Source organism: Bacillus sp. Hm123 (assembly GCF_051842975.2).
Lineage (GTDB): Bacteria > Bacillota > Bacilli > Bacillales > Domibacillaceae > Bacillus_CE.
The window spans coordinates 2,687,501-2,801,275 of record NZ_CM200277.1; the positions used below are offsets into that span (position 1 = coordinate 2,687,501).

Genomic DNA, 113,775 nt, shown 5'->3' on the forward strand with positions numbered 1-113,775 from the left:
CGACCTCTTGCATGCCATGCAAGCGCTCTCCCAGCTGAGCTAAGCCCCCTTCAAACGTCTCACATAATATTATATTCAAATTATAATAAATAGCAATAGCTTTTGTTTCAATTTTTCAAAAACGGGGATACTGTTGAAAGCGAAAAGTGGAAGGAGAGCTTTTTATGCTCCAGCAATTGTACTTTAAATTTGTCGAAGCCCCGATTATATTAAGAATATTTTCAATGGCGATTTTCTTCATTTTCGTTTTTGGTATAGCCATTCACCTGATCGAACCACAAACATTTCCTACAGCATTCGAAGGAGTTTGGTGGGCCGTCGTGACTGCGTCTACCGTTGGCTTTGGAGACTACGCTCCGAAAACCACACTCGGACGGTTGCTAGGTATCGGGCTGATCTTTATCGGTGCAGGATTCTTATCCTCTTATTTCATTAACTTAGCTACTACAGCCGTCACTTCACAAAATGCCTTAAAAGAGGGAAAGATGATATACACGAAAAAAAATCATTTAGTCATCGTTGGTTGGAACGAACGCTCTAAGGAAATGATTGATCAGCTACAGAAAATGTCCGTCCCCCGTCACATTGTACTAATCGATGACTCTTTACAAACCAATCCGTATGCAGCCAACACCGTCCATTTTATTCAAGGGGCCCCCTACAAGGAAGAAACGTTAAAAAAAATAAATCTAGAAGAAGCCAACATGGTACTCATTACAGCCGATCAACACAAAAACGAAGTATATGCCGACATGAATTCTGTTTTAACGCTAGTCGCAATGAAAGGCTACCGTCCAGATCTTTACTGCATAGTGGAAATTTTAACAAAAGATCAAGTCATTAACGCAGAGCGAGCCGGCGCAAATGAGATCATCGAGACAAATCGTCACGCCAGTTCGATTATGTTAAACAGTTTATATTTTAACGGTATTTCTAGCACTGTTATTCATTTGCTCGACCCACTAAATGGCGGACATTTAAAAATATCAGCCATGAAAACAGAGTGGAGCCACCTAAACTTCGGGCAATTAGCATCTTTGTTATTACAAGAGCAGACGTTATTGATCGGTATTCAAAAAGAGGAGAAAACTTATATTAATCCCCCCTTTGAATTCTCTATTGAGCCTAACGACAAGTTGTTAATTATTCAACGTTAAGAATCGCTTCTACTTCTTCTAACAATCGTTTTCCGGCAATGATATACTTTTCTTTCACTTGACCATCTGGGTCTTGCGGTTCAGAAAATTGATTAGTTGAACCGCTGACCACTCCTGCGCTGGCATAATCATCAAGTCCTCGTTGATATACATGGGCTAACACATACGGTTGGCCGAAACGAACGGATACTCCCGGTGAATCTAGCTGACCGTCTGTCGCTGAAAAGGGTAACCGTAAAAACTGATATCCTCCTTCATCATCAATTTTGTAATCAAATGAACCATGATCATAATCCCAATTCCCGCCGATTACAAACCCCATCGGCTTTAATTTTTGTTCCAACTCATATAAATTAAATTGCTTTCCTTGTAATGATGAAACAAGTGTAATCATGACACCCTCTCCTCCCTATGTTCCCATTTCCTTTAGTATTCCCGAAAACAAAAAAAACCGCGGATTTCTCCGCGATTTTTTATTTAGACGTTAATCTTTCTTCGAGCTCTTGCTTCTTATCTTCATAACCTGGCTTACCGAGCAAAGCAAACATATTGACTTTATACGCTTCAACACCTGGTTGGTCAAACGGATTGACCCCTAATAAGTAACAGCTCATGGCACAAGCTTTTTCAAAGAAGTATACAAGATAGCCGAAAGAGTAGGCATCCATTTTAGGAATTGTGACAATTAAGTTCGGTACGCCACCATCTGTATGAGCAAGCAAAGTGCCTTCAAACGCTTTTTGATTGACGAAATCGATTGTTTTTCCAGCAAGATAATTCAAGCCATCTAAATCAGCCCCATCTTCTTCAATCGTTTGTTCTTGTCTCGGCATTTCTACTTTAATCACCGTTTCAAATAAATCTCGACGCCCTTCTTGAACATATTGTCCTAATGAATGAAGGTCAGTTGAGAAGTTAGCAGATGCCGGGAAAATTCCTTTCCGATCTTTCCCTTCACTTTCTCCAAATAATTGCTTCCACCATTCAGAAAAATATTGCAGCCCCGGCTCATAATTCACGAGCATCTCAATCGTCTTTCCTTGGTTGTATAACATACGACGAATAGCCGCGTATTGATAAGCGATGTTTTGTTCTAGCTCCGACGCACTTAACTCCTCTACCGCTTGCGCCGCACCTTTCATCATCTCATTAATGTCCGCTCCACTTACAGCGATCGGTAATAATCCAACTGCTGTTAATACCGAAAAGCGACCCCCTACATCATCAGGGATAATAAACGATTCATATCCTTCACTTAGAGCAAGGGTTTTAAGCGCTCCTTTTTTGCGATCTGTTGTGGCATAAATCCGTTGTCTCGCCTCATCCACCCCGTATTTTTCTTCCAACAGCTTGCGAAACATTCGAAAAGCAACAGCCGGTTCGGTCGTAGTACCTGATTTAGAAATCACATTAATCGACCAGTCTTTCCCTTCTAATACATCACACAATTCTTTCATGTAAGAGGAGCTCAAATTGTTCCCTACAAAAAGAATTTGTGGAGTCGTTCGCTTTTCTTTTGATAAAAGATTATAAAAGCTATGACTCAGCATATCAATAGCTGCTTTTGCTCCTAAATAGGAACCGCCAATTCCGATGACTACTAACACATCTGAATCGCTTTTAATTTTGTCAGCTGCTTTTTGAATACGAGAGAATTCCTCTTGATCGTATTCAGTAGGTAATTCAACCCATCCAGTAAACTCCCCTCCTTGCCCTGTTTTTTCATGCAAGGAATGATGTGCCACCTTTACTGCATCTCGCAAATACTCCAATTCATGTTCACCAAAAAAGGATAATGCTTTGGAATAGTCAAACTTAATATGGGTCATTGCCACGAGGCCTCCGTTCTACTTTTTTCACTTTAACTTTAACTTTAACCGCGAAAGGAAGCAAGGGAAAAGGATAGAAATTTTTTTCTTTTTTAGTAGTGAATCACAATCTGTTCATACAAAAACATTTGCGAGAAATATCAGAATAATCACCGCTACATCTAGCGATAAGTTGCTCGTTGGATAAAGTGAAACTTCAATCAGCGGAGGTTTTCTTCATCTCCCACTGATTAAAAGAGGAACAAAGGCTAACGTCGCAACGTCCTGTTGCAACACCTTTGTAACCTGCATCGTGCAGGCCCGAACTAATCGGGCTTTTACGGACTGTTGATCTCCCACCTACACGTCTGCGCTTTTTCTGCCCTGTTGAGCTGGGTGTCTTACAGCCCGTTAATGCGGGATAAAAAAAAAGACAATAACACATACTAAAGTTGTCACAGATGAAAGGAGGAAATTTTATGAACGGGCTTCAACGTTTCGCTTTAGCCTTAACCATTATTGGAGCTATTAACTGGGGGTTAATCGGCTTATTCCGTTTCGATTTAGTAGCCGCCATTTTCGGAGGACAAACATCCGGTCTTTCTAGAACTATTTATACACTCGTTGGGCTTGCAGGACTCATCAACCTTGGTTTACTGTTCAAGCCAGATAAAGAAGTAAGATTCGGAAGAAACCCTGCCTCCACATAACCAAAATAAAGGCCAGTGAGATCATTCTCACTGGCCTGATTTCTGGCAATTACATGCGGTTTTTTATCTAATTATACCCATCCTCTGAACTTAGAAGCTTCAGCTGTTCTACGGACTCCTACCATGTAAGCCGCTAAACGCATATTCACTCCACGAGTTTGAGATGTTTCATAAATGTTATTGAACGCAGAAACTAACGTGTTTTCAAGCTTGTCATTCACTTCTTCTTCCGTCCAGTAATAACCTTGGTTGTTTTGTACCCACTCAAAGTATGAAACTGTTACTCCACCAGAGCTAGCTAACACATCTGGCACAAGAAGAATACCGCGCTCTGTCAAAATCTTCGTTGCTTCTAATGTCGTTGGACCATTTGCTGCCTCAACAACGATTGACGCTTTAATATTATGAGCATTTTCTTCTGTAATTTGGTTAGAAATTGCCGCTGGTACTAGAATATCGCAATCAAGCTCTAGAAGCTCTTGATTAGAGATTGTGTTCTCAAACAATGTAGTGATCGTTCCAAAGCTATCACGACGGTCAAGTAAATAGTCAACATCTAAACCGTTAGGATCATGAAGCGCTCCGTACGCATCTGAAATACCGATTACTTTCGCTCCAGCATCATGCATAAACTTCGCTAAGAAGCTTCCTGCATTACCAAAACCTTGGATGACAATACGCGCACCTTCCACGTCAATACCAACTTTTTTCGCTGCTTCTTTAATACAGATCGTTACCCCTTGAGCTGTTGCTTTCTCACGTCCGTGAGATCCACCAAGAACAAGCGGCTTACCTGTAATGAAGTTTGGAGAATCGTATTCACGAATGCGGCTGTATTCATCCATCATCCATGCCATAATTTGAGAGTTCGTATATACATCTGGAGCTGGAATATCTTTTGTCGGACCAACCATTTGACTGATGGCACGAACATATCCACGGCTCAAACGTTCGATTTCTCCCATTGACATTTGACGAGGGTCACAAACAACTCCGCCTTTTCCCCCTCCATACGGTAAGTCAACAATACCAGCTTTTAATGTCATCCATGCTGCTAATGCTTTCACTTCTTCTTCATTCACCTCAGGATGAAAGCGAACTCCTCCTTTAGAAGGACCGGCTGCATCACTATGCTGTGCTCGATATCCAGTAAACACTTTTGTAGATCCGTCATCCATACGTACTGGAATGCGGACTGTTAACATGCGAAGCGGCTCTTTTAAAAGCTCGTACATTTCTTCCGTATAGCCCAGCTTTGTCAGCGCCTCTTTAATGACATTCTGAGTAGATGTGAATAAATTTAGATTTTCCGACATTTGATATTCGCCTCTTTTATCTTATTATCAGTAGTTTGTACGAGGTTACCCTAGTACTTTTTGAATACGTTCGATTGCCCAATCCAATTCTTCCTTCGTAATCACTAATGGAGGAGCAAAACGGATCACTGTGTCATGAGTTTCTTTACAAAGCAAGTTTTCTTCTTTCAATGCTTCACAGTATTTACGAGCTGGTTCTGTTAACTCAACACCGATAAATAATCCTCTACCGCGAACTTCTTTAATGATTGGGTTGTTGATTTCTTTCAATTTACTTACAAAATATTCCCCTAATTCTAAAGAACGTTCAGCTAGCTTTTCGTCCTCAAGCACTTCAAGAGCCGCTAAAGATACCGCACAAGCCATTGGGTTTCCACCGAAAGTTGATCCGTGTGAACCAGGGTTGAACACACCTAAAATATCCTTGTTAGCAACTACACAAGAGATTGGGAATACCCCGCCTCCAAGCGCTTTACCAAGAATGTACATATCCGGTTCAAAACCTTCCCACTCACATGCAAACATTTTTCCAGTACGAGCAAGACCTGCTTGAATTTCGTCAGCAATGAAAAGAACATTGTTTTCTTTACATAGTTCATAAGCCGCTTTTAAATAACCAGCTGGAGGAATGTTAATACCCGCTTCCCCTTGGATTGGTTCGATAATGAAAGCTGCTGTATTTGGTGTGATCATTTCTTTAAGAGCGTTTACATCGCCGTAAGGAACTAGCTTAACACCAGGAAGCATCGGTCCGAAACCACGTTTGTATTCCGCCTCTGATGACAGTGATACTGCTCCCATTGTACGACCATGGAAGTTACCTTCGCAAGCAATAATTTCTGCTTGGCCGTCAGAAATTTTCTTAACATCATATCCCCAACGTCTTGCAGCTTTAATTGCTGTTTCTACAGCTTCAGCTCCTGTGTTCATCGGAAGTGCCATCTCTTTGTTTGACATTTGACAGATTTTCTCATACCAAGGGCCTAATTGATCGTTATGGAAGGCACGTGATGTTAACGTTACGCGATCCGCTTGCTCTTTCAACGCTTCGATAACTTTCGGATGGCGATGTCCTTGGTTTACCGCAGAGTACGCACTAAGCATATCCATAAATTTGTTACCTTCTGGATCTTTCACCCAAACTCCTTGAGCTTCAGAAATAACGATTGGTAGTGGATGATAGTTTTGCGCTCCGTATTGCTCTGTTTTTTCAATAATTTGTTGAGAATTAACGTTTGTAGTCATCATAGTCCTCCTCATGAATGTTCCGTACTTTATTATAAAAAAAAGGGGAGCGAAGTGCTTCTGCCACCTCTTCGCTCTTTCCCCTCTTTAGTCAAGCCACAGAATAAATATTACAGCATTTCTGAAGTTGTTTTCGCTTGCATGTGTAGCTGTAAGTAGTCAGGGCCACCTGCTTTAGAGTCTGTTCCTGACATGTTGAAGCCGCCGAATGGTTGGTAACCAACGATTGCTCCTGTACAGCCACGGTTGAAGTATAGGTTACCTACGTGGAACTCTTCACGAGCTTTTTCCATGTTGGCACGATTTGTTGTGATGACTGCACCTGTTAAGCCGTACTCTGTGTTGTTCGCAATTTCAAGCGCATGATCGAAGTCTTTCGCTTTCGCAAATGCCACCACTGGGCCAAAGATTTCTTCTTGCATTAAACGAGCTTTCGGATCAACATCCGCTACGATTGTCGGTTGAACGAAGTAACCTTTAGAGTCATCTCCTTCAGCACCTGTTAATACGCGACCTTCTTCATGACCAAGTTTCGCATAGCTCATCACTTTATCGAAAGCAGCTTGGTCAATTACTGGACCCATGTAATGCTCTAATGGATTACCCGCTGAAATTTCTTTCGTTAATTCTACTGCACGGTTTAGTACTTGATCGTACACATCTTCTACGATTACTGCACGAGAACAAGCTGAACATTTTTGTCCAGAGAAACCGAATGCTGATTTCACGATTGATTGAGCTGCTAATTCAAGATCTGCTTCTTTATCAACAACGATTGTGTCTTTTCCGCCCATTTCAGCGATTACACGTTTCAACCAAATTTGGCCTTCGTTTACTTTAGACGCACGTTCGAAGATGCGAAGACCGACGTCACGAGAACCTGTGAACGAGATGAAGCGTGTTTTCGGATGGTCTACTAAGTAGTCGCCCACTTCTGCGCCGTTTCCTGGTACGAAGTTTAATACGCCTTTTGGAAGACCTGCTTCTTCCATAACTTCAACAAATTTCGCTGCCACGATTGGCGTTGTAGAAGCTGGTTTTAATAGAACTGTATTTCCTGTTACGATTGCCGCTACTGTTGTACCAGCCATGATCGCAAGTGGGAAGTTCCAAGGAGAAATAATGATTCCTACTCCTAATGGAATATAGCCGTAACGGTTGAATTCGCCTGGGCGGCTTTCTACTTTCACACCGTCTTTAATTTGTAGCATTTGACGAGCGTAGAACTCTAGGAAGTCAATCGCTTCTGCTGTATCCGCATCCGCTTCGTTCATTGGCTTTCCTGCTTCTTTTGTTAATAAAGCAGAGAATTCATGCTTGCGGCGACGGATAATCGCAGCTGCTTTGAATAACACATCCGCACGAACTTCTGGCTTTACTTTCTTCCAAGTTTCAAATGTTTCTACCGCAGCTTGCATCGCTTGCTCTGCTAGCTCTTGGCTCGCTTTTGATACGCGACCGATGACTTCTTGCTTGTCTGCTGGGTTGTAAGAAGTGATTTTATCGTCTGTCGTGATTTTCTCTCCACCGATCACAAGTGGATAATCTTGACCTAAATAACCTTGTACAAGGGCTAACGCCTCTTCATATGCTTTTTTATTCTCTTCTTTCGAAAAATCTGTAAATGGTTCGTGTTTATAAGGAATCATGCTATTTCCTCCTTTTAGTTAATAAAAAATTTTTAGTGCTCATTTTTTCAACGAACGTACGTTCACTGAAAAATTTTTTTGCATAAGGAAAACCCTTACACTATAATAATGCAAAATATTATTGCTTTTTTCAAGTGTTTTTTCATAAAATAATAATAAATTTACAAACAGGGGGAAGATTTAATGTCTTTAAAAGATTTAGAATTATTATTGACGATGTATTCGGAAGTCTTAGAGAAAATCGATTTAGGCATACATGTTATTGATTCCAACGAGAAGACGATTATATACAATAAAAAAATGCGAGAGATCGAAGGCATGGGAATTGAAGATGTACTTGATCGAAACCTTCTTGACGTGTTCCAATTCGATCGTGCCGAAGATAGTACTCTTTTGCAAGTATTACAAACGGGAGAAGCAATTCAAAACATTAAACAAACGTACTTTAACATTAACGGACATGAAATTACAACGATTAACCATACGTTCCCGATTATCGAAGATTCAATGATCATCGGTGCTGTTGAAATAGCTAAAGATGTGACTAAGCTTGAAAAAATGATCCAAGAAAACATTTTGAAAAAAGGCGATACAAATTACACATTTGACAACATCATTAGCAAAAACCCAACCGTCATCGAAGCGATCGAAACGAGCAAGCGAGCAACGCGTACCTCTTCTTCGGTGCTAATTATTGGTGAAATCGGAACAGGCAAAGAATTATTCGCCGAAAGTATTCATAACGGCAGCTCTCGCTCTAATCAGCCGTTTATTTCTCAAAATTGCGCCGCCCTTCCAGACACGTTAATGGAGAGCATTCTCTTCGGTAGTAGCGGGGAATCTGACGCTACTGATGAGCGACCAGGATTATTTGAACAAGCCAATGGCGGCACTTTATTACTAGATGAAATTGATACGTTGAGTCTGACTTTACAAACGAAATTACTTCGTGCCATACAAGAGGGGAAAATTCGACGTGAAGGCAGCATGAAGGAAATTCCAATTGATGTACGTCTTATCGCGACTATTAGTGAAGACCCAATCGATGCCATCGCAGCAAACAAATTGAGAAAAGACTTATATTATCGCTTAAGTGTCGTCTCTGTTTTCATCCCGCCACTTCGCGAACGAAAAGAGGATATCGACCTACTTTCCCAGTTTTTCATCAACAAATACAATCACCTATTCGGTATGCATATTCAATCGCTTGATGAAGAAACAAAGGAATACTTCCATAATTACGAATGGCTAGGCAATGTCCGCGAACTGGAGCATACGATTGAAGGAGCCATGAACTTAATGGACCATGAAGAAATCATTACCTTCACTCATTTACCAAGCGCTTTCCGCAATAAATCAGGCATGAGTGTAGAGTCAAAGGAACTTGAAAAAATAGAAGGGTTTCTTTATCAACCAAAAACCGTTCTACCTCTGGATGAATATATCCAAGAAGCGGAAACTTATTATATTAAAAAAGCACTTCAACATCATGGACATAATGTAACCAAAACGGCGAAAGCACTTGGAATGAGCCGCCAAAACTTACAATATCGCATTCGAAAATATGATATTGGTAAAAAAATTCATTAAAGCAAAAAGAGCTACCTTCACACATCTGAAGGCAGCTCTTTTTCTTTATGATACTGATTGTTTTTGAAGTAGTTCTTTCTCTTCTATTTCTTTAATTTGTTCATCTGTTAAATATTCAATTTTCAGTCCAAGGAAAGCCATAATGATAGCGATTATTGGTACAGAGTAGTTCAAAACCGCATACGGTGCATAGTCAAACGGATGAACAGCTAGCATCGACACAATGAACACACCACAAGTGTTCCAAGGGATAAATACAGATGTAACCGTTCCTCCATCCTCTAACGCCCGCGACAAGTTTTTAGAGTGTAATTTCTTTTCACGGAATGCTGTAACGTACATTCTTCCCGGAAGAAGGATAGAGATATACTGCTCAGAAGCAGTTGCATTCGTAACAAAAGCAGACATAATTGTCGCTGTAATTAAGCTTCCTACGGAGCGAGCTAATTTCAAAATTTGTTGAACGATTGCTTTTAACATGCCTGTATGTTCCATGACACCACCAAACGTCATTGCCACAATCGTTAAGGAAACCGTATACATCATGGCATCAATTCCACCACGGTTAAACAATTCATCAACCATTGCATTCCCCGTTTCAATCGAGAATCCACTTTGAAGCGTGTTTGTCGCAACCGCTAAGCTTCCACCTTGAACAAACACATGACAAGCCCAACCGAGGAAAATACCGATAGCAAGAGCCGGTAAAGCAGGCATTTTCTTCGCTACAAGCACAATAACTAACACTGGAACAAGCAACAACCATGGAGAAATAACAAAGTTCTCACTTAAAGCTTTTAAAATTTCATCAATATTATTTGTATTTACGTTTGCTGAAGTGAATTGACGTCCAAGGAAAAAGTACACAACTAAAGCAATTACCATACCTGGAATCGTCGTGTAAAACATATGTTTAATATGGTCAAATAAGTTCGTTCCTGTAATACCAGCGGCTAAATTCGTTGTATCTGAAAGCGGTGACATTTTATCACCAAAATAAGAACCAGAAATAATCGCACCAGCGACCATCGGAGCTGGAATGCCCATACTAATTCCAATCCCCATTCCTGCTACACCGATCGTCCCCATCGTCGACCAAGAACTTCCGATAGCAAGCGTGACGATTGCACAAATAATACTAATTGACACTAAAAATAAAGAAGGAGTAATAATCTTCAATCCGTAGTAAATCATTGTAGCGACAATTCCGCCACCAATCCATGCACCAATCGTTAAACCAACCATAATGATAATTAAAATGGCAGGCAAGGCCATTTTAATCCCGTTATAAGCTCCTTGCTCGATCGTTTCCCATTTATATCCGTATAATAAAGCAATGATAGAAGCGGTAGCTGTTCCAATCAATAACGGGACGTGTGGGCTCCCTTCGAATTTGACGATCGTCACAGCCATCGCACTAATCATTATAATCATTGGTAAAATTGCAAATGCAAATGGCATTTTAATCTCTTGCGTTTCTTTCTGCATCTCTCTCTCTCCTTTACACATTATGACCTAAAACTAACTCTTAAGATAAAGTGAAAACCCTTACATGTAAGTGAAAATAAAAAACTTACCATGCAAATTAAGTTAGCGTATGCAAAATCTATTTGCACAAAGTGCTAATTTTTCTAAAGTTAAGATATTTTCAATTATACACATCTTTTGAAGTTTGAAAATATTTTTTTTATATTTTGTAGATTTCCACAAACAGTGGATAAATATGTAAGAGAGGCGATTAGCTTTTATCCACATAATAAAAAGCATGGGGCTCCGCTTCCCCATGCCTTTCTATCTTATTCATTATTAGTTATTTCTCTTCTTCCGATTGGGCAATCCATTCTTTCAATTTATGCTTTAGTGTATTAAACCCTTCACTATTTTCCCCTAGCTTAATACGACGCGCTTCATGAATAGAAGCTGGTTTAGATTCCGCTGTTGCCCGAATGGACAAGCTGATTTTTCCCTCTTCTTCATTCACTGAAATCACCTTCACTGTGACTTCTTGTCCCACTTTTAGATGATCCTGAATATCCTTGACATATCCATGAGTAATTTCTGAAATGTGAACCAACCCTTGCAGCCCGTTTTCAAGTGCAATGAACGCTCCATATGGTTGAATTCCTGTTACCTTTCCTGTTACAATTTGACCCGGTTCGTAATTAGTTCCCATCCAAACACTCCTAAAAAATTGTTTTCCTTATCTACGCATCAAAAAATTATACCATACCAGCAAAAAAATATCTAAACATACATATGTGATCATTTTCTTTACATAATAGGTGGTGAAAGCATTTACATTTTGATAAAATTCTGTGAATTGTGAAAAAGACCTGTTTTTTTGCATGAAAACATAGTAAGGTAATACAGTTATCATATATTTGAAAGAGGAGAATACAATGAGTACAAAAGAACAATGGTCTTCGAAGATCGGCTTTATCCTTGCAGCGGCAGGTTCAGCGATCGGACTCGGCGCCATTTGGAAATTTCCTTACATGGCTGGAACAAATGGAGGAGGAGTGTTCTTCCTTCTATTCATCTTATTCACAGTCATCATTGGAGCCCCTATTTTATTAGCGGAGTTTTTCATTGGGCGTCGAACACAAAGAGATGCGGTTAGTGCATTTAGAGAACTAGTACCGAATTCCGCTTGGCCGCTCGTTGGTATGCTAGGTGTTGGGTCTGGATTTATTATTTTATCCTTTTATAGCGTCGTTGGCGGTTGGATTTTATCCTACATTTTCCGAAACGGCACCGGACAATTATTCGCAGGAGAAACCGATTATAACGATTTATTCGGTCAAATCATTAGCAATCCTACGGAAGTATTACTCGCTCAAGGAGTGTTCATGCTAATGACCATCCTTGTTGTACAAGGCGGCATTCAAAAAGGAATTGAACGAGCGAGCGTATTTTTAATGCCAGCTCTTTTCTTATTATTTATTGCGCTAGTAATTCGTTCCTTAACATTAGATGGAGCGATGGAAGGCGTGAAATTCCTGTTGCAGCCGGATTGGTCACTCTTAACAGGAAAAACATCTTTACTTGCTTTAGGACAAGCCTTTTTCGCTTTAAGTATCGGTGTATCCATTATGATTACGTACGCGTCCTATTTAGGAAAAGAAGAAAACATGCCACGCTCTGTCATTTCGGTTGCTGGGCTAAATATCTTCATTTCACTTTTAGCCGGGCTCGTGATTTTCCCAGCCGTCTTTGCTTTAGGCTTTGAACCAAATGCAGGGCCAGGACTTGTGTTTGTCGTTCTTCCAGCAGTCTTTAATGAACTGGCCTTCGGTGGCGTCTTTTTCTTTATTTTTCTTTTATTGTTGTTGTTCGCTACACTAACATCGGCGTTTTCAATTCTTGAAATTGTAGTCGCTGCCTTTACAAAAGGCGATCCAAATAAGCGAAAAAAATTCACTTGGATCACGGGTATTCTTATTTTCATTACCGGTATTCCTAGCGCCCTATCGTTCGGGGTGTTCAGTGACGTCACGATTTTCAACAAATCGATCTTTGATTTTGCCGACTTCATTACAGCCAACATCGGAATGCCTTTAGGTGCATTATTTATTTCCATCTTCGTCGGCTACCGAATGAAGCGAAATGACGTCTACGAAGAAATCACACGTGGCTCATCAATGGGTGCCAAACTATTTACCGTCTGGTACTTCTGCGTCAAATACATCGCACCCGTCGCTATCATCATCGTCTTTTTACAATCATTTGGATTGTTTTAACGAAAAGCGGAGCCGACTGTTTAGACACGACAAGCAAATGACAGAATGACGTAATGGCGCACCTCAGCCATGTAGTCAGGCTGGCATTTGACTCGAGTGTCTAGGAGGCGGAGCTAGACAACAAGAAAAGCGGAGGGCGCCGATTAGGTGACCAATTGCAGCGGGCGGGCGACCAATTCGACAAATTTCTCGCCCGATTCGACAGCCGTTCCGCCCAATCAACCACCTTTCCAGCTCAAAAAATAGGGGTGTAGTCAAAAATCAGCGCAAACTGATTTTGGCTACACCCCTTCACTTTTTATTTTTCAAGAAATCGTTTGATTCGCTTCACTGCTTCTTGCAGTTGCTCCATTGATGAGGCGTAAGAACAGCGAATGTATCCCTCTCCACCTTTTCCAAACACAGACCCTGGAACGACAGCAACCTTTTCCTCTATTAATAATTGTTCAGCAAATTGCTCAGACGTTAGCCCCGTGCTTTGAATTGATGGGAACACATAGAAAGCGCCTCCTGGTACGTGGCATGTCAGTCCAAGTTCGTTTAACGATTGTGCAAAGTAATTACGGCGGCGACGATAATCCTTTTTCATCTCTTCTACATCGTTCATACCGGTTTGCAATGCTTCTAACGCCGCATATTGAGCCGGCGTTGACGCACACATCATCGTATATTGATGAATTTTTAACATCGCGGCTGTTAATTCACTTGGCGCGCAAACGAAGCCGAGACGCCAGCCTGTCATCGCAAACCCTTTTGAAAAGCCGTTAATTAAAATCGTGCGCTCGCGCATTCCTTCTAAGCTTGCCATCGACGTATGATGAATATCGTAAGCAAGCTCCGCATAAATTTCATCGGCAATCACTAACAAATCATGCTTTTTCACAATGTCAGCAATCGCTTGCAGTTCATCGCGGTCTAATTGCGTTCCTGTTGGGTTATTCGGTGAGCATAAAAGCAAGGCCTTCGTTTTCGGCGTAATCGCTCGTTCCAAGTCCGCTGCTTGTAGTTTAAAATCATGCTCGCCTGTTGTTCCTACCGTGACCGCTTTTCCGCCAGCAAGCTCCACTAAAGGAACATAGGATACGAAACAAGGTTCAACAACAACCACTTCATCGCCTGGATCAAGAATTGCTCTCATCGCCAAATCAATCGCCTGACTCGCTCCGACTGTGACGATGATTTCTTCTTCAGGTAAGTAAGGCACATAGAAGCGTTCACTCATGTAGTCGCTAATCGCTTGACGTAATTCCAATAAGCCCGCATTAGCTGTATAAGAGGTGTAGCCCTTTTCAAGTGATAAAATCGCCGCTTCCCTCGCTGACCATGAAGTGACAAAATCAGGCTCGCCCACGCCTAAAGAAATGACTCCTTCCATCGTCGCTGCTAAGTCAAAAAATTTCCGTATGCCCGATGGCGCCATCTTCTCAACTGATTTTGCTAAATAACTTTTCGTCGCATTCATTACGGAGACACCACGATTCTTTTATCATTTTTCTTTTGTTCATACACAATGCCATCATGCTTATATTTTTTCAATTGAAAGTGAGTCGTTGTCGAGACGACCGAGTCGAGTGTTGATAATTTCTCGGAAACGAAGCGAGCAATTTCATTCATCGATTTCGCTTCAACCGTCACGGATAGATCGTAAGCGCCGGACATTAAATAAACAGAGCTGACTTCTTTAAAGCGATAAATTCTCTCAGCTACTTCATTAAAACCGACTCCGCGCTTTGGCGTCACCTTCACATCGATCATTGCGGTGATACCTTGGTAATTATCAAGCTTTGCCCAATCAACGAGCGTCGTATAGTGAGCAATCACCTTTTCCTCTTCTAATCGCTTCACTAGCTTTGTCGTCATCTCTTCTGTCTCACCAATCATTTTCGCTAAATCCCCCATAGATAGGCGAGCGTTTTGTTCAAGAATTTCTAATATTTCTATTTCTTTATCAGTTAAATGCATACAAATTCCTCCAATCACATCGTTATTATAACAAAAAAACAAAACGATTCATGGTTTTCAACAAAAATAATTATATAATTTGTTATTTTACACAAATGATAATTAAAAAAACGAGGTTGTCAGTCATCCACGACAACCTTTCACTTAGTGAATCATCACAATTCGCATGCGGCATGATGTTTCACTTGTAACAATCGAACGGCTATCGGCTGGCAACGCTCAACAGCTAGTTCGGCATCAAACGAGAACTCATAAATTTCTTTAATTCGAGCCGCTAATTGATCAGCATCATCTAGCTGATGAACAGCGTAGATCGCATCGGCCGACTCCGTATCATAAAAATCACTACCGACAGCAAACGGGTCCCATTCACGAAGAATATGCCCCAGCTCTATATTTAGTTTGACTGTTTTGTCCATACGTTGATCCACCTTTTAAAAATTTCCTGTAAAAAGTTTAAATCATTGTCATTCTTACTAGAAATACTTTACCATGACTATATACTATTTGTCAGGGATGGTGAGAATTTTGAGTAAATTAGACCGAATGATTAATCGTACAGGTACAGGGGCAGTAAAGTGGGATCTTTTAAAAGACATGTTTGGCGTTGAAGATGCGTTACCGATGTGGGTAGCTGACATGGATTTCGAAGCGCCAAATCCAGTGATTGAAGCAGTCAAACAGCAAGTGGAACATGGTATTTTTGGCTACACAGCTATTCCAGCTTCCACGAAAGAAGCGATCCAAGCATGGCAAGCATCACGCCACAATTGGGAGATTGAAACAAACTGGTTGCTCTTTAATCATGGAGTCGTGCCGTCTATCAGTCTAGCGATTGAAGCGTTGACGGAAAAAGGCGACGCTATCGTTGTTCAATCACCGGTATATACACCTTTTTTTGAGATGATTGAGCGCAATGAACGACAAGTGGTGAATAACCAGTTAGTGTTAAAAGACAATCATTATTACATCGATTTTGACGACCTTGAGCAAAAGTTAGCCGCAGAAGAGGTCAAATTACTGTTGCTTTGCAGCCCACATAATCCAGGTGGACGAGTATGGACAAAAGAAGAATTAACGAAAATCGCTGAGCTTTGCCAGCAGCATCGCGTCATCATTGTCTCAGATGAAATTCATGGGGATTTAACAGCCGCTCCTCATGCCCATACTCCGATTGCTTCAATCAAAAAAGACGATCAAGACTTGATCGTCACACTGATTGCACCGAGTAAAACGTTTAATCTGGCCGGCTTACAAGCTTCCGCCATCATCGTGCCGAATGAAGGACTACGAAATAAACTGAAAAAAGCTCAAGCGAAGCAAGGTTTTTTCACCTTAAATATGATGGGCATTGCGGCGATGGAAGCGGCTTACCGTGAAGGAGGTCCGTGGTTAGATGAAGTGATCGCTTATATTCATGAAAATATCCAGCTAGTCGAAAACTATATTGCTCGCGAAATCCCTGAATTAACCGTGATGAAACCAGAGGGGAGCTACTTAATCTGGATCGACTGCCGTCGTCTAGAGCTAAGTGATGAGGAATTGATGAAAAAAGTGCTCCATGACGGCAAGCTCGCTCTCGGTCAAGGCTCAAACTACCGCGCAGGTGGTGAAGGCTTCCTACGCATGAACGTCGCCTGTCCACGTGCCATGGTAGAAGACGGACTACAACGACTGAAAAAAGCAATTAAAGGGTAATAACATAAAAAGAGATGCCTCCAATCGGCATCTCTTTTTATACTCCCTTTTTATTTCCCCAGACAAATGTATGGAGCTGAGGAAGGACACGAACACTTTTCCAATCAGCGTCGGACACCGTTTGTTCAATGAGCCATTCGTATTTTTTAACAAGATACGGTAATAGCTCAGCGTCGTTGATTTCTTCAAGACGATCATTCCCCGTTTGTAAAAAGAACGGCACTTGGGGAAATTGCTGATGGACGATTTTCGCATAGGCCAAATCTGCTTCATCAAAGATGACAACCTTCAAGCTAATGCTTCTCTCTTTTTCTTCAAGACGTTGAACGATCAGCGCTAGTTGTTTAAAGTCCGTTGTCATTCCAGAGCTTGGCGGCTTCGGCGAGATCGTCAGCTCATCAATGTCGTAAAACCAATCTTGCCAACGGCTCCCTTGCGTTTCTAATGCGGTTTGTACATCGTGCTGGTGCAGTTCACTAACTAAGTCAGCGATTTGTGGAAATAACGCTGGATTCCCACCTGAAATCGTGACGTGATCAAACGTCTGACCTCCTAGTTGTTCAAGCTCCGACCAAATTTCTTCCGCCGTTAACAAGCGAATATCCTTTTTCGCTGAGCCATCCCATGTGAAAGCGGAATCGCACCATGAACAGCTGTAATCACAACCAGCTGTTCGCACAAACATCGTCTTACGACCAATAACCATCCCTTCCCCTTGAACGGTCGGACCAAATATCTCAAGCACAGGAATTTTACGTTTCATCGGAAATCCTCTTCCTGCGGGCGATAAACGACATAGCTCGTCGGTGTTTCACGCAAAAATACTTGGAGACAGCGCGGTTTGTTGGTCATGTTATTCAATGACTGCTGCATCACTTCCCAAATGGTTCGAGCGACGACTTCTGTAGTTGGAAAATGATCCGGGTTTTCTTCATTAAATAAAGCATCCTCATTTAACAATCTATGATCAAATCGTTTATGGATCAACTGTTTAATCTCTTGAAAATTCACTAAAAAACCTGACTCATTCAGCTCATTGCCAACGACCGTGACATTGACGAAATACGTATGCCCATGCAATCGACGACAGGCGCCTGCGTCTTCATGCGGAACATAATGAGCCGCAGCAAACTGAAAGTCTTTATTTAATTCATAACGATACGAATGAACAGGTGCTGGATAGATTTGTTGAATCATGATTGTGCCGCTCCCCTCCTCGCTAAGTATTGGTCAAGACCTCGTTGACGGAGCTTACACGCCGGGCATTCGCCACAACCGCTCCCTTTAATTCCGTTATAGCAAGTCAACGTGCGCTCACGAACATAATCGAAGGCATCTAGCTGATCAGCTAGCTCCCATGTTTCGGCTTTATCGAGCCACATTAACGGCGTGTGGATCACAAAAGAAGTATCCATCGACAAATTTAATGTGACATTCAATGATTTAATAAACACATCGCGGCAATCTGGATAACCGCTGAAATCTGTTTCACATACACCAGTAATCAAATGCTTTGCCCCGTACTGCTTCGCTAGTACAGCCGCAAATGATAAAAACAATAAGTTTCTGCCTTCCACAAAAGTAGATGGTAATTCGCCTTCTTTTTCGTCAATTTCAATATCCGTACGAGTTAAGGCATTCGGCGAGAGCTGATTAAGAAGCGACATATCTAACACATGATGCGGCACTTGTAAGTCTTTCGCAATATCAGCCGCACATTCTAACTCTAGTTGATGGCGCTGACCGTAATCGAACGTTACCGCGATTACTTCCTTAAATCGTTTCTTCGCCCAAAATAAACAAGTGGTGCTATCTTGACCACCGCTAAATACAACAACTGCTTTTTCCTGTTTCAACATTTATCTTCCCTTCTTTTGAAAGAAAAAAAGATTCAAGAACTAGTACTCTAAAGAAATGACCTTGCAAAAGACCATAGAAAAAAACCGTCTGAAAATAGACAGGCTTTCTCGTAGTTTTTTATAGAGGGAGTTCGCGAACCTCTCCTGCTCATCCGCAGAATTCTTTCTTTAGTTCCTGTTCAATATAACATAATCACTCACAAAAAAGCAAAGTGCCTAGTCATCACTAAGCACCGATCCGAGAACTATTCACCTATTTTATATTTTCCTTCTAGCTCCTTCGCTTTTTCCTCTTCTTTTTTGGAAATTTTCTTTACAAAAAGAAAGACTAAAACCGCTGCTGTCACAAAGATGGTCATCGAAATCGCCGCAGGAATATATTCTGATTTATCTTCTGGAAAATACAAATAAAACATATTTAAGACGAATGAATTCAGTAGCATAATATCCCCTTTCTTATACAACCTTTTCCATCTATTATACCTTGTCCCATTTACAAAACCAACCATATGAAAAAAAACAGCCGCTCCCATAGCGACTGCTTCATCATTTATTCACTTATTGAATCACAGTGATTTTCTCAATAACGATATCTTCTTCTGGCTGATCTTGAGCTGCTGTTTTCGCATTAGCAATCGCGTCAACAACATCCATTCCTTCCACTACTTGACCAAATACCGTATGACGGAAATCAAGCCAAGGCGTACCACCATTCTCCATATAAAAATCGGTTACTTCTTTCGGATACCCTGCTTTCTCCATTTGCTCTCTAAAGCCTGGGTCCATTTTGTTGTTTTGTACGATAAAGAATTGGCTACCATTCGTGTTCGGACCAGCGTTTGCCATCGATAAAGCACCGCGGAAGTTAAATAATTCACGAGAGAACTCATCTTCAAAAGACTCACCGTAAATGCTTTCGCCACCCATACCTGTTCCTTCTGGGTCTCCCCCTTGGATCATGAAATCTTTAATGACACGGTGGAAAATTAAACCATCGTAGTAGCCATTTTCACTATGTGTAATAAAGTTTTCAACTGTTTTAGGCGCTTGTTCTGGGAATAGCTTAATTTTGATCGTGCCTTTCGTTGTTTTCATTTCAACGAGCTTTTCATTTTTTGCGACTTCTGTCGTCAATTGTGGATAAGTCATCTCTTTATCCCCTTTCTCTTTATGTAAGTTTTGTTCTTTCGCAGGCAATTCAACTTCTTGTGACTTCTCTCCACTGCATCCTGCGATCACAAGGAGAAAAACGATAATTAGTATCGGAAATAGTCGTTTCATAAGCTTTAGCCCTCCTGCTTTTCCTACTTTACCCGATTTCCGTTAAAAAATCACCTTCATTCCCTTCACCTTCATTTTTTGATAAAGTGAAGAAAAAGGAGGAGAGATTATGCAAGTTGGAAACATTGTTACCGCATTTTATAAAACTGGAAAATATATTGGAGAGATCACAGCGATTCGTGAGGGATTCTATACGGTGAAAATAGCAGCCGTCCTACGTCACCCGGCTCAAGGGGATCTTCATAACCCAAAGGAAGTAAACGTTCCTTTTTTCCATGAACGAAAGGCGCTTGCTTTTCGCGAGCAAGCGAACATTCCTGAAAAAACGGTTCATTTGTATGAGGGAGATGTGCCTGATTACTTTGACACATTAAAAGACGCCGTGCAACGTCTGAAAGATCGACTAGAACAAGAGAATACACCCTTTTCACAAAAAAGCCTTGAAGCTTTACGTGGTGTTCAAAGAGAATACGAACTCATGTACAACTTGAAATGGGAATAGGCCGAATCCATGAAGAGATTCAGCCGTTAAGCCATTTGATCGAACAACTTGGAAAAATCAACAAGATCCCCGATCGTTGGCGGTTCTGATTTTTTCATATACTTTTTATCTTTTTCTACAAGATTATAAATATGGTACGTCGTCAATGCATCGTCGAGCGCTCGGTGATGCTTGCCTGTACCCTCTTTGCCGTACTCCTCAACCGCTTTCCATAAGCCCGTCTGATTGCGGTCACCGAAAAATTGCTTATATTCCATCGATAGATCAATAAACGTACCTTGTAGCGGAAAGGCTACACTCGCTTTGTCACAATTATGGCGCAACACCTTCATATCCATATTGCCCCACGTAATAATTTTGTCTTGGTCACTTTGATTTAACCTGGCTAACAGATTGACTAAATCAACTAAAGGAACTCCTTCATCTACTTGTTTCTGACTAATATCAAGGAATCGTTTGCAGCGAGGGGTCAATTTAGGAAAAGCGGTCGGAATCACGTAGGAAGAATATTGTTCAATCATCGTTCCCTGCTCCACTGCCACAACCCCAGCTTCAATAATTTCTGGATAAAACCCTTTCCGGTACACCTTCGCATCTGGCATCGAAAACTCAAAATCAATGAAAAATAACCTTTGATGCAACTCACTCACTCCTCTCCTCAAAATTTCCTCTCTCTATTGTAACATAAATTAACGAAAAATTTAGACTCGTTCTACTCATAGATAGCCAATAATTACTAAAAAACTTGCTATTTTCTATCCTTCTCCTCTTTATTAATACCTTGCTATAGATTATGATGGGTGAAGGATTATTTTTACTAATTTTTAAAAGTAAAAACAAACTAGAATCAAGAAGGCGGTTCAAGGAATGAGAACGGTTTTTGGTTACTTATTAATAATGTTGCTCCTCCCTTTAGCTGTATTTTTATTTTACTTCGCTAATGCGGAAGCACAACAAGTAAGAAGCTTTGATGAAGTCGTGGAAGAAAAGATCATCATTAATGATGTCCAACTTCCTCAAGCAAGCAAGGTCATCGATCGAAATGGTAATCCTTATTTAGAAATTCAAAGGCCATATCGGATTATTGCCGATGACAAAGACATCCCACCATTTATGAAAGAACTCTTTCTCCAATCGGAGGATCAGCACTTTTATGAGCATGCTGGCATCGATGCATCGGCTGTGATGCGCGCCATCGTCGTCAATGCTAAGTCGGATGAGATTGAACAAGGGGCTAGTACAATTACCCAGCAACTCGCTCGAAACGTGTACTTGTCACATGATCGTACTCTCGCTCGTAAGTTATCAGAAGTATTATATGCGTATCAGTTGGAAAAAAGGCTTTCGAAAGATGAAATACTAAATTTATATTTGAATGCCATCTACTTTAATCATAATGTATACGGTGTGGAAGCAGCGGCTCAGTTTTATTTCCAAAAGCCTTTAAACAAACTGACAAAGGCGGAAATGGCGCTGATCGCTACCATCCCAAACAATCCGAATCTTTATGATCCGATCCGCAAATTTGATAACGCTAAAAAGCGACAAGAACGACTCATTGATATTATGAAGCGAGAAGAGTTTTTAACAGCAGAAGAAGCGGAAGCGATCAAGCAAGAACCGATTAAGCTGAACGTGAGAGATCGTTTAGACAAATTCCAAAACTATTCTACATACGTGGAAGCAGAATTCAAAGATTTGATCGCCCATTCAGAAGGCTTTGAAGAACAGTTAAAAAATGCAGACGGTGAGAAGAAAATTCAAATCGAGCATAAGCTCAATGCTCGCGTGGAAGAAGTATGGACCTCTGGTATTACCATCCACACAGCTCTCGACCCGAATATGCAAAACAAAACAACCAATGCCGTGAGCTCCACATTGGCTGGTAGCTCGGCTGAAGGAGCCGCCGCTGTCATTAAAAATGACACGAGAGAAATCGTCGCCTTATCAGGTGGGAAGGACTTCGATAAAACAGAGTTTAATCGTAGCTTCCAAGCGTACCGTCAACCAGGTTCAACGATTAAGCCGTTATTGGATTTTGCACCTTATGTCGAGAAGACAAATGCAGGACCTGGTAGCATGATCAGTGCGGATAAGTATTGCTCTCGATCTGGCTATTGTCCAAAAAACTACGGTGGCAGAGAATACGGAATGGTCACACTTCAAAAAGCACTAGCAAGCTCTTATAATACAGCGGCTCTACGAGTGTTTATGAAAGCTGGACCGGAAACAGCCTTTTCCTACTTAAAGAAATTTGATTTTGCTAGATTAGAAGAAGAGGATCTCTCACCATCCCAGCACGCAAAAGCGCTCGGTGGTTTTACGCACGGAATGACAACATTGGAAATGACAGGTGCCTACACCTCCTTTATCGATGGTACATATAAAACGCCTCGAGCGATTCAGAAAATAACGGATCGCCAAGGGAAAGTACTATATGAGTGGAAAGAGGAATCAGAAAGAATTTGGTCGCAATCAACAACGAACACGATGCGCACGATGATGGCTGCCGTCGTTAAATCAGGAACAGGGAAAAAAGCGAATCCAGGTACTCCTTATGCTGGAGGTAAAACTGGAACGAGTCAAAATGCGCGTGACATTTGGTTCGCTGGCTTAACCGATCAATACACAGCGAGTGTCTGGGTCGGAAAAGACCAAAAAGGGAACGTCAGCTATATGGAAAGATACGGTCCACAAAAAATCATCTGGCGCCGGATTATGCAATAAGACAAACAAAAAAACCGCCTCGGCGGTTTTTTTGTTTGTCTTATAAAGGCAAGCTACCTAGTAAGCTATTATAAACTTTTAATCCTGCTAAAGCGAACATCGTCGTAAAGAACGCCCAAATCGCCACTTGAAAAGAGATCATGCCAATTAAGTTAGCGACCGATAAATCTGGCGCAATTTTATACACGAAATATACAAAATAGCTAATAGCTGTTACGGAAAAAATAATCAAGATTCCTGCAAGAGACGAGAAGCTGATTAATGATATTAATCCACCAATAAAGAAAATGATCGAGCTGCTTCTTGCCTTTAGCAATAGGTCGCCTGTCGTATCCTTCGAGAAAAATAAAAGTGATAGCTGGTTGACTGTCTCAGCCATCACTTTTAATGTGGCCAAAATCATAAAAAATAGCAGCATCAGCCCTAGCGTGATGGTCAACTTCACTTCAGTCTCTGTAAACATTTCTAGAAGACTATTATATAAGCTAACCTTTTTGAATAAACCAACAATCATTTTTTGAGTGAACATCGCTAAAGATAAGCTGAATAATAGCATTGCAACTACAGGTAAATAACCAATTAAGTAAGTATTTTTCATATCCAAATTTCCGCTCCTGTTCATTTCAATCCATTTCATTATGCAAGAGCTAACAAATAAAGACAAGTGCTTTTTTAATAATTTTTGGAAAAATACGTCCAAAACATTTGAGATTAGAAAAAAAAATTTCAGTTTTTTCCCCCGCGATTCTTCATATTTAATATCATAAGTCGACTTTTCTTCAAGTTTCGCTTTAATGGAATGCAGGAAATTATTTTTTGCGATATAATGCTCTAGGAGGTTTGATTTACGTTGGGAGAACAATTTGAGTGCGATCATTTAAAAAGGAATGTGGGTACATTTTCACCTACGTTGAGATTCCATTGTTTTCAACATGATGTTTAATATTATTTGCAAGGAGGGGTTCTTTTGTCTTTACTGCATATAGCCATCTTTTCTCCTTTTTTAATGGCTATTCTCGTTCCCTTGTTCTATAAGGGACTTCGACGCATACACACAGGATGGTTTGTGCTCATCCTGCCTATTGTGCTATTCACTTATTTTCTTCAATTTCTCCCAGTCACGCGAGACAATCAAGCGATACAGAAGTCATTTGACTGGATTCCATCACTCGGCATCAGCTTTACTGCCTATGTCGATGGGTTAGGACTTCTTTTTGCTTTATTAATTACCGGTATCGGTGCTTTAGTTGTGCTGTATTCGATTTTCTATTTATCTAAGGAAAAAGAAAAACTACACAACTTCTACGTGTACTTGCTCATGTTTATGGGAGCGATGCTTGGTGTTGTGTTGTCAGACAATCTCATTACGTTATATATGTTTTGGGAATTGACATCTATCTCATCCTTTTTATTAATCGCTTACTGGTACGATCGGGATCGTTCTCGTTATGGAGCACTCAAATCAATGCTCATCACTGTATTCGGTGGCTTGGCGATGCTTGGAGGATTTTTACTACTCTCGATCATGGGTGATACGTTTAGCATCCGTGAACTGATCGCTCAAGCAAGTGAGTTAAATGATCATCCACTATTCCTATTCGCTCTATTGCTAGTTCTTATTGGAGCCTTTACAAAATCGGCGCAATTTCCATTTTACATCTGGCTACCTGATGCAATGGAAGCACCTACCCCTGTTAGTGCGTATCTCCACTCAGCCACTATGGTTAAAGCAGGTATTTATTTAGTGGCTCGTCTAAGTCCGATTTTTGCTTTTTCTGAGTATTGGTTTTGGCTTGTTGGTGGAGTCGGAATTTTCACTCTATTCTGGGGATCGTTTAATGCGGTCAAGCAAACCGATTTAAAAGGAATACTCGCTTTCTCAACAGTGAGTCAACTTGGATTAATTATGTCGCTTCTCGGTGTGGGGGCTGCTGCTCTCCAATTTGATGGAATCGATGATAATATTTATACAGCGGCGACGATCGCTGCCGTCTTCCATCTCATTAACCATGCGACGTTTAAAGGTAGTTTATTTATGGTCGTCGGGATTGTCGATCATGAAACCGGCACGCGTGATATTCGCAAGCTTGGCGGATTGCTTAGCTTAATGCCGATCACGTTCACGGTTGCGGTCATCGGGGCATTCTCTATGGCTGGACTACCACCGTTTAACGGCTTTTTAAGTAAAGAGATGTTCTTTACTGGCATGATTCAACTGCTTGAACTCGACCTCTTTAACTTGCAAACGTGGGGGTTATTATTCCCAGTTCTTGCTTGGGTTGGAAGCGTGTTCACTTTCATTTACAGCATGATGATTGTCTTTAAAACATTCACTGGCAAGTATCAACCAGAAAAATTAGAGAAAACACCGCATGAAGCACCGATCGGTATGCTTATTCCGCCGATCATTTTAGCCGTTCTTGTCGTTGTGTTTGGGATTTTCCCTAATATACTTTCTTACAATTTGATCCAGCCAGCGGTCGCAGCGATTATTCCTTCGCTCGTCGAATCTGGAGAGAAAATTCCTGTCCATATTAGCCATTGGCACGGGTTTAATACCGAGCTAATGATGACGATTGGTGTTGTTGCTCTCGGTGCGATCATGTATATGACGCTCAATAAATGGAGCAAGGTGTATCAAATCTTCCCTAATAAAGTGACGCTTAATGCGTTATATGACACGAGTTTATATGCAGCGGAACGCGGGTCTTATACACTGACAAAATCAGTGATGACCGGCTATATTCGCACGTACCTTGTGTATGTTTTCGTTTTCTTTATCGGAATTCTAGGCTTTACGATGTGGACAGAAGATGCCTTTAAAATGGATACGAGTAATCTCGCTCCGATCGGTATTTATGAAGTGGCGCTTGTTCTGTTAATTGTCTTAGCCACGTCCACGATCTTAGTGGCGAAATCAAGGCTAACTTCGATTGTCGCCTTAGGAGCTGTCGGTTATACCGTTTCATTATTTTTCGTTATTTTCCGTGCGCCTGACCTTGCGTTAACGCAATTAGTCATCGAAACCGTTTCCGTTGCTTTGTTCCTACTGTGCTTCTACCACTTGCCAAAGCTTAGTCGCCATGAAGAACGAATGCGTTTCAAGCTCGGAAATTTACTCATTTCCGCTGGTGTCGGAATCGTTGTCACGTTGATTGCCATCTCGGCGCACAGCACGAAAATGTTTGAGTCGATTTCTAAATACTATATTGAAAATACGTATGACAAAGCGGGCGGAGAAAACATGGTGAACGTTATTCTTGTTGACTTCCGTGGCTTCGATACGTTATTTGAAGTATGTGTACTCGGGATCGCTGCGCTTGGTATTTACGGATTAATTAAGTTACGTTTAGAAAAGAAAGGGGGAGTGATGGATGAAAACAAATGACGTGATTTTACAAACAGCTAGCAAAGTTGTGTTCTTCATCATCATTCTCTTTGCCATCCACCTATTCTTCGCTGGACATTACCATCCCGGCGGAGGATTCGTCGGCGGGTTAATGACTTCAGGAGCGATCGTTCTCCTGCTTCTCGCCTACGATATTAAAACGGTGTCTCAAGGCTTTCCGATTGATTATAAAATATTGATTGGAATTGGCCTGTTCGTGGCAGCTGGCACTGCCGTTGCGGCCGTGTTCTTTAATGTGCCACTATTGACTCACGTATTTGGTTATTTTGATTTACCTCTATTCGGAAAAACATCCCTTCATACAGCAATGTTGTTTGATACAGGGGTTTATTTAGTTGTCATTGGTGTCACCATGACCATTATTCAAACGATAGGAGAGAGTGAATAATGGAAATATTAATGTCAATCGTATCAGGAGTGTTAATTGCAAGTGCCGTCTATTTAATATTGTCAAAAAGCTTGCTACGGATCATTATCGGTACTGGGCTATTAAGCCACGGTGCTCACCTATTAATCTTAACGATGGGCGGATTGAAAAATGGTGCCGCTCCATTGTTAGGACAGCACGCTTCCGCTTATGTCGATCCGCTGCCGCAAGCGCTCATTTTAACAGCGATTGTTATCAGCTTCGGTGTAACCGCCCTTTTCCTCGTATTAGCTTATCGAGCTTATCAGGAGCTAGGGACAGATAATACAGATGAGATGAGAGGTACAGAAGCAAATGACTAATTTACTTACATTGCCTATCATCATTCCCCTAATGACGGCGATTTTGTTGATTTTCTTAGCGAAGCAAGTGACGGCTCAGCGCGTCATTTCCGTTATTGCCACGATCGCCACATTAGTCGCATCTATTGTCTTATTGCTAACAGTAAAAAATGAAGGCGTTCAAACGATCGCGATTAGTAGCTGGCAAGCTCCGTTCGGGATTAGCCTTGTGTCAGATATGTTGTCCGCTTTACTCGTTACGACAACATCCCTTATTACACTTTGTGTGATTATTTATTCTTTCCGTTCAATCGGTAAGAAACGGGAGCAGTTTTATTACTACTCCATGATTCAATTCATGCTCGTTGGAGTAAATGGCGCTTTTACCACAGGAGATATCTTTAACTTATTCGTCTTTTTCGAAGTGATGCTGATGTCTTCTTATGTATTAATTGTGATCGGCGGAACGAAAATTCAGCTACGTGAATCAGTCAAATACATTTTAGTGAACGTCATTTCCTCGGCGATCTTCGTTATTGCTGTTGCCTTTTTATACTCGGTCGTCGGATCGCTAAATATGGCACATATTTCCGAGCGAATTGCCGAAATCGGACAGTTGCCGATTATTACAGTCATTGCTGTGTTGTTTTTAATTGTCTTTGGATTAAAAGGAGCGATCTTCCCGCTCTACTTCTGGTTGCCTGGTTCATACAATGCGCCGCCCGTACCAGTGCTTGCTTTATTCGGATCGTTGTTAACGAAAGTTGGCGTGTACTCGATTTTAAGAACGTATTCGTTGTTCTTTTATCAAAACCAAGCATTCACTCACGAGCTATTGCAAATTGTAGCGCTCTTAACTATTATCGTTGGAGTCATCGGAGCGATCGCTTACTGGGATGTTAAAAAGATTATCATTTACAACATTATCATCGCAGTCGGTGTGTTAACATTCGGTATTTCCTTAGCAACAGAAGAAGCGCTGCAAGGAACGATCTTCTACCTTATCCATGACATGATCATTAAAGCTGCTTTATTTTTATTGATCGGTGTGATGATTAAAATTACCGGCACAAGCAATTTACGTAAAATGGGCGGATTAATTAAGAAGTATCCGCTACTTGGCTGGACATTTCTTGTCGCGGCATTCGGTCTCGCTGGAATTCCACCGTTGAGCGGATTTGTCGGCAAGTTCTTAATTGTTCGTGCCGCTTTTGCGGAAGGAGCGTATGTTGGAGCGCTGATCGTGTTATTATCAAGTCTGTTTGTTCTTTACTCTGTGATCAAAATCTTTATGAACGGCTTTTGGAAAGCACCGCAAGATTATCCTGGGGAAGAAAAGCAGCCTGTTCACTTTCTGTGGATGCCAGGAGCTATTCTCGTCGTTGTCTCTATCTGTTATGGGGTGGGCGCAGAAGGCATGTATCCGCTAATTTCTCAAGCCACTGAAGCACTCATAGATCCGACAATCTATATTGATGCCGTGTTAAAGGAGTAATGTCAAATGGCTTTTCAAATTTTACTTAATTTCTTTTTAGCGTTTCTTTGGATGTTTCTACAAGTTTCATTTAACAGTTCGACGTTCATTGTCGGGTATATTCTCGGGTTGATTTTAATTTATGGGATGCGCCGCTTCTTTAAGCAAGAGTTTTATATGCGCCGTGTCTGGGCGGTTCTTTATTTAACGTTGCTGTTTTTTAAAGAGCTCATTTTAGCGAATATCGATGTATTACGAGTGATTTTAAAGCCTAAGCTTGATATTAAACCAGGGATCTTCGCCATGCCGACTGAATTAAAGTCCGATTGGGAAATTACGTTGCTATCTAGCTTAATCACTTTAACACCCGGAACACTTGTGATCGATGTTTCCGACGATAATAAAGTGTTGTATGTCCATGCGATCGATTTACCGGATGTACATGATGCCATTGACGGCATTAAAAATTCATTTGAAAAAGCGATTATGGAGGTGAGTCGCAATGATTGAGATGGTCATGAAGTTTTCACTCATTTGCTTCTCCTTCTCCATGCTCGGCCTTGTGTATCGCCTGATTAAAGGGCCGACTGTGCCAGATCGTGTCGTCGCATTAGATGCTATCGGAATTAATCTCGTAGCCATTATTGCGATCTTATCGATGCTATTGCGCACGAGTGAGTTTTTAGACGTCATTTTATTGATGGGGATTTTAGCTTTCATCGGAACGATTGGATTTGCTAAGTTCTTAGAGAAGGGAGAGATCATTGAATATGACCGTCATCGTTGATGGAGTGATCATTCTCTTTTTAGTGATAGGAGCGTTTCTAAGCCTTGTAGCTACCTTTGGTGTCATTCGCCTTCCAGACGTGTATACGCGCAACCACGCGGCGTCTAAAGCAGCAACATTAGGCGTGATGTCCACCTTACTGGGGGCCTTCCTTTACTTTTACTTAATCGAAGGTCATTTCAGCTCACGGATTCTTCTCGGAATCGCTTTTATCTTCATTACCGCTCCAGTATCTGGACACTTAATTAGCCGAGCGGCTTACAATGCTGGCGTCAAGCTTTCCGACAGCACGATCCGCGATGATTTAAAGGATAAAAATAAACGTTGAAACAAAGGCGTCTATCAGCTGATAGACGCCTCTTTTTTTGCTGTTCAAAGTCAGAATGAGGCAATTTAGTTGATGTACACATTTGTAGTAAATAAACTATACTTAAAGCAAATATGAAGGTGGTAAAGATATGACAGAATTCTGGGAATCGAGTTTTATAGAAAATCAAATGATGTGGGGATTTGAACCTTCAGACTCAGCCATTTTGACAAAGGAATTTTTCCTCGAAAAGAAAGTAAAGGATATTTTGATACCTGGTATTGGCTATGGTAGAAACGCAAATGTTTTTATTGACAATGGAATAAATGTAACAGGTATTGAGATTTCAAAAACGGCAATTGAATTGGCAAAGAAAAATAGGCTTAATAGTCGTATTTTTCATGGGTCAGTAACTGATATGCCTTTTGACAACAAACTATATGACGGTATATTTTGTTACGCACTTATTCACTTATTGAATACTCAAGAGAGAGCTAAGTTTATTAACGATTGCTATAATCAGTTAAAACCAAACGGATATATGATTTTTACTACTATTTCAAAAGAAGCTCCAATGTTTGGAAAGGGCAAACAACTGGGCAAAGACTATTTCGAGATCATGGAAGGAGTAAAAATGTTTTTTTATGATTCCCACTCGATAAAACAAGAGTTTGGAAAATATGGACTTGTAGAACTTTCAGAAATTGTTGAGCCGCATAAAAATATGGAAAATAAACCTCCATTTAAGTTTATAATGATTAAATGTCAAAAAAAGCTATAATTCCAACTACATAAAAATTAAAAAACCGAACTATTATTTCGAACTCCAATTTAGAGCTTCGTAATAGTTCGGCTTTATTGTTCTTAATGTTTTTCTTAAAGTATAATTATTCAGCTTTGCGTAGGGCTCCAGTCCATACGTCGCTGTACAACGCCTTCCGCTTACAAGGCTCATCGCCTTTCCAGCGCCAGAACATTTGCTTGTCGTGTCTGAACAGTCGGCTCCGCTTTTATTTCTTCGCTACAACGGCTACGGTGCAGCGCGATAGGCAGATGAGTTGTTGTTGTTCGTCTTCGATGCGGATTTCCCATACCATCGTTGTACGGCCGCGGTGAGCGACGGTGGCGATGGCTGTGACGGTCCCTTCTTTTTTCGCTTTAATGTGATTGGCGTTAATTTCAAGACCGAAGCAAGCTTCTTTTTCCGTGTCAATAAGGGCGGCCGTTCCGACACTAGCTGCTGTTTCTGCAAGTGCTACCGAGGCCCCCCCGTGCAAAAAGCCAAATGGCTGGTGCGTTCTTTCATCAACTGGCATCGTCATAATGACTCTTCCCTCACCGATTTCCACCATTTCCATCCCAAGTGTCGCAATTAATGATTGTGATACATTCATGTTTTTATCCCTCCAAAATGAATTGTTATTCACTAATTATTCGACGAGATTGTTTAAAACCCTTCTTCCAACGTTTTTATGCAAAATTGAATTGTTTATGCGAAATCAAATAGAACATGAAATAGTAATCGCCTTCATACTTAATTTTCTGAATATTTTTAACTGGCACAAGAATTGCAGATAAGTAACTAAAGAACAATTTAAAAGGAAAGAAGGTAAAGAGATGAAAACAAAAACACCGTCATTAGGCATCGCTTTGATTCCCATCTTAGCGATGGTCGTTTTCTTATTTGTAGGGATTTTCAAATTTGAGGCTGATCCACATGTGCCACTGCTATTAAGTGGGACTGTTGCGACCATCGTAGCGATGTACTTAGGACATACGTGGAGGGAAATTGAAAAAGGTATTATTCATGCGGTTTCATTAGCGATGCAGGCCCTGCTCATCTTAATGATCATTGGGACGATCATCGGTACGTGGCTAGCGGCTGGGATTGTACCGACGATGATTTATTATGGACTTGATATTTTATCTCCTACTTACTTCTTACCAGCAGCGGCGATTATTTGTAGCATCGTGGCGATTGCTTCTGGAAACGCGTGGACAGCGGCAGGCACAATCGGAATTGCAATTATGGGGATTGGCGCGGGGCTTGGTGTCAACACCGCTATGGTAGCCGGGGCCGTCATTTCCGGCTGTTATTTCGGCGATAAAACTTCTCCTTTATCAGAAACAACGAATATGGCACCTGGTATTACTGGCGTTGAATTATTTGATCATATTCGCCATATGTTATACACAACGATCCCAGCGTTAGTGATCTCTGTCATTATTTACTTCTTCCTCGGGCTTTCTTTTAAGAATCAAGGAGCCGGACTAGAGGAAGTCCAAGCTCTTCAGCAACAATTAAATGATATTTTTATTATTAGTCCATGGCTGCTAGTCGTTCCCATCATCGTTCTGGCATTAATCGCAATGAAAACACCTGCTCTACCGGGTCTTGTGATCGGATCAATATTAGGAGCGATTGTAGCTGTTCTCGTACAAGGTGTATCAGTGAGTGACATTTTAGGCATTATGGTTAGTGGTTTTACAATGGAAACGAATAACGAAGTGTTAGACAGTTTACTCAATAATGGCGGAATCGAAGCAATGCTGTATACAGTTTCATTAGTGATGATTGCGATGAGCTTCGGCGGTATTTTAGAAGTAAGTGGCGTATTAGAAACGCTGGTGAAAAGCTTATTAAAACTAGCTAAATCTACAGGAAGCTTAATCGCAACAACTGTTGTTACTTGTATTTCAGCTAATATTGTCGCTTGTGATCAATACTTGTCGATTCTTCTTCCTGGCCGGATGTATGTAACCGCTTACCGCAAACGTAGACTGCATCCGAAGAACTTATCACGAACATTAGAGGATGCAGGAACGATGACTTCTCCTCTCGTCCCTTGGAATACATGCGGCGCCTTTATGACCGCTACACTCGGTGTCTCGACGTTCCACTATGCACCGTATGCCCTATTATGTTTCATCAGCCCACTCATTGCGATTATTTACGGATTCACTGGATTTAAAATTGAAAAACTATCGCAAGAAGATATCGAACGCATGGAAGCTGAGGAACAACAAATGATGAATGTAGAGGAAGGCGAATTGAAGCAAGCATAAGAAAAGGACCTTCGACAAGAAGGTCCTTTTTTCATTAAAAGTAACCATATGGCGGACGACCGTACGGCGGGAATGGTGGATATGGCGGGCAACATCCCACTGGTGGATAAAACGGACGTGGATAATATGGACGCACAAGCGCGCCGCCTAGAAACCCTCCCAACAATCCGCCTAAAAATGGCCCTCCGAAGAAAGGAAGAAAACGGGTATCTCGAGCATACATAGTCAAATGCCTCCTTTTTTAACTGCCTACTATGTTGTATGCAAAAAGGAGGCAAATGGCATGGGCAAGTTCCCTATTACAACATTAACGCCGCAATCCAACCGAAAATAATGACTGGAATATTATAATGTAAAAACGTTGGCACACATGTGTCCCAAATGTGATTGTGCTGCCCATCGACATTCAATCCGGATGTCGGCCCAAGCGTACTATCAGAAGCAGGTGAACCCGCATCTCCTAAAGCGCCTGCTGTTCCGACAAGCACAATCGTCGCCATCGGACTAAAACCAAGCTCTAACGCTAACGGCACGAAAATCGTCGCGATAATCGGAATCGTTGAGAACGAGGAACCGATCCCCATCGTTACTAATAATCCAACGATCAGCATTAATAACGCGCCCAGCACTTGATTGCCACCGATCATATGAGCCGCTTGTTCCACTAAGCGTTCAATATCTCCTGTCGCTCTCATGACTTCCGCAAATCCTGATGCGGCGATCATCACAAATCCGATAAACGCCATCATCCGCATGCCATCGGTTAATAGACGATCTGCTTCACTCCAGCTAATCGCTTTCGATACGTAAAGAACAACAATCCCAGCTAATGCCCCGAACACCATTGACTCTGTCACAAGCTGAGCCGCAAGCGCCGCCACAATAGCTACAAGCGAGATAATGACACCTGTTTTTGAATAACCTTCATTTTTTTCGACAGATACAGGTTTCACCGGATTGTTATAAGTTCTCGGCTTACGATACGAGAAAAAGATAGCGACTAACAAACCTGTCAGCATCCCCGCAGCCGGGAATAACATCGCTTTCGGAATTTGACTCATCTCCACAGCTAAGCCGCTTTCCGTTATATTCGTCGCAATAATTTCGTGGAAAATTTGACCGAACCCGACCGGAAGCAGCATATACGGTGTCACAAGACCAAACGTGAGCACCATCGCGACTAACCGCCGATCCATTTGCAATTCATCTAACACCTTCAACAACGGTGGAATTAATAATGGGATAAAAGCAATATGAATGGGAACTAAGTTTTGCGAGAAGCAAGCCATTAATAAAATCATAAATAAAATAAGAGCTCTTGATAGCTTCTTTGCTCGCTCATCTTCTTTCTTTCCAACATACTTCAAAACAAATTCAACTAACGCATTCGGCAAGCCCGTGCTCGAAATCGCTACCGCAAAGCCACCGAGCATCGCATAGCTAAGCGCCACATTCGCACCACCGCCGACTCCTTCTGTAAATGCTTTAATCGTTCCGTCTATTTCTAAACCGCCAACGACTCCTCCAACGAGCGCACCCGTAATCAAAGAAAACACGACATTGACACGTAATAAACTGAGGAGAAGCATAACGATGACAGCAATCACAACTGCATTCATCATAAGATGCCTCCTTTTACTTTAGTTTGGTAAATTGGTAGAGAACTAAAATAAAAATATCAATATTCGAGGAGGTTGTCAATGTTTTTTAATGAATTGAAAAAATGGGGCAAACAACAAAAAGACTGCCTCTTATAAGACAGCCCTTTCCTTCTCTTATTCTTCATTTCTCCGCATCGCCAATAATGCTAACGTCCGTACCATCGCACCTGTGCCTCCGGCTGGCCCTAGCGAATAGCTTTTATTCGTATCAGCTGTGCCAGCGATATCTAGATGAACCCATGGCGTGCCTTCCGCAAATTCGCCGACAAAGCCGCCGCCCATGATCGCATGGCCTTCACGACCTGGTGAGTTGTTCAAGTCCGCAATTGAACTGTTGCGAATGCGTTTTTTATCTTTTTCTGTAAGTGGTAAGCGCCAAATAAATTCGCCCGCTTCAAAAGAAGCTTCTAACACTTCTTCAAATAACTCTTCGTTATTCGTCATCGCTCCCGTTTTATCCGTACCGAGTGCGACCACGACACCGCCTGTTAATGTTGCGACATCGATTAAGTAATCTGCTCCTTGATGCTTCGCGTACGTCATCGCATCAGCGAGTACGAGACGACCTTCTGCATCGGTATTCAACACTTCAATCGTTTTGCCACTCATCGACGTAATGACATCGTCTGGCTTAAAGGCATGGCCGCTCACCATATTATCAGTAGAAGGAATGACAGCGACGATGTTTTGATTCGGCTTTAGTTCACCGATCACTTCCATCGCACCTAATACCGCAGCCGCGCCACCCATATCGGTTTTCATGCCAACGATGCCGTCTTTCGGCTTCAACGAGTAGCCGCCGGTATCAAACGTGATCCCTTTGCCAACGAAACCGAGTACATCCGTCCATTCTTCTTTCGGCTGATATTTCAGCGTAATCATTTTTGGCGGTTCAGTCGATCCTTGATTGACCGCTAACAGCGCCCCCATGCCGAGTTTTTCCATCTCTTCTTTTTCAAGAATTTCGACTTCAAATCCGTACTTATCCGCCAGTTTCTCAGCATAAGCGGCCATGTCCGATGCCGTTAATAGATTGCCTGGTGTGTTGACCAATGTGCGCGCAGAATTCGTTCCTTGGCTTAACGCATAGCCGACTTGAAGAGCTGCTTGCACCGCTTCATTATCTGCTTTCGTCAACACTGTTAACTGTTCGATTTTTTTCTCTGGCTCGTTCGATGCTTGTTTGTAGCCTTTAAATTCATATGTAGCTAATCCGAACGCTTCACTAAAAGCATGAGCGGCATCTTCCGCGCTCACCTCTTCACAAACAAAGCTATCTAGTGCAACCGTCACTGATGTTAGCCCTAACTGTTTACTTTTTAGGAACGCTTCACCGAGCGCTTCTTTCATTTCGTGAAAATCCGCTTGCTTTTCCTTTCCAAGCCCGACAAACAGCAATCGTTTCGCTGGCATTTTTCCTAGCGTAGACACGACCGCGATCTTGTTGCTTTTAGCGGAAATATCGCCCTCTTTCACTAGCTCTGTCAGCTCTCCATTGAACAGCTCATCCAACTTCTCTAGCTCACCCGCAAATTTCAACGGACGATCATAAAGCCCAACGATGAGACAAGGAGTTTCTTGCTGTAAATACGATTCATTTTTTACCGTAAACATTTGATCACCTCCCTTCCATTATACATAAAATTATTTCGCAATTCGAACAAATGTCTATGATAGAATGAAAGAAAAGGAGTTTTTCATATGCGCTTGATTTCTATCTGTCCAAGTAATACAGAATTGATTGAATTTCTCGGTCTCACTGATCAGCTTGTCGGTGTCGATGATTATTCCGATTGGCCGGAATCCATTTCTCATTTGCCACGACTTGGGCCCGATCTTAACATTGATATCGATCAAGTCGAAGCATTAAAGCCGGATCTTGTCATTGCTTCTTTAAGTGTCCCCGGGATGGAAAAGAATGTGGAGGAGCTAAAAAAACGAGGCTTGCCTTACATCGTGACGAATCCGCAATCGTTAGCGGAGATCGGTCAGTCGCTTATGGAAGTCGGAGCGGCGTGTGGTGTAGCCGAAAGAGCGAGATTAATAGTAGAGCGCTACACTTCTCAAGTAGAAACATTTAAGCAAGCTGCTAGCCTTGTCGACAAGCGACCTTCCTTGTACTGGGAATGGTGGCCAAAGCCCGTCTTCACTCCTGGAAAAGTAAATTGGCTTACTGAAATAAGCGAGCTGGCTGGTGGCTACAATGTGTTTTACGACGAAGAGACCGCCAACTTCCAAACGGATTGGGAGGATGTGAAACAAAGAAACCCTGATTACATTTTGCTTTCATGGGTGGGCGTACGCACGGACAAAATCAATCCAGCAATCGTTGAAAAGCGACCGGGCTGGCCAGAACTACCTGCCATCCAACAGCAAAACGTCACTGTCATGGAAGAAGAGCTTTATTGCCGTCCTTCCCCACGATTATTAGCTGGACTTCATAAGCTCGCAATAATGCTTCATCCAGCTATTTTTGAAAATGTTGAAATGGATGCTTTGTTTGTATGAGTGGTCAAAAAGGGGCTGATTAGACGCCCCTTTTTCAACGATTATATCGATACATCGATCACAGATGCTTCTCTTGTCGACAACTTATATGATAGAAAAACAAGAAAGAGCCCTGCAAAAGCTCGTCGGAAAACGACCTTTTGCAGGACTCTTTATGTAAGAAAAATCAAAACATTTGATAGCCTTTTTGACGAAGAATACGTATCGTAATGCCTGAAGTGATTGCACCAAGTAGACCGCTCGATAAAATGATGATGTCTGGTGCTTTAAGCGAAACGATTTTCGTTCCTAGCGCCGGAAACGCTTCACTTGCGTTTAAAATATAATCAAACGTGCTGATTCCGTCCACAATCATAATCGTTACAAGCGGATAAAGAACGGCCATCACCCACGTCATCCGTAACAACATATTTAATAAGAAGCCAATACCGAAAAATAACACAAAAAATAGCAATACCGAAACGAGTAAAGTAGCTATATGCATTCCGCTTCCCCCCTACACCATTACCAAATAGTGTACATGAATAAGAAGGAAAACGTCAAGACAATGGAGCACCCTCCAAATGAAGGATGCCCCTATTTTACCTATTCTTCTTGATTGCCTTCTCCACCGCAGTTCGGACAAGTTTCAGAGCCTCCGAGAAGAAGCTGAAGATACCCTTTTCCTTCGCACGTATGACATGTTTGGCTTTTCGTTTGCATCGTCATGTTTTTGCCTCCTTGAGTAAAATTATTTTAATTTTCTGATAATATATCATAAGGAGATCTTCTCGTACAATCTCCTTTTTCGATTGTATTGATCTCAAAATTAGAAGAATAATCTATCCCGCATTAACGGGCTGTAAGATCCCCATCTAAAAAAGAGACTGACCATCAAGGCCAGCCTCTTGTACATGTGCTTATAGGAATTTAAATTTACCTTTTTTCATCACAAGTGATGGTCCACCGATCATGTACAATGCACGGTTATCCACCATTTTCTTCATGAATGACGCTTTCGCACCTGTCATTTTCTTACCGAAAGCAACACCGATCGCATCGTCATCTCCTAAAGAACAAACTGTACCTTTAAGATCTGGCTTAAATGTTTCAAGATCATCTGCTTGACCTTTCAACAGCTTCACTAAATTACGCGCACATACTTCTCCTTGTTGCATCGCAATTTGAGCTGTTGGTGGGTATGGACGGTTAATTTCTTCATTAATAATTAGTGAAGAGTCACCGATGACGAAAATATCGTCTTGGCCTGGTGCACGTAAATCAGGATTTACTTTTACGCGAGCACGCATATTTTCGATTTCTGCTTTTTCGATGATAGAGCTTCCACGAACACCCGCTGCCCAAACTACTGTACCTGCTTTAATTTCTTGAATCTCTTCTTCACCTTTGGCAACTTTAATACCTTCTGGTGTTGCTTCTTTAATCGCTGTACCGATTTTGAATTCTACACCTTTTTTCTCTAATTGAGTTACCGCATACTTCACAAGCTCAGGGTCAAAACCGGGAAGAACCATTGGCGCTGCTTCTACGCAATAAATGCGAACTTTAGAATAGTCAATATCGTACTCGCGGCAAAGTTCTGGTACACGGTTTGTGATTTCACCAAGGAATTCAATACCAGTGAATCCAGCTCCTCCGACAACGATCGTTAAACGCTCTTCTTTCTTTTCTGTTTCCATTGCATATGTCGCAAATTGGTAATCAATATGCTCACGAATTTGACGAGCTGCATCGACGTTAGAAATTGTAAACGCATACTCTTTTAAACCTTGGATGCCGAAAGTTTCAGATTCGCCACCAAGTGCGAAGACAAGATAATCATACTCAAGTTCACCAGAGTTCAAGATTACTTTCTTTTCAGCTGTTTGAATGTCTTGTACTTCTGCACGAATAAATTCTACTTTACTGCGATTGATAACGCTATCAATATTATAACGCACACGGTCATGATGCAGTGTACCTGCAGATGCCTCATGCAACCAAGTTGTTTCATAATGGTAATCATTTTTATTTACCAATACGATGTTCGCTTCGTCTTGCCCTAACATTTTTTGAAGACGAGTTACTGTCATTAATCCACCATAACCTGCACCTAATACTACAATCTTTGGTTTTCTCACAATAATCACTTCCACCTTTGTCGTTATTTTCGGGTTTCTTTTGTAGCGATAAACCTAGTTTGTGAAATTATTCACGAACACATGCAAAAAAATACGGTAAGAAAAATCGTCACAAAATCTTAATATTTGCATATCCATTTCAATAATATGCTTTTTGCCATTCTTTTTCAAGATATTTAATTGAAATAATTTATTTGTTTTTCACCGAGAAAAAAATTGATTCAATTAAAGTGTCTTTACGTGTGCATTTAGCGGAATTTCGGTATGATAAGTGAAAGGAAAAGAAAGACCATTTTCTGTTTTCAAGGAGGGGTTTTGAATGAATCATGATCAACAAGTATTCGACATCACCATTATTGGAGGCGGGCCTGTCGGACTATTCACTGCGTTTTACGGGGGAATGCGCCAAGCATCGGTCAAAATCATTGAAAGCTTACCGCAGCTAGGTGGACAACTTTCTACATTATATCCAGAGAAATACATTTACGATGTCGCTGGTTTTCCTAAAGTTCGAGCACAAGAGCTAGTGGACCGACTAGTTGAACAAATGGAGCCATTTTCTCCGACCATTTGCTTAGAGCAAGCTGTGCAAACACTCGAAAAATTAGCAGATCGAACATTCAAATTAACAACGAACCAAGACGTCCATTTCACGAAAACGATCATCATCACTGCTGGCAACGGCGCCTTTCAACCACGAAAATTAGAACTTCCGAATGCCACCACCTATGAAAAAACGAATCTTCATTACTTCATCACAGACTTGGAACAATTTAAAGACCGACATATCGCCATTTGTGGAGGCGGCGATTCAGCTGTCGATTGGGCGCTTATGCTTGAACCGATTGCCAAACGCGTGTCGATCGTCCATCGCCGTGACAAATTCAGAGCCCATGAACATAGTGTCGAACAGCTTCGCGCTTCTACCGTCAACATGATGACACCTTATGTGCCGAGCAGCCTTATCGAGGAAAATGATCGAATTGGAGCACTTAAATTAACGAAAGTGGGCACCGATCGAGAAGAAATTCTTCCTGTTGATGATGTGCTCGTCAACTTCGGCTTTGTCTCTTCGCTCGGCCCGATTAAAGATTGGGGGCTTACCATTGTCAAAAATAGCATTGTCGTCAATTCCAAAATGGAAACCAATGTAGAAGGTGTGTACGCAGCTGGTGATATTTGTACATACGATGGTAAAGTCAAGCTCATCGCATCCGGCTTTGGTGAAGCACCAACAGCCGTGAACAATGCGAAAGCCTACCTCGACCCGAAAGCACGCGTCCAACCGCTCCACAGCACTTCCTTATTCGAACAGAAAAGTTAAGTATCTGTTTAGTTTAGGCTCCAACCTCTAGGTTGGAGCCTTTAGTGAGGTTTCTTTGACCTTATTTGTACTTTCTTCGACTTTCTGGGCGCTTCTTCGACCTTATTTATGCTTTCTTCGACTTTCTGGGTGCTTCTTTAACCTTATTTATGCTTTCTTCGACTTTCTGGGTGCTTCTTTGACCTTATTTGTGCTTTCTTCGACTTTCTGGACAATTCTTTAACTTTGCCGCTACTTTCTTCGACTTCCCAAACAAAAAACACTCCCTAATAAAGGGAGTGCTTGAAAAATATTTAGCAATTCTCTGGTTTCCCAGTATTCGTTGCTGTACGGAAAGAAGATCCACAGCCACATGAAGCAATCGCATTCGGATTTTCGATCGTAAAGCCGCCGCCCATCAATGATTCTTTGTAATCGATCACTGTTCCATTTAACACAGGAGCACTCTCTTTATCGACGACAACATGGATACCATGTTGATCGAGCTCGACGTCATCTTCTTTAATCTCGTGGTCAAATCCCATGCCGTAAGACAAGCCGCTACAGCCGCCGCCATGCACCGTCACCCGAAGGTTCGCTCCCTCTTCTTCATTTTGCTTCATCATATCTTTTATTTGAAAAGCCGCTGCTTCAGTCACTGTCACTACTTCAGTTTCTTTCAACAGAACCCCTCCATTCGTTATTTTCTTATTATCTAGTATATACATCCGTAAATCCCTTCACAACCAAACTGCTCACTTTCAAAACAACACCGATAAAAAGTTAATAATACTTAGCCTTTTCATCTTATAAATCAGCTATAATGAATAAGTATATAGACATAGTTCAAAACTAATAATCCCAGGAGGTCAATCACGTGGATCAAATTTCTCCTTTTTATGAAAAGCAATTAAAATGTCCCGTTTGCGAAGAAACATTTCAGACAACCAAGTTAAGAAACCGCTTTGTAAAAGTAACTGGTCATGATACGGACTTAATGCCTATTTATGATCAAGATAGCTACAATCCGTTATTTTACAATGTGTTTGTGTGCTGCCATTGTGGGTATTCTTTCTCAGAGGAATTTTCATCCTATTTCGCTCCCGGCTCTAAAGATAAAGTCATCGAGCGAATAAAGGAGCAATGGGTTTATCAAGACTACGGGCAAGAAAGAACAATCGTTGAAGCGATTAATAGTTATAAGCTCGCTCTTTACAGCGGTTTGCTTAAGAAAGAAAAGCACCTCACATTAGCAGGATTAGCTCTTCGTACCGCTTGGCTATATCGTGAATTAGGACGCCTAAAAGAAGAACATCGTTTTATGCTCATGGCAGCGGACCAATATATAGAAGCTTACGAGACAGAAGATCTGACAAGTAAACAAATGTCTGAAGTGAAAATATTATACTTAATCGCTGAATTAAATCGTCGTGCAGGTGATACGGAAACGGCTGTCTCTTATTTCTCTAAAGTCGTTGAAAAACAACATATGTCTTCGGATAAAAAAATCGTCGACATGGCTCGCGATCGCTGGTATGAAATTCGCGAGGAAATGAAGCAACAAACAGAAGCCAATGTGTAAAGAAAACGGCCAGGATAGATCCTCGGCCGTTTTAAAACATCGGGTTTTCCTCTAAATACTCATAAATATTGTCGACAAGCTCCTCTGGCGTTTTTCCATCCACCGGCTCTCCATTCACAAGTGCAAACAGCCCTTCACTGCATCTTGTACAATAACTTAGGCAACCATACTCAATCACATCTAGGTTGACATCACGTTCTAATATTTCAAGCGCTTTTTGCGCACCATTCGCTAAGTTGCTGATGCAAAACTCGATAATTGGCTTCATTCTTTTCCCACCTCTCGCCTCTATTTTACTACCTCTACCGATGAGATTAAAGCAGAAAACTTTATCACGAAAATGTTTACTGTCTGTTGTGAAAATAATTAGTTTTCGATATACTCATTATGGCAGAATAAAAAAATCGAGTTTTTTTGACAAGAATCCTGGGGGATGTCAAAGAATTATATCATTCACAAAAGGGGATATTTCTTATGAAACATTTAGTGTTGCTTGGTGGCGGTTATGGAAATATGCGTGTGTTACTTAGGCTATTGCCTAATAGTTTGCCCGAGGATGTCACCATTACTTTAGTCGATAAGGTACCTTATCATTGCTTAAAAACGGAATATTATGCACTCGCAGCAGGAACGATTTCCGATCATGAAGTGCGTGTTGCATTTCCAGAACATTCTCGACTTAATTTAGTGTTCGGAGCAGTGAAAGAGATTGATTTAGAAAATAAGCGTGTGTTATTGGAGGATCAAGAGTCGATTCCATACGATGATCTAGTGATCGGCCTTGGCTGTGAAGATAAGTACCACGGTGTACCAGGCGCGGAACAATATACTCATAGCATTCAATCAATCGAAAAATCTCGTCATACGTACCAAACGCTGTCCAACATGCCTGCTCATTCAAAAGTAGGAATTGTCGGTGCAGGATTAAGTGGAATCGAGATTGCGAGCGAGTTGCGTGAAAGCCGTCCGGACCTTGACATTACTTTGTTTGATCGCGGATCACGGATTTTGAAAGACTTTCCAGAACGCTTAAGTAAATATATTCATAATTGGTTTGTTGATCACGGTGTAACTGTCGTTAATAATGCCAATATTGTCAAGGTTGAACCGAAAGCAATCTATAATAATGAAGATGTATATGCAATGGATGCAGTTGTATGGACAGCAGGCATTCAACCAAACGTCGTCATCCGTAACATGAATGTTGAAAAAGATTCATCAGGTCGCGTCACATTAAGTCCACATCATAACTTGCCAAACGACGAGCACGTTTATGTAGTTGGAGATTGCGCAAGCCTCCCTCATGCACCTAGTGCTCAATTGGCAGAAGAACAGGCTGAACAAATTGTTCAAGTATTACAAAAGCGCTGGAAAAACGAACCACTTCCTGCAGAAATGCCAGAAATGAAACTAAAAGGCATCCTAGGCTCACTAGGTAAAAAACAAGGATTCGGCTTCGTAGCTGACCGCGCCATCACCGGCCGCGTCGCAAGATTCCTCAAATCCGGTATCCTCTGGCTATACAAATATCATAATGGGTAAAACGAAAAGCGGAAGGCGCTGATTAGCGGCGTATGAACTGGAATGATCCGATCGAGATAAAGGAAACACGATGAACGTAGTGAATCGATGTTGACTTATCGCAAGGAGGATCGTGGAAGTTCACTAGTCGCTAGCGCCTGGAGCTGGACAAACGAAAAGCGGAAACGGCTGTTTAGACTCGGCAGACATAAGGCGAACCGCTGAAGTGGCGTTCTTTGCCACACAGGCGGGACGACTTATGTCCGAGAGTCTAGCCGTTGCAGCTGGACAAACGAAAAGCGGAAGGCGCTGTCCAGCGACGTATGAACTGGAATGATCCGCACGAGATAGATGAAGTAACTCAGCCAAAAGCGATTGACTCCTTAAAAAGTCAATCGCTTTTTTGTGTTATATTCTCTCTTTCTTTTGATCATAATAAATGAAGTATGAACGAAATGACAAAAAAGGAGCGGAATGTTTTTTGAGAAATTTGTTTAAGCGGAACCGATCATCTTTTGACAAAACGGAACTAAACAAATTGTTGGCGATTTGCAATGAATCGTCCGACTTTCTGACGTTCCGCCTTCACGACAACTCGCCTTTTTCCATTTCTTTTTATAAAACGCTCGTCAATCCTGACACCGTTCATCAAAACATTTTGGCGAGTCTTTCTGATCAGAAGTTAGCGGATTTGCAAACAATTAAAGAGCAGATTCCCATTGAGAATTTATTGATCACGAAAGATTTGACGGAAATCCAAGATAAATTAATGACTGGATACGTTATTTTTTATGAAAAAGAAAAATCATCTGACTGTCTACTCATTCCTGCACCAGCTGTTGAAAAACGCCAAGTAGCCGTGCCGGAAACGGAGTATACAGTGATGGGGCCGAAAGAAGCTTTCGTTGAAGCGCTTGATACGAATGTCAACCTTGTACGAAAACGCCTTCCAATTCCTGAACTACAAATGAAAGAATTAACGGTAGGAAGCTATTCAAAAACTCGAGTGAAAGTATCTTATGTAAAAGGGGTTGCTGATGAGGAAAATCTCAATACAGTGATTCAAAGGATTCAAGAGATTGAATACGATCAAATTCCTGATAGCTCTTTTATTATGCAAATGATTACGGATCACCCACATTCTCCGTTTCCGCAAATTGTGGATACCGAACGCCCTGATCGCGTAGCAAGTGCTCTCTCGGAAGGAAAAATCGCCATTTTAGTCGATGGATCCCCTCATGTCTTATTGGCACCGGCTACATTTATGGAGTTTTTCTCCTCCTTTGAAGATTATTTTTATACTTGGAATATCGCCTCGGTGCTACGATTAATCCGTTTATGTGCCGTAACATTCTCTGTTCTATCTACACCAACCTATGTAGCTATTTTAACGTATCATTATGAAATGATTCCTCAAGATCTATTAAATACACTAGTGTCTTCTCGGAGTGGTATCCCCTTTCCACCGATATTAGAAGTGCTTATTTTAGAATTGACGATTGAGCTTTTACGAGAAGCAGGAGCTAGACTGCCAACAAAAGTTGGGCAAACAATCGGGATCGTTGGAGGGATTGTCATTGGAACAGCGGCTGTGCAAGCAGGTTTGACGAGTAATGTGCTGATCATCGTTATCGCCTTAAGTGCCTTAGCTTCTTTTACGACACCGATCTACCAAATCAGCTATGCCGTTCGCTTAATCCGCTTTCCTTTTCTACTGTTTGCTCAATTGCTCGGAATGTTAGGAATTGCCATTTGTCTGTCCTTTTTATTTAATCATTTGCTGAAGCTATCTTCTCTTGGCCGACCGTTTCTTGAGCCTGTTTTCCCTCTGCGAAAAGCCGATTTAAAGGATTCACTCTTTCGTCTTCCTTTTGACAAACAGCGCCTGCGCCCAGTGCAAGTGAGAGCTGAAAATGCTGATCGCTTCGAGAAACAGCCTTCAGCTACAACTGACCGTGATATCGATGAATAAAATTAATGATTGGAGGTGGGCCGATGTTGTCACTGCCAGCTGAGAAGCATAAAGTGTCTCCTTTCTTTGCTTTCTATATCATTACCTCTATGCAAGTTGGTGTAGGTATCCTTGGTTTCCAGCGTAATGTGGCGAAAGAAGCTGGTCACGATTCATGGGTGTCGATTATCATCGCCAGCCTCGCTCTCCATATTGTTTTATGGATGACTTACCAAATATTAAACAAAGGAAAGAATGATATTACAGTCATTCATAAAGATATATTCGGCAAGTGGATCGGAGGGCTACTTAGCATCGCTCTAATTATTTATTTATTGCTGCTTTCTATTACAGTAACTCGTAATTATATTGAAATTATCCAAATTTGGATGTTCCCAGAAATAGACACATGGTATTTAGCACTCATCCTACTTGCCCTTGTCTACCTTTATGTGACCGGCGGGTTCCGGGTAGTTGTCGGTTTGTGCCTTCTCACGTTCTTAATTACCTTTCCTTTATTGTTAACGTTTTGGTTTCCGATGAAGGAAGCGAATTTTTCTTATTTGTTGCCGATCATGGATCACTCTTTCATAGAGCTTCTTTCTGGCGCTAAAGAAGTTTCCTTTAATTATGTTGGCTTTGAGACGCTTTTCTTTTTTTATCCCTTCCTTAAAAAGGCGGAAAATTCACAAAAATGGGCGCAATATGGGGTAGTATACAGCACCTTTGTTTATTTACTAACGGCGCTTGTCTCTTTAGTTTATTTTAGTCACGAACAGTTAGCCAATACGATTTGGGGCACGCTCACTTTATGGAAAGTAGTCGATTTACCTTTCATTGAGCGATTTGAGTATGCCGGTCTTGCTATCTGGCTATTTGTGATTTTACCTAATCTTTGTTTATACACATGGGCTGCGTCACGAGGAATGAAGCAATTGTTTAAAATCAAGCAAAAACATGGGATCATCGTACTGTTAATCATTCTATTTATCGTAACCATTTCCTTCACAGATCGGCAATCGGTCAAACAATTACTTACAACAGCCGGAAATGTAGGGTTTTATGTGTTCTATATCTACATTCCTTTTATTTATTTTTCTCAAATGATTAGTCATAAAATGAGGAGAACAAAATGAAAAAAATATTGATTTGGAGCGCTTTTGCTCTCATACTGATCATCAATTATCAATTGCAGCCAACCGTGCTCGAAGATACTCGTCATATTTCCGCCATCGGATACGACATAGAAGATGATGACTTAGTTAAAGCAACAGCAGCTGTCCCGTTTTTTCCACCTGGTGAAAACGCTAAGCCGATCAATGTCACTTATACAGCTACAGGACATACAAGTAAAAGTGTACAGCAACTCTTTCAAACAAAGTCTCAAAAACAGTTAAGTCTAGGTCGATTAAATGATGTTTTATATAGTAAAGAAACAGCTCAACAAGGGCTTTTCCCTCTTATTCATCCATTCAGCCGTACGCCTAATATCGGAAGAGATATTCACTTGGCTGTAGTTGATGGCAAAACGGAAGACATGTTGAAGCAAGAGTATCCAAACACACTACTCACTTCTCAATATGTAACCGACTTATTGGATCAAGGGTTAAAGGATATTATCCCCAAAACAAATCTTCATTCTTTTCTCGCTCAATACTACGGAAATGGACAGGAACCTTTTTTACCATTATTAAAATTAGAAAAGAAAAACATTAAATTGAAGGGACTCGCTCTTTTTAAAGAAGACCGTTATATTGGCTCGCTTTCCTATGAGGATAGCTACTTATTTAAGCTCCTTTATGAACACTCTCGTTACGGTTTGTACAATATTCAATTGAAGGATGGGACTTACGTAACGATTGAAAACGTACGATCGAAAGTAAAATATCGCATCCATGGAACAAAAGAAAACCCTACAATCAAAATCGACCTTTCTCTACTCGGACAAATCAACGATGCGTCCGGTATTACGATTCAAAGTACAAAAAAGACAAAATTCATCGAAAAGTACTGGCAACAAGAGATGAAACAAAAAACCGAGAAAGTAGTTAAACGCCTCCAAGAATTACAAGTAGACTCGCTTGGAATCGGCGAACGAGTAAGAAGCAAACACCGTCATTTCAATATGGAAGACTGGAAACAAAGCTACCCTACCGCCCCCATCAAGATCAACGTCAAAGTAAAGACATTGGACACGGGGATTGTGGAATGATAGAAAAGCGGAGGGCGTTGTCCAGCGACGTATGGACTGGAGCCATCCGCACGAGATAAAGGAAACACGATGAACGAGAGTGAATCGATGTTGACTTATCGCAAGGAGGAGGGCGGAAGTACACTAGTCGCTAGCGCCTGGAGCTGGACAATCGAAATGCGGAGCCGACTGTTCAGACACGACAAGCAAATGTTCTGGCACTGGAAAGGCGATGAGCCTTGTAAGTGGCAGGTTATTTGACTCGAGTGTCTAGGAGGCGGAGCTGGACAATCGAAATGCGGAGCCGACTGTTCAGACACGACAAGCAAATGTTCTGGCACTGGAAAGGCGATGAGCCTTGTAAGTGGCAGGTTATTTGACTCGAGTGTCTAGGAGGCGGAGCTGGACAATCGAAATGCGGAAGGTGCCGGTTAGCGACGTATGTACTTTCATGAAAAAAAGCATCCACAACGGATGCTTTTCTTCACTATAATCCTAATGAAATATATTTGATTTCTAAATATTCCTCGATACCGTAATGACCGCCCTCGCGCCCTAGGCCGCTCTCTTTATAACCGCCAAATGGAGCTTGCGCGACGGATGGAAGACCGTCATTTAAGCCGATAATTCCGTATTCTAAACCTTCAGCAATGTCGATTGCTTCTGTAATGTTATCGCTAAATACATAAGCTGCTAAGCCATACGGAGAGTTGTTCGCACGTTCAATCACTTCTTCTGTCGTTTGATATGTCGTCACAGGAGCTAATGGACCAAACGTCTCTTCGTTCATGCAAAGCATATCATCTGTTACGTTCGTAATGACCGTTGGCTCTACGAAATAGCCTTTTAAATTTTCACTCACGTTGCCACCTGCAATAATGTTGGCACCTTTTTGTTTTGCATCTTCTAGCTGGCTCACCACTTTTGCCACCGCTTGCTCGTCGATTAGCGGACCAACTGTAACACCTGCTTCTAAGCCGTTCCCCATTTTTAACTTCGCTACTTCTCGCTTGAAGGCTTCCGCAAATTCCGCTTCGATCGATTCATGAACATATACGCGGTTCGCACATACGCACGTTTGTCCCGCATTACGGAATTTAGAAGCGATTAAATCTTGTGCCGCTTTGTCAATGTTAGCATTGGCTGTCACGATAAATGGCGCATGTCCACCTAATTCAAACGATACTTTTTTCATCGTATCCGCTGCCCCGCGCATTAATAGCTTGCCTACTTCTGTTGAACCGGTGAAGGAAATTTTGCGGACGCGACCATCTTTCATCCACGCCTCACCAATCGCTTTCGCATCACCTGTGACAAGGTTAATAACCCCTTTCGGAATGCCTGCTTCTTCCGCTAATTCCACTAAGCGAATCGCTGTTAGTGGCGTTTGCTCAGCTGGTTTGATGACTGCTGTACAACCTGCGGCAAGTGCTGGCGCCACTTTTCTCGTAATCATCGCCGCTGGGAAGTTCCAAGGCGTGATCGCCGCAATAACACCAACTGGCTCTTTTTGCACAAATAGACGCTTACGTGGGTGAGAAGCTGGAATCGTTTCTCCGTAAATACGCTTTCCTTCTTCGGCATACCAAGAAATAAAGCTATTCGCATACCCTACTTCGCCAATCGCTTCTGGAAGTGGCTTTCCTTGCTCTTCGGTCATAATTTTGCCGATTTCTTCTTTGTTCTCGTCAATTAAGCGATACCACTCATTTAAATGATGAGCACGCTCAAGTGCAGTTAGCTTTGACCATGTTTTCAGTGCTTCATATGCGGCTGTTGCAGCTTGCTCCGCTTCTTCTCTACCACCTTCTGGTACAGTAGCAATTACTTCATTGATCGCTGGATTGACCACTTCAATCTGCTTGTCATTGTCGATCCATTCACCATTAATATACATTTTCCAATTTTTCATTTTTGCTCCCCCTTCTTGTTGTCGATCATACATCTTTATTCCTCGTCCTCAACATATTTCTTTACTTTTCGAGCGGCTGAGGATTGACTAATTCCGAGTGCTTTTGCGATTTTATAAGTGGATGAACATTTCCCATACGCTTCAACCACCATTTTCCGTTCGACTTCTTCCAGTATTTCTGGAAGAGTTGTCCCCTTCTCCGTTAACTCCTGCTGCCCCATTTCAAGCGGCAAGTCATTTAACGTCACCACTTCATCATTCGTCACGACGAGCCGTTCGACCATATTTTCTAATTCACGAATGTTCCCTCTCCATTCATAATTTAAAAAAGCATTTAACACTTTCGGAGAGAAATGAACATGACTATTGTACAGCTCATTGAAATAATCGAGAAAATGGTAAGTTAACGGAATAATATCTTCTTTTCGTTCCCTTAATGGCGGGATATGTATCGGTACGACGTTTAAACGGTAGTATAAATCTCGTCTAAAGCTGCCTTGCTCCGCCATTTTTTTCAGATCTTTATTCGTTGCAGCAATGATTCGTAAATTTAATGTAATCGGTTGACTCGCTCCGACAGGACGAATTTGTTTGTCCTGCAGCACATGGAGCAATTTTCCTTGCGCTGTTAACGGGAGCTCTCCCACTTCATCTAAAAAAAGGATGCCATTATTGGATAGCTCAATCAACCCTTTTTTCCCTTCACGAAAAGCCCCGGTAAACGTACCACCTTCATACCCAAATAACTCGGACTCAATTAATTGTTCCGGTAAAGCGGCACAATTGATTTCATTGAGTACTTGATCTTTTCTGTCACTTAATTGATGGATTGAACGAACGATTCTACTTTTTCCTACGCCTGTTTCTCCAAGTAACAAAACGGTCGAATTGACTTTGGCAATTTTGCGTGCAAGCATCATCACTTTGCCCATTTGCTCACTTTTGGAAATAAGCCCCTCTACTTCGAGCGGCTCACTCAATTCCCTTTTATAAGTAGCAAGCTGATCTTCCATTTCTTCAATCTTATTTCTGAGCTGAATAATCTCTGTCAAATCGCGAGAATAACTAATGACACTTTTTAACGATCCATCCAGATTAAAAACCGGCCTTGTACGTACATGATAGTACCGGCCGGAATTAGACACTTGAAACAGCTCAATCGGCTGTTTTTTTTCGATCACTTGTGGTGTTACTGACGGATAAAAAAAACCCATTTTTTCTAATTCTTTCACATGCTTACCAACTAAATCGTCAGCTGATAATTGATAATTTTTTTGACAGGTCGAATTCACACGAGTAACGTACCCTTGGGCATCCGTCACCAAAATTTCATCGAAAGACGATTCGAAAATATCAAATAATTCTTCCCGTACAGAATCATGAGATGTAGTCATAGCAAGCTTCCTCCCGACCGTATTTCTCTCCATTATAGCAAAAATACAATCGGGAGATAAGTTAGTTGCTCTATTAAGCTTGAACTGTTACTGCAGAAACAGCCGCTTCAAACGCTTCTTCAAGAATCTCTAATCCTTCCGCTACTTGCTCATCTGTAATCACAAGTGGCATTAAGAAACGGAGAACGTTGCCGTAAGCACCCGCACTAATGATCAGTAATCCGCGATTGTTCGCTTCAGTGATAATCGCATTTGTTAATTCTTTGTTTGGCTCTTTTGTTGTACGGTCTTTCACAAGCTCAACGGCTACCATTGAACCTAAACCGCGAATTTCACCAATTGCCTCATATTTTTCAGCTAATTGGTTTAAGCGATCCATCACTAATTGACCTAGAACAGCGCCACGCTCGCTAATTTTTTCTTCTTCTATGATGTCGATCACCGCTAATGCTGCTGCACACCCAAGTGGACTACCAGAATAGGTTCCACCAAGCTCACCAGGAGAAGCTGCCTCCATCACTTCTTTGCGACCGATTAAACCACTGATTGGCACACCAGCAGCCATCGATTTAGATACTGTCATTAAGTCAGGCACGATACCGAAATGCTCGATCGCAAATTGTTTACCTGTACGACCAAATCCAGTTTGAATTTCGTCAGCAATGAAAAGAATGCCATGTTTTTTACAGATAGCGTATACGGCTTCGATGAATTTTTGTGGAGCTGGAATGAATCCACCTTCTCCTTGTACTGGCTCCATAATAACAGCTGCTACGCTTTCAGGAGCTACATCGTTCACGAAGAAATCTTCAAATTGGCCAATAACAGAGTCAACATATTGCTCTTCTGTTGTGCCTTCTGGACGGCGGTACGTGTACGGGAATGGCGCTTTGTACACTTCTGGTGCAAATGGGCCAAACTCATATTTATAAGGTTTTACTTTACTTGTCATTGTCATCGTTAACAATGTACGGCCGTGGTAGGCACGCGAGAAAGAAATAACGCCTGTACGTTTTGTATATTTACGAGCAACTTTCACCGCATTCTCCACTGCTTCTGCTCCACTGTTGAAAAGAATCGCTTGCTTTTCATGATCGCCAGGTGCAAGGTCGATTAATTTTTCACATAGCTCAATGTATGGCTCATACATCATCACGTTAAATCCAGGGTGAATATATTCATCCACTTGCTTATGAATGGCTTCTTTCACTTTCGGGTGGCCATGTCCAACGTTCATCGTACCAATGGCACCAACGAAATCGATAAATGTATTTCCATCTACGTCTGTAATTAAAGCACCTTCTGCTTTCGCTGCAAAGCTAGGTACGCCGTTAGAAACGCCCCGAACAACCGCCGCTTGTCTTCTTTCTAATAACGCTTTCGATTTTGGACCTGGTAGAGCACCAGTTACTTTAGCAAATTTTCTAGTCATGTTCATTTCTCCTTCTTTACTTGTAGATTTATATTTATATATGCAAAAAGTGTGCCAACTTAGAAAAGTTCAAAAAATCAATCTTTTTCAAGTAAAGAGCCTTTAAAGCGAGTCAAAAATGACTTATCTAAACCAAAAATGACTTAAAAAAGGCTGAGCGGATCGCTCAACCTTTTTGATATCCGTATTTCTCCATTTCAGCGTAAACAGCCTTTAATTTCGGATTACCTTCTCCAACAACTTCCCCTTCCACAAGCACGACCGGATAAAACAGACCTTCTTCTACGACTCGTTTAGCAAATGTTTGTTTCTCTTCATCCTCCGGTGGTGAAAAAATATCCACATAGTTAATCGAAAACGGCTGGTTCGGATATTTTCGTGAAATAGCTGCCTCTAACCATTCATACGTTTCTTTAGAAGAAGGCAAATTGACGCAGCTCGCACAAAGCTGCTCTGTTCCATACACAACAATCTCTACAATTTTTCCCATATAATCCCCCACCTTATAGCTAATTATTTATATTTTAACGAAAATCGATCAACTTCGGTATGAAAATGTTTATCAATCAATGGATTTTTTTATTTATAATCATTATAATAAGAACAGTATGAGAAAGGAGTGGATCGAAATGGCTGATGAACAAATGCTTGCACAAGTACAAGAGGTCTTAGATAAATTACGCCCATTTTTACTTCGCGATGGCGGAGATTGTGAACTAGTTGATATTGAGGATGGCATCGTTAAGCTTCGCCTTCTCGGCGCATGCGGTAGCTGCCCAAGTTCAACTATTACACTAAAAGCCGGCATCGAGCGCGCATTGCTTGAAGAAGTTCCAGGCGTCGTAGAAGTAGAACAAGTATTTTAATGAACGAAAGTCCGCACATGTGATGCGGGCTTTTTTATTGGCGGAGCCGAAATCGGGCGCGAGAAGTGTCGAATTGGGCGCATAACAGCTCGAATCGAGCGCGCTCCACTACAAAAAAACCGAGCACATCTCAGCTCGGCCTGAAGGTAAGTAATTCTTTGTTCACTAATGTTTTCGGAGGACGATCTTCAAAGATGGCATCAAGGTTGTCACAGCATGTTTCCATCATCGCGAGACGTGTTTCTTTCGTTGCACTTCCGATATGAGGGAGCGCCACGACATTTGGTAGCTTGAGCAGTGGATGATCGGCGCCAATTGGTTCTTTTTCAAATACATCTAATCCAGCTGCTGCGATCTCTCCTGCCTGCAAAGCGTCAAACAGTGCGTGCTCGTTAATGATCGGTCCACGACTGGCATTGATGAACATCGCATCTTTTTTCATTTTTTGGAATTGTTCTCGTTGAAACATTCCTTTCGTTTGCTCTGTTAGTGGAGCGAGACAAACAACGAAATCCGCCTCTTGTAATAGTTCATCAAATGAGCAGTAGCGTGCACCGAGCATTTCCTCTGCGACTTCATGACGAGTCCGATTATGATAAATGATGTCCATATCGAATCCAGCTGCTCGTTTCGCGACAACCGTCCCGATTTTTCCCATGCCGACAATCCCAATCGTTTTATGATGGACATCCGTTCCGACTAATTGCATCGGCGACCAGCTCTTCCACTGACCTTCTTTCACAAATTCGGCTGCTTCCATCATTCGTCGAGCTGTCGCCAGCAACAAAGCAAAGGTTAAGTCTGCCGTCGTAGCTGTTAACACATCCGGTGTATTACAAATAGCCACCTGATACTTACTAGCAGCTTGTAAATCGACATTGTCGTACCCAACCGCCATATTAGCAACTACCTTTAACCGCTCGGCTTGAGAAAACAATTCTTCATCTAGCTGATCCGAGATGACGGTTAATAAGGCATCCGCTTGCTTCACTTTTTCAAGTAACACATCGCGCGGGACCTTCTCTTCTTCTTCCGGCCACATCTCTACTTCGTATTTCTCTAGTAGCCTAGAAATAATTTCCTCGGGAAGTTTTCGAGTGACATACACAAACGGCTTCATTTCTCCACCTTCTTTCCGTATCTTAATCGCCCTTCCATTTTATCATATTTTCTGTCATTTTAACCAAGTGACGTTCGGAATTTTCAATCGATTGACTGGAACGAAAGCTAATTCATAAAAAGAAGCGAGAAAATGCTCATATTCCGTTGTGTTTTTCATATATTTCTCTAACTGTTCTTCTTTTTCTTTTTTCCCTTGAAGAGACGGAGAGGAGAAATAAGTGCGACTGCAGTCAAAGTAATGAGCAGGAAAGAGGAGACGAGCATAAATTAGTCGCCAGGAAAAAGGAGAGAGTCTCTCTTGTTGCTGATACTCTTGTAAAAACTGTTTAAAATTGGAGCGATAAAGAAGAGAACCGTCCCAATAAGACGAACGAATCCACTCGGCTATATCACGTGCAGGGTGATCATACACCCAATCAAAAGGGTGGTGAATAAAGTCGCGGTCAGCCCAAAACTTCGCATGAAATGACTGGTGACAAACCGTTCCATAATCTGTCCTCCCTAGAGCTTCATCCATTTCGGTATCGACGACATATTGAATCGCATTTTCCGCAAGCCCCATATAATAAGGAAAGCTATCAATCATCATTTTGGCAAATTCACCATCTACCCCCTGCTTAATTAACCCGCTAATGGACTTTTCTAACTGATCCATCTCCCGCTCCCAGCGCTCGCGCCACAACCCCAATTGATTGGTCGCCTTCATTTCAGCAGTCAACGTTCGCCCTCGACGGTGAAACCGAGCGAGCTTCTTACCTGTCGCTTCGGATCGTGAGTGTACTTGCGCGCTTCCGAGAACGACGACATCTTTTTTATCTTCTGTAATCAAAAAAGCGCCGCTAACCGCTGGGATAAAGACAGCCACCTTCCGATCACCTTGACGCATGAGATGCTGAGACATTTGATGTAGCTCTAATAAATATTCCTGTTCCATATTCGTCACATCAACAATAGAATAAAGAAGGCCCTCACTTTCATAATAGCGCCCATTCACCATTCGATCCGATGTAATATGAAAATGTTCCTTTAACAATGCTTTTCCATCCATGCTAGCTCCCCCTTTTTTCATATTTTTTGCAGGATTATTTCCAATTTATCTGGAAATATAAATAGTAAAGAGAATGTCTGCTACTAACATATTAGAGAAAAAGGTGATTGTATGACTATCGATGACAAACACGTAATGAGCATGTCTGAAAAAACCGCGCGCCGCCAATTAGCTGAACGCGGCGTAACTATGGATCACATTGCCGAGCTCGTATTATTTTTACAAAAAAAGTATCATCCTGATTTAACAATAGAAGAGTGCAAAGAAAATATCGAACACGTCTTAAAAAAACGAGAAGTGCAAAATGCGATCATCACAGGTATCCAGCTAGATGTATTAGCCGAAAAAGGGCTACTAGATGAACCGTTGCAAACGATCGTCTCCACCGATGAAAGCTTATACGGGGTAGATGAAACCCTCGCTTTAGCCATCATCAACGTATACGGCTCCATCGGCTTCACCAACTACGGATACATCGACAAAGAAAAGCCGGGCATTTTACAATATTTAAACGATAAATCACACGGCAAAATCCACACCTTCCTAGACGACATCGTCGGCGCCATAGCCGCTGCCGCCTCCAGCCGCCTAGCCCACAAAGCAGCACAGACAGAATAGAAATGCGGAAGCAGCCGTTTAGACTCGGCAGACATAAGATGGACCGCCATAGTGGCGTTCTTTGCCACGTAGGCGTGACAGCTTATGACCGAGAGTCTGGCTGCTGGAGCTAGACATAGAAAAGTGGATGGCGCTGGTCAGCGACGTATGGACTGGAACGAGCCGATCGAGATAAAGGAAACACGATGAACGATAGTGAATCGATGTTGACTTATCGCAAGGAGGAGCGTGGAAGTACACTAGCCGCTAGCGCCTGGAGCTGGACATAGAAAGGCGGAGCCGACTGTTCAGACACGACAAGCAAATGATCGGCAACATCGAAGAAATCTCTCGCAACGTCGAAGAAACGACCTTAACATCGAAGAAATCTCTCGCAACGTCGAAGAAACGACCTTAACATCGAAGAAATCTCTCGCAACGTCGAAGAAACGAGATCAACATCGAAGAAATCTCTCGCAACGTCGAAGAAACGACCTTAACATCGAAGAAATCTCTCGCAACGTCGAAGAAACGAGATCAACATCGAAGAAATCTCTCACAACGTCGAAGAATCGACCTTAACATCGAAGAAACCTCTCACAACGTCGAAGAAAAACCGAGAACCCCCAAACAAAAAGCGTCCTTTAAGTGACTCCCACTTAAAGGACGCTTTTTTTATATAATCTCCCACTCATCCAATGTATTTCTGACATAAGTAGGTTGTTTGTCAATTTGAGCTAAATGCTCTTTTTGCGTAACGCCTGTATGAACGAGCAGAGTGTCCATGCCTGCGTCGATTCCTGCTGAAATGTCCGTGTCGTAGTTGTCGCCTACCATCAATGTCTCTTCTTTAGCTGTGCCTAGCACGCGAAGAGCTTGTTTCATAATGATGTTCTCCGGCTTGCCGATAAAAATCGGTTTCGTTTGCGTCGAAACCGCAACAACGGATGTGAGCGAGCCATTTCCGGGCAATAACCCTCTTTCAGTCGGAATGGCGATGTCACCATTCGTAGAAATGAACGTTGCCCCGTTGCGAACAGCTAAGCAAGCAGTCGCTAATTTTTCATAGTTGATGCCTCGATCAATCCCAACGACAACGAAGTCTGCCTGATCGTGATCGACAATCGTTAAGCCTTTTTCTTCAAGTGCTTGGCGAATGCCTTCCTCGCCGATGACATACACAGTCGCTCCTGCTTGACGATCGGCGATAAATTGAGCGGTTGCCATGGAGGTTGTGAACACTTGCTCCGTTGTCGCCGCGATATCAAACCCCACCAACTTATCCGCTACTTGTTCAGGTGTGCGTGAAGAGTTGTTAGTCACAAATAAGTAAGGGATGTTCTTTTCATTTAAGCGCGCAATAAAATGCGTCGCTTCTTTAATTTTTTCCGTTCCACGATAGATCGTGCCGTCTAAATCAATTAAATAACCTTTGTATGCTTTCATTCTCTTTTCCCTCTCCTTTCATTCACATGAAAAAACGCTTTCACTTTTGAAAGCGTCACCTATTACGGTAAAAAAGCTGAAACGGGACCTAATTCATTTATTAAATATTGTCTCACTTTTTCAGGAAATTGCTGCATCGATGAGAAATGAGCTTCCATCGCTTGTTTAATTTCTTGATGATCAACAGCTATATACTGCTGAACGAGCATTTTGCGAAGAGAAACCATCGCCTTTAACGAAGCGGTCATTTCTTTAGAAATCACTTTTTCGTCATCTAAAATGTCGATAATATCATCATAGCTACCGGGATCTCTCATAATAAAGCCGTCAATCATCGCATTGCCAACATCGAGCATCGATTCAATGACCGTATGAGCGATGCGCTCTAAAGCAGCCTGTTCAAGCGCTGTGTCAAAGCTTGTTTGCTCTTGAAACAAAGATAATTGACCTTCCATAAACTTTAATGTTTCTTCGATTTTGTTGCGATCTACGAAATACAAGGCGAGCACCCTTCCATTGCTTTCTTTTTTACTCTTCATCATTTTACCATGAAACGAAAAAGAAAACATACAGTAGCCTTGAAACGTGTTACAATCATGAAAAACAAAACGGGAGTGATTCAAATGACGGAAAGATTTTTTCTATATGATGATATGGAACAAACGAGAACACGATTCGTAAGCTTTATGGGCGAACACCAACGTTATGATCTCGCCTTAATGCAGACTGATCGCTATTACGGAAAAAAGATAGTGCTTGATATTCAAGGCGGGCGCTTTGCGATTATCGGGCAGGATGATTTAGAGGAGCCTGGCTATTTAGAAGCCGTCTTTAAATTGTCTGATGAAGAAGCCGCTGAACTGCGCGACTTTCTCTATGATGTGATCTAAGTATAAATGATGAGCCACCGGGGATGTTAAAAATGGAGGTGGCAAGCATGATCGATGAAAAAGAGCAATATAGTGATTTCTCTAATGTTGAAGCTAGTCGCAACTATTTAATACCGGAACAAATGCCGGAAGGACCGTACGGAGCACCTCGAAATAAATACGAGCCTGTTCAAAATAAATCGACTCCGTGGCGAAAAGGTCAGCGATATTACAGCGCCTTCAATTATGAAAATAAATCGCTTCACCAGCATTTACCGCGGCACATGGAAGGTGCTCATCCGCCTCATGATGATCCGGATAAAGACCAAGAAGCAACGTATCAAAACATCCCGCCAAACACGTAAAAAATCGAGCGCTTTGCTCGATTTTTCTACTTTTTGACTTTTTTCGCGATGAAATAAGCACAGCCGAAATTGCAATATTCATACAAATATTCCTTCAATGTACTAATCTTCGTATCAAACGTCGCCTTTTGATTTTTATCTTCATAAAACCCTTTTAGGCGCAGCTGACCGTATCCCCAATCGCCGACAATATAGTCATATTTAGATAAAATATCACTGTATCGCTCGCGAAAAACTTCTTCTTGAAAGCCATCGTTGTGCTGATCAATGATTTCATAGCAATGATTTTGAATACAAACCACCTTTATCATTCCTCACTTTCCTTCTTTCATTATAGCCGATCAGCCATAAATTACTAAGCAAAAAATGATGTTGCCTGGGGAAGCTAGTTGTTGAGGGGGTGGCAAGTTTGAAGAAACCTTTATTGATGGTAGGACTGACAAGCGTTATGCTTTTAGGAGCATGTGCGATAGGTGACCAAGACAATGCCGCTGGCGGTATTTACGAAAAAGATGGCAACACGATTAACGTTCGTAATCGGGAAGACCTTTACAATCCAAATGACGCCCAAAACCGCAACCTCGATTTGACGACTGGCGATCGCTCGAATGATTTTGGTTATGTTCGTCAGCAAAAAAGCCCGATCCAAGGCGAAACCGTCTCATATAAAAACATGTACACGATCGACCGCGAACGTACAGCCGATGCGATCAGTAAATTAAGCGTAGGACTTTCAACAGTCAATGATTGCTCTGTGCTCGTGACAGATAAGGAAGTATTAATCGCTTATGATACGGATGCGAAAACGAAAAAAGAACGGACAGATGCGGCCGAACAAGTGAAAAAAACGGCGATGAGCGTCGTTCCACGTTGGTACAATATTTATGTAACAGATGATGTCGGGCTTCGTCGTGACATCGAAAACATTGCACCATTGAAAGCCAATGCGGATGGTGCACAAGATACGATTGACCGCACGATTCAATTGATGACGAAACATTCCCCGCAAGGTCATACAAAAGGCGAGATGAGTGATCGTAATATGAAATAGAGGGTTAAATTAGGTAGTTCAAAAAAAGATGAAATTCACTTTTTTTGAGCTACCTCTTTTCATTATGCCCTTGCTTTTTCACATATCTTTTCAACATAAAATATGGTATTCTTTGTTGGAACAAAGAAAGGAGATATGTCGTGGTATTTAGTAGCTTATTTTTTGTATTTTTGTTTTTACCAACAGTTTTACTGTTATATTTTATCTTTCCATTTAAACTGAAAAACCTTATACTTCTTGGATTTAGTTTAGTATTTTACGCTTGGGGAGAACCCATTTATATTTTCTTAATGTTAATTTCTATAGTAATAAACTATAGCATGGGATTATGGATAGAAAAAAAACATTCCTTAATCATATTGTGGATTGGAATTCTTCTGAACTTAAGCATCTTTGGTTATTATAAATACAGTGGATTTATTATTGAAAATATCAATGGGCTGTTCCATACTTCATTCGAAATAGCCGAGTTGCCCTTACCTATCGGAATTTCCTTCTACACCTTCCAAGCCATCTCTTATTTAATTGATGTATATCGAAAAGATACTGAAGCGCAGAAAAATTTAATCAACCTTTCATTATATATTTCATTATTCCCTCAACTAGTAGCAGGACCTATCGTTCGTTATAAAGAAATTAATGAACAGCTCAAATATCGGGTACATACGATGGATGGATTTTATGAAGGGTTTAAAATCTTTACATTAGGCTTAGGGAAAAAAGTAATTATCGCTAATCAAATGGGCTTGCTAGCTGATACTATTTTTGATCAGCCGGCAACTGAATTAACGACCTTTTTAACTTGGATCGGCATTATCGCCTACACTTTACAAATCTATTTTGATTTCAGTGGTTATTCGGAAATGGCTTTAGGTCTTGGAAAAATGTTTGGTTTTCAATTCCCTAGAAACTTCAACTACCCTTATATCTCTAAGACTGTTGGTGAGTTTTGGAGAAGATGGCATATGACTTTAGGGAACTTCTTCCGAGATTATATTTATATTCCATTAGGAGGAAGTCGCGTTCAGCCAATTAAAATTTATCGTAATTTATTTATTGTTTGGCTTTTAACAGGGGTTTGGCACGGAGCTTCTTGGAATTTCATCGTTTGGGGATTATTTTATGGTGTCTTAATTGCATTAGAACGGGGCATTTTTGGTCGTGCATTGAAAGCTGCTCCTTCATTTATTCAACATAGTTATGTTGTACTTGCTTTTATCATAGGTTGGGTGTTCTTCCGATCTCCTGATTTAACCTATGCTATAGATTATCTACAAAAAATGTTCTCATTCGACTTTAGGTTTGTTGCCATTGACGCAGAATATTATTGGAAACAATTTGGATTATATATGGTAATTGGTATCGTTGCATCGCTTCCAATCTATCCAAAATTAATGAATTTACTAAAAGGTACAAAAAGGGTTTTGATCGAGTCCGCTTACATATTACTGTTGTTCGGATTTATTACAATAATATTAATGACATCATCTTATAACCCTTTTATTTACTTCAAATTTTAGGAGGGTCATAGATGCAAAGTTTAATAAAAAAGGTCACGATATGTATTGCACTCTCCTTTATATTTGGAATGAGTGCCATTACTATTCTCAGTGATAAAACCGATTTTTCTGAGGCCGAAAACAGGAATTTCGAGAAAATGCCTAAATTAACGAAAGAAGCCTTATTTAACGGCACCTATATGCTGGGCATAGAAAATTATTTTAAAGACCATTTCTTCCAAAGAACTCCATTAACGAAATGGTATTTTAAACTAGAACAAGAATTAGGAAAGCCAAAAGTAAATAACTTATTAATGGGAGAAGATGATTGGTTAGGAAATTCACCGTCACCAAAAAAAGGATCTTACGGGACAGTAGATTATATTTATTTACCCCGAATTGATTTCATTGCTAACCATGCGAAAGAAAACGATATAGTAGTCGAATATTTCTTACTGCCAGCAAAAAATTATAGTGTCGATGAGCTATTTCCTCGAAATTCATTCTTTCGTTTTTACGAAGAGTATATGGATGCGCTAGGAGATCGAATCAACCCTTACGTTCGATTTACAAACGTAAAGGAAGTATGGGATAAAGAAAAATCATTAGAAGAAAGAAAAAAATTATTCTTTAAAACGGATCACCACTGGAACACTGACGGAGCTTATGAAGGCTATAAAGTCATCATTAATCAACTAAATTCAGATGGGTTAGATGTAGGTCAGCCGATCTTAAAAGAAGACCTAGCTAAATATTGTGCTAAGGAAGATGACTATTTCGTTGGTAGTAATAATCGTTTTATCTTATACAATGTTGAACCAACAGATGAATTAAAATGTATGTACGAATTGAAAGATTTAAAACAGTTTACCGATTTTCATTTTGAGCCTTGGGCTGGCGCCTATTCAGAAGATATTAACGCACTATTTAGGCCAGAATCGGACTCAAATCGCGTCAACTATTCTAACCTTTCTACTAAAGATCATCCGTATATTTACTTTGAAAATAAAAATAGCGGCAATAATAAAAAAGTGCTTATTTTCAAAGATTCTTATTCAAATGCGAACATCTCTTATTTAGCATCCCATTTTCAAGAAACACATATTTTAGATATGCGCTATTACCAGAAAGATGTATTAACATTAATTGAGGATGAGGATATTAATTTGATTTTGATGTTACACAATTCAAATGGTTTAAACGGTGATGTCATTTTATATGACAAAAATTCAAAGCATCATAAATAGAAATCCAAAAAAGCTACCTCAAAATTAAGTTAAATCTAATTTGAGGTAGCTTTTTTGATAAGATAAATTATGATTCTATGCCTCTAGCTTTGTTTGCTCTCCAAGTTCTTGCTTTGCTTTCGCTGCCGAATTCACTTGCTCGTCAGCATGGTAAGATGAACGAACGAGCGGCCCTGCTTCACAATGACTAAAGCCTTTTGTCATCGCGATTTCACGAAGTTCCGCAAATTCATCTGGATGATAATATTTTTGAACTTTTAAATGTTTTTTAGATGGCTGTAAATATTGTCCGATCGTAACAATATCAACATTATTCGCACGTAGATCATCCATCGCTTCTATAATTTCTTCTTTCGTTTCACCAAGACCAATCATGATGCTCGATTTCGTTGGAATATCCGGCTGCATTTCTTTCGCACGGCGCAGAAACTCTAGCGAGCGTTCGTAAGTCGCACGCGCACGAACTCTTGGAGATAGTCGCTTCACCGTTTCAATATTATGATTTAAAATATCCGGGCGTGCATCCATTAGCATTTTCAAGTTTTCCTCGATGCCCCCCATATCAGAAGGAAGAACTTCAATGGATGTGAATGGGTTTTTGCGGCGAATCGCTCTCACTGTTTCTGAAAACACAGCCGCTCCACCATCCTTTAGATCGTCACGAGCGACAGCGGTTACAACTACGTGTTTTAAGTTCATTAGCTGAACAGAATCCGCCACGCGCTCAGGCTCTTTCCAATCAAGCTCCGTTGGCAAGCCAGTTTTCACTGCGCAGAATCGACAAGCACGCGTACAAACAGCGCCGAGAATCATAAATGTTGCTGTGCGGCGAACAGCCCAACACTCATGAATATTCGGACATTTCGCTTCCTCACACACCGTATGAAGATTCTTCTCACGCATCATCTTCTTTAATCCGGTATAATTCTTGTTCGTATTCAACTTTATTTTTAACCAATCTGGTTTACGTAAATGCTCCTCTTTCTTGCTCACTTCTCTCATCTCCCATCATTGTGCCTTAGCTATAAATGTGTATGAATTCAGACCTTTCTGATGTCACTTTAACATAGTACCTCCTTTTATACAACCGCTTGTATTCCCTCAATTTAACAAGGATGAAATGGTTCCTTCATGGCAAAATAATGAGTAAATAATTGACTTAGGAGGGAGTTGTTTTGCGAAGAATTGTCCCGATTTGTTTATGCCTGTTATTATTGATGATCGCCCCGGTACAAGCGGAGCAAACGAATAGCGATCAACAGCATTACAATCTACGCATGAAATTATTCAAAAAAATGGAGGCGATCACATCAATTCCATGGTATTACTACGCCGCCATCGATCAATACGAGCGAAATTTACGATTCGTTCGCAAAGATTTACCTGAGCCAACTGACGGAATTTCTATCTACATTCCAGAGGAGAAATGGAGCGGGTTGATTAATCCAAACAAACAAGATACAAATCCTTATTCGATTGCTGCCTTTTCAGGGATTGGAGCGGATGGAAATGGAGATGGACGGGCGGATCGAACGAACAATGAAGATATTCTCGCGGCGATAGGTAATTATCTTTTAACGTATGGCACCGACCACGATAATATCAAAATTGCTCTCTGGCGCTATTACGGCCGCGATAAAACCGTCAGTGTCATTATCGGCAACGCCCATATGTACAAAGCGTATAAAAAGCTAGATTTGCAAAAAAAAGTCTTCCCTCTTCCGACCAATCACAACTATACGTACAAAAACACATGGGGAGCTGCTCGCGGCTGGGGCGGACGACGTATTCATGAAGGAACCGATATCTTCGCTGATTACGGCGTTCCCGTCCGATCAACGAGCTATGGCATCATTGAAATGAAAGGCTGGAATCGCTACGGCGGTTGGAGAATTGGCATCCGCGATATTAATAATACGTACCATTATTACGCTCATTTAAATGGATTTGCGAAAGGATTAAAGCTCGGACAACCAGTCGAGCCCGGGATGTTAATTGGTGGCGTTGGTAGTAGCGGCTACGGTCCACCTGGTACATCAGGCAAATTCCCACCCCATCTGCATTTCGGTATGTATAAAGATAACGGGCGCACAGAATGGTCCTTTGATCCATACCCTCACTTAAAAGTTTGGGAAAGAACAAGCAAAAAAGCTGGCTACTAATTAAAGAGCCAGCTTCTTTCTTTATACTTTATTTCGCTTGTTTCGCTTTCGTCACAGCATGAGCAATACTCGCGCCTAGTCCTCCCCATATAATGATGACTCCAATAATCATCATTGTGATTGCGCTTCCATCCATAATTATGAAACCTCCTTATCCGAAGTCGGTGTCTGCAACATCTCTTTCTTCCACGGCTTAATATACATGAAGGCAAAGCCAACGAGAATGACTCCGATCGCAACCGTCCAACCGTAAGAGTTAATGAAGTTTTGTGGATAGTCTCCATAAGGCGCTGTAAAGTTTTGACGAAGATTGTCAAACATCATATAACCGAGAACGACTGGCGTAATGACGCTTAAACAGATTTTCCACCAAGCGCCTAACTGAATATCAGACACTTCATCCGCATGTTTCTTTAATGGATCTAGTTGCTTAAATACCCATGCGACTAATATAACTTCAACTAATCCAGCTAAGGCGACACCAAAGTTGTTAATGAAGTAATCGACGACATCAAGGAAGTTTAATCCCCCTCTTGTCGCGTAAATTAAAGAGATCAGAGAGGCTGCTCCTCCTCCCATTAAAACGGCAGCTGTACGCGACACTTTAAACTTTTCTTGAATACCAGCGACAAACGTCTCAACAATCGATATTAAAGAGGTAAATCCGGCGAGTAAAAGCGAGCCGAAAAATAAAACACCGAATAATTCGTTTGCAAATGGAAACTGATTAATGATCTGCGGGAACACCGCAAACGCAAGGATCACGCCACTGCTAACAACCTCTTGAACAGGTACACCTTGCTGAGCTGCCATGAAACCTAAAGCGGAGAAGACACCAAATCCAGCAAGTAATTCGAAGCCAGAGTTACTAAATCCAGTAATAAAGGCGTTGTTCGTAATATCTGATTTTTTCGGTAAGTAACTGGAATATGTGACCATGATCGCAAAACCGATCGATAAACTGAAGAAGATTTGTCCGTAAGCCGCAATCCAAACCTTTCCATCCATTAACTTCGACCAATCCGGTTTGAAGAAAGCATTCAATCCATCTGCTGCTCCTTCTAATGTTAATGCGCGAATAACGATCGCTAAAAAGAGAACAACAAGCACAGGAATCATCACTTTTGTTACTTTTTCAATTCCTTTTTTCACTCCAGCCACTAAGACGCCGAGCACAACGACCCAGACGATGATTAAGGAAATAAGAATTTGTGGCACGAACCCTCCGAATGTTCCCGCTTCACCGACCTGTAAATAATCCGCTAATAAAAACGTTTTCGGGTCATCTCCCCAAGATAAATTAAACGAAAAGACCGAATAAGATAACGCCCACCCTATAATGACAGAATAATATGTTGCAATAATAAAGGAAATTCCCACTTGCCACCAGCCAAGCCATTCCGCGTTCTTGTTCAAGCGAGCAAAAGAAAGTGGACTCGACCCTCGATACTTATGTCCCATAGTGAACTCTAAAATAAGCAATGGAATCCCAGCTGTCAACAAAGCAAATAAATACGGAAGGAAGAATGCGCCCCCTCCATTTTCATACGCTACTGCAGGAAAGCGCCAAATATTCCCCAGACCAATTGCTGAACCTACAGCCGCTAAAATAAAACCTGCTCTTGACCCCCAAATAGGACGTTGCTGATCCATAAAAATCCCTCCTTTGTTTTCCTTTTTTAATAATTCGTATTTTCAGATAATTTCAATAACTATCTTTAATTATATACAGTCCCCTTCCTTTAGTAAATATTTTTTTAAACATTTTTTAAAGATAATTTTTACCAAGAGAAGGAGAGTGATTAGTTCCTGTTCTATTTGTATGCTGCTCGCTAAGCGAATAGTATGAGTGCAAATAAAAAAAGCCCCTAAACAAAGTCTAGGAGCTTTCGCTTCAAGCGGCTATTTTCGCTTGCTTTCTATTTTTTAAAATGAAGACGATAACTAACAATAATCCAAGAGAAACAGCTAACGATATCCACGCGCTTCCAGTGAAGCCTAAAATCATATAACCGATCGAAGCAAGAACCGCGGACAGAAGCGCGTACGGAATTTGCGTGATGACATGGTCAATATGATTACAGCCTGCACCCGTTGCGGACAAAATCGTTGTATCAGAAATCGGCGAGCAATGATCACCAAACACCGCTCCAGCTAAAACGGAAGCCATCGCTGGTAAGATCAACGAAATATCGGTTGCCGCTGCGATATCTCCGGCAATTGGAAGCAAGATTCCGAAAGACCCCCATGACGTACCAGTTGAGAAAGCCATCGCACCCGCCACTAAAAATAAGACAAAAGGTAAAAAAGCAATGTTCATATTCGATTGTTCCACAAGGCTCGCTAAATACTTCCCTGTTCCTAATTGGTTAATTAACCCGACAATCGTCCAAGCAAAAAGCAAAATATAAACGGCAGGAAGCATTGATTTAATCCCTTCCCACACACCAGTAACAAACACATTTTTCCCTAAAGCCCCGTGAGCAACTGTTTGACGGAAATATAAAGCTACAGCTACGGCTAATCCGAACACTCCACCTAGTAGTAACGACTTGGCTACATCTGTGTTTTCAAAGATTTTTAGTAACGTCACATCGCCTTCTACCGCTTGCGAACCCGTCCAGATCATCGCTGCGACTGTACCAACAATTAAAGTAATAATTGGCCAAACTAAATCGCCCACACTTCCTTTCGTGCTCACCGGTAAATCTTCTTTCAACTCACCTGGCACTTGGCGATCAGACGGTGTCGTTTCTCCCGTTGTGATCGCATGCTCTTCATGCTTCGTCATCGCACCGAAATCCACTCGCATCAACGCAGACAAAAATACAAGAGCGAGTGCAATCCATACGTAGAAGTTCATTGGCACCATTTGAACGAAAGCAGAAAATGCACTCACGTCAGTTATACCGTGGGCGACTAACACCGTCCCAACAATCCCAATAATATATGCTCCCCAGCTTGAAATCGGGGAAACGACGCAAACGGGCGCAGATGTCGAATCAATAATATAAGCAAGTTTCGCTCTAGAAATCCGCTGACGATCCGTAATCGGTCGTGAAATCTGGCCAACCGCAAGGGCATTGAAATAATCATCGATGAAAAATAGCATGCCAAGTCCCGCTGACAATACTTGGGCGCCTGCACGAGTTTTAACTCGTTGAATCGCCCATTCTCCAAACGCTCGACTTCCACCAGAAATATTAATAAAAGCAGTAATCACTCCAAGAATAAGTAAAAACAAAATAATATAAATATTCCACGTGCTCCAGCCATCTTCTGTCGTATAAATATTGGCCGATGCCGCTTCCCACGTAATGCTTAACGTCTTGCCAATATCGAAATTAGCTAGCAACAAAGCAGAAGCCAAAATTCCGATACCTAAAGAAAGCAGCACTCGCCGTGTAAGGACCACCATCAAAATGGCCAACACAGGCGGTAGTAAAGAATAGATTGATTGTTCCATATTTTTTGCTCCTCCTACCGATGAAAAAAGAGGACAGGGCTTGAAGGGAATGTTGAAAAAAATAAAAAAAGGTAATGATAGAGAATACTATCATTACCTTTTCGTGTAATGTAAGTCATTCCTCCATCGTGTAGCTCCCCATTGCAAACAATTTCTTTACAATGAGAGTGTTATCCTTCTTCAAGATAACCCCAGTATGAAAGACGTTGACGCATCTTACTTACTTCGGCAAACTCACCTTTCACTTGCGATCTTCGTTGTCATCCTCACGCAAACTACTCATTAACTTTGCATCCTCTACCCCACCGGATTTTGATAAGGTTTATTATTTTATTACTAAAATATTAACAGCTAAATGTCCTTTTGCCAAGCGATTTTAAAAATCCAGAAGATTCTTTCTTCAACTTCATGAAAAAGTAATTTTTTGTTATTACTCAACGTACTTAATCCATCGGCAACTCGATGGACGGATTTGCCCCGTCACCACCACCGTTATAAAAGTTCGGTACTTCTCCTTTAATGAGCCCCATCGCTACAGGAATATCTTGCTTCACCGTGGAATATTCCGTCGCAAATGGAACGATAATTTGCACATTGACTTCTAATTCAATAAACACTTCCACGTACGCATTATTAATTCCGTAAGGCTTCACATTCGTTTTTACATTCGAGCTGACATCACCTACCGCATGAAAACGAATCGGAATCTGTGGCCCAAGGTTACCGAGCAAGGCATTATTCGTCACTTGCCCTAACGGAATATAATAGACGATCCCTTCCATTTCCTTCGTTTCTTCCCTTTCAATTTCTACATCAGAAATCAATTCCAGCACCTCTAAATTGCCTTTTTCAGCTTCTTTTAAGTTTAATTGCACAAGGTTGGTCGTCTCTGCCAGCACACGATTAATAATTTCTGTATTCAATTTCGTCGTTGATGGTTCGCCCGGTTCGGTTTCGATAATGTCATTAATATCCATCACATTAGCGATTTTTTTATTAATGGCTTTACTAATCACCATCGAGGCGATCTTTCTCGTTTCTGTTTTGGCATAACCGACAAGCGTCGGCTTAATATTTTTATTAATGACCCATAAGCTGAATGCCGTGGAAAAAGAAAACAAGATCAATGTAATTAACATGACGTATTGCAAAGGGAGCGGCCCTCTTTTTGATTTCCATTTTCTTTTTGCAGCCAAAAAAAATCCCTCCTCCTCTAAGCTATATGTATGCTTAGAAAAGAAAGGATCATGACTTATTTTACATGAGAAGTGAGCCGAAGCAGCTTCCACTCCATCACATCTCGCAAAAATTCAGGCATAAAATAGGTTTTATGAGCGGCGCGGTGAAGGATCGGAAACAGATGACCGAACGTAAACATATCTAATGTCGCTAGGCGGTACAGCTTGTCCGCTTCAATGTCTTGCCCACCGATTTTAAACTGATACTGTTTAAGATCGACTTCGATATTATCATGCACAAACCGCCCCATCACTTTGCCGCGAAAGCCGAACCCTTTAATCGCTAAATGCGGCCATTTCTCATCCAATGTTTGCTTTAGCACTTCCTTCAGCTCTGCCCCCGTCAATTCAATGAGACAAGGGTTAATTGGATGAGGAAGAATGCGGTGAAGATCGTATTTCGTCACCATGCCAGCGTCGAGACGATCAAGTACCACCCCCGCATTTAAAAAAGCGCCATCCGCCTCACACCATTCCGTTAACGCTTCACATAAAACTTTCGGCAATTCAGATGGCTGAAACCAATCACAGCTGAACGGTCGAGAAAGCGAAACGACCGGCTGCTGCAACGCTTGCCGACCTTGCTCATCAAATTGCTTGACCTTCTCTTGCTCTCGCGGTGGAGCGGCTAGCTCTTCATTCGTTTCATACACACGAGCTTTTTTCGACAGGATCGCTTTCGTTTCTACATCCACTTCCAATTGAATATGACCAACGTAATAGCCAAACTTCCCTGCCGCACCGAGCAGTTTATCATGAATCTCTTTCCCCTCATGAAACAAATGATGCGTATGCCCACCAAGGATGACATCTACTTCAGCGAACTCTTCCGCTATTTTTTCATCATCATACATCCCTAGATGAGACAGCACGACGGTGAAATCAGCCTGAGTCGATAGCTGCTTCACCTCTGTTTGTAACGCTTGAAGCGGCTCAGCGATGTGCCAGCCTAATCCTTGATAAAAAGCCGAATAATAAGCTGTCACTCCTGTAACACCGAGCTTCATGCCATTTTTCAATTCAAAGATCGATGAAGGCTCTGTCCACGCTGGACGGCTTCCATCTGGATAAAATAAATTCGCAACCACCACTGGAAACTTCGCCTGGTTGTAGAGAAGATCTAAGCTTTCATGCGGCAATGTGATCCCTTCATTGTTGCCGATCGTCACTGCATCATAGCCCGCTTCATTTAATCGCTCGACGTTCGCTTGTCCGAGCGTCCCTTCCGTTAACGGATGCGAGCGGTCGACATGGTCACCGATATCAAAAATGAACACATCTTCTCCCACTTCTTCGTGCCACTTTCTTCTCTCTTGTAAAAACTTCTGAATGCGAGGCCAGTTTTCAAAATGGCTATGAAAATCATTCGTATGATAAATATGAATCGTTGTTTTCAAACTTTCACCTCATTTTCAAACATCAAACAAGCCCCTGATAAATTAAACGGATACCAACGATAATTAAAACAAATCGTAAAACCGTCACCAATGTATTCGACTGCAACTTCGAATTTAAATATGCTCCGAGCTTAGCCCCGATCCATGCTCCAGGAATTAAAGCGAACGCATACAGCCATACGACATTGCCAAATGCTACATGCGTGATCGAACTAACAAGGGCCGACAAGAAGATCATAAACATCGATGTCGCCACCGCTACATGCGGAGGAAAAGCAAATAATAAAATCATCGCCGGCACCATCAATGATCCTCCACCGATGCCAAAAATCCCTGAACAAAAACCAACAAAGAAGGAAATCAAAATCGCTGTTACGGGTTGAAAACTATATGTATGAACCTCGCCACTCAGTTCGGTAAATTGTCGTTGAATCCCTCGCTGACCGCTTGAAGCTAACGGTTTAATCTTCGAACGAACCATCAACACAAACGCCATAAAGATCATAAACAGTCCAAAATAAATATTGAATGAATCCATATTTAACGCTTTATTAACGTAAGCACCGACAATGCCACCCGGTCCGCTCCCAATAAAGAAAATCAGTCCACTTCTATAATCGACGGTCTTATGCTTCATATAAGCAAGCGTAGAAGACAGCCCGGTAAAAATCATAATGACAAGCGACGTCCCGACCGCTTGCTGCGGTGAAAGCCCCATTAACAAACTCGTCGATGTGCTAAAAAATAGAAGGGCCGGTACGATAATAATCCCGCCACCTAACCCGACAAGCGCTCCAAGCGTTCCTGCCGCTAAGCCAATCGCAATTAATAGTATCCATTCCATCCGAAATCCATCTCCTTAAAATAAATCGAGCTGTCGAGAAGCTAAATCCTCGTAATTCAAATCGGCCAATTCCATCAAACGTTTCGCGTTATTCGCCGCATGTCCGCCAGAGTTATTGTTAAATAGCACATAAATATGCTCGCTCTGCTCTTGCAATTGCTTGGCATATTCCACCCATTGCCCAAGTTCTTCATCATTATAGTCGTACAAATATCTCACTTCTCGCCAATTCGGATTATTTTGTTGACGCCAGCCGTGTACGTTGCGACCATGTAAGCGGACGAGCGTTTTCACGGAATCCGTCGCTTGTAAAATAATCGGTACAGAACCTTCGCCAGCCTGGGGCTCATCACAAACGGTGTGAATCCACTTCTCCTGTTCCATAAACGTGAGCGTCTGTTCTCTATATTCCGGCAAGTACCACGATTGATGACGAAACTCAAGAGCGAGTGGCACATCCCGCATTTGCTCTTTACAGTAACGTAAATAATTGACGTTTTTCCGCTGACAATCAAACCAAGGCGGAAATTGAAACAGCACCATCGCCAGCTTGTCAGACTCCACTAACGGCTGAAGCGACTCATTAAACCGTTGAAACATCTCCTCTTTCGACTCAAACGGAATCTCTCCGCGCTGATGCCCCGTCATTCCTTGATAAGCTTTTACGATAAACTTGAACTTCTCCGGCGTCTCAGCCACCCACTTCTCCATATTCCGCAGCGGCTGCACCGCATAAAAACTCGCATCCAACTCCACAATCGGAAAGTGTGCCGCATACTCCATCAGCTTATTCCGAGAGGCTACACCATGCTGATACAGCGTATCATGATCGCCCCAGCCAGTTACTCCAACATAAATCATAAGGCTCTCACCTCTTTTAATTACATTTTATCATAGTTTGGCTTTCGGATTTGCAGAGTAACATGGATTTTTTGCTAGGTCAGGGGGAGGGGTTTGCTTTTTTTACTGACTCATTACACCACATAAAAAAGACTGCCCCGCAGGACAGCCTTTTTATTATAAAACTTTTTTCATAAATACGTTTATTTCCGTGCTTAAATCGTTTAAGGTGTCGATTATATCGCTAAAATCTTGCACGAGATGCGCTTGTTCATTTGAAGCTTCCGCAATTTGTCCCATGCTCGTTTTTAAGTTTTCGATATTTTGTTTAATGCTTAGTAAAGACTCATCGATTTGATCTGTTGCGCCCGAAGTTTGTAATGAAAGCTTGCGTACCTCCTGCGCTACAATGCTAAAGCCAGCGCCATGCTGACCAGCACGAGCCGCTTCAATGGCAGCATTTAATCCAAGTAAATTCGTTTGTTGCGAAATATTTTTAATTAACTCGGTAATTGTATTTGTACGATTTGAATCCTCTAATGCATGCTGTGCCTGTATTTTAATTTCTTCACTCGTCGCTGATAACTCTTCAGAATGTGAAGCAACAATATGTAAACGATCTTGCAAAGAGTTAATAACTTCTTGCATCTTTTTCATATGTTCTTGCAATTTTTCTTCGTTTTCAACAGGCAAGCCGATCGCTAACGCCCCAACCACTTTGTTATTTTCATAGACTGGAAAGGCATATGCTTTAATTGCTACACCATAAACACTTTGGTCAATATATACATCCGCATTTTGACCGCGGAATGCCGTATAGACGTTATCATCACCAGGGTTCACTTTCTCGCCATCTCGATAACCGGAGTCGACATTACGCCCAGGTAAATACCGCTCCACTGTATCTTTTTCTTTATCAGCAATTGCCACAATGGCTTCACCCTTTAAAGCCATATGGATGTAAGGCGTTGCAAGGCATAACGCCTCTATCATTTTCGGTGTCGATTCATTTCTCTCATTCAAATCATTTCTCCCCCTCTAAGCATAAAGAAACATTTCCGTTTACCACCTCAATTATAACACTTATTCCCATAATGATATTCAATTTTTGGCATTACATGTGACAATATACCTAACTTTTAACCTAATAAAAAATGAGTTGGTAACACTAAACTAAATCCCCCATTACATAAGAAAAGACTGCCCCGCAGGACAGCCTTACATATGCTCTGATTTCTCTTTAGTTCTCGTCAACGAATAAGCACTCATCCAAGCGGCAATCGGAATCACTAATGCAATGCCAATGCCAGAACATAAGATCGTGATCATTTCTGCACTAAACACTTTTGAATTGATGACTTCACCAAAGGAATAGGATAAGTCTTTAAACCAAATAAGCAAGCCTAAATAACTTCCAAAGAAGGCGAAAAATAATGTATTCGTATCTGTTCCTAATATATCCCTACCAACACTTAAGCCCGATCGGAATAAATCTTTCTTGCCGAGCAACGGATTGTGATGAAAGATTTCATGCATGGAAGTGGTGATCGAAATGGCCACATCCATCATCGCCCCGATGGCACTCATAATAATAACCGCAGCGGCAATCTTCACAAAGTCCACGCCAACATAAAAGGAAAAAATGCTCAACTCCTCAATTTCCTCTTCTCCAAAGCCTTGAATCATCGTATATTCGGTCACGATATGAATAAACGATAGTAAAATAATAATCGTGAGGAGAGTAGAAATGAAGGCAGTGATCGTTGGGCCATTCACTTCATTAATATAAAATAAATTAATACAACTAATCATGACGCATGCAACTAGCGTCACGATCACCGTATTACTTTGTGGATCTAGCATAAATAATATCGTGAGAAAAACTACACCAAAATTTAAAAACAAAGAAAAAAAGGAGCGCACACCTTTTTTCCCGCCAATAAGCACCATTAAAATGAATAAAATAATTGTCAGCAATAGTAATACATTCATGATTGTGCCCTCTTTCGATTAACGAAAAACATCGATGTATATAAACTAATCGGAATCGTCAACACGATACCAATTGCTCCCGCCAAAGCTCTAGCGACTTCCAATGAAAGCGTCATAGAAAAAGTGAAGCCTAATGGCACTCCATTCTTCAAGTATAAAATAAGCACCGGAATCGAACCGCTAATATAAGCAAAAAACAAAATACTCGTGATCGTTCCCATAATGTTTCTGCCAATATCCAGCCCTGACGTTTTCAATGCTTTCATCGACATGTTAGGATTCTTTTCATGCAACTCAAAGATCGAAGACGACATCGTAATCGCCACATCCATGACCGCTCCTAGAGACCCAATCAATAGCCCTGCCATAAACACTAAATGGTACGGACGAGTCAAAAATTGCATCTCTTCATAGTAAAGGCCATTTTCAGCAGTTACCCACATGGCCAGATAAGTAATCAACAAAGAAATAAAAGTTCCCATTAAAGTTGTCGCAATGGCTGCATACGTTTTTTCATTCAAACCGTTAACGAGCACTAGCGAAATGATCGTAAAAAGAATCGCGGTGATCCCACATATCCATAGTAAACTCTGAGTCGCACTATTCACATAAACATCCAATGCATAGGACAACAAAACGGCATTAAGAGCGAAACTAATAATGGAGAATAACCCTTGCCTTTGACCGACGATCAGCAAAGTAAAGAGAAACACCCAACCAATGATGACAATATATTTATCCCGTTTGACGTTCGTTATATGTCCAGTTAAATTCGCTTCTTCATCGCTACGTTTATCAATCGCCACAAACAACTCGTTCCCCACTTGATACGCTTGATCATAAACCCCTGACAACGAGTACTTGTTCGTTAACTCAATACGCTCTCCTTTTTCCTCTCCATTTTGGATGACAGCTGTAACCTTCTGTGTAACTAGCTGGTCTTTATTATGATGCTCATCTGTCAGTTTCACTGTATCTTCTACACTCGTATCAATCACTTTAGCGATTGGACGATCATAGAGGAAATGATTGTGATAAACAAACACAACAGAGCTAATAAAACAAAGCGCAATCAAAATAAGAAAAATAATTTTCCCTCTAGTCATTTCCTTTAACTTATTTACAAAAACATTCAACAAAAAACCCCCAGCCATCATGATGAAATTTAATGTAGCATTTAAATACATTCGTTTCAAGGATTTAGGCGAGGGGGCGAATGGGCTTCACTCTTATAAAGGTTAATCTAAATGGATGGTGCAATTATATACTTCTAACTCCCAGTCATTTTCTAGACTTTTAACTTTAGTAATGGATGTATTTTTAGGAGAACCTGCCATACTCGAATGCGGCACTAATTCTTTTAGAAGATGCTTAATAAATGAACCATGACTAACGATTAAGATGTTTTTGTCAGGATATTTATATGTCATTTCTTCAATGAAAGGTAATGCTCTTGCTATAACACTTTCAGCACTTTCGATTCCAAGATCAAGCTCTCTCCAGTCATTTCCCCACTTCGAAATTCGTTCTTCTTCCGTTGTTCCTTCAATTTGACCGCCGCTCACTTCACGAAGTCTAGCGTCCAAATGAATGTCTATATTTTCAATGCTTTTCCCTATTGCTTCAGCCGTTTGCTTTGCCCTCAGCAAATCACTAGAATAAATGAAATCCCAATTTTCTGTAGCTAAACGTTCCGCTAGTTTACGAGCATCAGAGAATCCATCTTGATCAAGTGGGATATCGGCATTCCCTTGTGCCCTTCCTTCTTTATTCCAATGTGTGCTGCCATGGCGAATGATTCCTAGTGTTGTCATTTTGTATTCTCCTAATCTGTATTATATTTCAATATAACATAAAATTCCCTTCAAAAGGTTGGTGTAATCTCTACTTCCGCATTCACTAATTCAATGACTTTGTTTTACAGAGGTAGATGTTCGGAAACATATAAATCTTTTACTGCGATTTATTTTTTAAATGATAGCCCTTTTTCTTCTAATGAAGTTCTCATAATAGGTAAGGAAGCTGGTCCGATACCATGCATTTTTAAAATTTCTTTTTCAGTGTACTTTGATAGTTCTTGCAATGTGTCAATCCCTTCGTGAACCAATGCATTTCTGGCGGGTGAACTGAGTTTCGAAAGGAAGCCACTTTTAGGCTTATTCTCTTTATCACAGGTAGGGCAACTTCGACACTCACTACTTTTGTAATACTTATGTCCCTTTTCACAAACCCTTAAACTTTTTTCTGCCGTCAAAATAACCCCTCCAAACAAATTCTGTCACTAATTATTATGTCGTTTGTTAACTTCAATCGTAATGAACTCCGGCAAATAGCTGGGAGTACATCCTTTTGCTACTATTTCGTCTTTGTAAAGACCCGTTTTCTCACCAAGTTTAATACAACGTGCACGGTTCTTTTCATCATAAACGCCTATCCAACCTGCGGTGAAATTCATAGCCCATTGAACTTCCGGTTCTTCCTGCGTAATATTAGCTTCTAATGTAGATAGCAAGTCTGCGGTGTTATCAGGCGGTGTTTGGCCAGTCCATCTCAATCGCCCTTGATAATACCAGAAAGCTCGCCTTTGAAGAGCATAAGGACTATTTTTCCATGACTCCATCAATGCAATATTCTTCTTGTCTTTGGTGAGCTGATTAGCCATTAACCAATCCATTAAGTTATTTCGCTCATCATAAGTGTGAATCTGCATATCCTTATCAAGTTTATTTAGCACATCTTGTGAAAGAAGTTTTTTGTCCATAATTAAGATTGCTAATAGTCTGGGCAAAAACTCTTCGGTTGACCAAAATTCCATAGCTAGTTCGTGATCTTTTTTAATGTCCTTCGCAATTTTTCGTAAGTCGCCTAGCTTAGTTTTACTATTGATCTGAGGTAGAATGTTTTCTGCTTTTGAAGAGCGTTTTATTTCTGTATCTTTTTTTTCATCCATTTTATATAACTCCTTTATTAAAGCATTGTTTCATAATATGTCCTTGACGGGATATATCAAGAACTTAATTTCGTTATACGTCTTATTGCAGTGGTGTGCCTCCAAAGTTTACTTTTTTTAATATTGTAGCATATATCGTATTAAAGCTTTCTCCACCTATAATAGAAGAGCAACCATCTTTAATATTATACTAACATTTACTTCCTTTTAATTGGATACGAAAAGAGCATTCCTTTTTAAAGAAATGCGCCCGTTTGTTGAAATGACCTCTTAAGGTTTTTGAATAAAAAAACACCCTTGCCACAAACATTGATGATGTGACAAGGGTTATTGTATATTATCCGATAGATCCTTCCATCTCGAACTTAATTAATGACTGTTTTTAAAGCTTTTTTAACGATTTCAGATGCCGTTATAAATAAACGCTTTATCTGTTTTGTTCCCAAAACCATTTTATACTTTTTCAATCTCCGTCGGCACAAAATCGGCACGTCAGATTCTCTTGAACTACTTCTTTCTATTAATATAGAAGATAAATTTTTATTAATCACCACGCATACCTTTGCACCTGACCTTCATCATACCATTTCTCTAAATAATATAAAATATCCTCTATTTTTGATTTTTATTAATTCTTTTAGTCGGGATTTTTTCATGCTGATTTTTCGCGTTGAAATGTCGCTGCTGCTGGTATCTGCTTTTGGCCACGACGATCATACTCAAGGGCGAAGGTCCAAGATTGAGGTTATGGCCACTTTTTCTTCTCTCCAGTTGAATAAATATAAAAAAGCCCCGCTCATCGCAGGACTAATCATTTACAGAACTAACTTTTAAAATGTCCATGAACGGCACTTTGGTTATCTCCCCAAATTTACCCTCCACATGAATCAACTTCGTCCGGCCATCCATCTTCGTGATTTTACCTTGCACCGGATCTTCCCTCTTCCAAACAGATAACACAACTTCTGTTTTTTCTGCAAATGCTTCGTTCAATTGATTCGCGATTTCCTCCAGTTCGAATTCGTCTCTCGTAGGGCGCTGTGGTTTACTTTTACTCTGAGTTTTAGATTTTGCTTTAGCCATGTTAATCCCCCTATTTCCTTCTATATTAATTATGCTCCTCTTCTACTTCTAAGCGGGCCAACAGAAAGAACATTGCTGACCTTGAAAGTTCGGTACTGCTTCCGCCAGTGACAGTATGCTTTAATAACATCGTCTTTAAAACTTACAACTGTGATGATCCGCTCGGTGACCTTGCCTTGATCGTTCATATAGTACATCCGCAGCGGCGTACGATTTTCTTTCGAACTCATCAGTAAAACTTTCATGTTGATCCCTCCACAAAGAACGTTTGTTCTTATTATATACGAATGTATGTTCTTTTTGAAGCAAAAAGAAAAACCTGGTCACCAATAAAGTGCCAGGGTAAATTGCTGCATGTATAGTTCAATTCCAAATGACCGAATGGTTTATATTTTATTTACGCTTCTTTAATGCTAAAACAATCGCAGTAACAGAAATACAAAACGCAACTACACTAATACCTATAGTAAGGCTGATCACTGTGCATCCCTCCTACGTTGTGTTATATTTATTTTAATGGATGGGTTTGGCGACTCTCACATCACCGCCCCCATCTTCGTTACTCTGACATCGGCTTATTCGTCGGTGTCTTTTTCGTTCATTTCTTTAGAAGCTAGAACGATTACTGCGCTTATCAAGTTTGTAAGTGCTGTTATGAGTAGTATCCATTCGGTCATTTCCCTCACCTCCTTATATTTATATTATACGATATCGCATAATGAATGTCAATGGTTTTGACTAAAAATATTTGATATCGTATAATAAATATTAGTTGATATGGAGGTGTTTTTCAGATGTTAACCATCAAACCTAGACTGAACTCTATTCTAAAAGAACGTGGTATTACTCAAATGAAACTAGCTGAAATGTCTGGAGTTCCACAGGGGTCAATTAGTCGATTCGATAAAAATAATCGCCATGAAGCAACGCACCTATTCGCAATTGCTCAAGCACTTGATTTAAGTATAGAGGATCTGTTTGAAGTAATTGAAAGCGAAGAGTGAGTTTTCGTAAAATAAAGTAAGAACAAGCCCTCATCCGATTAAGGACAGGGGCTTGTTCTTACTTATTGTTCGTGTTTAACCTTTTAAAAGTTGCGGTACCAACTATATTTTCTTTTTAATAAACTTGAAAATACGAACATTAACCTTCTTTAACATATATAACCCACCCAAATTCTTTCTTGATATTTTCCGCATGAAATTCAGCAACATTCTTTCCAGTAAAAGTGCCCGTATACAGCCTTAATGCTGGATTAAATTCAGTAGAGTCTGCTTTCTCGTAGATAGTCCAGTCAGGATATAGTGCTTTTAACTTATCCTTAGCCTTAGCTAATGATGCCGCATCTGCAAAAGCACCTGTTGCTAACCGATAGACTTTATCATCAATCGGACTTGGAGCTTCCACTGCGCCAGCAGCATGTCCATTCAAAAACCATTGTAGCGACTTAGATCCAGTAAGGTGGTTTAAATCTACATTTCCTCGCACACCTGCAAGTTGACCCGATTCGGTATATTGCCATAGATCGCATGAAAAAGCAGGCTTTTTTCCTCCATACCTCGGAATCCATACAAAATCAGCTTGGACTTTATCAGCTTGGAATGATTGATAAGTGTGGTGGCCAACATACAACCCAATCTTTTTTGCTCCCAGTCGCCGCAATTCATCAATAAATGCTTGTGTGCCGGCTCTCATATCGCCCATCGTTTTCACTTCAACATCAGCGACCCAAAACAGAGCATCTTTGTCACCACGTTCCCAGAAATCACGTGCTTCTACCTTAGCGTCGTTAATAGAAACAAAGCGACAAAAAGCATAGTTTCCGAATTTCACCCCATGTTTTTTAGCGCCAGCTACATAGTTTTGATACTGTCGATCAACAACCCGTGATCCATCTTGTACACGTAAAATGGCAAGAGATAATTCCTTTGATGCTTTATTCCAGTCAATAACACCTTGATGATGACTTAAGTCTGCAATTTTACTCATTACATATTTCCCCTTTCATTTTTACGTTTTTCAGCTCTACTAGCTTTAGATTCTAATTCAGATCCAACCCATTCAGTAATCTTTTCAAGTGCGCCGATCGGGACCCAATCGCACCATCCGGCACGAATAGCGTTTGCTGTCATCGATTGTAATACATGGTATAGAACTCCGAATGATAGCAAGCCAAATAAAATGCTAGGCAACGATAACGCCATGTCCAGTAAGTGACCACCAGCTGGTAACAAGGCAATAAAAAAAGTACGAAAGACACCGTCTAATCCGTACTTACTTGCATATGTGTTGTCTCTTTTAGAAGCTCTAGTGCCACTAAGCCAGTCCATAGCAATAAAAAACACTATGGCCAACATAACAGTTCTAACTGTTTCACCCTCGCCGTATAAACTTTCAAATAATGGTGTAAATAAAGCTCCCATTAAAGCCGCATAAATTCGTTGTACTTGATCCATTCTTTCACCTCATAATTTCAAATTAAAAAAGACCTGCATCAGCAAGTCTCAAGCTTTTCGTAGCATTAATTTGGATACCACCCATACAATCCCGCTTATTATAGTGAAAAAAGCAAAGAATGTACCTAGGTCTACACCTAGTTTAAAAAAAGCTTCTTCCCAATACTTATCGCCTGTTGCCATTGCGATTCCTGACATACCACCAAATATAACAATACCCGCAATACATGCAATTAACGACACCCAAAATGCGCCTGAAATAAAAGTTCGCAAACAATCACCGCCCACTATTGATAGTGATATTTTAACATCAATAGTTAATCTTGTAATCTCCACTTTGGTAAATAGTCACAGTCAATTGGTCGTTATTCGGATATTCATAATCATAGTCTGTGCCATGTACTGCCTTCTTCCATGTGCCCTTCATATCCATTTGGCTGATCAAATCATTGACTTCTACAACGTCCGTCACCTCCTCCATTGAAAGATGATACGCAAATCGCACTGTATTACTTGTTCCACGCAAAGCAGCCCATTCACTTGATGTAATTGCATTCAATACGGCAGGTGTTAATCCTTCTGTCTTTATATTGGCTAAATCAATTTCAATCCATGAACCCGAAGAACGCGTATACCAGGTTGTTCCGCTATCAAACGACACAACTGTTTTGACTGCTCCTTGTCCCGCTTGTGTGACATTCAAAGTAAATGAATCTATGTTTTCAACTGATCGGATATCTATATCTTTTGTCGGCAAAACAAGTTGATCATGTGGAATACCATTGATTTTGAGCGACCTATCAGCAGTTTCTTCATCTGTCCAGACTACTATTTCTATTTCACCAGTTAGTTGACTTAATGCTGACCAGCCAGGTACAGCGTCCATACCATCTGATTCAAATTGCGCTTGTGTAGGAGTGATAGTTGATACAGTTTGCCACTGATGATTAACGTACTTTTTATATTGTCCATCGTTTAAAATGAGTATCTTATGTCGCATACCTCTAAATGGGTCATATGGTTTTACTTCTCCACCATCTTCAATATCAAAAGCATCAAAATAAATCTTATCATTATCTTCCAGTCTAATAATTATTGAGTTTTCCAAATCTACATTTTCACCAGCATCATATTCAAAAGTACATACGAAATTTCTTACAATTGATGAATACTGAGATATAGCATGTTCCTCATTGTTCAATATTACTTTTATATCTTTTGAACGATCATTATAAGTTCTTGTTAACAACCTAAACTTACTACCAGTAAAATTGAATTTAACTTCCGAACCCATTGTATTAGAGAACTTATAACTACCTTTATAAGCTTCTTGATAAGTGACAGTTGACCAATTTCCAATATAAGAAATGTCTGGTTCACTATCATCTTTTCTAACCCATCCTTTTTCTGGATATGAGTAAGAATCCCCTACAGCCATCATCTTCACATCCTTTAGAATCGTTATTTTATTTCAATAGAATTAATCTCTTTAAAGTCATCAAGATTGATTTTTTTACGTAATAGTATTCCAACATCCGCCCACGTTACATCTTCTTTCATATGATACAAATAATAGTTTTTCAATTTCATCGAACCATCAAAAATAATATATTGCGACTCTTCAAAGTCTGATACGTCAGAGTTATCGAAGCCTATCTCAGTTTTAACTACATCTTGTGATCCTGCTGTCAATCTCAATACTTCAACAGGCGCTCTTAAAAAATTAGTTGTATAAGTGATACTAATGTCATAAGTTCTTGGTTCCGAAGGTATAGCAATAACACCTAGCTTTGTTACTTGCTGATAGTCTTGCATACCTCCACTTCCAGATCCACTGCCAATCATCACATATTCTGCCCCATTAAAATAATAGATTGTAGGCTTCCTACCATTTAGTTCATCATTTTCCACGACATACAATACATTGATTTGTCCTGTTGGTGGTAATAAATAACGACTATCAACAAATATTACTTGGTTAATGCCCGGTAAGTTCAGATAAAGATTGGCTTTAGTCATCTTTCCACCGCCTAATCATGCTTGATTTCAATAGAAAAAAATATTTCTTGTTGATCTGTTTGTCCACCCTGTTCAATCTTTATCCAAAATGGTACCGATGCTTGCCCCTGCAACTCCTGTATTGATAATATATCGCTGTAAATACCAGGAACTCCGGATTCATCTGCCGCTATATCCGCCCATTCATAACCAAATTCACTTAGGTATTGTTTCACCTGAATTTGTACATTTGTCACTACAAAAGAAGTAGGATTATATAGTTCAAGCTTTTCTTCTAATATTCCACTACCTATGTTTCCGATATCATTCGGATCAACTTCAGAAAGAGGCACACCGTCCTTCCTTAATTCTAAAAAGGATCCGTAATAGTAAACGTCACCTCCGGTAAATTTTGCCGTTTTTTCTCCAATTAAAATTGACCGTTCGTCGTATATCCTCAATATGCCGTCTGTAATCAAATGTGGCAGCGTAAATATAACCTTACCAGTTGTATCGGCAATTCCCGTCAAAATGGTGGGGCCTATGGTTAGTTCTGCCTTGTATCCTTCGTACAAATTCTTGACTTCTAACTTGTCACTTTTAGTGATAATAAATCGGTCAATAATAAACGGAACAAAGTCGCTTCCACTACCTTGTTTAACTATAAAGCCGATCTTAGAAAAGGGATAGGCGGCCGAGTCGATAAACTCAAAAGATTCATTACGCTTCATGTATAAGTCAAAAGCATTTTCATTTTTTATGATTTTAATATTTTCAAGATTTGCTAAGTTAGCATCTTCACTCTCTAACAATTCCGCTGTTTCGATTGAAGAATTAAATAATAATAAACCTGCACGATCATTAATAACTGTAGGTGTATAGTTAACTACTGCTTCAAAGGCCCCTGCCTCAGCTGGTATGTCACGTAAAATAGACACATCCCGTAAAAAAGAATGCGTCATCTTGAGAGAACCATTTTCTATTGTTGTGTTAGCCGGATCGGTGCTACTCCATTCAGGGCTAAGTGAATTAAATTGTTCGTCTAATATCAGCCCACTTGAATACTGATATATACGCATATTCCCCCTCCTATCGAGTTTTCTTGTTAAACCATTTACTGTACCAGTTAGCTCTAGCTGGTATAAGCCATATGCGTTTTTTCGTTTCTATTTCTTCTACTTTATCGATTGGGTCATCATTAATCATATCGGTCGGTATGTCACTAAGCCATTCTGATTCAGTGAGCTGGATAGCTTCTGTTTCAATGACTGAATTAGCAATGAGATTATCCAGGTCTTTTAAGGAAACAGAAACAACCGGACTCGATTTAAAATCGCCCGGCCCTGTGACAGTTGCGCTAATTTCAGTTTCACTATTTATCTCATTAGGACACTGAACATCTACATCAACTACTTTATAAATTAGCGAACTGTCGGCTACTACCATATCAGCTTTTAGTAAGTTATCAGATGATAATTGACTACCAACAACTAATTCAGATAACGTCACTGACTCAGAAATCATGGTTGTTTCTCTAGTTATTTCCGCATCAATTTCTACTTCACTTGAAATACTAAACAAATTGACTGTCTCAGCCTCGATCTTTGAAGAAAAGGATAATAAATCATGGTCCATCGAATTCATACTAATTATATTCTCTTGCAATGACAGGGTTTCAATTGTGGATTGAACCGATTCGATTTCTTCACCATCAGCTCTCAATGAATTGGGAACATAGAGATTTGATGAAACAATGATACGATCAGATTCATCCAACTCATGATCTTTTTCTATCCTTGCCTCATACTCTATTGATTTCGCCATGATAGCTTCATTTTTAACCTCATTTGCATCAATAGCGTATTGCTGGTTCCCATCAACTACTGCTGGTTCTGCATCAATTACTTTTTCTAAGGAAACGGTGTTAGTAATCCCATATAAAACGGCGTCCTTTATTCCGCTTTTATCGACTATAGTATCAAGATTAACCATTTCTATTTCGTCTGTGTCGCTACAATACACAAGGTTATCGCTCAACGTAATAGAAGTTTTCATATGATTATTTCCGTTTTCGGACGAATCACTATCAATTAAATATAACTGTACTTCACTAGATGCATAATTCAGTGTATCCAGTAGCACGCTGGCCGCGTCTATGCCATTATCTTTAGTTATACTGTTATCAATATCTATCACATCAGCAACACAAATAGAATCATTATGAACATCAGCGGCATCAATAATTATATTTTCAGCATATAAATCGCGCGTGATTAAGTCACTTGATTCTTGATCTGCTTTATTTGTAGCTAAATAATTTTCGATGTGTAAATGACTTTCTGGTGATCTGTTTTCTGCATCTAAAATACTGGCTACCGAACAGGATAAGTCAACGTTCTCTTCAGACGTCAAAATAAGCGTCTCCATCTGCTCGCAACCTTCTTTTAATACTTTCGAAGCTAAGATTATATCAACGTTATCAAAAAGTGAATCCGAGCAAAAATGAGACTCTTTAATAGTAATTGAACTAGAGAAGGCATCCATTTTTATTTCATCAGCAGTATAAGCATACAACACAAATCTCTCATCTCGGACTATATCAACCAGCAATGGAGTTTCACCAAGAGAGGAAGCATCTATATTCATTTTTACTGATGGATTAATGACCATTTCCGATTGCGATGACGCTACATTGATTTCCTCCGCATCATAGATAATTTCAGAGTTGAAAAATATAGCTGTCTCTTGAACTACAGAAGCATCGTATATAACTGGCAGCTCATAACTGGAATCTTTCTTTATAACCCTTGTATCGTAAGTCGGGATAATGTGCGTTGAATTGTTTTTAGTGTACATATCAGCAGCAATAACATCATGCGACTCCACAGATCGGCTTTGATCAATTAACAATGCTTCTTGAGTGTCTCTAACATTGCTTGCATCAACACTGGTGTTCTGGCCAACTTCCAAAAAGTCATTCGTTATTGAGATTCCACCGTCAGTTATTAATCGTGTATTAACATCAAAAGCAGCCCGGATATTTTTGATGTCTATTTCATGTGCATCTAATAGTTCTAAATCTTTTATAGAAGTTTCGTCCACTCGATAAGCTTCAATTACATCAACTTCATCTAACGGATAGTACGTAACGTCCTCAACTTCAATAACAACAGAAAAAAACTGTTGTACATTATCAGAAATAACAACAGCTTCAACCATCTCTGACATAGGGACTTTGAAAGGATATTCAATTTTTCTTGGAATGGAGTGTTTAGCAAAAAACGTATAGAACTTTCTTTCTTTAGGATGTTGACCGACTCTAAAAGAATATATACGTTTCATGCTAACACCTCATTTCATCATAAATTTTCTTTATAAACGCCCCACCCGATCGGATTATAAGGAGTTGCTTCATCTAATCGCATTGGTGTCTGCGGCGTCATAGCAAGATTAAACTGATATAATTCATGTACTGTATAAGAAGCTGTAATTTCCACCCCTGGTGCCGGTGCTGTAGTAAATTCCACCGCTTTATAGTCTGTATCATAGGCGAAATCTGTTTTCTCCATACAATCAAAGTAAATGAGCGGCTGTGCTTCCTGACATCGATGATAAAGGTGGAATACTTTTGTCTGGCCATCTCCAACTCCGATCACTTCATGTACTACCTGCTTTTCCACTTCGAGTTCTGCATCTTGTTCTAATCCTTTTGGATGCACCGCGTAAATCCCATCTAAGACGCCTACTTCTTTATCAAATGGATGCTTCACATACATAAAGGAATGATGGTATTTATCTGTATAAGCCGATGGTCCGTCACCAGTTTCAGGCTTATCGATCTCTTTAGCATGAGTAATGAATGCCAAGTAATGCCTTTGATAATAAGAACCACCAATCGTTTGATGCAAAGAAACAAATTCATTTCCATTGGTCGTATTTGGACCATAGTCCACCAGGGTGCCTCCAAGTTGTTTATCCTTTCGCCATTGACCCGTCACGCCACTTTTTGCTCCACCGATCAGCACAGTGTTCTGTCGTGGTTTTTTCCCACTATTATTGACTCGACCAAGATAAAGCGGCACATAATAAGCGTCATCCGGATTAGATGCAGCATCTACACGAAAGAACATAGCTAAACGATCTTTATTGATAGAACCCCATACTCGCAAAAGTGAATCCCGGCCAAATGACGAATTTAAATTATCCTCGTTAGTAAAAGTCATGACAGTTGGGATAGATGGCCGCTGATAAGAAGCAGCCGCAAATGCCATATGCCCCATTCCTTCTGCTGTATTCAATGTATCCGTGTCGTTTGTAACTAAATCGCCATAATCGTGTCCCTCAACCGGATTTCGTGCAGTGGTCACATCTGCAGTAAGTACAATTCCACTTCCAGGAGCTTCATAGAATGTTACAGTGCCGTCTGCATTGTTCACCACATAAGAAAGGTCATCCGCTTCGGTTGCCCCTTGATAAATCGTGACAGAACCTGGCTTGATATTCGTTTTTCTAATTGAAAAGATCGTTGTGCTTCCGTCTCCTGTGCCAATTGCTATGCCGGTTTCTGCTATATCAAATGAAACTGAATCAAACAAGAAGATTGAAAATGCATTCGTAGGTTCAAACGCTTTTGATGACAAATAACAAGATGCTTTAATCAAACCACTTGGAGCGGCTTTAAATGTAATAGCACGCCCCTTCGGATCAATCGTGTATTCAGTGTTTGCGATTTGTGTGCCGTTGACTGTTACTACCTCAGTACCTGGCAGCATGTATTCAGAAGGAAAATCAAAAATAGTTTGCATTCCATTTCCAACACCAACGACAGCAAGATTTGATGTCTCTGGAATAAATCGTCCATCTGGAAACGTCGGTTTATCTAAATCGTAGGCATGGATCAATCCGAATTTACGCTGTACCTTATCAGATCCTTCTGCTTCAAACAAACGGACCTCAGCATATTTTTTCCCACTCTTCGCACGATATTTCGCAAATTCCTTCCAACCAGCACTTTCAATAATACTTGCGAGCGTATTAGGAAAGCGTTGAAGCATCATTTTTTCATCAATCCACCGTGTTGTCATACATCATTCCTCCTTCTCGAAAATGCCGATTGCCATCGGTCTATAAGCAACAGATGGTCGTTTTGTAATTGGTGATACAGCGTCCACCACGAAATACTTATAAAACTCAAATACATCCGGGCAAGCTACTTTCTTTACCTTTAATCGCGTGTTATTTCTCGGCCCCACTGATTCAGCTAAGATCAAATTCTTCAAATACCCCCGTTGCCGCTCCTCTGGATGAATAACCATTGCTCGACTAACTGTAGCCTTTCCACTGTACGAACTTGTAGGTGGATAATTATATTCATCGTTCCCAGCGTTTTTCCATGCAGAAGGGAATTGACGACCTGAATCATCTTGCCGATCCGGCGGCATTTTTTCTGGTCCTGTATGTGAGGATAAGGAATACGCTTGATAATAAGCTCCTTGGATCGATCGTTTCACAATGATGTTATCGATCCCATTCCCCGGGTTTTGCGGGTATTTCTTTTTTGTCGGCATCAAAATTGACGTTTCATCGATAAACGGATTTGTGGCATCATATTTATATTTTCCGTCTGATACGGCGCTACCAGCAAAAAGAGACGCATGATCCTTATCGTTAGGATCCAACGGAACTAAGGAGCCAAAATACACTGGAATTAATGGCACTTGGTTTTCATCAAAGGCCGCTGTGCTATCCGCTCTAATTAATAAAGCAAGTGTTTCTTCGTTTATAAAACCTTCTACTTTGATTTTTGAATCAGGCCACCAGTTCGTGAGCCATCCATTATCCTCGGTACCAATGTTTCTAGTGGATACAGGCACCATAGGCGATTGCATGATTAAATGTTGTGCGTTTGATGGTAAATATTCATATCCATAACTAGTCTCCATTTTTCTTGGTTCATAATGGAGTAATTCAATATCTAGGACATCGCGAACATTAGCGGCAATTGATGGATAAACCACTTGTAAGTCTTCAGTGATCTCTGGAGCTTCCTTCAACATGTAAAAGTAAATTTTCGATGTATCAACTGCGTTTTCATCCCACTTCGAAAGCATCCATTCATGCAATTTTTTCCGTAAATCAATATCACTATGGAGAGCTACTTGATCAGGTACTTCTCCATCCTTAAACTGCGAAGGTAAGTCTCTCCATTTCAAGTCCGGCTCACATACTCTAGCGATCGCAAAGATGTCATCATGACTGTTTTTTATTAACGCATGATCTGCTATTTTTATGCGTAATGGCCGTTTGCTTGGCTCACTCCCTGGAGATGTACCGTAGAAAATGTCTGTAAATGCAAATGTCACTTTTTTAAATCGTTTGACTAAACTCCACCCATTAGAAGTAGCTAAATCAACAAAATCTGTTTGGAGTGTTTCTTCAGTAAACATTGTTTTCACATATGGCATATCCTCACTCCTAGTCTATTAAAAATTGATAGTTTACCCACACGCTTTTCGCACGCGCAGATTCGTTTTTATATCGTAATTCAATTTCATCACCTGGAAACAACTGATGTGCAACCATTAAAAAAAGCCCCTCTGGGAGCTCTTTGGTGTATACAGATTCAACTATTAATTCTCCATTTATCGCTAAATCCCAGTTATCCGTATCGTCGTAACGAGAGCAAGCGATTGCCACACTGATTAATTCCGATTCCCGATCTACTGTATGTGTATGGATAGCCGCTGGTGCACCTGCTGTCACTTCAACACGGATTCCTTTAATAAAAGGCTGTGCCTTAGTTGGAAAGAAAGGGGCATCCAGTCGGCCGCCGACTACATAGTTAGTTTGAAAACCTTGTGCCACGGTATCCCTCCTTTATAAATCGTCATCTATGTCCTCATCAAAATCAGGGGATTCATTTCCTTCATAGATCACTTCATAATTGTACCTAGTTAACATCGTAAAGTTAGGCGTCCATTCAAGTGACCATTTTTCAATCTTTCCTGTCTGCCTGTTTATAACAAGAAAGTAATGCAAGATGCCTTTCTCATTGTAATAAAGTTCATAAGTGTAGACCTCATCACCCTCAACTGCAACAAGGAAGTTCCCTTGTCTTATAAGCTCTCCGCCTTCTTTTACATTATTTTGCTTGATGACATTAATATCTCCCCCGATACCAGCGCCGCCAATGATACGGCGTCTCTGCCGCTTGAGCATGTACAATACAGGATCATATAAATTACGTACAATGACACCACTCATTACGTCACCCCTTCAATCACCCATGTAGAGCGCGGACGTACTTTATAAAAACCTGTTGGTTCGTCTACCTCATCACGAGGATAATTAATTGTTTGCACCATTGTTGTGGCGCTTGTTGAGTCTGTAAAGCGCAAGTTAGCTGATAACCCATCTTTGGCACCTGCCGAAATACCTTCAATGATGATGACATTTGATCCCGCTTTAAGGTTAGCTGACACGCTAACACTCTCGCCTAGTTTAATGTCTTTGGATCTTTGGCCATTAATGATTAATGCGACTCGATCACCTACAGTTCCGCTAACTGTAAAATATCCTACTCCAGATTTTCTTGTAACCACAGGAAAGTCTGATGGTGGCGGTGGTGCCTTTTGTGGTACAAATCCAATGTTCGACGATACTTCAAGAATCTGAAAAAATCCAGACGTGGAAAAACTCGTCCGGATCCCTCTCACATGATAGGTTTGTGTAGCCGTAGAAATCTTTTCACGAATGCCAACAATGTCCCACAACTCAATTGCTGGATTGGCCGGAATAGCAATCGATGAGCGGCGCCATTTATATAGCATTTGGGTAATATAAGCTCTTGCTGCTAAATGCCTCTTGGCTGGAGAGTTCGCCCATGGAACATCCAACTCTACTTCTCTTCGCTGACCCATTAAAATGTCTTGTTCAATATAAGAAGATGTAAAAGCGCTCTTTGCTTCTGCACACTTAACGAGTATTCGTCCAAAGAGCTCTGTGTCGTCCATTTCGTACTCTAATTCCTTGATATGCAAATAATCGTCTACAATAAAATCAGCTGGATCAGATCGAGAATACTTTGGCAACTGTTGAAATTTTATTACCCCATGCGAATTTTCAGTTAGAGTGTGGAACAAGCTGTTGACCACTTCTCTCACTACTTCATCAAATGCCTGCCCACGCTTGCCTAATTTTACACCTGTTTCATAAAGGGTATTGGTTCCTGGTATAGTGACAGGTGATCCTGTCACTTCTAGTCCAGCTCCTTCAAGCAACGCTTTCACCGCATGATAAATATTGATGTTCGTTCTTTCTATAAAGTATTCTCTACCTTTCGGCGGGAAAATCGTGTTAGTTATGGCTCGCTTATACTTTGAACGCCCTGTAATGGTAATCGTCTGCGCTTCAGCATTTATCCGAATGTTATCGATGTAACCCGTGAGCATTTTCCTTATGTCATCACCATAACCAAGATGGATCTGTAGTTCTGTATTCGGATATAACTGTCTAAACCAAGCGCTATCAGCATTTCCTCTCCAAACAAAGCTAGTAGGCCGCTTATTCTTCGCATAATCCGGAGAGAAAAGTCCATCTCTATTTTCAACTGTAATAGTAAAGGTTTTTGCTGGTGACTCTGTTGTTTCATCAATATCAATGGCTAGAACATTGGGTAACCTTGCCCATTCAATGTCAAAATGACTGTTAGGCGGTACAGCCTTTCCCCAAAATCGATTTCTAACCATCACATATTGAGTAGGACGTCTACTTTCTCCGATTTGAAACTGATTAGTAATCGACTGAAAAAGATCATCATTGATTACTCTCATTTTCCGTTCACTCCTACTCCAGCACGCTCTGAGCTATGCAACTTGCATTTGACAATGTATAGTGGTCCTTTTCTTATAGGTTCCGTATCTTGTGGTATGATCACCCCACCAAATACACCAGCGCTATATTTTATAATAGTAAAATTATCAATATCAGACATGAATTCATTGAATGCTACCGTATTTGTTAACACAACCTCAAATTCAATCAACGATCCTGCTGGTCCTGTCCGTTGATAACGTGTGTAACCGTCAAGAATATTGAAATTTTGTATTTCTTGCAGCGGTTTTGGTGGTGTAATACTTCCAATGCCACCGATGTAAGATTGTTCATGAAATACTGTACAAACCGTATGCTTAATATAAGCTGTGTCACCATTTGTGTAATTGCCATCTGTTTTAAAAGTGATAATATTCTCGCCTTCATCGACAAAAATATAGTGTCTGGTCCAAGTATATGAAGCTCGCGCTGAAAAACGCTCAACACCATTGACTTCAACGATGAAATGCCCCATACCGATCTCAGTCTCTTCTGTAAAGGCGACATTCGTAAGAAAATCAAAAGCGACCCATCCAGGCCGCTCGAAAGTTTGTTTTATCCTATATGATTGATTAGGGCCCGATCCAACTAGAATCGAGCCGCTTTGTGTGTAAAAATTTGTGCCGCGCCTATATAGTTTAGCCATTATTCTCACCTACTCCATTTGCGTTGCCCGTGTAAAAAATAGATCAGTGGCAATGTTTTGTAACTGTTGTTTCATTCCTTCAAAATCTTGATCACTTTGTAACTTTTTCACATGGACTTCAACTTTATCGATTTTAGTAATCTGGGCTTTATTACTTTTATCAATAGTTGTTCGTGCATCGCCACCCCTAAAGACAGGGGATATATCATAAGCTGGTTGTAAGGATGTACTCATCACTTGACGCATGGAGTCGAGCGGATCTCCATTCACTTTTGTATCATAGAACAAGGTACCTCCAACAGAAGGTGTGAAATCATCTGGATTAGGATTAAATTCTTCTTCGATGGTGTCAGCCATATTCCGAGTAGCCTCTGCAACGTCGTCTTTCCCATCATCAATCCCTAGAGCAGCTCCAATCGGAACCCATTTCGATATTTTTCTCATACGTCTAGAAGGAGAGAAAATTTGCATGACTTTTTGGAACGCATCAGCAATGTCGTTACCCAATTTCTTAATGGCTGAAATCGCATCGCCAGCTTTATCTTTTAACCCGCCGACAATCCCATCTACAATGTTAGCGCCCCAACCCCACGCTTTTTTGGCTAATCCGGTAAAGAAACGACCGATTTTTCCAAAAATGTTTTTAATGAAGATATAGGCATTAGTTAGTGTTCTTTTGATTTTATTGTAAATTTTTGTGAAGGTTGTAGATACCCATCTCCAAATCGCTTGAAGCGATGAAGAAAAAATCCGCTTAATTCTCGACCATATGGAAGCAATGAAATTGGCTGTCTGTTTCATCCTTTTAAAAATGATTTGCCAAATCAATCGAAATGAATTTACGACCTTTCGGTAAATAAAATTTGCTCCTGCAACAAATATACGACGTATTTTTGACCAGGAAGACGAAACAACACGAGCCGCTTTGTTCATGGTATTTGATATGGTTCGAGTTATAGAATTAAACGCCTTAGATGTAACCCTTCGAATAAAAGAGCTGGCAGCACTAAAGGAACGACGTATTTTCGATAGATTCCTAGTGACAACTCGATTTACTGAGGATAAAGCACCTCCGATTATGCGTCCTGCTGACTTGAACCCCGAACCAATCGTTTTTATTCCTGATTGAATCGCTGATCCAAGACGTTTTAGGGCTTTAACGGTTCCGCTTCTAATGGAATCCCAGTTTTTATAGATGAGATATCCTATTCCTACGATTGCGGCTACAATAGCTGCACCCGCCAACACAAATGGATTTGTCAAAAGCGAAATCAACATAGGTCCTAAGCGCGCTACCAAACCACCAATGCCACTAAACAGTTTCGGAATTGATTTAAGCACACGAGACGCTACAGACTTAACTGTCGTTCCAAGCGAAGAAGCTTTATCCTTCGCTTTTCCCATCGAACCTTTTACTTTGTCTGTTGCTGAAGCAACTCTATTCATCACACCAGGATATTGTTGAAGTATTCCTCTCGTTTGATCAAATATCAGTTGAGAAGCCCCAACTACTCCCATAACCTCATCAAACTTGCCACCTAACCCGTCCAATAGAGGAATAACAAGCCCGATAGCACTACCAAGAACACCGATTGAACTTGCGGCCCCATTCCCTTCACCTTCACCACCATCTAAATTACTTTTCTTTTGAACGGTGTTTTTTGGCGCTACATCGGTCATTCCTGAAAAACTTTCAGGATTAGAGAAAATAGAAGTGATATTTTCAAAAGCACCACTAAAAATACTAATGAGCGGGTCAAAAATACCTGTTAACAAGTCAAAACCGGCTTCGATTCCACTTGCTAAACCTTCGATCAACCATTGCCCAAAACGCATGAAGAGTTTAGATGGGCTATTAATCTCTAAAAGTTCCATAATCGGTTTGACTAAGTAGTTCCAAATCAGCCCAACTGGGGACCAATTAAATATAAATTCTAGTCCCTTGATTAAACCTTCGATGATTCCTTTACCAATACCGCTCCAATCAATCCCTTTAAAAAAGGCTTCTATTTTGTCCCATCCTTTGTAAATGAGGTAACCTACACCGGCTAAAGCTGCTACAATCGCGGCTCCTAACAAAACAAAAGGATTACTAAGCAGAGGGATCAACATGGCACCAAAGCGAGCAATTGTCCCTCCTATTCCTGTAAACAAGCGAGGAAGAAATTTAAAAATTCCTTTCGCCGCTTTTGCTACAGAAGGACCCGCTTTAGAAATCACACCTGGTAATCCACTAAATGCAAGACCAAAACCTTTGACCAAAGTACCGCCCTTTTTCGCCTTGCCACCTACTAGACCGAACAGTTTCCCAACTGAACCAAGACTCGGAATGAGTTTGCCTACTACAGAAAGTACAAATGACGCCGCTAGAGCGTAAGCAACAAACTTCCCTCCGCCACCTTCCATCACACTTGCGACTACTTCAAGAATTGTAGCCAGCGCTTCAAAAGCGGGTAAAAGCACGTCACCAGCTATTTTCGCTAGCTTATCCATCAAAATACCGAATCCTTCTGCCCCTGTCTTGCCAGGACCAGCAAAAGCTTCGATAATTGAGTTACCGATCCGCTTCAAAGAATCCCAAATTCGTTTGAGAACTGGCTCAAATCGTTCCCAGTTTTTATAAATGACCCATGATACCGCCGCAATCCCCGTTAGAATCGGATTCATTTTTACAAATTGAACAATAAACCCGCCTACCATCCCAGGTAACCCACGTAAAAAAGACAAGATCATAGGAATAAATGAGCGGAACATACGAGGTAAACCCGCCATCGCATTACGAGTCAGCATTAAGTTGTCATAAAGCATTCTTGCTGCAGGAGACATGGCAACCATCCCTTTACCAGCAAAACCAAGTGCTTGACCTAATGCTTGAAACAAATTACGATTCATCAGTAAAAATCCAGCTACTGCTGATAAAGGACCCACCAAACCAAGAACAAGGATCGTGAAAGCTCCAAAATGGGCTATGAATTTAGCCATTCCCGGATTATTTCTAAGAAATTCCGTGACGTTATCCGCTGCTTTTGAAATGGCGTCAGCAACTTTGATCACTGTCGGTTCTAACGCTTTCCACAATTCTAAAAGCGAGTTCCCCATTTTACGAAGTGCTACTTCTGATTTTGCAATACCGTTGTCGTCAAGACCACTCACCATTTTTTCATAAGCGGTCATCCCGTCAATTCTAGTCTTGCTATTTTTCTTCCAAGCCTTTTCGTTCTTCATGACATCTTTTGTAGCTGCTTGTAAGTCGCCTTGATGTTTCTTCATAGCAAGCGCTAAAATATCCGTGGCTTCTTTTTGGGTAACGCCAAGCTCTTTCGAAATCTCATCTACAGCAGAAATAGCTTCTACAGCGTCCGTTCCCCATGCTTTTTTGAAATTCAAACCCCATTCAGCCGACTCTTTGATATTTTCCTTTGTGCGTCCCATTTGGTTATGTAGAACGCTGAATAACTCTCCTACCTCTTCAATCGATGAACCAGTATCAGCAGAAGTGTCGGCAATGATATTTTTGAAGTCCTTCATATCCTTTGTGGATTTAAGGGTTTGAGCTTCGAATTTGCCCCATCCTTTTTCAGCGTTAGCAGCCACCATACCAAATGCCGCTGCTAAAGCAACGACAGCAGGTGTCACTGTAGTGCTCAACATAGTACCAAACGTTTGATATTTGGTCATCAACTGAGCCATTTTGGCTTTTTCTTCTGCTTTGGTCGTCTGTGGACCAATGATAGCTTTAGCTGCATTATCAAGCGATTCATACGTTTTATTTTGAAGATATGCAAGGTCTTTGTTGGCAAACTGAACGATTCGACCGCCTAATTTATCAAGTGCGTTGGAAAACGGTTTGTAAATGACATCCTTGCCAAATAGATTATCAGCCTTATAACCATTCGCCTTCGCAATCACGTCTACTGGATTACTCTCTGCTAATTCTTTTTTATACTTAGCAAGTGCCTCTTCCATTTGAGCCATTTCTTCCACGAATTCATGAGCATTAGCGCTCTTCTTCATGTCAGATAAAGCTTTTTCAGTTAACTTGATTTGATCTTTCAAATTATCCAGTCGGATGTTGGCCATAGAGTGCATTTGCCCTTCAAGAGCTTTAATTTCCGCTTTCGTTCGACCAAATCCTAATTGTGACAATTGACTACGCGCATTCGTGATTCCAGATTCAATTGCGGAGAGGCTGGCTTGCAATTGAATCATATTTTTCGAATCTTGAAAGTAAGGAAACATCTGATTCGAAAAATCTAATCGCATCGTCGCACGTTGCAATACATTTTGAGGGTTCAATTGCATCGCATATTGCATCATCCGACGATGGTAGGATTCTAGAGCTTTTTGAGCTTGGTTAAGATCATATCCGAATAGATTCATCCGTCTAGCAGCTTGATATCCTGCTGTTCCTGCCGCTCCTAAACCAGCACTTGCATATGCACCAGCCGCTCCTGTACCTTCACCACCTGGTGGACCATTAGATTGAGCACTACCACTTGGTGTGTATTGCGGTCCCATCATCCCGTCAGCACCGACATTATCATACGTCGTTCGAATGACATGATTCACTATGGTATCTAAAGTTTGAGTAAGATGGAGATTTCCGAAACGTTCCGACAACCTTTCTAATGAATGACCAGCACGATCAATCATATCAAGCAATTGTTGTAACGCTGTCTCGGCTTGTCCTGTTTCGATATTCACTGCATATCGTTGATCTGATAGCGTTGTCCGAAGTGCTGAAGCTCGTTGATTCATTTCTAAGAGTGTTTGTCTAGCGGCCGCTCCATCAATTTCTACAGAGCCTTCAGCGCCCGAAAAAGAGCGTTCAAGAGATTCAGCTTGTTTAAGAAGTTGTTGTAATTCGCGTACAGCAGGATCTGTATCAAAATCAACTTGAGCATTCGCTTGTAAATCGTCTAGCATAGATGAAAATACTTTCTTAAATTCATGTACATCACGAAGAGCTTGATTACTATTAACAGTGATATCTGGCTCTATGCTCATTTTTTCAATCGCTTGAAATGCCTTTTCAAACTTACTTTGAAGGGAATCGGCTGTTTCTTTCCCTTTACGCTCTAAAAAATTCAAATCTTGAATCGACTTAGCAACATCCACAGCTACGGTACCCACCATTTCAAACAACTCTAAAATGTCGTTGTTAGCCATGTTTTACCTCCTCTCTCTATGATTCGTCCATTTGATTTCCAAATAGGTTATCAATGTACTCAATGACTTCATCTGTTGTTTCGAAATCATGATCCTCGGTTGGGTTGTCTCCTAACCCCATCGCATCGAGAAATTCAACAAAAGTAGGAGGCTCCGCTTTCCCCCCTCCAAATAAACCGCTGATAGAATTCGAATGATGCCAAGCAACGAATGCATGTTGCCTAAATGATTCACGACTTTCATCTGCTTCCCATTGTGCTGAATCAATCATTAGCTGTTTCAGTCGCATATAAGGTAGTTGAAGGATATATTCATCTGTCCAACCATAACGGCGCTGTACACGATCAATAGCCCTATAGAACCCTGCCTCATCTTCTAAAGGGTTTATTGAATTGGATTCGCGATTGGAGCTGCTACCTCTTGAGCGGCTGGTTCTTGTTTGCCTAGCATCTTCTGGACCGCTTTGAAAAAAGACTTTAAATCCTTCGAAGTAGCAATCATTTCAACGATTTCAACAAATGAATCTAGCGGAAGTTCTTTCACATCTTTTTCTTCTTTACCAATTAGTGATGCTACCAAAGCATAGATTTCGCTTTCTGACTCAATAAGTGAAAAAACAAGGTTAAATACTATACCCAATAAATCTCCTCGCTTCTCTTCTTCGGTTTTTCCTTCTTGATTCTGTAAATCTCCCACAAGCTTACTAAAGTAATTTACAATACCTGCTTTTTTGAGAATTTTAATAAAGGTAAATAAGTGTTGGAGTCCCAAAGATTTCACCTTAATTTCTTCCCCATTAATCATAATTTTCTTTTCATCGCGAATAAGTGCTTCCATAGTTTGATAACCTCCAAATTTTTAATTTAATCACGAAAAAACCACTCCTGATAGGAGCGGCTTATGGATTGATTGTATAGGCAAATGAAACTGGTGCTGATGTATCTTGCCCTTTCACTGCCACTGCTTTAATTGTTACTGTCTTATCCACTGTGATTGGACCTTCATATTTCGTCCCGTTAATTGGTGTCGGGTATGACCCGTCCGTTGTGTAATAGATTTCATGTCCTAATGCCGCTGTTAAAGTAACCGATTGTGTGCCTGTATATGCACCCGGTGCTGGTGATGCTGCTGGAGACACCACATTCGACCCACCTTTTGGATATAGAATATAAAATGGGATGCGCGTAATATTATCTTCTCCATATCGTGCTTCAAATTCTGCTTTTAACACCACGTCATCTTTGCCGGTACCAAGAGGCAAATTAAAAGCATCTGTACAACGAGATCGTTCAAGAACAAAAACAACCGGAATAGCTTTACCTGTAATTGCCCCAAAGATTGCTAATGTCGTAGAACCCGTTGGCGCAATTGAACCACTGTGGCGAATTATATTGTAATTATCGTCATGGCTCGTAAAGTCAAATGCCGGCAATTTCAGTTGTAGGTTTTCTGGTGTCATTTCAAGGATATTGGTCGATACTTTAGCATCTGCTTTGGTCAACCATTCCATCCCTTCGACCGTACCAAGCGCTCCATCCGCTTCTACCTTATGCCACTCAGTATCCATTGAGATTTCATTTCCGCCTTTTGTTGCACCGATTAAATCTCCCCACGTGGAGCGATCGCTCGGATCATATAACGATAAATCAAAGTTCTTTGTAATTAACCCTGGACCAATAACCAAGTTACGAGATGATCCAGGTCGTACACCATTCAACATTTGATACATAGTATTTCCTCCTTTTATTCATATAGGTCGTCGCGGTAATAGCGTAAAACGACTTTTACTTGCACACATTTTATAGATGGATCTGGTTGGGGTGGTTCGTGCCTGAACTTACGAAAAGTAGAAACAGCACCGGCACCAATCCCTTCCGTTTCCGAATCGTATCCTTTGTTGTGAACCAACTTTTCTATTGCATTGCCTATTTGACGTGCTAAAGGTCGATCTCCTTCTGTGTAAATATCAACAGAAATAAGAGCACGACCTAATAAGTCGTTGCTCTCAATTGGATCAGATTCAATTCTTAATACAATATAAGGCCTTCTCATTTCATCCGGAGCCAGTTCTTGAGCTACATTCGGATAACCTTCAGTAGAACCTATTAAATTCGTAACTTGCGGTTCAGATTCAATAATTAATTGAATTATATCGAGAGGTTCATATTTCATTAAATCCGTCCCCTCCGTATAATTCTCATGATATTTTCTCTTTGCTCATGATAGGTAGGTAACATGTATGGTCGTGGTTCTAAGTTATGCTTTTTCCCGTTCTTATCTTTCCCCATAAAACCAAATTCAAGCGCTTTAGCATATGGAATATTAACAGGACCAACATACCCTTGATACATCGTTTCTGTTTCTTCAAATTCCGTTTGAAAAGAAGCCTTTAAATACGCACGTAGAACAGCGGGAGGATCACCTGGACTAGATGCCTGATGTATCGTCGCACCTACAATTTTTTTAACCTTTTGCTTATGACCATTTTTATTAATAACTTCAACAGCTTCCAATTTCCCTGTTTCTGGACGAATAGGGTATTGATGTCCAGCACCAGAATTATTCACTTTATCAATGAGCTCATTTCGCATATGCAGAGTAGCCGCTTGTACATTGCGTTTTGAGCGGCTTTTTAACTCAGCAACAATTCCATCCACATTACTTTTAAATTGAAATCGAGTAGTAAAAGTCATTCTTATCATCCTTTCATAACAAGAATGGTTCCATTCTCTTTTTCTTGTATTTCATATGCTGCATCTAAACGTTTCAACGGCACTTCGAGATGAGTGTTCAAAAATGAAGGGCTTACCGGCTCGCCTGATACGTCGAACAACAAATCATCGGATATAACACCTTTTTGAAAAACTGGCACAACTCGATCTCCAGCCTTTACTAAAGCTTCTAAAACCAAAACTTTATAAGTGTTGACTGTTTCTTCGTGTCCAGATACTACCTCAATACCTTTTCTTGTATAATTGTTAATTGTGTAAAATTGGGCATGATACACTCCTAAAAGTACAAAGGACTCTATCCATTGATTTCCTTTCCGTATAGACTGTTTTCTAAAAACCATAGCCTCATGATTACATAACTTTTTTGCCACTTTGCGCGCACGGCGTGCCAATCGGTTCATAAGTTAACCTTTCTGTAAGGAGCCAGGAGTGATTGAACATTATTAGGCAAAGCCCCTATTGCTGAATCACTGCCGCTGATAGTCGCTTGTAAGTCTCCTAATTTAAATGACTTGATAGAATTAGCTATCTCCATTTCCGATACTTCTTCATCATCTGCATAAATATACTTAATCAAGCCCAAACAAGCCATCTCGATGTCGAACGGCAATGTTCTTGATGTTTCCTCCGTCTCATCTTTCGGCAATGTGTAACCCGCTTCAAAGACAATTTGTGATCGATTAGAAATACGCCGATATAAAATCCCGGATTCTCCATCTAGCAAACAAGAGTCTACACTATTACCATTCACACTGATAATGCGATGTACAGGAAATTGGGAAAGAGCAACTTCATGACTAGATTCGATCACCAAATCTTTATACTCATCACGCTTGAATTTGCGATTACAGAAACGTTCAATGACAGCACTAGCCATGTTTATTGCATCGATAACATAGCTATCTTTGCTTTCATCCTCTAATTCCAATTCTTTGCGTGCCTTTTCGACTGTTGTTAATGCATTAGGTGCAAGCATAGACTCACCCCTTATTCAATGATTTTCCGATCATCTGCTTCTGATAATTCGCACTGCAATTTATATCCTTCCATTCCCCAAATCTTATCCTCGATTCGCTTCATGCAAATCTCTTTTCCAAGCGATGCATCGTAGTTAGCTGGGTCTACACAAGCTGAGCTCTCCACAATGATAAAACCGTTAGCCAACTTAGCTGTCACAACTGTGCATTTATTAAAAATCGTTTTAACATCAAATTCAGCTTCGTTCATTATTTTGTCGATTTGTTCTTTTGTTACCTTGTTCTGCATTACTCAACAACCTCCCAATCCTCTGCTAACATATCAGTTTGACTTGCTAGCCAAGGTACTCTATTTTTAGGTGCGTCTAGGTTGTCTGTTTGAAGACCTGTAGTATCGATGTAGATATAAGGATGAGTCATTTTGCTGTGCTTATCAGGTCTTTGTAACTCGATAAAGATCCCTTTCCCGTTCCAACCTTTTCGACGTACCTTGAAATCTTCTTTTAATTTTTCTAATGCTTGTCCGGAATTCATTATTTATTCCCCCTCATTAGTTTTCTTCCTAGTGGAGCGGCTGGCAGTTTTCTTTTCTTCAGGCTCAACTACTTTCGTTTCGTGTGCTGTTTTTGCTTTTGTTCTAGTGACCTTTTCAGCTAGCCCTGCCTTGATCCAAGCCTCTGCTATCCTATCTTCAAGTTCAACAAGATGCCCGGGCTGATGAACACCCTTGGCGCTACCTACACTACGTAACATTTTGACTTTCATATAAAAAGTGCGGCACCTGCGTTTAGATGCCGCTCCCTCCCTTCAAATTAGGATTGAATTTTTAATACTTTAAACGCGTCTGGACGATCCACACCGCCACCGACACGCTTCTTAAATTTGAAGCCAATTAAATCTTCTTCGATGTACAGTTCGTTAAGACGTTGGATAGTAGAGCCGGAGCGGTCAGCAATTGTGTAACCACGTTTGAAATCTCCAAATACAACTTGGTCAGCACCAGCAGCAAAATCAGGGAAATCATCTTGCGTGTACGTCCCAAAACCTAACAACTGATTCGGTGTTCCTGCAGTCAACGCTGGTTGCCAAATGTAATCGCCGTTGCTGTTTTTAAATGTACGAATAGTCATTTCCATGAAAGAAGGCATTACCCACACACCATTTTTTCGGTGTGCTGATTTAAGAGCATACATTAATTTGATCAAATCATCCGCTTCAACCGCTCCTACATTTGCAGACATAATACGTTCAACATTCGCCGCAGTTAAAATGCCCTCTGGCTCTTCTTGCGTGTGTCCACGACCGACAAGCACCGCTTTATCCTCTTCTTCAGCAGCGGCTTGGGCAAAAGAGGACGAAAGGTATTGTTGCAACTGAATATCTGTATCTTCAAGCTCATCTGTACCGATTTTTGTCAATCCATTTAGATTTTCAATATAAATGTAGTAATCAGATGGATTCAATTCTGATTCATAATCAGCAAGTGTTTTTGTACTAACCTCGATTTTCCCCCACCCCACAATTACCTCATTCATACGGCGTTTACGAATCTTATCCGCTGACGTATTTCGCGTATTTACAAGTGAACGAAAGATAGCCGTTTCAGGCAATTGACGTTGAATTTCACGGTCAAGTTCTTCAGGGATAAGGATTTGTCCCTCTGAGTCAGCAACAAGTGCTTTGCGTTGATCTGGATTCATGTCAGCTCGACCTTTACGCATAAACTGATAAAAAGCAGCACTTTGGGCCTTTTTCTCTTCATCTTGCTCGGTATTCCCTTGACCAGCTTGATAAGCGCGATTTGCCTTTGCTTCAAGTTCATCCAAGCGTTTTTTAGCTTCATTCATTGCCTCATTGATTTTTTTCATTTCATCTTTCGTTTCCTGTGTTGCTTGGCCGAACTTTTTGACTTCTGTTTCTTGCTTTTCAGCGGCTTTTTTAAGTTCCTCAAACCCTGATTGAATTTGTGCAGCTAAGCTTTTCGGATCGTCCCCATCAGCAAAGAATTGAATGTCCAAACGTAAAAGTTCCTTTTGTGATTGAATCATTTTAATTTTTTCCATGTTGTTCCTCCTAAAATTGTTTTTTAAGCATAAAAAATAGCCGCCTATTCGGCCGCTTCTTTTTCGAGTTCACCAATATTACTTTTTAGGTAAGCAGATACTTTCTTATAACCTTCTGTATTTGTTTCTTCGTCGAATCCTCTAAACTTCACTCTCGCTGGATAAGCCCCGATGATCTCACCACTTTCTTTATCTGCTTCTATAACCAGAGCCCAGCCAAATACATGAAGAATAGTATTTATGAACCAAAACAAACCGCTTTCTCTAAACTCTTTCCATGATTGTGGATTAACCATCAGTCTCCTCCACCTTCGCGAATTTTTTCATTTCTTCCACAAGACTAGCAATCTCTTTTTGCTCATCCTTGGTAAAACTTTTACCTTTGTTGTCATCTCCTGAATCATCAGGCTCTACAGCAGATAATAATGATTCCAGTGATTCGACAGCTGCTTTCATAGCTTCAACTGCTTCCCTTACTGCTTTTTCACTCTGCTTTGACAGTACACGCCCTGCTTTTTGCTCAGGAGCATTTTTAGCCGCTGTAATAATGGCTCGATCATTGGCCGGAAATGTGACTGCGCTGATCTCAAACAAGCGAATTTCTTTCAAATAGCGGATGCTTGTTTCGCTATCGTATTCAGCTTTAACAGTGCTGTAACCAATAGAAACCCTATCGATCACCCTGTCTTTCATCAATTGCATGGCTTCTTTCCCTTTTGATGTTTCACTGATCTTTGCTTTAAAGTATAGCCCGATCTCATCCTCGCGAAGCTCAATGACCTTACCGATCGGTTTGTTCCAGTCATGCTGCCATAAATATTTAATACGATCGCCACGCTCTTGAATTGTTTTAGCAAATGCCCCTTTCACAATGACATCATCATACGCATCTGGTTCACCACCGAATGTGCTGGCATAACCTTCGACAATATTCGTTTCATCGTCTACCGCTTTGATCTCAAACGTTAATGCTTTTTGTTCAATATCAAGTGGTGCGGCCGCTGACTTCGTTTCAAGAAAAGTCTTCATACTATCACCCTTTCTAAATCACACTATGTTTTTCAGCGCAGCGGCATTTGATCCGCTCTTTAGCAGGTAACTTGGGATCTCCCGGGAACATCCCAGAATGCCCTCCCACATCGTAAGGATCGTTCATTTCACGTGTCTGACCGTTGCAATCAGCATGACTTTCCCTTTCGCGGCCATCGATAGTAGTCACCCACTGTTTTTCAAGGTCTAACCCTGTAGCAATAGCTCCTTCTCTTGCACCCGCATTCGATGCCGCAACTACTTCAGTACGAGCAATATTCATCGCACGTTTAGGGCCAAAATCATCGCCATATACCTTTTCAATACGTTTGGCGATTTGTTGAAGCGACTCTCCTTTATCTACCCCATCACTGATCGCTGATCGTAGTGTCTCACGAGTAAATTCACTGATTTTAGTGACAAGAAAAACAGAGGTTTCACCAATAAATTTCTGGATTCTTCGTTTAGCCATTGTGAAAAGTCTATTGAAGAACTTCTTCTCAAAAGAGATTCCACTCTTACCCTCATACTCCGCTTTCAAACGATCATAAGTCCATTGGCCGAAGTGCTCCATTGTTCCGTAATAGACAGCGGTCATTGTCTTTACCCACTCTTTTTCCTGCGCCTTAAGCTCCTTCAGCAAGCCCTCTTCGCCATCTTTCAGATAAGCAGCAACAACCGCTTTTCTCTCTGTCTCAAATCGCTTACGGATAAGTCGCGCACCAGACTTTTCATATCCGGCACGTTGTTTTTCAATTTCAGCCATATACTCGGCATCTAATGATTTACGTTCAATATCAGCAGCGGCTTTCATGAAAAAGGTCTGTGCTTTCTTTAGCGGATCGTCATCTGTTGGTTTAGGCTCATCTTGCACCTGAGATTTATCTGGTGCATCATCGCCTTCTGGATAAACATTCAATGGCACATAACGAACGTTCCCACCATCAGTGTCCTCATATCCTAAAGCCTGTCGGATTTCATTGACTGTAAGAATATCCTTCATGCCGCTCAATCTGGTCCATTTCGTGTCTGACGTCTCTTGTAACGCTTCGATTTGATCTGTGTCATAGCCGAGTATAAGATTTTCGCCAAATAGCGGCGCCAGCTTGTGATTCCATCCGCTGATGATCTTATCGAGTGTCGGTAGCACCGTTTCCATGTAAAAGGCGGCTCTCGCTTCTTTATAGTTGTTATAGGTTGAACTGTCTTGGATTCCAACGATTTGAGGTGGCACACCAAAGACAGCACATATTTCTTCTCGTGTCATTTTGCGACTGCTGATAAAGTCCATGTCTTTTGGTGACAAACCAAGCTGTTGCCATTCGAGCCCACCTTCAAGCAGATGTGCTTTACCAGCATTCTTCTTACCGCCAAACATGCGACGCATCATCGCTTTTAAACGATTAAATTGTGGTTCTGTTAAGCTTTTTTCGGTTTTCAAGAATCCACTTGGAGCGGCATGGTTTTGAGTTAATGATGTATTCCATTCTGCTGTGGCGTTATCCATATCCACTGTCTGCCTAGCTACTTGGATCGGACCCATCCCATAAAAGTCATCCAATGGCGAAAAGAACTTACTATGAATGATTTTTTCATAAGGTGCATCTACATCCTTACCGCTCACTGAATACCGAAACGCTTTGATGTAGTCTCCACCTGGCATGATTGTGACTCGATCAGGTCGCCACGTCCACAACTCAATAGGAGCGCCACGGTTCGGCCCATTCATCTCCATATAGGCATTCCCTGACAACAACAAAAAAGCAATCAACTTTTCTCGAAAGTCAATTGCTGATTCATGTTCATTTGGTTTGTTTAACAGGTCAAGAAGCGGATGTTGTTCAATTTCAACAAGGTCTTTACCTTTTTTCTGATACAGCACAATGGGAATGGAAGCCGCTGAACGAGCAATCGCCATAACACAACGGTATACCCATACGTTCTTTTCAAACCCCTCTTTTGCCAACTTATCGAACTCTGCTGGTGTTTGAGCGGGCTGACCGTTATAAAGCATCATAATAGAGCTAGACACCATCGACGCTTTGTAACGCATATTCAGCCAAAAGTTTTTGTTTATGTTCCTCACCTCCTTACAGCGTGCGAATTGCTGGTGCTGCTTCTGATTCACGTGTAAAAATACCGTATCGTATTGCATCAAGGGCGTGATCGAACTGCTTCACCGGTTTATCCTCACCACGTTGAGCCGCTTTCTCATCCCACACATATGATGCAAATTCCCTTAGTAAATTTTCACAAGATCGATGTACAAAGTGTCGTAATTCAGACAAAGTAGAAGCAACAGTGCGTATACCATCAACCACATCATTCTTAGCAGCTGTTACACTCAATTTCCCTTCTTGCTCAATTAACGCTATGAGGGAAGCGGCTGACGGGTCAATGATCACATCAGTTGTAGTATCTCCACAAAATTCAAGTAGATCTTTATAATACTGCTCATCTGTTTTTTGTCGACCTTCTTTACGGCCGTCGTAATAGTATTCTTTCAAATCGTAATATGTGCGATTGCCGCTCTCATCATAAGTAATACCCTGTAAAATAAAAGAAGTCGGGTTTTTAGTACCGTAGTCAATAACTACTTGGTATTCATCGATCTTCTTTGGTATTTCATCAATAACATGATCATCTTCATTAAACATGTCATAAATAATACCCTCAGCAAGTTTCCACAATCCGAGAATGTAACGCTCATAGAATACTCCCGTATACATCCTGCGATAACGTTCTTTCGTTTCTTCATCAAGCGAAAGATTATCATCCATTGTGAAGTGTAGATGCAACATTTTCTTTTCTTTTTTCTGATCTAACCATTTCTCTTTAAACCAGTGATATGGTCCAGCTGGGTTACAGTTGAACCAAAACTTTGCGCCTTTGACAGAGCAACGAGCGGTCGCCTGTGAGACGAACGATTCCGGCATAAGTGCTACTTCATCAAAAAACATGCCAGCTAATGTTATCCCTTGAATCAAGTCTTGTGAGGACTCATCCTTTCCACCAAAGACATAAAAGTAATTGGTGCGACCTTTATATGTGATCGTTAGCATGTTATCCGCTCGATGATCCTTCACCTTATAGCCTCGAGCCTTTAACATGCGTTTGAGCGGTCGTATCACGTTACGACGAAAAGAACCAATTGTTTTACCAGCCATGCCGAAGTTTTCATCATCAAAGCTGTCCATCGCCCACATAACATAAGAAAGTGACATGACAACGGTTTTTCCAGCACGTACAGAGCCGTCACAGATGATGCCGTCCTTGTCTTTATGAGGGGACTTATCACGCCACCATGTGAGGACTTTCTTTTGTTTTATAGAAAACGGTTTGAACTTAAATGGCGCCCGCTTCTTTTTACGTTTCGGATCAGCTGGAATGAGAAGGTTTAATTCTTTCTCTAGTTGTTCATTCTTCCGCTGCTTCGTCGTCTTCATCAGCCCACACCTCTTCCGTTACGCTATCCAGAGCGGCTTCAAATCCATCGTCTTCATAGTCTTCACTATCATCTTCGCCACGAATTTTAGCGATTTCCGCTTTCGTCTTTTCCACTCCCAGCTGCATCTGTTCAAGCTTCAAGCGGCGCTCATCGTCAGCATGGGCTAGTTCGTCAAATTGCTTTATGAGAGATCGTAATTCAGACATAGCTCGGCTTTGAGCGTTTAAGAAAGTAGCATGACGATCCCAAGCAAATTGGATATCGTATTTATCAGCACCACTTTCATCCCAACCCACTTGGCTTTTCTCTTTAGCCATGTCCTCTTTATCCTCAACAAACATAACCTTTTGAGCACGAATGATAGCGGCATACTGAATTTGTATCTGATCGTAAATCAAATCAGCGGGTGACCGCTCCTCCATTGCTTCCATGATCTCCAGTGTTTCTTCTGGAAGGAACTTTGCGAAGAAGCCATGAGTCACTGCATTTTGATTCCGCTTAGGTGCACCATGCCCTTTAGCATTGCTGTTACCAGGTGGAGCCCCTCGTTTTCGTTTAGTAACGTTACCTTTGGATTTAGTAACGTTACCATTCAATTGATCTTCCCACTTATCTTGATTTTTCCACTTCCTAATTTGCGAATCAGAAACTTCTAACTCGGCTGCAATCTCGATAAGCTTCATTTTGCCTTTACTGTTTATCCATAATTGAAACGCTTCATCCCGCTTCGGGTTTCTCGGTCTAGCCACGTCACATCATCACCACCTCCACTATTTGCTTTAGAGCAAAGAAAAAGCACTACCCATAAAGGGTAATGCTCAAGATTTCTTTCTCTTGCCCATATGCTCTTTTCTTTCTTCGATCTCCGCTCTAATAAATAAGCGATCCCTTGGAAATTCTTTCACCGGCTTGACGACGCCGCTCTTGATTAATTGATTTAAATACTGTCTGCTGCACCCTAAAATTTCGATCGCTTCTGAAGTATTTACAATGTAATCTTGCAAGAATTGTTTAAGTTCTTCTTCATTTTTGAAATAGAACTCCTGGTCATTCATAACGTGATACCCTCCATCTCAAGTAAAGATTATAAACAGTGAGCACAAGCCATACACAAGCGGCGACTGATGCTACAACGTCCATCCAATGCAACCGATTATAATCTAATGTGGTGAAATGTAAAGTGAACAACCCAAACAGTACGATGTTAAACCAATCAATTTTTTTCATAATTTCAAGTGAACATGGTATAATATTTTTTAAGAAGAAAGGGAATCGCTTCCCTCTCTTCCTTGCCTTATTTGCGACGTTTCTTCTTGCCCGGAGAGCGTCGCTTTTTGTTTTTCTTCTTCTTTCCTTTCTTTTTAGATTTGATGTTTTTCTTGCCTTTCAGATCGCTTAGGTTTTTGACGGTTGCTATTATTGCTCCAATACTAGTAGCTACCCAAGCTATCAATCTTATAACTCTTTCAACGTCTTCCATGTTCACTTTGTTCTCCCTCCTTTCTATACTTTAATTATACCAATTAACTTTACTCACGTCAAGTGTTTTTATGTTTTTATTTAACTATTTTTCCATTACTTTTTAAGGGGTAACCGCCATTTGTTTGTTTTGGACATAGAAAAAAGCACCCCGGAGGATGCTTTACGTTGCATCAAAGTATTTCCCACTGGTGCTTATTGTGCTTAAAAATTTGTAATTGTTCCATAACCTGTCTTTGATTATCATTTAAATCTTCAACAAAAACATCTAAATTCTCTTTTGTTGTTTCATTAAAAAACGTTTCTCCACCTAATGACTCAAGTTCGCCTGATATTATATCGCCAATTCCAGGTAAATTCATTTCTAATACTTCTGCAATGCAAAAAAGATTATTTTCTGTATAAATGGCTATCTGCCCCATTTGGTGGTTTATAATAGCAACCTTACCTCTCATTATAATTCCTCCTTTAATCAAAATTTCGACAAAAGGAGATAAGTTCCTGCATAAAAACGCCACCGCAAGGATGGCGAAAAATGTTCTTCTCATATATACGTCAGGCGTACGACAAAAAACATTAAAATAAACTTACTTTTCCAGGCTTTTTGTTTCTTCTATACACTTATAAAAGAAAGAATCTGATTTATTTTCTATATAATTATAAACGCCATCTGGTAAGTCCTCTTGCATATGGGCAAAAGCATCCATAAAAGCACTCATCATATTTCTTAAAACAATTGGGTGAAAAGAAATATCCGCAGCTTTTGACTCATTTAATTGGATATGTGATATTTCAGCCATTCTCATTACATGAAACTTTGCTCCATATTGTTTACGAATATAGTTTAATTGAGCGGATACATCTTCAGGATTTTTTTCTGTTGCCTCTCTTATTGCATTTACATATTCCATACTTCTATAAGGATCCGCAACAATTTTATCTTTCTTTTTGAACATACTCTCTCTCCTTTAGTTGTGGGTTTATCTTACTTTGTCCAAAATTCGACATAAGTTAATATTTTCCTGCAATAATTTATAAAACGTATTGGGACTGGGTATTATAATAAATAGCCCCTTTCATGAAACTAGAAAGAGGCTGCCATTTTTCCGATCTTCAATTTTCCGCTCTGCCCGCTCTAAATACGTCTGGACTGATGACTTAGTGATCCCAAGTAACTCCGCTGTGTGCTCAAGCGTCAAACCTTCTGCCCTAACCAAAGTGAATACGTCTCTCTCCCGCTTTGTTAAATCAGCAAGCACATCATCCAGTAGCCACTGTTCATCTGCTGTCAGTTTTCGTTCTTCAATAACTTCTCTATTCGGCACAACCGCTTCTAATAATTTCGGGTCTAGTGTATAGGCACCTGATCGATCTGCTCCACGCATTGCATCTGGATTACGACCAGACACCATCCATTGAATAGCAAACTCCACTTCACTAATCATGCTGTTGATCATCGATTTGTCTTGTTGATCCAACTCCGTCAATTCCTCTTTGGCTTCAATCGCTGTCTTCATCTTTTTCAGTTCTCTTAATGAGTGTTTATATTCATAAATGAGTGTCCGCATATTGATCCTCCTTATCGTTGTCTAAATGATCCACGATGGCGTTTATATGTTGGTCTGCCTGTACCCATCAAGTACCTTAAATCACGTTCAGACAGCTGCTCTCGCTTTTTCTGCGGCTGTTTCTTCCGCTTCTTTTTCTTTCTCTCTTGCTTCACTTCTTGATGCTGTCGTTTCCACTCTTTTAGTTGATCCTTCAAGCTTGCATTCACTTTGATCACTCCTTTTGGCAAATAAAAAAGGACACCAAGCTCTAAAGCAGCTGTATAGCTACTCTAAAGTTTTGGTGTCCTCCAGTTGGCTGGTAGAACAATATCTATTTAATTTTCATGTCTTACTATCTTGAATTTCAAATCACCGATGTACTGTAAAGAGTCATTTTGCTCGCATTTTTTTAATGCTTCAAAAGCCATTAGTACATCCACTACAAAGCCTTCCACTTTTATTAAAACCACTATACATAACACATAAAAGTAAACACCACTTGTCACCCCTAGCAGCAATATAAAAATAGGTGTCAAAATAATAAATGGTGTAAGTGCAATTATTATAAATGGAAATTTTTTAATTTTATCTTCCTTTTCAAATTCACATTTAGCACTTAGTCCCAAAAAGCGTATTTTGACCGTTGTTTTACAATCAAACTTCCTAGCTAAAAGGTTATGAGAATATTCATGAATATAAGTAAAAATCAGACTCGTCACAATTCCTATAAATATTGGCTTAATATTATAACTGAGAAATGTTGAAAAATTGTTTATTTCCTCTTGTATATTCTCAAAATTACATAATTGGTTTAGTATCCACTGAAACCGTGAATGATCTGAAAATAAACTTATTAAAATTAATGAAAAAAGTATCGAAGCTAATTCAGCTATTATCATCTGAACTCCACTATATTCTCCAATTGTTAAATCTCTATTTTCTTTCAAAACTCTTCCCCTTCCTCCCGCCTCATCCGCTTCACTTTCCCTTGATGCGTGACAATCTTATACTCACCGTGCGGCGGCAGCTCTCTGAGTTTGGCTTTGCCGTCACAGATCACCAGCACACAGCTATTTGGTAATTCCATTATATCCAATTCCAGTTTCATTGTGGAAGGATCGATCATAATTTCTTTCATGGTAGAGACGCCCCCGATCTGTTATAATGAATTCAGCCGAAATTAATTATGATGTAGCGAAAGGCCGGGAGCTCTCTCGGCTTTTTTGTATAATTTTTTCTATAACGGGAAAACCTTTTATTAGGCGGGACCTCCTTTTCCATACAGCCAATGTGCAACTACTTAAGTCAGGAGCGATCCTGGCTTTTTATTTTCTTCTTTTCAACTCTTCCTGCACCAAACCCAAGATATATTGTTGTTGCTGAACGTAAGCGTCCACTGGATCGCCGCCAGCCACGTGAGAGCCAATCCGCCGCTCTACGTCTTCAACTAGCAACAGCAGACCCTCGACCGCCAAACTCTTAATCTGAGACTCTATTAAAAGGCCCAATTGGATACCTCCTATCTAAATCTGTCAAAACAGCTTCATTTGCACCTCTTTTGCCTTTTCTAACGCACGATACTGGCGTTTTAACTCGTCTAACTGCTTTAGAAGGAGCATATTTTCAGCTGATAATTCGGTATTCTTCTTTTTTAGAAACCTTATTTCGTTGTGTTTTCTAGCGCATTTATTGTGATAAAATCCAGAATTACCAACAGTGAAATTCTCGCCTTCCCAAATATGCTCCTCACAAAGTTCGCATTGAGCTACGATACATCCGCTAGCCATCAGTCACTCCCCTTTATAGATGCGTGGCTCCCAATCTTTTATATCCAGCTTCCCCTTACATTTTTCGCAAAAGCAGCTGTTCTCGATCCAAGCGAACCAAACGATTTCATCTTGTTTGAAGTCTTGATGGCATTCACCACAATAACTAACACTTGTTTGTTTCATGGTCTTTCCTCCTTCACTTCACTCTGAAACGAATCATCACCAATGCCGCAACCAGCACAATGGTATGGCTCTAAAAAATCACGATCGTTATATGTCAATTCATATCCAATTCCGCAACTATGACAGAGACAAGATAATGTTTTCATCAAATCCCTCCTTCGCATTTACTTTCGCTTCAGTTGTTCAATAATCTCAACATCTTCTGGCTTGAACACAAGTGATCCGGCAGATTCATATCGTTCATTTTTCCAATCATTTATAAACTCTTCACGCTCGTCAACATACGCACCAAACACCGGGTCTTGTTCTACTAAATAAACATACTCTCTTACTTTTTCATCTACGTCATCATCCCATCCAGCTAAGATATAGCCTTCATGTAGCCAACTTTCCATAACAACAACTTCAATTCCGTCAACCAAGTTGTAAGCTTTAATCCAACTTTGAATTTCTTGATCACTTGGATCCCATCCATCAAACTCGTTTCTTACTTGCTCAGGAGTTTTATCTCCTGTTTTTAATTTGCCTTTGAATAATTTAATGTTCACTTATTTTTCCTCCTTCGCATCTTCATCGATCTACTAAGATTTCACCTTTAACAACCATTTCTTTATACTTTTGATTAATTAGATTAAATACACCTTCATAGCCTTGTCGTGAAGCTCCTTTTACTTCTTCCACTGTTAATACCCCTTTTTTGCACAAAAGAGTTAATGCCGCTGCTAGACATTCTTTTTCTGTTGCCAATAAGTT

General features: G+C 40.8%; 129 protein-coding genes, 1 tRNA gene, 1 pseudogene and 2 riboswitches (1 of these 133 running past the window's edge). Of the genes and pseudogenes, 33 read left to right on the forward strand and 98 right to left on the reverse strand.

Annotated elements, in window-relative coordinates:
• Positions 1-49, reverse strand: a tRNA-Ala gene (locus ACSVDJ_RS14020) (it extends 24 nt beyond the left edge of the window).
• A gap of 115 nt (positions 50-164) precedes the next feature.
• Here ACSVDJ_RS14020 and ACSVDJ_RS14025 point away from each other — a divergent pair.
• Positions 165-1,157 carry a potassium channel family protein gene (locus ACSVDJ_RS14025; protein ID WP_439166576.1) on the forward strand — a complete coding sequence of 331 codons (993 nt, stop codon included), beginning with the start codon at positions 165-167 and terminating at the stop codon, positions 1,155-1,157.
• On the opposite strand, the gene ACSVDJ_RS14030 is transcribed toward ACSVDJ_RS14025, so the two are convergent.
• Positions 1,144-1,551, reverse strand: coding sequence for a YugN-like family protein (locus ACSVDJ_RS14030; RefSeq protein WP_439166577.1), 408 nt, complete (start codon positions 1,549-1,551; stop codon positions 1,144-1,146). The two genes, ACSVDJ_RS14025 and ACSVDJ_RS14030, sit on opposite strands and share 14 nt — an antisense overlap.
• 79 nt (positions 1,552-1,630) lie before the next feature.
• Positions 1,631-2,986 carry a glucose-6-phosphate isomerase gene (locus tag ACSVDJ_RS14035; RefSeq protein WP_439166578.1) on the reverse strand — a complete coding sequence of 452 codons (1,356 nt, stop codon included), beginning with the start codon at positions 2,984-2,986 and terminating at the stop codon, positions 1,631-1,633.
• A gap of 458 nt (positions 2,987-3,444) precedes the next feature.
• Between ACSVDJ_RS14035 and ACSVDJ_RS14040 the strand changes: the two genes are divergently transcribed.
• The gene (locus tag ACSVDJ_RS14040) at positions 3,445-3,675 is read left to right on the forward strand and encodes a DUF378 domain-containing protein (protein WP_439166579.1); all 231 of its coding nucleotides are present in this window, start codon (positions 3,445-3,447) and stop codon (positions 3,673-3,675) included.
• 71 nt (positions 3,676-3,746) lie between these two features.
• Here ACSVDJ_RS14040 and ACSVDJ_RS14045 read toward each other — a convergent pair whose 3' ends face one another.
• The 3 genes from ACSVDJ_RS14045 to pruA all read right to left on the reverse strand — a co-directional run bounded on the left by ACSVDJ_RS14045 (position 3,747) and on the right by pruA (position 7,885).
• Positions 3,747-4,991 (reverse strand): Glu/Leu/Phe/Val family dehydrogenase, encoded by a 1,245-nt coding sequence (locus ACSVDJ_RS14045; protein ID WP_439166580.1) that lies wholly within the window; start codon positions 4,989-4,991, stop codon positions 3,747-3,749.
• A gap of 45 nt (positions 4,992-5,036) precedes the next feature.
• Positions 5,037-6,236: an ornithine--oxo-acid transaminase gene (locus ACSVDJ_RS14050; RefSeq protein WP_439166582.1), complete on the reverse strand. Its 1,200-nt coding sequence runs from the start codon at positions 6,234-6,236 to the stop codon at positions 5,037-5,039.
• Positions 6,237-6,346: 110 nt separating this feature from the next.
• Entirely contained in the window at positions 6,347-7,885 is a 1,539-nt protein-coding gene (pruA, locus tag ACSVDJ_RS14055; protein ID WP_439166583.1) for an L-glutamate gamma-semialdehyde dehydrogenase, read from the reverse strand.
• A gap of 183 nt (positions 7,886-8,068) precedes the next feature.
• On the opposite strand from pruA, the gene ACSVDJ_RS14060 reads away from it, so the two are divergent.
• A complete protein-coding gene (locus ACSVDJ_RS14060) occupies positions 8,069-9,475 on the forward strand; it encodes a sigma-54 interaction domain-containing protein (protein ID WP_439166584.1) in 1,407 nt (468 codons plus the stop codon).
• Positions 9,476-9,520: 45 nt separating this feature from the next.
• Here the strand turns inward: ACSVDJ_RS14060 and nhaC (ACSVDJ_RS14065) are convergent, their stop codons facing one another.
• Both nhaC (ACSVDJ_RS14065) and yugI read right to left on the reverse strand, forming a co-directional pair.
• On the reverse strand, positions 9,521-10,963 hold the full coding sequence (gene nhaC, locus ACSVDJ_RS14065; RefSeq protein WP_439166585.1) for a Na+/H+ antiporter NhaC: 1,443 nt from the start codon (positions 10,961-10,963) through the stop codon (positions 9,521-9,523).
• A 322-nt stretch (positions 10,964-11,285) separates the two neighbouring features.
• On the reverse strand, positions 11,286-11,648 hold the full coding sequence (gene yugI / locus ACSVDJ_RS14070) for a S1 domain-containing post-transcriptional regulator GSP13 (protein WP_439166586.1): 363 nt from the start codon (positions 11,646-11,648) through the stop codon (positions 11,286-11,288).
• A 226-nt stretch (positions 11,649-11,874) separates the two neighbouring features.
• On the opposite strand from yugI, the gene ACSVDJ_RS14075 reads away from it, so the two are divergent.
• A complete protein-coding gene (locus ACSVDJ_RS14075) occupies positions 11,875-13,215 on the forward strand; it encodes a sodium-dependent transporter (RefSeq protein ID WP_439166587.1) in 1,341 nt (446 codons plus the stop codon).
• A 298-nt stretch (positions 13,216-13,513) separates the two neighbouring features.
• On the opposite strand, the gene ACSVDJ_RS14080 is transcribed toward ACSVDJ_RS14075, so the two are convergent.
• From ACSVDJ_RS14080 to ACSVDJ_RS14090, 3 genes are all read right to left on the reverse strand, one after another.
• Entirely contained in the window at positions 13,514-14,677 is a 1,164-nt protein-coding gene (locus tag ACSVDJ_RS14080) for an aminotransferase (protein WP_439166588.1), read from the reverse strand.
• Positions 14,677-15,177: an Lrp/AsnC family transcriptional regulator gene (locus ACSVDJ_RS14085; protein ID WP_439166589.1), complete on the reverse strand. Its 501-nt coding sequence runs from the start codon at positions 15,175-15,177 to the stop codon at positions 14,677-14,679. Before ACSVDJ_RS14085 ends, ACSVDJ_RS14080 begins: the two co-directional genes overlap by 1 nt.
• A 155-nt stretch (positions 15,178-15,332) precedes the next feature.
• On the reverse strand, positions 15,333-15,596 hold the full coding sequence (locus tag ACSVDJ_RS14090; RefSeq protein ID WP_439166590.1) for a DUF1871 family protein: 264 nt from the start codon (positions 15,594-15,596) through the stop codon (positions 15,333-15,335).
• Positions 15,597-15,705: 109 nt separating this feature from the next.
• Here ACSVDJ_RS14090 and ACSVDJ_RS14095 point away from each other — a divergent pair, with 109 nt between their 5' ends.
• Positions 15,706-16,875 (forward strand): MalY/PatB family protein, encoded by a 1,170-nt coding sequence (locus tag ACSVDJ_RS14095; RefSeq protein ID WP_439166591.1) that lies wholly within the window; start codon positions 15,706-15,708, stop codon positions 16,873-16,875.
• Positions 16,876-16,912: 37 nt separating this feature from the next.
• Here the strand turns inward: ACSVDJ_RS14095 and queE are convergent, their stop codons facing one another.
• The 5 genes from queE to ACSVDJ_RS14120 form a co-directional block, all read right to left on the reverse strand.
• Positions 16,913-17,638: a 7-carboxy-7-deazaguanine synthase QueE gene (queE, locus tag ACSVDJ_RS14100; RefSeq protein WP_439166592.1), complete on the reverse strand. Its 726-nt coding sequence runs from the start codon at positions 17,636-17,638 to the stop codon at positions 16,913-16,915.
• The gene (queD, locus tag ACSVDJ_RS14105; RefSeq protein WP_439166593.1) at positions 17,635-18,072 is read right to left on the reverse strand and encodes a 6-carboxytetrahydropterin synthase QueD; all 438 of its coding nucleotides are present in this window, start codon (positions 18,070-18,072) and stop codon (positions 17,635-17,637) included. Before queD ends, queE begins: the two co-directional genes overlap by 4 nt.
• Positions 18,069-18,731 carry a 7-cyano-7-deazaguanine synthase QueC gene (gene queC / locus ACSVDJ_RS14110; RefSeq protein WP_439166626.1) on the reverse strand — a complete coding sequence of 221 codons (663 nt, stop codon included), beginning with the start codon at positions 18,729-18,731 and terminating at the stop codon, positions 18,069-18,071. The genes queD and queC overlap by 4 nt, the downstream gene beginning before the upstream one ends.
• A gap of 107 nt (positions 18,732-18,838) precedes the next feature.
• A riboswitch (PreQ1 riboswitch) is annotated at positions 18,839-18,882 on the reverse strand.
• A 97-nt stretch (positions 18,883-18,979) separates the two neighbouring features.
• On the reverse strand, positions 18,980-19,177 hold the full coding sequence (locus ACSVDJ_RS14115) for a hypothetical protein (RefSeq protein WP_439166595.1): 198 nt from the start codon (positions 19,175-19,177) through the stop codon (positions 18,980-18,982).
• A 115-nt stretch (positions 19,178-19,292) separates the two neighbouring features.
• Entirely contained in the window at positions 19,293-20,015 is a 723-nt protein-coding gene (locus ACSVDJ_RS14120; RefSeq protein WP_439166596.1) for a peptidylprolyl isomerase, read from the reverse strand.
• Between the two features lie 109 nt (positions 20,016-20,124).
• Between ACSVDJ_RS14120 and kapB the strand changes: the two genes are divergently transcribed.
• Complete coding sequence (kapB, locus tag ACSVDJ_RS14125) at positions 20,125-20,517, forward strand: kinase-associated lipoprotein KapB (protein ID WP_439166597.1); 393 nt, start codon at positions 20,125-20,127, stop codon at positions 20,515-20,517.
• Positions 20,518-20,543: 26 nt separating this feature from the next.
• Here the strand turns inward: kapB and kapD are convergent, their stop codons facing one another.
• A complete protein-coding gene (gene kapD, locus ACSVDJ_RS14130; RefSeq protein ID WP_439166628.1) occupies positions 20,544-21,119 on the reverse strand; it encodes a 3'-5' exonuclease KapD in 576 nt (191 codons plus the stop codon).
• A 265-nt stretch (positions 21,120-21,384) separates the two neighbouring features.
• Here kapD and ACSVDJ_RS14135 point away from each other — a divergent pair, with 265 nt between their 5' ends.
• A complete protein-coding gene (locus tag ACSVDJ_RS14135) occupies positions 21,385-23,244 on the forward strand; it encodes a transglycosylase domain-containing protein (protein WP_439166598.1) in 1,860 nt (619 codons plus the stop codon).
• A 40-nt stretch (positions 23,245-23,284) separates the two neighbouring features.
• Here ACSVDJ_RS14135 and ACSVDJ_RS14140 read toward each other — a convergent pair whose 3' ends face one another.
• Entirely contained in the window at positions 23,285-23,842 is a 558-nt protein-coding gene (locus tag ACSVDJ_RS14140; RefSeq protein ID WP_439166630.1) for a DUF5366 family protein, read from the reverse strand.
• Positions 23,843-24,211: 369 nt separating this feature from the next.
• Here ACSVDJ_RS14140 and ACSVDJ_RS14145 point away from each other — a divergent pair, with 369 nt between their 5' ends.
• The 8 genes from ACSVDJ_RS14145 (at position 24,212) to ACSVDJ_RS14180 (ending at position 30,710) form a co-directional block, all read left to right on the forward strand.
• Positions 24,212-26,632 carry a Na+/H+ antiporter subunit A gene (locus ACSVDJ_RS14145; RefSeq protein ID WP_439166599.1) on the forward strand — a complete coding sequence of 807 codons (2,421 nt, stop codon included), beginning with the start codon at positions 24,212-24,214 and terminating at the stop codon, positions 26,630-26,632.
• Positions 26,619-27,041, forward strand: coding sequence for a Na(+)/H(+) antiporter subunit B (locus ACSVDJ_RS14150; RefSeq protein ID WP_439166600.1), 423 nt, complete (start codon positions 26,619-26,621; stop codon positions 27,039-27,041). Before ACSVDJ_RS14145 ends, ACSVDJ_RS14150 begins: the two co-directional genes overlap by 14 nt.
• Positions 27,041-27,382 carry a Na(+)/H(+) antiporter subunit C gene (locus ACSVDJ_RS14155; RefSeq protein ID WP_439166601.1) on the forward strand — a complete coding sequence of 114 codons (342 nt, stop codon included), beginning with the start codon at positions 27,041-27,043 and terminating at the stop codon, positions 27,380-27,382. Before ACSVDJ_RS14150 ends, ACSVDJ_RS14155 begins: the two co-directional genes overlap by 1 nt.
• Positions 27,375-28,856: a Na+/H+ antiporter subunit D gene (locus tag ACSVDJ_RS14160; protein ID WP_439166602.1), complete on the forward strand. Its 1,482-nt coding sequence runs from the start codon at positions 27,375-27,377 to the stop codon at positions 28,854-28,856. The genes ACSVDJ_RS14155 and ACSVDJ_RS14160 overlap by 8 nt, the downstream gene beginning before the upstream one ends.
• Positions 28,857-28,862: 6 nt before the next feature.
• The gene (locus tag ACSVDJ_RS14165) at positions 28,863-29,345 is read left to right on the forward strand and encodes a Na+/H+ antiporter subunit E (protein WP_439166603.1); all 483 of its coding nucleotides are present in this window, start codon (positions 28,863-28,865) and stop codon (positions 29,343-29,345) included.
• Positions 29,338-29,622 carry a Na(+)/H(+) antiporter subunit F1 gene (locus tag ACSVDJ_RS14170; RefSeq protein WP_439166605.1) on the forward strand — a complete coding sequence of 95 codons (285 nt, stop codon included), beginning with the start codon at positions 29,338-29,340 and terminating at the stop codon, positions 29,620-29,622. The genes ACSVDJ_RS14165 and ACSVDJ_RS14170 overlap by 8 nt, the downstream gene beginning before the upstream one ends.
• Positions 29,606-29,950, forward strand: a complete 345-nt coding sequence (gene mnhG, locus ACSVDJ_RS14175; RefSeq protein WP_439166631.1) for a monovalent cation/H(+) antiporter subunit G — start codon at positions 29,606-29,608, stop codon at positions 29,948-29,950. Before ACSVDJ_RS14170 ends, mnhG begins: the two co-directional genes overlap by 17 nt.
• A 130-nt stretch (positions 29,951-30,080) precedes the next feature.
• Positions 30,081-30,710, forward strand: a complete 630-nt coding sequence (locus ACSVDJ_RS14180; RefSeq protein ID WP_439166606.1) for a class I SAM-dependent methyltransferase — start codon at positions 30,081-30,083, stop codon at positions 30,708-30,710.
• 229 nt (positions 30,711-30,939) lie between these two features.
• Here the strand turns inward: ACSVDJ_RS14180 and ACSVDJ_RS14185 are convergent, their stop codons facing one another.
• Entirely contained in the window at positions 30,940-31,323 is a 384-nt protein-coding gene (locus tag ACSVDJ_RS14185; protein ID WP_439166607.1) for a hotdog fold thioesterase, read from the reverse strand.
• 223 nt (positions 31,324-31,546) lie between these two features.
• On the opposite strand from ACSVDJ_RS14185, the gene nhaC (ACSVDJ_RS14190) reads away from it, so the two are divergent.
• The gene (gene nhaC / locus ACSVDJ_RS14190) at positions 31,547-32,995 is read left to right on the forward strand and encodes a Na+/H+ antiporter NhaC (protein ID WP_439166608.1); all 1,449 of its coding nucleotides are present in this window, start codon (positions 31,547-31,549) and stop codon (positions 32,993-32,995) included.
• Between the two features lie 34 nt (positions 32,996-33,029).
• On the opposite strand, the gene ACSVDJ_RS14195 is transcribed toward nhaC (ACSVDJ_RS14190), so the two are convergent.
• From ACSVDJ_RS14195 to ACSVDJ_RS14205, 3 genes are all read right to left on the reverse strand, one after another.
• The gene (locus ACSVDJ_RS14195) at positions 33,030-33,218 is read right to left on the reverse strand and encodes a hypothetical protein (RefSeq protein WP_439166609.1); all 189 of its coding nucleotides are present in this window, start codon (positions 33,216-33,218) and stop codon (positions 33,030-33,032) included.
• A gap of 76 nt (positions 33,219-33,294) precedes the next feature.
• Positions 33,295-34,614, reverse strand: coding sequence for a Na+/H+ antiporter family protein (locus ACSVDJ_RS14200; protein WP_439166633.1), 1,320 nt, complete (start codon positions 34,612-34,614; stop codon positions 33,295-33,297).
• Positions 34,615-34,770: 156 nt separating this feature from the next.
• Positions 34,771-36,270 (reverse strand): leucyl aminopeptidase, encoded by a 1,500-nt coding sequence (locus ACSVDJ_RS14205; RefSeq protein WP_439166610.1) that lies wholly within the window; start codon positions 36,268-36,270, stop codon positions 34,771-34,773.
• A gap of 87 nt (positions 36,271-36,357) precedes the next feature.
• Between ACSVDJ_RS14205 and ACSVDJ_RS14210 the strand changes: the two genes are divergently transcribed.
• The gene (locus tag ACSVDJ_RS14210) at positions 36,358-37,164 is read left to right on the forward strand and encodes a cobalamin-binding protein (RefSeq protein ID WP_439166611.1); all 807 of its coding nucleotides are present in this window, start codon (positions 36,358-36,360) and stop codon (positions 37,162-37,164) included.
• A gap of 166 nt (positions 37,165-37,330) precedes the next feature.
• Here the strand turns inward: ACSVDJ_RS14210 and ACSVDJ_RS14215 are convergent, their stop codons facing one another.
• The 3 genes from ACSVDJ_RS14215 to ACSVDJ_RS14225 all read right to left on the reverse strand — a co-directional run bounded on the left by ACSVDJ_RS14215 (position 37,331) and on the right by ACSVDJ_RS14225 (position 39,284).
• The gene (locus tag ACSVDJ_RS14215) at positions 37,331-37,648 is read right to left on the reverse strand and encodes a YuiB family protein (protein ID WP_094836688.1); all 318 of its coding nucleotides are present in this window, start codon (positions 37,646-37,648) and stop codon (positions 37,331-37,333) included.
• A gap of 101 nt (positions 37,649-37,749) precedes the next feature.
• Positions 37,750-37,872 (reverse strand): YuiA family protein, encoded by a 123-nt coding sequence (locus ACSVDJ_RS14220; protein ID WP_094836689.1) that lies wholly within the window; start codon positions 37,870-37,872, stop codon positions 37,750-37,752.
• A 191-nt stretch (positions 37,873-38,063) separates the two neighbouring features.
• Positions 38,064-39,284, reverse strand: a complete 1,221-nt coding sequence (locus ACSVDJ_RS14225; RefSeq protein ID WP_439166613.1) for an NAD(P)/FAD-dependent oxidoreductase — start codon at positions 39,282-39,284, stop codon at positions 38,064-38,066.
• Between the two features lie 319 nt (positions 39,285-39,603).
• Between ACSVDJ_RS14225 and ACSVDJ_RS14230 the strand changes: the two genes are divergently transcribed.
• Positions 39,604-40,608, forward strand: a complete 1,005-nt coding sequence (locus ACSVDJ_RS14230; RefSeq protein WP_439166615.1) for an NAD(P)/FAD-dependent oxidoreductase — start codon at positions 39,604-39,606, stop codon at positions 40,606-40,608.
• A 293-nt stretch (positions 40,609-40,901) separates the two neighbouring features.
• Here ACSVDJ_RS14230 and erpA read toward each other — a convergent pair whose 3' ends face one another.
• Positions 40,902-41,270, reverse strand: a complete 369-nt coding sequence (gene erpA / locus ACSVDJ_RS14235; protein ID WP_439166616.1) for an iron-sulfur cluster insertion protein ErpA — start codon at positions 41,268-41,270, stop codon at positions 40,902-40,904.
• A 194-nt stretch (positions 41,271-41,464) separates the two neighbouring features.
• On the opposite strand from erpA, the gene ACSVDJ_RS14240 reads away from it, so the two are divergent.
• A complete protein-coding gene (locus ACSVDJ_RS14240; protein WP_439166619.1) occupies positions 41,465-42,169 on the forward strand; it encodes a DUF2225 domain-containing protein in 705 nt (234 codons plus the stop codon).
• 31 nt (positions 42,170-42,200) lie between these two features.
• Here ACSVDJ_RS14240 and ACSVDJ_RS14245 read toward each other — a convergent pair whose 3' ends face one another.
• Complete coding sequence (locus tag ACSVDJ_RS14245; RefSeq protein ID WP_094836694.1) at positions 42,201-42,437, reverse strand: YuzB family protein; 237 nt, start codon at positions 42,435-42,437, stop codon at positions 42,201-42,203.
• A 206-nt stretch (positions 42,438-42,643) separates the two neighbouring features.
• On the opposite strand from ACSVDJ_RS14245, the gene ACSVDJ_RS14250 reads away from it, so the two are divergent.
• Positions 42,644-43,711, forward strand: a complete 1,068-nt coding sequence (locus ACSVDJ_RS14250; RefSeq protein WP_439166620.1) for an NAD(P)/FAD-dependent oxidoreductase — start codon at positions 42,644-42,646, stop codon at positions 43,709-43,711.
• Positions 43,712-43,834: 123 nt separating this feature from the next.
• Here the strand turns inward: ACSVDJ_RS14250 and ACSVDJ_RS14255 are convergent, their stop codons facing one another.
• The gene (locus ACSVDJ_RS14255) at positions 43,835-44,059 is read right to left on the reverse strand and encodes a hypothetical protein (protein ID WP_439166621.1); all 225 of its coding nucleotides are present in this window, start codon (positions 44,057-44,059) and stop codon (positions 43,835-43,837) included.
• 121 nt (positions 44,060-44,180) lie between these two features.
• Here ACSVDJ_RS14255 and ACSVDJ_RS14260 point away from each other — a divergent pair, with 121 nt between their 5' ends.
• The 4 genes from ACSVDJ_RS14260 to ACSVDJ_RS14275 all read left to right on the forward strand — a co-directional run bounded on the left by ACSVDJ_RS14260 (position 44,181) and on the right by ACSVDJ_RS14275 (position 48,093).
• Entirely contained in the window at positions 44,181-45,662 is a 1,482-nt protein-coding gene (locus ACSVDJ_RS14260) for a spore germination protein (RefSeq protein ID WP_518619131.1), read from the forward strand.
• Between the two features lie 23 nt (positions 45,663-45,685).
• Complete coding sequence (locus ACSVDJ_RS14265; RefSeq protein ID WP_439166624.1) at positions 45,686-46,777, forward strand: GerAB/ArcD/ProY family transporter; 1,092 nt, start codon at positions 45,686-45,688, stop codon at positions 46,775-46,777.
• Positions 46,774-47,853, forward strand: coding sequence for a Ger(x)C family spore germination protein (locus ACSVDJ_RS14270; RefSeq protein WP_439166625.1), 1,080 nt, complete (start codon positions 46,774-46,776; stop codon positions 47,851-47,853). The genes ACSVDJ_RS14265 and ACSVDJ_RS14270 overlap by 4 nt, the downstream gene beginning before the upstream one ends.
• Before the next feature lie 69 nt (positions 47,854-47,922).
• Entirely contained in the window at positions 47,923-48,093 is a 171-nt protein-coding gene (locus tag ACSVDJ_RS14275) for a hypothetical protein (protein ID WP_518619134.1), read from the forward strand.
• 226 nt (positions 48,094-48,319) lie between these two features.
• Here the strand turns inward: ACSVDJ_RS14275 and ACSVDJ_RS14280 are convergent, their stop codons facing one another.
• The 4 genes from ACSVDJ_RS14280 to ACSVDJ_RS14295 all read right to left on the reverse strand — a co-directional run bounded on the left by ACSVDJ_RS14280 (position 48,320) and on the right by ACSVDJ_RS14295 (position 53,060).
• Complete coding sequence (locus ACSVDJ_RS14280; protein WP_439166888.1) at positions 48,320-49,729, reverse strand: NAD-dependent succinate-semialdehyde dehydrogenase; 1,410 nt, start codon at positions 49,727-49,729, stop codon at positions 48,320-48,322.
• 50 nt (positions 49,730-49,779) lie between these two features.
• Positions 49,780-51,138 (reverse strand): sigma-54 interaction domain-containing protein, encoded by a 1,359-nt coding sequence (locus tag ACSVDJ_RS14285; RefSeq protein ID WP_439166634.1) that lies wholly within the window; start codon positions 51,136-51,138, stop codon positions 49,780-49,782.
• A 73-nt stretch (positions 51,139-51,211) separates the two neighbouring features.
• Positions 51,212-52,570, reverse strand: coding sequence for a 4-aminobutyrate--2-oxoglutarate transaminase (gene gabT, locus ACSVDJ_RS14290; protein WP_439166636.1), 1,359 nt, complete (start codon positions 52,568-52,570; stop codon positions 51,212-51,214).
• A gap of 166 nt (positions 52,571-52,736) precedes the next feature.
• The gene (locus ACSVDJ_RS14295) at positions 52,737-53,060 is read right to left on the reverse strand and encodes a YuzD family protein (protein WP_439166637.1); all 324 of its coding nucleotides are present in this window, start codon (positions 53,058-53,060) and stop codon (positions 52,737-52,739) included.
• A 79-nt stretch (positions 53,061-53,139) separates the two neighbouring features.
• Here ACSVDJ_RS14295 and ACSVDJ_RS14300 point away from each other — a divergent pair, with 79 nt between their 5' ends.
• Positions 53,140-53,436 (forward strand): NifU family protein, encoded by a 297-nt coding sequence (locus tag ACSVDJ_RS14300; RefSeq protein ID WP_439166639.1) that lies wholly within the window; start codon positions 53,140-53,142, stop codon positions 53,434-53,436.
• Positions 53,437-53,566: 130 nt separating this feature from the next.
• Here the strand turns inward: ACSVDJ_RS14300 and ACSVDJ_RS14305 are convergent, their stop codons facing one another.
• Positions 53,567-54,556 (reverse strand): 2-hydroxyacid dehydrogenase, encoded by a 990-nt coding sequence (locus ACSVDJ_RS14305; RefSeq protein WP_439166641.1) that lies wholly within the window; start codon positions 54,554-54,556, stop codon positions 53,567-53,569.
• 54 nt (positions 54,557-54,610) lie between these two features.
• Complete coding sequence (gene yutH / locus ACSVDJ_RS14310; RefSeq protein ID WP_439166643.1) at positions 54,611-55,606, reverse strand: spore coat putative kinase YutH; 996 nt, start codon at positions 55,604-55,606, stop codon at positions 54,611-54,613.
• Positions 55,607-55,741: 135 nt separating this feature from the next.
• Here yutH and ACSVDJ_RS14315 point away from each other — a divergent pair, with 135 nt between their 5' ends.
• Positions 55,742-56,224 carry a phosphatidylglycerophosphatase A family protein gene (locus tag ACSVDJ_RS14315; RefSeq protein ID WP_439166889.1) on the forward strand — a complete coding sequence of 161 codons (483 nt, stop codon included), beginning with the start codon at positions 55,742-55,744 and terminating at the stop codon, positions 56,222-56,224.
• 654 nt (positions 56,225-56,878) lie between these two features.
• On the opposite strand, the gene ACSVDJ_RS14320 is transcribed toward ACSVDJ_RS14315, so the two are convergent.
• Together ACSVDJ_RS14320 and hepT are read right to left on the reverse strand one after the other, a co-directional pair.
• On the reverse strand, positions 56,879-57,649 hold the full coding sequence (locus ACSVDJ_RS14320; RefSeq protein ID WP_439166644.1) for a TIGR01457 family HAD-type hydrolase: 771 nt from the start codon (positions 57,647-57,649) through the stop codon (positions 56,879-56,881).
• Positions 57,650-57,711: 62 nt separating this feature from the next.
• Positions 57,712-58,149: a type VII toxin-antitoxin system HepT family RNase toxin gene (hepT, locus tag ACSVDJ_RS14325; RefSeq protein ID WP_439166891.1), complete on the reverse strand. Its 438-nt coding sequence runs from the start codon at positions 58,147-58,149 to the stop codon at positions 57,712-57,714.
• 123 nt (positions 58,150-58,272) lie between these two features.
• Between hepT and ACSVDJ_RS14330 the strand changes: the two genes are divergently transcribed.
• Both ACSVDJ_RS14330 and ACSVDJ_RS14335 read left to right on the forward strand, forming a co-directional pair.
• Complete coding sequence (locus ACSVDJ_RS14330; RefSeq protein WP_439166892.1) at positions 58,273-58,539, forward strand: DUF3055 domain-containing protein; 267 nt, start codon at positions 58,273-58,275, stop codon at positions 58,537-58,539.
• A gap of 47 nt (positions 58,540-58,586) precedes the next feature.
• Positions 58,587-58,883 (forward strand): cytosolic protein, encoded by a 297-nt coding sequence (locus ACSVDJ_RS14335; protein ID WP_439166645.1) that lies wholly within the window; start codon positions 58,587-58,589, stop codon positions 58,881-58,883.
• Positions 58,884-58,909: 26 nt separating this feature from the next.
• Here ACSVDJ_RS14335 and ACSVDJ_RS14340 read toward each other — a convergent pair whose 3' ends face one another.
• Positions 58,910-59,185: a YutD family protein gene (locus ACSVDJ_RS14340; RefSeq protein ID WP_439166894.1), complete on the reverse strand. Its 276-nt coding sequence runs from the start codon at positions 59,183-59,185 to the stop codon at positions 58,910-58,912.
• A 107-nt stretch (positions 59,186-59,292) separates the two neighbouring features.
• Here ACSVDJ_RS14340 and ACSVDJ_RS14345 point away from each other — a divergent pair, with 107 nt between their 5' ends.
• From ACSVDJ_RS14345 to ACSVDJ_RS14355, 3 genes are all read left to right on the forward strand, one after another.
• On the forward strand, positions 59,293-59,934 hold the full coding sequence (locus tag ACSVDJ_RS14345; protein WP_439166646.1) for a YhcN/YlaJ family sporulation lipoprotein: 642 nt from the start codon (positions 59,293-59,295) through the stop codon (positions 59,932-59,934).
• Between the two features lie 140 nt (positions 59,935-60,074).
• Positions 60,075-61,454 carry an MBOAT family O-acyltransferase gene (locus ACSVDJ_RS14350; RefSeq protein WP_439166647.1) on the forward strand — a complete coding sequence of 460 codons (1,380 nt, stop codon included), beginning with the start codon at positions 60,075-60,077 and terminating at the stop codon, positions 61,452-61,454.
• An 11-nt stretch (positions 61,455-61,465) separates the two neighbouring features.
• Positions 61,466-62,680 carry an alginate O-acetyltransferase AlgX-related protein gene (locus tag ACSVDJ_RS14355; RefSeq protein WP_439166649.1) on the forward strand — a complete coding sequence of 405 codons (1,215 nt, stop codon included), beginning with the start codon at positions 61,466-61,468 and terminating at the stop codon, positions 62,678-62,680.
• A gap of 75 nt (positions 62,681-62,755) precedes the next feature.
• Here ACSVDJ_RS14355 and lipA read toward each other — a convergent pair whose 3' ends face one another.
• Positions 62,756-63,673, reverse strand: a complete 918-nt coding sequence (lipA, locus tag ACSVDJ_RS14360) for a lipoyl synthase (RefSeq protein WP_439166651.1) — start codon at positions 63,671-63,673, stop codon at positions 62,756-62,758.
• A 224-nt stretch (positions 63,674-63,897) separates the two neighbouring features.
• Between lipA and ACSVDJ_RS14365 the strand changes: the two genes are divergently transcribed.
• The gene (locus tag ACSVDJ_RS14365) at positions 63,898-64,842 is read left to right on the forward strand and encodes a M23 family metallopeptidase (protein WP_439166896.1); all 945 of its coding nucleotides are present in this window, start codon (positions 63,898-63,900) and stop codon (positions 64,840-64,842) included.
• Between the two features lie 28 nt (positions 64,843-64,870).
• On the opposite strand, the gene ACSVDJ_RS14370 is transcribed toward ACSVDJ_RS14365, so the two are convergent.
• From ACSVDJ_RS14370 to ACSVDJ_RS14440, 15 genes and pseudogenes are all read right to left on the reverse strand, one after another.
• Positions 64,871-64,978 carry a MetS family NSS transporter small subunit gene (locus ACSVDJ_RS14370; protein ID WP_439166654.1) on the reverse strand — a complete coding sequence of 36 codons (108 nt, stop codon included), beginning with the start codon at positions 64,976-64,978 and terminating at the stop codon, positions 64,871-64,873.
• A gap of 2 nt (positions 64,979-64,980) precedes the next feature.
• Positions 64,981-66,495, reverse strand: coding sequence for a sodium-dependent transporter (locus ACSVDJ_RS14375; protein ID WP_439166656.1), 1,515 nt, complete (start codon positions 66,493-66,495; stop codon positions 64,981-64,983).
• A 241-nt stretch (positions 66,496-66,736) separates the two neighbouring features.
• Positions 66,737-68,308 carry a Na+/H+ antiporter NhaC family protein gene (locus tag ACSVDJ_RS14380; RefSeq protein WP_439166657.1) on the reverse strand — a complete coding sequence of 524 codons (1,572 nt, stop codon included), beginning with the start codon at positions 68,306-68,308 and terminating at the stop codon, positions 66,737-66,739.
• 123 nt (positions 68,309-68,431) lie between these two features.
• Positions 68,432-68,616: riboswitch (Lysine riboswitch) on the reverse strand.
• Between the two features lie 135 nt (positions 68,617-68,751).
• Positions 68,752-69,504, reverse strand: a complete 753-nt coding sequence (yunB, locus tag ACSVDJ_RS14385; protein ID WP_439166659.1) for a sporulation protein YunB — start codon at positions 69,502-69,504, stop codon at positions 68,752-68,754.
• Positions 69,505-69,560: 56 nt separating this feature from the next.
• Entirely contained in the window at positions 69,561-70,943 is a 1,383-nt protein-coding gene (locus ACSVDJ_RS14390; RefSeq protein WP_439166661.1) for a bifunctional metallophosphatase/5'-nucleotidase, read from the reverse strand.
• Between the two features lie 22 nt (positions 70,944-70,965).
• Positions 70,966-71,787 carry a sulfite exporter TauE/SafE family protein gene (locus tag ACSVDJ_RS14395; RefSeq protein WP_439166662.1) on the reverse strand — a complete coding sequence of 274 codons (822 nt, stop codon included), beginning with the start codon at positions 71,785-71,787 and terminating at the stop codon, positions 70,966-70,968.
• A 15-nt stretch (positions 71,788-71,802) separates the two neighbouring features.
• Complete coding sequence (locus ACSVDJ_RS14400; RefSeq protein WP_439166663.1) at positions 71,803-72,648, reverse strand: DUF72 domain-containing protein; 846 nt, start codon at positions 72,646-72,648, stop codon at positions 71,803-71,805.
• 156 nt (positions 72,649-72,804) lie between these two features.
• Positions 72,805-73,119: pseudogene (locus ACSVDJ_RS14405) on the reverse strand (methyl-accepting chemotaxis protein); the annotation flags it as partial.
• A 726-nt stretch (positions 73,120-73,845) separates the two neighbouring features.
• Positions 73,846-74,619, reverse strand: coding sequence for a YibE/F family protein (locus ACSVDJ_RS14410; protein ID WP_439166664.1), 774 nt, complete (start codon positions 74,617-74,619; stop codon positions 73,846-73,848).
• A complete protein-coding gene (locus ACSVDJ_RS14415) occupies positions 74,616-75,755 on the reverse strand; it encodes a YibE/F family protein (protein WP_439166666.1) in 1,140 nt (379 codons plus the stop codon). Before ACSVDJ_RS14415 ends, ACSVDJ_RS14410 begins: the two co-directional genes overlap by 4 nt.
• A 102-nt stretch (positions 75,756-75,857) precedes the next feature.
• Complete coding sequence (locus ACSVDJ_RS14420) at positions 75,858-76,433, reverse strand: histidine phosphatase family protein (protein ID WP_439166668.1); 576 nt, start codon at positions 76,431-76,433, stop codon at positions 75,858-75,860.
• 149 nt (positions 76,434-76,582) lie between these two features.
• Positions 76,583-76,873 carry an RNA polymerase alpha subunit C-terminal domain-containing protein gene (locus ACSVDJ_RS14425; protein WP_439166669.1) on the reverse strand — a complete coding sequence of 97 codons (291 nt, stop codon included), beginning with the start codon at positions 76,871-76,873 and terminating at the stop codon, positions 76,583-76,585.
• Between the two features lie 27 nt (positions 76,874-76,900).
• Complete coding sequence (locus ACSVDJ_RS14430; RefSeq protein WP_439166670.1) at positions 76,901-77,569, reverse strand: DNA alkylation repair protein; 669 nt, start codon at positions 77,567-77,569, stop codon at positions 76,901-76,903.
• 807 nt (positions 77,570-78,376) lie between these two features.
• Entirely contained in the window at positions 78,377-78,652 is a 276-nt protein-coding gene (locus tag ACSVDJ_RS14435) for a YolD-like family protein (RefSeq protein WP_439166672.1), read from the reverse strand.
• A 29-nt stretch (positions 78,653-78,681) separates the two neighbouring features.
• Positions 78,682-78,897, reverse strand: coding sequence for a WYL domain-containing protein (locus ACSVDJ_RS14440; protein WP_439166674.1), 216 nt, complete (start codon positions 78,895-78,897; stop codon positions 78,682-78,684).
• A gap of 549 nt (positions 78,898-79,446) precedes the next feature.
• Between ACSVDJ_RS14440 and ACSVDJ_RS14445 the strand changes: the two genes are divergently transcribed.
• Positions 79,447-79,656 (forward strand): helix-turn-helix domain-containing protein, encoded by a 210-nt coding sequence (locus ACSVDJ_RS14445; protein ID WP_439166675.1) that lies wholly within the window; start codon positions 79,447-79,449, stop codon positions 79,654-79,656.
• A 139-nt stretch (positions 79,657-79,795) separates the two neighbouring features.
• Here ACSVDJ_RS14445 and ACSVDJ_RS14450 read toward each other — a convergent pair whose 3' ends face one another.
• The 45 genes from ACSVDJ_RS14450 to ACSVDJ_RS14670 form a co-directional block, all read right to left on the reverse strand.
• Entirely contained in the window at positions 79,796-80,641 is an 846-nt protein-coding gene (locus ACSVDJ_RS14450; RefSeq protein WP_439166677.1) for a glycoside hydrolase family 25 protein, read from the reverse strand.
• On the reverse strand, positions 80,641-81,108 hold the full coding sequence (locus tag ACSVDJ_RS14455; RefSeq protein WP_439166680.1) for a phage holin family protein: 468 nt from the start codon (positions 81,106-81,108) through the stop codon (positions 80,641-80,643). Before ACSVDJ_RS14455 ends, ACSVDJ_RS14450 begins: the two co-directional genes overlap by 1 nt.
• Before the next feature lie 48 nt (positions 81,109-81,156).
• Positions 81,157-81,381, reverse strand: coding sequence for a hypothetical protein (locus tag ACSVDJ_RS14460; protein WP_518619146.1), 225 nt, complete (start codon positions 81,379-81,381; stop codon positions 81,157-81,159).
• A 37-nt stretch (positions 81,382-81,418) separates the two neighbouring features.
• On the reverse strand, positions 81,419-82,549 hold the full coding sequence (locus tag ACSVDJ_RS14465; RefSeq protein WP_439166682.1) for a hypothetical protein: 1,131 nt from the start codon (positions 82,547-82,549) through the stop codon (positions 81,419-81,421).
• A 20-nt stretch (positions 82,550-82,569) separates the two neighbouring features.
• Positions 82,570-83,127 (reverse strand): hypothetical protein, encoded by a 558-nt coding sequence (locus ACSVDJ_RS14470; RefSeq protein WP_439166683.1) that lies wholly within the window; start codon positions 83,125-83,127, stop codon positions 82,570-82,572.
• 11 nt (positions 83,128-83,138) lie between these two features.
• Complete coding sequence (locus tag ACSVDJ_RS14475) at positions 83,139-84,185, reverse strand: hypothetical protein (RefSeq protein ID WP_439166684.1); 1,047 nt, start codon at positions 84,183-84,185, stop codon at positions 83,139-83,141.
• 10 nt (positions 84,186-84,195) lie between these two features.
• Positions 84,196-86,448, reverse strand: a complete 2,253-nt coding sequence (locus ACSVDJ_RS14480; protein ID WP_439166685.1) for a hypothetical protein — start codon at positions 86,446-86,448, stop codon at positions 84,196-84,198.
• 17 nt (positions 86,449-86,465) lie between these two features.
• Entirely contained in the window at positions 86,466-88,190 is a 1,725-nt protein-coding gene (locus ACSVDJ_RS14485; RefSeq protein ID WP_439166687.1) for a hypothetical protein, read from the reverse strand.
• 3 nt (positions 88,191-88,193) lie between these two features.
• A complete protein-coding gene (locus tag ACSVDJ_RS14490) occupies positions 88,194-89,570 on the reverse strand; it encodes a hypothetical protein (protein ID WP_439166689.1) in 1,377 nt (458 codons plus the stop codon).
• Positions 89,571-89,580: 10 nt separating this feature from the next.
• Positions 89,581-89,970: a DUF8551 domain-containing protein gene (locus ACSVDJ_RS14495; protein WP_439166690.1), complete on the reverse strand. Its 390-nt coding sequence runs from the start codon at positions 89,968-89,970 to the stop codon at positions 89,581-89,583.
• 12 nt (positions 89,971-89,982) lie between these two features.
• Positions 89,983-90,369 carry a hypothetical protein gene (locus ACSVDJ_RS14500; RefSeq protein ID WP_439166692.1) on the reverse strand — a complete coding sequence of 129 codons (387 nt, stop codon included), beginning with the start codon at positions 90,367-90,369 and terminating at the stop codon, positions 89,983-89,985.
• On the reverse strand, positions 90,369-91,937 hold the full coding sequence (locus tag ACSVDJ_RS14505) for a hypothetical protein (protein ID WP_439166693.1): 1,569 nt from the start codon (positions 91,935-91,937) through the stop codon (positions 90,369-90,371). Before ACSVDJ_RS14505 ends, ACSVDJ_RS14500 begins: the two co-directional genes overlap by 1 nt.
• Positions 91,934-92,623, reverse strand: a complete 690-nt coding sequence (locus tag ACSVDJ_RS14510) for a hypothetical protein (protein WP_439166695.1) — start codon at positions 92,621-92,623, stop codon at positions 91,934-91,936. Before ACSVDJ_RS14510 ends, ACSVDJ_RS14505 begins: the two co-directional genes overlap by 4 nt.
• Positions 92,624-92,632: 9 nt before the next feature.
• The gene (locus tag ACSVDJ_RS14515; RefSeq protein ID WP_439166697.1) at positions 92,633-97,792 is read right to left on the reverse strand and encodes a hypothetical protein; all 5,160 of its coding nucleotides are present in this window, start codon (positions 97,790-97,792) and stop codon (positions 92,633-92,635) included.
• Between the two features lie 16 nt (positions 97,793-97,808).
• Positions 97,809-98,063, reverse strand: coding sequence for a hypothetical protein (locus ACSVDJ_RS14520; RefSeq protein ID WP_518619151.1), 255 nt, complete (start codon positions 98,061-98,063; stop codon positions 97,809-97,811).
• A 113-nt stretch (positions 98,064-98,176) separates the two neighbouring features.
• Positions 98,177-98,629, reverse strand: coding sequence for a hypothetical protein (locus ACSVDJ_RS14525; RefSeq protein WP_439166699.1), 453 nt, complete (start codon positions 98,627-98,629; stop codon positions 98,177-98,179).
• Between the two features lie 61 nt (positions 98,630-98,690).
• Complete coding sequence (locus ACSVDJ_RS14530; protein ID WP_439166701.1) at positions 98,691-99,521, reverse strand: chitobiase/beta-hexosaminidase C-terminal domain-containing protein; 831 nt, start codon at positions 99,519-99,521, stop codon at positions 98,691-98,693.
• Positions 99,522-99,535: 14 nt separating this feature from the next.
• Positions 99,536-99,964, reverse strand: coding sequence for a hypothetical protein (locus ACSVDJ_RS14535; RefSeq protein WP_439166703.1), 429 nt, complete (start codon positions 99,962-99,964; stop codon positions 99,536-99,538).
• Positions 99,964-100,494, reverse strand: a complete 531-nt coding sequence (locus tag ACSVDJ_RS14540; RefSeq protein WP_518619155.1) for a hypothetical protein — start codon at positions 100,492-100,494, stop codon at positions 99,964-99,966. The genes ACSVDJ_RS14535 and ACSVDJ_RS14540 overlap by 1 nt, the downstream gene beginning before the upstream one ends.
• Positions 100,491-100,925, reverse strand: coding sequence for a hypothetical protein (locus ACSVDJ_RS14545; protein ID WP_439166708.1), 435 nt, complete (start codon positions 100,923-100,925; stop codon positions 100,491-100,493). Before ACSVDJ_RS14545 ends, ACSVDJ_RS14540 begins: the two co-directional genes overlap by 4 nt.
• Positions 100,922-101,500 (reverse strand): head-tail connector protein, encoded by a 579-nt coding sequence (locus ACSVDJ_RS14550; protein WP_439166710.1) that lies wholly within the window; start codon positions 101,498-101,500, stop codon positions 100,922-100,924. Before ACSVDJ_RS14550 ends, ACSVDJ_RS14545 begins: the two co-directional genes overlap by 4 nt.
• Positions 101,501-101,511: 11 nt before the next feature.
• Positions 101,512-101,790 (reverse strand): Gp49 family protein, encoded by a 279-nt coding sequence (locus ACSVDJ_RS14555; RefSeq protein ID WP_439166712.1) that lies wholly within the window; start codon positions 101,788-101,790, stop codon positions 101,512-101,514.
• Positions 101,790-102,035: a DUF2829 domain-containing protein gene (locus ACSVDJ_RS14560; protein WP_439166713.1), complete on the reverse strand. Its 246-nt coding sequence runs from the start codon at positions 102,033-102,035 to the stop codon at positions 101,790-101,792. Before ACSVDJ_RS14560 ends, ACSVDJ_RS14555 begins: the two co-directional genes overlap by 1 nt.
• 3 nt (positions 102,036-102,038) lie before the next feature.
• Positions 102,039-102,266, reverse strand: a complete 228-nt coding sequence (locus ACSVDJ_RS14565; RefSeq protein WP_518619159.1) for a hypothetical protein — start codon at positions 102,264-102,266, stop codon at positions 102,039-102,041.
• Between the two features lie 47 nt (positions 102,267-102,313).
• Positions 102,314-103,564, reverse strand: a complete 1,251-nt coding sequence (locus ACSVDJ_RS14570) for a phage major capsid protein (RefSeq protein WP_439166716.1) — start codon at positions 103,562-103,564, stop codon at positions 102,314-102,316.
• 44 nt (positions 103,565-103,608) lie between these two features.
• Positions 103,609-103,860 carry a hypothetical protein gene (locus ACSVDJ_RS14575; protein ID WP_439166718.1) on the reverse strand — a complete coding sequence of 84 codons (252 nt, stop codon included), beginning with the start codon at positions 103,858-103,860 and terminating at the stop codon, positions 103,609-103,611.
• Entirely contained in the window at positions 103,853-104,593 is a 741-nt protein-coding gene (locus tag ACSVDJ_RS14580; RefSeq protein ID WP_439166719.1) for an HK97 family phage prohead protease, read from the reverse strand. The genes ACSVDJ_RS14575 and ACSVDJ_RS14580 overlap by 8 nt, the downstream gene beginning before the upstream one ends.
• A 13-nt stretch (positions 104,594-104,606) precedes the next feature.
• Positions 104,607-106,646, reverse strand: a complete 2,040-nt coding sequence (locus tag ACSVDJ_RS14585) for a phage portal protein (RefSeq protein ID WP_439166721.1) — start codon at positions 106,644-106,646, stop codon at positions 104,607-104,609.
• Positions 106,647-106,683: 37 nt separating this feature from the next.
• A complete protein-coding gene (locus ACSVDJ_RS14590) occupies positions 106,684-108,039 on the reverse strand; it encodes a PBSX family phage terminase large subunit (RefSeq protein ID WP_439166724.1) in 1,356 nt (451 codons plus the stop codon).
• Positions 108,011-108,790 (reverse strand): phage terminase small subunit, encoded by a 780-nt coding sequence (gene terS / locus ACSVDJ_RS14595; protein WP_439166726.1) that lies wholly within the window; start codon positions 108,788-108,790, stop codon positions 108,011-108,013. The genes ACSVDJ_RS14590 and terS overlap by 29 nt, the downstream gene beginning before the upstream one ends.
• Positions 108,791-108,859: 69 nt before the next feature.
• Positions 108,860-109,096, reverse strand: a complete 237-nt coding sequence (locus ACSVDJ_RS14600) for a helix-turn-helix transcriptional regulator (RefSeq protein WP_439166728.1) — start codon at positions 109,094-109,096, stop codon at positions 108,860-108,862.
• Positions 109,089-109,268 (reverse strand): hypothetical protein, encoded by a 180-nt coding sequence (locus ACSVDJ_RS14605; RefSeq protein WP_518619165.1) that lies wholly within the window; start codon positions 109,266-109,268, stop codon positions 109,089-109,091. The genes ACSVDJ_RS14600 and ACSVDJ_RS14605 overlap by 8 nt, the downstream gene beginning before the upstream one ends.
• A gap of 67 nt (positions 109,269-109,335) precedes the next feature.
• On the reverse strand, positions 109,336-109,527 hold the full coding sequence (locus ACSVDJ_RS14610) for a hypothetical protein (protein ID WP_439166730.1): 192 nt from the start codon (positions 109,525-109,527) through the stop codon (positions 109,336-109,338).
• A gap of 166 nt (positions 109,528-109,693) precedes the next feature.
• Positions 109,694-109,975 carry a hypothetical protein gene (locus ACSVDJ_RS14615; RefSeq protein WP_518619167.1) on the reverse strand — a complete coding sequence of 94 codons (282 nt, stop codon included), beginning with the start codon at positions 109,973-109,975 and terminating at the stop codon, positions 109,694-109,696.
• A gap of 132 nt (positions 109,976-110,107) precedes the next feature.
• Positions 110,108-110,476 carry a hypothetical protein gene (locus tag ACSVDJ_RS14620; protein ID WP_439166734.1) on the reverse strand — a complete coding sequence of 123 codons (369 nt, stop codon included), beginning with the start codon at positions 110,474-110,476 and terminating at the stop codon, positions 110,108-110,110.
• Positions 110,477-110,596: 120 nt separating this feature from the next.
• Positions 110,597-111,088 (reverse strand): sigma-70 family RNA polymerase sigma factor, encoded by a 492-nt coding sequence (locus ACSVDJ_RS14625; protein ID WP_439166735.1) that lies wholly within the window; start codon positions 111,086-111,088, stop codon positions 110,597-110,599.
• Between the two features lie 11 nt (positions 111,089-111,099).
• Complete coding sequence (locus ACSVDJ_RS14630; RefSeq protein WP_439166738.1) at positions 111,100-111,297, reverse strand: hypothetical protein; 198 nt, start codon at positions 111,295-111,297, stop codon at positions 111,100-111,102.
• Positions 111,298-111,405: 108 nt separating this feature from the next.
• Positions 111,406-112,017, reverse strand: coding sequence for a DUF3267 domain-containing protein (locus ACSVDJ_RS14635; RefSeq protein WP_439166740.1), 612 nt, complete (start codon positions 112,015-112,017; stop codon positions 111,406-111,408).
• A complete protein-coding gene (locus ACSVDJ_RS14640; protein WP_439166742.1) occupies positions 112,014-112,208 on the reverse strand; it encodes an XtrA/YqaO family protein in 195 nt (64 codons plus the stop codon). The genes ACSVDJ_RS14635 and ACSVDJ_RS14640 overlap by 4 nt, the downstream gene beginning before the upstream one ends.
• A gap of 187 nt (positions 112,209-112,395) precedes the next feature.
• The gene (locus ACSVDJ_RS14645; protein ID WP_439166743.1) at positions 112,396-112,524 is read right to left on the reverse strand and encodes a hypothetical protein; all 129 of its coding nucleotides are present in this window, start codon (positions 112,522-112,524) and stop codon (positions 112,396-112,398) included.
• Positions 112,525-112,602: 78 nt separating this feature from the next.
• Positions 112,603-112,857 carry a DUF2175 family protein gene (locus ACSVDJ_RS14650; RefSeq protein ID WP_439166745.1) on the reverse strand — a complete coding sequence of 85 codons (255 nt, stop codon included), beginning with the start codon at positions 112,855-112,857 and terminating at the stop codon, positions 112,603-112,605.
• 3 nt (positions 112,858-112,860) lie between these two features.
• Positions 112,861-113,022 carry a hypothetical protein gene (locus ACSVDJ_RS14655; RefSeq protein WP_439166747.1) on the reverse strand — a complete coding sequence of 54 codons (162 nt, stop codon included), beginning with the start codon at positions 113,020-113,022 and terminating at the stop codon, positions 112,861-112,863.
• Positions 113,019-113,168: a hypothetical protein gene (locus ACSVDJ_RS14660; RefSeq protein ID WP_439166749.1), complete on the reverse strand. Its 150-nt coding sequence runs from the start codon at positions 113,166-113,168 to the stop codon at positions 113,019-113,021. The genes ACSVDJ_RS14655 and ACSVDJ_RS14660 overlap by 4 nt, the downstream gene beginning before the upstream one ends.
• An 18-nt stretch (positions 113,169-113,186) precedes the next feature.
• Positions 113,187-113,570 carry a hypothetical protein gene (locus ACSVDJ_RS14665; RefSeq protein WP_439166750.1) on the reverse strand — a complete coding sequence of 128 codons (384 nt, stop codon included), beginning with the start codon at positions 113,568-113,570 and terminating at the stop codon, positions 113,187-113,189.
• A gap of 22 nt (positions 113,571-113,592) precedes the next feature.
• Positions 113,593-113,769, reverse strand: coding sequence for a hypothetical protein (locus ACSVDJ_RS14670; protein ID WP_439166752.1), 177 nt, complete (start codon positions 113,767-113,769; stop codon positions 113,593-113,595).
• Positions 113,770-113,775: the final 6 nt, after the last annotated feature.

Bases quoted from the DNA above. Each gene is read 5' to 3' on its own strand.
- ACSVDJ_RS14025 (WP_439166576.1), top strand. From the start codon at position 165: ATGCTCCAGCAATTGTACTTTAAATTTGTCGAAGCCCCGATTATATTA.
- ACSVDJ_RS14030 (WP_439166577.1), bottom strand. From the start codon at position 1,551: ATGATTACACTTGTTTCATCATTACAAGGAAAGCAATTTAATTTATAT.
- ACSVDJ_RS14035 (WP_439166578.1), bottom strand. From the start codon at position 2,986: ATGACCCATATTAAGTTTGACTATTCCAAAGCATTATCCTTTTTTGGT.
- ACSVDJ_RS14040 (WP_439166579.1), top strand. From the start codon at position 3,445: ATGAACGGGCTTCAACGTTTCGCTTTAGCCTTAACCATTATTGGAGCT.
- ACSVDJ_RS14045 (WP_439166580.1), bottom strand. From the start codon at position 4,991: ATGTCGGAAAATCTAAATTTATTCACATCTACTCAGAATGTCATTAAA.
- ACSVDJ_RS14050 (WP_439166582.1), bottom strand. From the start codon at position 6,236: ATGACTACAAACGTTAATTCTCAACAAATTATTGAAAAAACAGAGCAA.
- pruA (WP_439166583.1), bottom strand. From the start codon at position 7,885: ATGATTCCTTATAAACACGAACCATTTACAGATTTTTCGAAAGAAGAG.
- ACSVDJ_RS14060 (WP_439166584.1), top strand. From the start codon at position 8,069: ATGTCTTTAAAAGATTTAGAATTATTATTGACGATGTATTCGGAAGTC.
- nhaC (WP_439166585.1), bottom strand. From the start codon at position 10,963: ATGCAGAAAGAAACGCAAGAGATTAAAATGCCATTTGCATTTGCAATT.
- yugI (WP_439166586.1), bottom strand. From the start codon at position 11,648: ATGGGAACTAATTACGAACCGGGTCAAATTGTAACAGGAAAGGTAACA.
- ACSVDJ_RS14075 (WP_439166587.1), top strand. From the start codon at position 11,875: ATGAGTACAAAAGAACAATGGTCTTCGAAGATCGGCTTTATCCTTGCA.
- ACSVDJ_RS14080 (WP_439166588.1), bottom strand. From the start codon at position 14,677: ATGAATGCGACGAAAAGTTATTTAGCAAAATCAGTTGAGAAGATGGCG.
- ACSVDJ_RS14085 (WP_439166589.1), bottom strand. From the start codon at position 15,177: ATGCATTTAACTGATAAAGAAATAGAAATATTAGAAATTCTTGAACAA.
- ACSVDJ_RS14090 (WP_439166590.1), bottom strand. From the start codon at position 15,596: ATGGACAAAACAGTCAAACTAAATATAGAGCTGGGGCATATTCTTCGT.
- queE (WP_439166592.1), bottom strand. From the start codon at position 17,638: ATGAAACGTAAAATTCCTGTGCTTGAGATATTTGGTCCGACCGTTCAA.
- queD (WP_439166593.1), bottom strand. From the start codon at position 18,072: ATGATTCAACAAATCTATCCAGCACCTGTTCATTCGTATCGTTATGAA.
- ACSVDJ_RS14115 (WP_439166595.1), bottom strand. From the start codon at position 19,177: ATGCTACTGAATTCATTCGTCTTAAATATGTTTTATTTGTATTTTCCA.
- ACSVDJ_RS14120 (WP_439166596.1), bottom strand. From the start codon at position 20,015: ATGAAACGACTATTTCCGATACTAATTATCGTTTTTCTCCTTGTGATC.
- kapB (WP_439166597.1), top strand. From the start codon at position 20,125: ATGCAAGTTGGAAACATTGTTACCGCATTTTATAAAACTGGAAAATAT.
- kapD (WP_439166628.1), bottom strand. From the start codon at position 21,119: ATGCCAGATGCGAAGGTGTACCGGAAAGGGTTTTATCCAGAAATTATT.
- ACSVDJ_RS14135 (WP_439166598.1), top strand. From the start codon at position 21,385: ATGAGAACGGTTTTTGGTTACTTATTAATAATGTTGCTCCTCCCTTTA.
- ACSVDJ_RS14140 (WP_439166630.1), bottom strand. From the start codon at position 23,842: ATGAAAAATACTTACTTAATTGGTTATTTACCTGTAGTTGCAATGCTA.
- ACSVDJ_RS14150 (WP_439166600.1), top strand. From the start codon at position 26,619: ATGAAAACAAATGACGTGATTTTACAAACAGCTAGCAAAGTTGTGTTC.
- ACSVDJ_RS14155 (WP_439166601.1), top strand. From the start codon at position 27,041: ATGGAAATATTAATGTCAATCGTATCAGGAGTGTTAATTGCAAGTGCC.
- ACSVDJ_RS14160 (WP_439166602.1), top strand. From the start codon at position 27,375: ATGACTAATTTACTTACATTGCCTATCATCATTCCCCTAATGACGGCG.
- ACSVDJ_RS14165 (WP_439166603.1), top strand. From the start codon at position 28,863: ATGGCTTTTCAAATTTTACTTAATTTCTTTTTAGCGTTTCTTTGGATG.
- ACSVDJ_RS14170 (WP_439166605.1), top strand. From the start codon at position 29,338: ATGATTGAGATGGTCATGAAGTTTTCACTCATTTGCTTCTCCTTCTCC.
- mnhG (WP_439166631.1), top strand. From the start codon at position 29,606: ATGACCGTCATCGTTGATGGAGTGATCATTCTCTTTTTAGTGATAGGA.
- ACSVDJ_RS14180 (WP_439166606.1), top strand. From the start codon at position 30,081: ATGACAGAATTCTGGGAATCGAGTTTTATAGAAAATCAAATGATGTGG.
- ACSVDJ_RS14185 (WP_439166607.1), bottom strand. From the start codon at position 31,323: ATGAATGTATCACAATCATTAATTGCGACACTTGGGATGGAAATGGTG.
- nhaC (WP_439166608.1), top strand. From the start codon at position 31,547: ATGAAAACAAAAACACCGTCATTAGGCATCGCTTTGATTCCCATCTTA.
- ACSVDJ_RS14195 (WP_439166609.1), bottom strand. From the start codon at position 33,218: ATGTATGCTCGAGATACCCGTTTTCTTCCTTTCTTCGGAGGGCCATTT.
- ACSVDJ_RS14200 (WP_439166633.1), bottom strand. From the start codon at position 34,614: ATGAATGCAGTTGTGATTGCTGTCATCGTTATGCTTCTCCTCAGTTTA.
- ACSVDJ_RS14205 (WP_439166610.1), bottom strand. From the start codon at position 36,270: ATGTTTACGGTAAAAAATGAATCGTATTTACAGCAAGAAACTCCTTGT.
- ACSVDJ_RS14210 (WP_439166611.1), top strand. From the start codon at position 36,358: ATGCGCTTGATTTCTATCTGTCCAAGTAATACAGAATTGATTGAATTT.
- ACSVDJ_RS14215 (WP_094836688.1), bottom strand. From the start codon at position 37,648: ATGCATATAGCTACTTTACTCGTTTCGGTATTGCTATTTTTTGTGTTA.
- ACSVDJ_RS14220 (WP_094836689.1), bottom strand. From the start codon at position 37,872: ATGACGATGCAAACGAAAAGCCAAACATGTCATACGTGCGAAGGAAAA.
- ACSVDJ_RS14230 (WP_439166615.1), top strand. From the start codon at position 39,604: ATGAATCATGATCAACAAGTATTCGACATCACCATTATTGGAGGCGGG.
- ACSVDJ_RS14245 (WP_094836694.1), bottom strand. From the start codon at position 42,437: ATGAAGCCAATTATCGAGTTTTGCATCAGCAACTTAGCGAATGGTGCG.
- ACSVDJ_RS14250 (WP_439166620.1), top strand. From the start codon at position 42,644: ATGAAACATTTAGTGTTGCTTGGTGGCGGTTATGGAAATATGCGTGTG.
- ACSVDJ_RS14265 (WP_439166624.1), top strand. From the start codon at position 45,686: ATGTTGTCACTGCCAGCTGAGAAGCATAAAGTGTCTCCTTTCTTTGCT.
- ACSVDJ_RS14270 (WP_439166625.1), top strand. From the start codon at position 46,774: ATGAAAAAAATATTGATTTGGAGCGCTTTTGCTCTCATACTGATCATC.
- ACSVDJ_RS14275 (WP_518619134.1), top strand. From the start codon at position 47,923: ATGAACGAGAGTGAATCGATGTTGACTTATCGCAAGGAGGAGGGCGGA.
- ACSVDJ_RS14280 (WP_439166888.1), bottom strand. From the start codon at position 49,729: ATGTATATTAATGGTGAATGGATCGACAATGACAAGCAGATTGAAGTG.
- ACSVDJ_RS14285 (WP_439166634.1), bottom strand. From the start codon at position 51,138: ATGACTACATCTCATGATTCTGTACGGGAAGAATTATTTGATATTTTC.
- gabT (WP_439166636.1), bottom strand. From the start codon at position 52,570: ATGACTAGAAAATTTGCTAAAGTAACTGGTGCTCTACCAGGTCCAAAA.
- ACSVDJ_RS14295 (WP_439166637.1), bottom strand. From the start codon at position 53,060: ATGGGAAAAATTGTAGAGATTGTTGTGTATGGAACAGAGCAGCTTTGT.
- ACSVDJ_RS14300 (WP_439166639.1), top strand. From the start codon at position 53,140: ATGGATTTTTTTATTTATAATCATTATAATAAGAACAGTATGAGAAAG.
- ACSVDJ_RS14305 (WP_439166641.1), bottom strand. From the start codon at position 54,556: ATGAAGCCGTTTGTGTATGTCACTCGAAAACTTCCCGAGGAAATTATT.
- yutH (WP_439166643.1), bottom strand. From the start codon at position 55,606: ATGGATGGAAAAGCATTGTTAAAGGAACATTTTCATATTACATCGGAT.
- ACSVDJ_RS14315 (WP_439166889.1), top strand. From the start codon at position 55,742: ATGAGCATGTCTGAAAAAACCGCGCGCCGCCAATTAGCTGAACGCGGC.
- ACSVDJ_RS14320 (WP_439166644.1), bottom strand. From the start codon at position 57,649: ATGAAAGCATACAAAGGTTATTTAATTGATTTAGACGGCACGATCTAT.
- ACSVDJ_RS14330 (WP_439166892.1), top strand. From the start codon at position 58,273: ATGACGGAAAGATTTTTTCTATATGATGATATGGAACAAACGAGAACA.
- ACSVDJ_RS14335 (WP_439166645.1), top strand. From the start codon at position 58,587: ATGATCGATGAAAAAGAGCAATATAGTGATTTCTCTAATGTTGAAGCT.
- ACSVDJ_RS14355 (WP_439166649.1), top strand. From the start codon at position 61,466: ATGCAAAGTTTAATAAAAAAGGTCACGATATGTATTGCACTCTCCTTT.
- ACSVDJ_RS14365 (WP_439166896.1), top strand. From the start codon at position 63,898: ATGATCGCCCCGGTACAAGCGGAGCAAACGAATAGCGATCAACAGCAT.
- ACSVDJ_RS14370 (WP_439166654.1), bottom strand. From the start codon at position 64,978: ATGGATGGAAGCGCAATCACAATGATGATTATTGGAGTCATCATTATA.
- ACSVDJ_RS14375 (WP_439166656.1), bottom strand. From the start codon at position 66,495: ATGGATCAGCAACGTCCTATTTGGGGGTCAAGAGCAGGTTTTATTTTA.
- ACSVDJ_RS14380 (WP_439166657.1), bottom strand. From the start codon at position 68,308: ATGGAACAATCAATCTATTCTTTACTACCGCCTGTGTTGGCCATTTTG.
- ACSVDJ_RS14395 (WP_439166662.1), bottom strand. From the start codon at position 71,787: ATGGAATGGATACTATTAATTGCGATTGGCTTAGCGGCAGGAACGCTT.
- ACSVDJ_RS14400 (WP_439166663.1), bottom strand. From the start codon at position 72,648: ATGATTTATGTTGGAGTAACTGGCTGGGGCGATCATGATACGCTGTAT.
- ACSVDJ_RS14410 (WP_439166664.1), bottom strand. From the start codon at position 74,619: ATGAATGTATTACTATTGCTGACAATTATTTTATTCATTTTAATGGTG.
- ACSVDJ_RS14420 (WP_439166668.1), bottom strand. From the start codon at position 76,433: ATGACAACACTAGGAATCATTCGCCATGGCAGCACACATTGGAATAAA.
- ACSVDJ_RS14430 (WP_439166670.1), bottom strand. From the start codon at position 77,569: ATGGATGAAAAAAAAGATACAGAAATAAAACGCTCTTCAAAAGCAGAA.
- ACSVDJ_RS14435 (WP_439166672.1), bottom strand. From the start codon at position 78,652: ATGGCTAAAGCAAAATCTAAAACTCAGAGTAAAAGTAAACCACAGCGC.
- ACSVDJ_RS14440 (WP_439166674.1), bottom strand. From the start codon at position 78,897: ATGAAAGTTTTACTGATGAGTTCGAAAGAAAATCGTACGCCGCTGCGG.
- ACSVDJ_RS14445 (WP_439166675.1), top strand. From the start codon at position 79,447: ATGTTAACCATCAAACCTAGACTGAACTCTATTCTAAAAGAACGTGGT.
- ACSVDJ_RS14450 (WP_439166677.1), bottom strand. From the start codon at position 80,641: ATGAGTAAAATTGCAGACTTAAGTCATCATCAAGGTGTTATTGACTGG.
- ACSVDJ_RS14455 (WP_439166680.1), bottom strand. From the start codon at position 81,108: ATGGATCAAGTACAACGAATTTATGCGGCTTTAATGGGAGCTTTATTT.
- ACSVDJ_RS14465 (WP_439166682.1), bottom strand. From the start codon at position 82,549: ATGATGGCTGTAGGGGATTCTTACTCATATCCAGAAAAAGGATGGGTT.
- ACSVDJ_RS14470 (WP_439166683.1), bottom strand. From the start codon at position 83,127: ATGACTAAAGCCAATCTTTATCTGAACTTACCGGGCATTAACCAAGTA.
- ACSVDJ_RS14475 (WP_439166684.1), bottom strand. From the start codon at position 84,185: ATGCGTATATATCAGTATTCAAGTGGGCTGATATTAGACGAACAATTT.
- ACSVDJ_RS14480 (WP_439166685.1), bottom strand. From the start codon at position 86,448: ATGAAACGTATATATTCTTTTAGAGTCGGTCAACATCCTAAAGAAAGA.
- ACSVDJ_RS14485 (WP_439166687.1), bottom strand. From the start codon at position 88,190: ATGACAACACGGTGGATTGATGAAAAAATGATGCTTCAACGCTTTCCT.
- ACSVDJ_RS14490 (WP_439166689.1), bottom strand. From the start codon at position 89,570: ATGCCATATGTGAAAACAATGTTTACTGAAGAAACACTCCAAACAGAT.
- ACSVDJ_RS14500 (WP_439166692.1), bottom strand. From the start codon at position 90,369: ATGAGTGGTGTCATTGTACGTAATTTATATGATCCTGTATTGTACATG.
- ACSVDJ_RS14505 (WP_439166693.1), bottom strand. From the start codon at position 91,937: ATGAGAGTAATCAATGATGATCTTTTTCAGTCGATTACTAATCAGTTT.
- ACSVDJ_RS14510 (WP_439166695.1), bottom strand. From the start codon at position 92,623: ATGGCTAAACTATATAGGCGCGGCACAAATTTTTACACACAAAGCGGC.
- ACSVDJ_RS14515 (WP_439166697.1), bottom strand. From the start codon at position 97,792: ATGGCTAACAACGACATTTTAGAGTTGTTTGAAATGGTGGGTACCGTA.
- ACSVDJ_RS14520 (WP_518619151.1), bottom strand. From the start codon at position 98,063: ATGATTGATTCAGCACAATGGGAAGCAGATGAAAGTCGTGAATCATTT.
- ACSVDJ_RS14525 (WP_439166699.1), bottom strand. From the start codon at position 98,629: ATGGAAGCACTTATTCGCGATGAAAAGAAAATTATGATTAATGGGGAA.
- ACSVDJ_RS14530 (WP_439166701.1), bottom strand. From the start codon at position 99,521: ATGTATCAAATGTTGAATGGTGTACGACCTGGATCATCTCGTAACTTG.
- ACSVDJ_RS14535 (WP_439166703.1), bottom strand. From the start codon at position 99,964: ATGAAATATGAACCTCTCGATATAATTCAATTAATTATTGAATCTGAA.
- ACSVDJ_RS14540 (WP_518619155.1), bottom strand. From the start codon at position 100,494: ATGATAAGAATGACTTTTACTACTCGATTTCAATTTAAAAGTAATGTG.
- ACSVDJ_RS14545 (WP_439166708.1), bottom strand. From the start codon at position 100,925: ATGAACCGATTGGCACGCCGTGCGCGCAAAGTGGCAAAAAAGTTATGT.
- ACSVDJ_RS14550 (WP_439166710.1), bottom strand. From the start codon at position 101,500: ATGCTTGCACCTAATGCATTAACAACAGTCGAAAAGGCACGCAAAGAA.
- ACSVDJ_RS14555 (WP_439166712.1), bottom strand. From the start codon at position 101,790: ATGCAGAACAAGGTAACAAAAGAACAAATCGACAAAATAATGAACGAA.
- ACSVDJ_RS14560 (WP_439166713.1), bottom strand. From the start codon at position 102,035: ATGAATTCCGGACAAGCATTAGAAAAATTAAAAGAAGATTTCAAGGTA.
- ACSVDJ_RS14565 (WP_518619159.1), bottom strand. From the start codon at position 102,266: ATGAAAGTCAAAATGTTACGTAGTGTAGGTAGCGCCAAGGGTGTTCAT.
- ACSVDJ_RS14570 (WP_439166716.1), bottom strand. From the start codon at position 103,564: ATGGAAAAAATTAAAATGATTCAATCACAAAAGGAACTTTTACGTTTG.
- ACSVDJ_RS14575 (WP_439166718.1), bottom strand. From the start codon at position 103,860: ATGGTTAATCCACAATCATGGAAAGAGTTTAGAGAAAGCGGTTTGTTT.
- ACSVDJ_RS14580 (WP_439166719.1), bottom strand. From the start codon at position 104,593: ATGAAGACTTTTCTTGAAACGAAGTCAGCGGCCGCACCACTTGATATT.
- ACSVDJ_RS14585 (WP_439166721.1), bottom strand. From the start codon at position 106,646: ATGCGTTACAAAGCGTCGATGGTGTCTAGCTCTATTATGATGCTTTAT.
- ACSVDJ_RS14590 (WP_439166724.1), bottom strand. From the start codon at position 108,039: ATGAAGACGACGAAGCAGCGGAAGAATGAACAACTAGAGAAAGAATTA.
- ACSVDJ_RS14600 (WP_439166728.1), bottom strand. From the start codon at position 109,096: ATGAATGACCAGGAGTTCTATTTCAAAAATGAAGAAGAACTTAAACAA.
- ACSVDJ_RS14605 (WP_518619165.1), bottom strand. From the start codon at position 109,268: ATGAAAAAAATTGATTGGTTTAACATCGTACTGTTTGGGTTGTTCACT.
- ACSVDJ_RS14615 (WP_518619167.1), bottom strand. From the start codon at position 109,975: ATGAGAGGTAAGGTTGCTATTATAAACCACCAAATGGGGCAGATAGCC.
- ACSVDJ_RS14620 (WP_439166734.1), bottom strand. From the start codon at position 110,476: ATGTTCAAAAAGAAAGATAAAATTGTTGCGGATCCTTATAGAAGTATG.
- ACSVDJ_RS14625 (WP_439166735.1), bottom strand. From the start codon at position 111,088: ATGCGGACACTCATTTATGAATATAAACACTCATTAAGAGAACTGAAA.
- ACSVDJ_RS14640 (WP_439166742.1), bottom strand. From the start codon at position 112,208: ATGAAAGAAATTATGATCGATCCTTCCACAATGAAACTGGAATTGGAT.
- ACSVDJ_RS14650 (WP_439166745.1), bottom strand. From the start codon at position 112,857: ATGGCTAGCGGATGTATCGTAGCTCAATGCGAACTTTGTGAGGAGCAT.
- ACSVDJ_RS14655 (WP_439166747.1), bottom strand. From the start codon at position 113,022: ATGAAACAAACAAGTGTTAGTTATTGTGGTGAATGCCATCAAGACTTC.
- ACSVDJ_RS14660 (WP_439166749.1), bottom strand. From the start codon at position 113,168: ATGAAAACATTATCTTGTCTCTGTCATAGTTGCGGAATTGGATATGAA.